General features: G+C 62.4%; 106 protein-coding genes, 1 tRNA gene, 1 other RNA gene and 2 pseudogenes (1 of these 110 running past the window's edge). 68 read left to right on the top strand and 42 right to left on the bottom strand.

The genetic code is table 11. The features are described 5' to 3' along the window. The 4 genes from P3T24_RS34860 to P3T24_RS34845 all read right to left on the bottom strand — a co-directional run. On the bottom strand, positions 1–875 hold the 5' portion of the coding sequence (locus P3T24_RS34860) for a GspE/PulE family protein (RefSeq protein WP_429441356.1). 403 nt of this gene lie to the left of the window's left edge; only the first 875 of its 1278 coding nucleotides appear in the window; the start codon lies at positions 873–875; the stop codon falls past the left edge of the window. 216 nt (positions 876–1091) lie between these two features. Beyond that, positions 1092–2408 carry an HlyC/CorC family transporter gene (locus tag P3T24_RS34855; protein ID WP_074262540.1) on the bottom strand — a complete coding sequence of 439 codons (1317 nt, stop codon included), beginning with the start codon at positions 2406–2408 and terminating at the stop codon, positions 1092–1094. A gap of 166 nt (positions 2409–2574) precedes the next feature. After that, positions 2575–2651: transfer RNA gene (locus P3T24_RS34850), tRNA-Pro, on the bottom strand. A 58-nt stretch (positions 2652–2709) separates the two neighbouring features. Then, positions 2710–3702 carry a polyprenyl synthetase family protein gene (locus P3T24_RS34845; protein ID WP_074262539.1) on the bottom strand — a complete coding sequence of 331 codons (993 nt, stop codon included), beginning with the start codon at positions 3700–3702 and terminating at the stop codon, positions 2710–2712. Positions 3703–3917: 215 nt separating this feature from the next. On the opposite strand from P3T24_RS34845, the gene rplU reads away from it, so the two are divergent. The 4 genes from rplU (at position 3918) to proB (ending at position 7020) form a co-directional block, all read left to right on the top strand. After that, positions 3918–4229, top strand: a complete 312-nt coding sequence (gene rplU / locus P3T24_RS34840) for a 50S ribosomal protein L21 (protein WP_007180329.1) — start codon at positions 3918–3920, stop codon at positions 4227–4229. A gap of 24 nt (positions 4230–4253) precedes the next feature. Then, complete coding sequence (rpmA, locus tag P3T24_RS34835; protein ID WP_074262538.1) at positions 4254–4517, top strand: 50S ribosomal protein L27; 264 nt, start codon at positions 4254–4256, stop codon at positions 4515–4517. Positions 4518–4698: 181 nt separating this feature from the next. Continuing rightward, positions 4699–5823 (top strand): Obg family GTPase CgtA, encoded by a 1125-nt coding sequence (cgtA, locus tag P3T24_RS34830; protein WP_429441332.1) that lies wholly within the window; start codon positions 4699–4701, stop codon positions 5821–5823. Between the two features lie 78 nt (positions 5824–5901). Further along, the gene (proB, locus tag P3T24_RS34825; protein WP_429286642.1) at positions 5902–7020 is read left to right on the top strand and encodes a glutamate 5-kinase; all 1119 of its coding nucleotides are present in this window, start codon (positions 5902–5904) and stop codon (positions 7018–7020) included. A 48-nt stretch (positions 7021–7068) separates the two neighbouring features. Here proB and P3T24_RS34820 read toward each other — a convergent pair whose 3' ends face one another. Together P3T24_RS34820 and P3T24_RS34815 are read right to left on the bottom strand one after the other, a co-directional pair. Then, positions 7069–7620 carry a CNP1-like family protein gene (locus tag P3T24_RS34820; protein ID WP_074262535.1) on the bottom strand — a complete coding sequence of 184 codons (552 nt, stop codon included), beginning with the start codon at positions 7618–7620 and terminating at the stop codon, positions 7069–7071. Positions 7621–7696: 76 nt separating this feature from the next. Continuing rightward, entirely contained in the window at positions 7697–8356 is a 660-nt protein-coding gene (locus P3T24_RS34815) for an RNA pyrophosphohydrolase (RefSeq protein WP_074262534.1), read from the bottom strand. Positions 8357–8657: 301 nt separating this feature from the next. On the opposite strand from P3T24_RS34815, the gene P3T24_RS34810 reads away from it, so the two are divergent. Both P3T24_RS34810 and P3T24_RS34805 read left to right on the top strand, forming a co-directional pair. Then, a complete protein-coding gene (locus P3T24_RS34810; protein WP_429441330.1) occupies positions 8658–10394 on the top strand; it encodes a proline--tRNA ligase in 1737 nt (578 codons plus the stop codon). 12 nt (positions 10395–10406) lie between these two features. Next, positions 10407–11006: a MarC family protein gene (locus P3T24_RS34805; RefSeq protein WP_074262532.1), complete on the top strand. Its 600-nt coding sequence runs from the start codon at positions 10407–10409 to the stop codon at positions 11004–11006. A 125-nt stretch (positions 11007–11131) separates the two neighbouring features. Here P3T24_RS34805 and P3T24_RS34800 read toward each other — a convergent pair whose 3' ends face one another. Next, the gene (locus tag P3T24_RS34800; protein WP_074262531.1) at positions 11132–11683 is read right to left on the bottom strand and encodes a hypoxanthine-guanine phosphoribosyltransferase; all 552 of its coding nucleotides are present in this window, start codon (positions 11681–11683) and stop codon (positions 11132–11134) included. 152 nt (positions 11684–11835) lie between these two features. Continuing rightward, a complete protein-coding gene (ffh, locus tag P3T24_RS34795) occupies positions 11836–13203 on the bottom strand; it encodes a signal recognition particle protein (RefSeq protein ID WP_074262530.1) in 1368 nt (455 codons plus the stop codon). An 81-nt stretch (positions 13204–13284) separates the two neighbouring features. Between ffh and P3T24_RS34790 the strand changes: the two genes are divergently transcribed. From P3T24_RS34790 to P3T24_RS34760, 7 genes are all read left to right on the top strand, one after another. Beyond that, a complete protein-coding gene (locus P3T24_RS34790) occupies positions 13285–14202 on the top strand; it encodes a cytochrome C assembly family protein (protein WP_429286639.1) in 918 nt (305 codons plus the stop codon). A 7-nt stretch (positions 14203–14209) separates the two neighbouring features. Beyond that, the gene (locus tag P3T24_RS34785; RefSeq protein ID WP_074262528.1) at positions 14210–14560 is read left to right on the top strand and encodes a PP0621 family protein; all 351 of its coding nucleotides are present in this window, start codon (positions 14210–14212) and stop codon (positions 14558–14560) included. Continuing rightward, positions 14557–15153 carry a 1,6-anhydro-N-acetylmuramyl-L-alanine amidase AmpD gene (ampD, locus tag P3T24_RS34780; protein WP_429441329.1) on the top strand — a complete coding sequence of 199 codons (597 nt, stop codon included), beginning with the start codon at positions 14557–14559 and terminating at the stop codon, positions 15151–15153. Before P3T24_RS34785 ends, ampD begins: the two co-directional genes overlap by 4 nt. 528 nt (positions 15154–15681) lie before the next feature. Continuing rightward, positions 15682–18693: a ribonucleoside-diphosphate reductase subunit alpha gene (locus P3T24_RS34775; RefSeq protein ID WP_429441326.1), complete on the top strand. Its 3012-nt coding sequence runs from the start codon at positions 15682–15684 to the stop codon at positions 18691–18693. Between the two features lie 521 nt (positions 18694–19214). Continuing rightward, a complete protein-coding gene (locus P3T24_RS34770) occupies positions 19215–20471 on the top strand; it encodes a ribonucleotide-diphosphate reductase subunit beta (protein ID WP_074262525.1) in 1257 nt (418 codons plus the stop codon). Positions 20472–20573: 102 nt separating this feature from the next. Next, positions 20574–20891, top strand: a complete 318-nt coding sequence (locus tag P3T24_RS34765; protein WP_074262524.1) for a hypothetical protein — start codon at positions 20574–20576, stop codon at positions 20889–20891. 30 nt (positions 20892–20921) lie between these two features. Continuing rightward, entirely contained in the window at positions 20922–21488 is a 567-nt protein-coding gene (locus P3T24_RS34760) for a histone H1-like DNA-binding protein (protein ID WP_074262523.1), read from the top strand. A gap of 143 nt (positions 21489–21631) precedes the next feature. Here the strand turns inward: P3T24_RS34760 and P3T24_RS34755 are convergent, their stop codons facing one another. The 9 genes from P3T24_RS34755 to P3T24_RS34715 all read right to left on the bottom strand — a co-directional run bounded on the left by P3T24_RS34755 (position 21632) and on the right by P3T24_RS34715 (position 29366). Beyond that, positions 21632–22570 (bottom strand): carbohydrate kinase family protein, encoded by a 939-nt coding sequence (locus P3T24_RS34755; RefSeq protein WP_429441324.1) that lies wholly within the window; start codon positions 22568–22570, stop codon positions 21632–21634. A 142-nt stretch (positions 22571–22712) separates the two neighbouring features. Next, the gene (tpx, locus tag P3T24_RS34750) at positions 22713–23213 is read right to left on the bottom strand and encodes a thiol peroxidase (RefSeq protein ID WP_074262521.1); all 501 of its coding nucleotides are present in this window, start codon (positions 23211–23213) and stop codon (positions 22713–22715) included. A gap of 80 nt (positions 23214–23293) precedes the next feature. Beyond that, positions 23294–24529: a zinc-ribbon and DUF3426 domain-containing protein gene (locus P3T24_RS34745; RefSeq protein ID WP_429441322.1), complete on the bottom strand. Its 1236-nt coding sequence runs from the start codon at positions 24527–24529 to the stop codon at positions 23294–23296. 48 nt (positions 24530–24577) lie between these two features. Beyond that, on the bottom strand, positions 24578–25480 hold the full coding sequence (gene prmA, locus P3T24_RS34740; protein WP_429441319.1) for a 50S ribosomal protein L11 methyltransferase: 903 nt from the start codon (positions 25478–25480) through the stop codon (positions 24578–24580). 3 nt (positions 25481–25483) lie between these two features. Then, on the bottom strand, positions 25484–26851 hold the full coding sequence (gene accC / locus P3T24_RS34735) for an acetyl-CoA carboxylase biotin carboxylase subunit (RefSeq protein ID WP_074262518.1): 1368 nt from the start codon (positions 26849–26851) through the stop codon (positions 25484–25486). Positions 26852–26962: 111 nt separating this feature from the next. Next, on the bottom strand, positions 26963–27430 hold the full coding sequence (gene accB, locus P3T24_RS34730; RefSeq protein ID WP_074262517.1) for an acetyl-CoA carboxylase biotin carboxyl carrier protein: 468 nt from the start codon (positions 27428–27430) through the stop codon (positions 26963–26965). Between the two features lie 70 nt (positions 27431–27500). Then, complete coding sequence (aroQ, locus tag P3T24_RS34725) at positions 27501–27956, bottom strand: type II 3-dehydroquinate dehydratase (RefSeq protein ID WP_074262516.1); 456 nt, start codon at positions 27954–27956, stop codon at positions 27501–27503. Positions 27957–28150: 194 nt separating this feature from the next. Then, positions 28151–28702 carry a TlpA family protein disulfide reductase gene (locus P3T24_RS34720; RefSeq protein WP_429441316.1) on the bottom strand — a complete coding sequence of 184 codons (552 nt, stop codon included), beginning with the start codon at positions 28700–28702 and terminating at the stop codon, positions 28151–28153. 10 nt (positions 28703–28712) lie between these two features. Continuing rightward, on the bottom strand, positions 28713–29366 hold the full coding sequence (locus P3T24_RS34715) for a UDP-N-acetylmuramate--alanine ligase (RefSeq protein WP_074262514.1): 654 nt from the start codon (positions 29364–29366) through the stop codon (positions 28713–28715). A 232-nt stretch (positions 29367–29598) separates the two neighbouring features. Here P3T24_RS34715 and mpl point away from each other — a divergent pair, with 232 nt between their 5' ends. The 16 genes from mpl (at position 29599) to pyrF (ending at position 48139) form a co-directional block, all read left to right on the top strand. Next, complete coding sequence (gene mpl / locus P3T24_RS34710; RefSeq protein WP_429441314.1) at positions 29599–31038, top strand: UDP-N-acetylmuramate:L-alanyl-gamma-D-glutamyl-meso-diaminopimelate ligase; 1440 nt, start codon at positions 29599–29601, stop codon at positions 31036–31038. Next, on the top strand, positions 31035–31634 hold the full coding sequence (locus tag P3T24_RS34705) for a YqiA/YcfP family alpha/beta fold hydrolase (RefSeq protein ID WP_074262512.1): 600 nt from the start codon (positions 31035–31037) through the stop codon (positions 31632–31634). Before mpl ends, P3T24_RS34705 begins: the two co-directional genes overlap by 4 nt. Before the next feature lie 138 nt (positions 31635–31772). Next, complete coding sequence (locus P3T24_RS34700) at positions 31773–33896, top strand: ribonuclease catalytic domain-containing protein (protein ID WP_429441311.1); 2124 nt, start codon at positions 31773–31775, stop codon at positions 33894–33896. Further along, positions 33893–34837 (top strand): shikimate dehydrogenase, encoded by a 945-nt coding sequence (aroE, locus tag P3T24_RS34695; protein ID WP_429441308.1) that lies wholly within the window; start codon positions 33893–33895, stop codon positions 34835–34837. Before P3T24_RS34700 ends, aroE begins: the two co-directional genes overlap by 4 nt. A gap of 5 nt (positions 34838–34842) precedes the next feature. After that, positions 34843–35565, top strand: a complete 723-nt coding sequence (gene mtgA, locus P3T24_RS34690) for a monofunctional biosynthetic peptidoglycan transglycosylase (RefSeq protein WP_074265842.1) — start codon at positions 34843–34845, stop codon at positions 35563–35565. Positions 35566–36667: 1102 nt separating this feature from the next. Next, a complete protein-coding gene (locus tag P3T24_RS34685) occupies positions 36668–37615 on the top strand; it encodes an IclR family transcriptional regulator (RefSeq protein ID WP_074262509.1) in 948 nt (315 codons plus the stop codon). Continuing rightward, the gene (locus tag P3T24_RS34680) at positions 37612–38739 is read left to right on the top strand and encodes a 2-dehydro-3-deoxygalactonokinase (RefSeq protein WP_429441305.1); all 1128 of its coding nucleotides are present in this window, start codon (positions 37612–37614) and stop codon (positions 38737–38739) included. Before P3T24_RS34685 ends, P3T24_RS34680 begins: the two co-directional genes overlap by 4 nt. Positions 38740–38783: 44 nt before the next feature. Further along, positions 38784–39464 (top strand): 2-dehydro-3-deoxy-6-phosphogalactonate aldolase, encoded by a 681-nt coding sequence (locus tag P3T24_RS34675; RefSeq protein ID WP_074262507.1) that lies wholly within the window; start codon positions 38784–38786, stop codon positions 39462–39464. Then, positions 39461–40297 (top strand): SDR family oxidoreductase, encoded by an 837-nt coding sequence (locus P3T24_RS34670; RefSeq protein ID WP_429441302.1) that lies wholly within the window; start codon positions 39461–39463, stop codon positions 40295–40297. The genes P3T24_RS34675 and P3T24_RS34670 overlap by 4 nt, the downstream gene beginning before the upstream one ends. Before the next feature lie 193 nt (positions 40298–40490). Beyond that, positions 40491–41489, top strand: a complete 999-nt coding sequence (locus tag P3T24_RS34665; RefSeq protein ID WP_074262505.1) for an arabinose ABC transporter substrate-binding protein — start codon at positions 40491–40493, stop codon at positions 41487–41489. A gap of 196 nt (positions 41490–41685) precedes the next feature. Beyond that, positions 41686–43215 (top strand): L-arabinose ABC transporter ATP-binding protein AraG, encoded by a 1530-nt coding sequence (gene araG, locus P3T24_RS34660; protein ID WP_429441299.1) that lies wholly within the window; start codon positions 41686–41688, stop codon positions 43213–43215. A 71-nt stretch (positions 43216–43286) separates the two neighbouring features. Then, complete coding sequence (gene araH / locus P3T24_RS34655; RefSeq protein WP_074262503.1) at positions 43287–44303, top strand: L-arabinose ABC transporter permease AraH; 1017 nt, start codon at positions 43287–43289, stop codon at positions 44301–44303. Between the two features lie 40 nt (positions 44304–44343). Then, a complete protein-coding gene (locus P3T24_RS34650; RefSeq protein ID WP_429286623.1) occupies positions 44344–45144 on the top strand; it encodes an SDR family NAD(P)-dependent oxidoreductase in 801 nt (266 codons plus the stop codon). Further along, entirely contained in the window at positions 45141–46064 is a 924-nt protein-coding gene (locus P3T24_RS34645; protein WP_429441296.1) for an SMP-30/gluconolactonase/LRE family protein, read from the top strand. The genes P3T24_RS34650 and P3T24_RS34645 overlap by 4 nt, the downstream gene beginning before the upstream one ends. Before the next feature lie 105 nt (positions 46065–46169). Next, a complete protein-coding gene (locus tag P3T24_RS34640) occupies positions 46170–47234 on the top strand; it encodes an aldose 1-epimerase (protein WP_429441293.1) in 1065 nt (354 codons plus the stop codon). Positions 47235–47323: 89 nt separating this feature from the next. Beyond that, entirely contained in the window at positions 47324–48139 is an 816-nt protein-coding gene (pyrF, locus tag P3T24_RS34635) for an orotidine-5'-phosphate decarboxylase (RefSeq protein WP_074262499.1), read from the top strand. A 41-nt stretch (positions 48140–48180) separates the two neighbouring features. Here the strand turns inward: pyrF and P3T24_RS34630 are convergent, their stop codons facing one another. From P3T24_RS34630 to thiL, 4 genes are read right to left on the bottom strand one after another with little or no spacing between them, the layout of a single operon-like run. Further along, complete coding sequence (locus P3T24_RS34630) at positions 48181–48711, bottom strand: cupin domain-containing protein (RefSeq protein WP_429441290.1); 531 nt, start codon at positions 48709–48711, stop codon at positions 48181–48183. Positions 48712–48713: 2 nt separating this feature from the next. After that, on the bottom strand, positions 48714–49214 hold the full coding sequence (locus P3T24_RS34625) for a CinA family protein (RefSeq protein ID WP_074262495.1): 501 nt from the start codon (positions 49212–49214) through the stop codon (positions 48714–48716). A gap of 27 nt (positions 49215–49241) precedes the next feature. Further along, positions 49242–49820 carry a phosphatidylglycerophosphatase A family protein gene (locus P3T24_RS34620; protein WP_429441287.1) on the bottom strand — a complete coding sequence of 193 codons (579 nt, stop codon included), beginning with the start codon at positions 49818–49820 and terminating at the stop codon, positions 49242–49244. Continuing rightward, the gene (gene thiL / locus P3T24_RS34615; protein WP_429441285.1) at positions 49810–50808 is read right to left on the bottom strand and encodes a thiamine-phosphate kinase; all 999 of its coding nucleotides are present in this window, start codon (positions 50806–50808) and stop codon (positions 49810–49812) included. The genes P3T24_RS34620 and thiL overlap by 11 nt, the downstream gene beginning before the upstream one ends. Before the next feature lie 221 nt (positions 50809–51029). Between thiL and P3T24_RS34610 the strand changes: the two genes are divergently transcribed. The 3 genes from P3T24_RS34610 (at position 51030) to P3T24_RS34600 (ending at position 54679) form a co-directional block, all read left to right on the top strand. Next, positions 51030–53324: an NADP-dependent malic enzyme gene (locus tag P3T24_RS34610; protein ID WP_074262492.1), complete on the top strand. Its 2295-nt coding sequence runs from the start codon at positions 51030–51032 to the stop codon at positions 53322–53324. A 361-nt stretch (positions 53325–53685) separates the two neighbouring features. Then, entirely contained in the window at positions 53686–54102 is a 417-nt protein-coding gene (locus tag P3T24_RS34605; RefSeq protein ID WP_429286616.1) for a ribonuclease, read from the top strand. A gap of 7 nt (positions 54103–54109) precedes the next feature. After that, a complete protein-coding gene (locus tag P3T24_RS34600) occupies positions 54110–54679 on the top strand; it encodes a barstar family protein (RefSeq protein ID WP_174567496.1) in 570 nt (189 codons plus the stop codon). A gap of 99 nt (positions 54680–54778) precedes the next feature. Here P3T24_RS34600 and P3T24_RS34595 read toward each other — a convergent pair whose 3' ends face one another. The 3 genes from P3T24_RS34595 to speE all read right to left on the bottom strand — a co-directional run bounded on the left by P3T24_RS34595 (position 54779) and on the right by speE (position 56927). After that, positions 54779–55519, bottom strand: coding sequence for a 16S rRNA (uracil(1498)-N(3))-methyltransferase (locus P3T24_RS34595; protein ID WP_074262487.1), 741 nt, complete (start codon positions 55517–55519; stop codon positions 54779–54781). Between the two features lie 19 nt (positions 55520–55538). Then, the gene (locus P3T24_RS34590; RefSeq protein WP_074262486.1) at positions 55539–55952 is read right to left on the bottom strand and encodes a VOC family protein; all 414 of its coding nucleotides are present in this window, start codon (positions 55950–55952) and stop codon (positions 55539–55541) included. 105 nt (positions 55953–56057) lie between these two features. Beyond that, entirely contained in the window at positions 56058–56927 is an 870-nt protein-coding gene (speE, locus tag P3T24_RS34585; protein ID WP_429441283.1) for a polyamine aminopropyltransferase, read from the bottom strand. Between the two features lie 287 nt (positions 56928–57214). On the opposite strand from speE, the gene tkt reads away from it, so the two are divergent. Together tkt and gap are read left to right on the top strand one after the other, a co-directional pair. Beyond that, entirely contained in the window at positions 57215–59236 is a 2022-nt protein-coding gene (gene tkt, locus P3T24_RS34580) for a transketolase (protein ID WP_074262484.1), read from the top strand. Positions 59237–59340: 104 nt separating this feature from the next. Then, complete coding sequence (gene gap / locus P3T24_RS34575) at positions 59341–60351, top strand: type I glyceraldehyde-3-phosphate dehydrogenase (RefSeq protein ID WP_074262483.1); 1011 nt, start codon at positions 59341–59343, stop codon at positions 60349–60351. 125 nt (positions 60352–60476) lie between these two features. Here gap and P3T24_RS34570 read toward each other — a convergent pair whose 3' ends face one another. Next, positions 60477–61169, bottom strand: a complete 693-nt coding sequence (locus P3T24_RS34570) for a FadR/GntR family transcriptional regulator (RefSeq protein ID WP_429441281.1) — start codon at positions 61167–61169, stop codon at positions 60477–60479. Between the two features lie 227 nt (positions 61170–61396). Between P3T24_RS34570 and P3T24_RS34565 the strand changes: the two genes are divergently transcribed. The 3 genes from P3T24_RS34565 (at position 61397) to P3T24_RS34555 (ending at position 64411) form a co-directional block, all read left to right on the top strand. Beyond that, positions 61397–62725 (top strand): C4-dicarboxylate transporter DctA, encoded by a 1329-nt coding sequence (locus P3T24_RS34565; protein ID WP_429441280.1) that lies wholly within the window; start codon positions 61397–61399, stop codon positions 62723–62725. A gap of 126 nt (positions 62726–62851) precedes the next feature. Further along, positions 62852–63862 carry an allantoicase gene (gene alc / locus P3T24_RS34560; protein ID WP_429441277.1) on the top strand — a complete coding sequence of 337 codons (1011 nt, stop codon included), beginning with the start codon at positions 62852–62854 and terminating at the stop codon, positions 63860–63862. A gap of 39 nt (positions 63863–63901) precedes the next feature. Continuing rightward, positions 63902–64411 carry an ureidoglycolate lyase gene (locus P3T24_RS34555; protein WP_074262479.1) on the top strand — a complete coding sequence of 170 codons (510 nt, stop codon included), beginning with the start codon at positions 63902–63904 and terminating at the stop codon, positions 64409–64411. A 133-nt stretch (positions 64412–64544) separates the two neighbouring features. On the opposite strand, the gene fur is transcribed toward P3T24_RS34555, so the two are convergent. Then, positions 64545–64973 (bottom strand): ferric iron uptake transcriptional regulator, encoded by a 429-nt coding sequence (fur, locus tag P3T24_RS34550; RefSeq protein WP_074262478.1) that lies wholly within the window; start codon positions 64971–64973, stop codon positions 64545–64547. Positions 64974–65135: 162 nt separating this feature from the next. Here fur and bamE point away from each other — a divergent pair, with 162 nt between their 5' ends. The 10 genes from bamE to P3T24_RS34500 all read left to right on the top strand — a co-directional run bounded on the left by bamE (position 65136) and on the right by P3T24_RS34500 (position 76940). Continuing rightward, positions 65136–65945: an outer membrane protein assembly factor BamE gene (bamE, locus tag P3T24_RS34545; RefSeq protein ID WP_074262477.1), complete on the top strand. Its 810-nt coding sequence runs from the start codon at positions 65136–65138 to the stop codon at positions 65943–65945. Positions 65946–66121: 176 nt separating this feature from the next. Further along, complete coding sequence (gene dapB, locus P3T24_RS34540; protein WP_429286611.1) at positions 66122–66919, top strand: 4-hydroxy-tetrahydrodipicolinate reductase; 798 nt, start codon at positions 66122–66124, stop codon at positions 66917–66919. A 64-nt stretch (positions 66920–66983) separates the two neighbouring features. Next, positions 66984–67646, top strand: a complete 663-nt coding sequence (locus tag P3T24_RS34535) for a MotA/TolQ/ExbB proton channel family protein (RefSeq protein ID WP_429286610.1) — start codon at positions 66984–66986, stop codon at positions 67644–67646. Between the two features lie 70 nt (positions 67647–67716). Beyond that, positions 67717–68148: an ExbD/TolR family protein gene (locus P3T24_RS34530; protein WP_429286609.1), complete on the top strand. Its 432-nt coding sequence runs from the start codon at positions 67717–67719 to the stop codon at positions 68146–68148. A gap of 142 nt (positions 68149–68290) precedes the next feature. Further along, entirely contained in the window at positions 68291–70882 is a 2592-nt protein-coding gene (leuS, locus tag P3T24_RS34525) for a leucine--tRNA ligase (protein WP_429286608.1), read from the top strand. Positions 70883–70970: 88 nt separating this feature from the next. After that, positions 70971–71522 (top strand): LPS assembly lipoprotein LptE, encoded by a 552-nt coding sequence (gene lptE / locus P3T24_RS34520; RefSeq protein ID WP_074262472.1) that lies wholly within the window; start codon positions 70971–70973, stop codon positions 71520–71522. A 48-nt stretch (positions 71523–71570) separates the two neighbouring features. Next, positions 71571–72698, top strand: coding sequence for a DNA polymerase III subunit delta (gene holA, locus P3T24_RS34515; protein WP_429441275.1), 1128 nt, complete (start codon positions 71571–71573; stop codon positions 72696–72698). Positions 72699–72837: 139 nt separating this feature from the next. Beyond that, positions 72838–74160, top strand: a complete 1323-nt coding sequence (locus tag P3T24_RS34510; protein ID WP_429441354.1) for a glutamate-5-semialdehyde dehydrogenase — start codon at positions 72838–72840, stop codon at positions 74158–74160. 60 nt (positions 74161–74220) lie between these two features. After that, positions 74221–74637 carry a CopD family protein gene (locus tag P3T24_RS34505; protein ID WP_074262469.1) on the top strand — a complete coding sequence of 139 codons (417 nt, stop codon included), beginning with the start codon at positions 74221–74223 and terminating at the stop codon, positions 74635–74637. 707 nt (positions 74638–75344) lie between these two features. Next, positions 75345–76940 (top strand): YadA family autotransporter adhesin, encoded by a 1596-nt coding sequence (locus P3T24_RS34500; RefSeq protein ID WP_429441273.1) that lies wholly within the window; start codon positions 75345–75347, stop codon positions 76938–76940. A 163-nt stretch (positions 76941–77103) separates the two neighbouring features. On the opposite strand, the gene P3T24_RS34495 is transcribed toward P3T24_RS34500, so the two are convergent. Beyond that, positions 77104–77949, bottom strand: coding sequence for a MurR/RpiR family transcriptional regulator (locus tag P3T24_RS34495; RefSeq protein WP_429286605.1), 846 nt, complete (start codon positions 77947–77949; stop codon positions 77104–77106). Between the two features lie 290 nt (positions 77950–78239). Here P3T24_RS34495 and edd point away from each other — a divergent pair, with 290 nt between their 5' ends. The 4 genes from edd to P3T24_RS34475 all read left to right on the top strand — a co-directional run bounded on the left by edd (position 78240) and on the right by P3T24_RS34475 (position 82971). After that, a complete protein-coding gene (gene edd, locus P3T24_RS34490; RefSeq protein WP_429441271.1) occupies positions 78240–80123 on the top strand; it encodes a phosphogluconate dehydratase in 1884 nt (627 codons plus the stop codon). Positions 80124–80125: 2 nt separating this feature from the next. After that, complete coding sequence (gene eda / locus P3T24_RS34485; protein ID WP_074262465.1) at positions 80126–80767, top strand: bifunctional 4-hydroxy-2-oxoglutarate aldolase/2-dehydro-3-deoxy-phosphogluconate aldolase; 642 nt, start codon at positions 80126–80128, stop codon at positions 80765–80767. A 328-nt stretch (positions 80768–81095) separates the two neighbouring features. Next, positions 81096–82463, top strand: coding sequence for a GntP family permease (locus P3T24_RS34480; protein ID WP_074262464.1), 1368 nt, complete (start codon positions 81096–81098; stop codon positions 82461–82463). 10 nt (positions 82464–82473) lie between these two features. Beyond that, a complete protein-coding gene (locus P3T24_RS34475; protein WP_429441268.1) occupies positions 82474–82971 on the top strand; it encodes a gluconokinase in 498 nt (165 codons plus the stop codon). A gap of 101 nt (positions 82972–83072) precedes the next feature. Here the strand turns inward: P3T24_RS34475 and purB are convergent, their stop codons facing one another. Beyond that, on the bottom strand, positions 83073–84461 hold the full coding sequence (purB, locus tag P3T24_RS34470; RefSeq protein WP_429441266.1) for an adenylosuccinate lyase: 1389 nt from the start codon (positions 84459–84461) through the stop codon (positions 83073–83075). A gap of 187 nt (positions 84462–84648) precedes the next feature. On the opposite strand from purB, the gene P3T24_RS34465 reads away from it, so the two are divergent. The 5 genes and pseudogenes from P3T24_RS34465 (at position 84649) to P3T24_RS34445 (ending at position 89190) form a co-directional block, all read left to right on the top strand. Continuing rightward, entirely contained in the window at positions 84649–85605 is a 957-nt protein-coding gene (locus tag P3T24_RS34465) for a LysR family transcriptional regulator (RefSeq protein WP_074262459.1), read from the top strand. A 202-nt stretch (positions 85606–85807) separates the two neighbouring features. Next, the gene (locus P3T24_RS34460) at positions 85808–87112 is read left to right on the top strand and encodes a Glu/Leu/Phe/Val family dehydrogenase (RefSeq protein ID WP_429441264.1); all 1305 of its coding nucleotides are present in this window, start codon (positions 85808–85810) and stop codon (positions 87110–87112) included. A gap of 288 nt (positions 87113–87400) precedes the next feature. Then, the gene (locus P3T24_RS34455) at positions 87401–88294 is read left to right on the top strand and encodes a glutamate/aspartate ABC transporter substrate-binding protein (protein ID WP_074262457.1); all 894 of its coding nucleotides are present in this window, start codon (positions 87401–87403) and stop codon (positions 88292–88294) included. Between the two features lie 36 nt (positions 88295–88330). Continuing rightward, positions 88331–88468: pseudogene (locus tag P3T24_RS34450) on the top strand (amino acid ABC transporter permease); the annotation flags it as partial. Beyond that, complete coding sequence (locus tag P3T24_RS34445; RefSeq protein WP_074262456.1) at positions 88465–89190, top strand: amino acid ABC transporter ATP-binding protein; 726 nt, start codon at positions 88465–88467, stop codon at positions 89188–89190. The pseudogene P3T24_RS34450 and the gene P3T24_RS34445, both read left to right, overlap by 4 nt. A gap of 42 nt (positions 89191–89232) precedes the next feature. Here P3T24_RS34445 and P3T24_RS34440 read toward each other — a convergent pair whose 3' ends face one another. Then, on the bottom strand, positions 89233–90168 hold the full coding sequence (locus P3T24_RS34440) for a class II glutamine amidotransferase (RefSeq protein ID WP_074262455.1): 936 nt from the start codon (positions 90166–90168) through the stop codon (positions 89233–89235). Between the two features lie 164 nt (positions 90169–90332). On the opposite strand from P3T24_RS34440, the gene pyrC reads away from it, so the two are divergent. The 3 genes from pyrC (at position 90333) to rnpB (ending at position 92820) form a co-directional block, all read left to right on the top strand. Beyond that, positions 90333–91403 (top strand): dihydroorotase, encoded by a 1071-nt coding sequence (gene pyrC, locus P3T24_RS34435; protein ID WP_429441263.1) that lies wholly within the window; start codon positions 90333–90335, stop codon positions 91401–91403. Between the two features lie 7 nt (positions 91404–91410). Continuing rightward, positions 91411–92283, top strand: a complete 873-nt coding sequence (locus P3T24_RS34430; RefSeq protein ID WP_429441261.1) for a DUF3025 domain-containing protein — start codon at positions 91411–91413, stop codon at positions 92281–92283. A 125-nt stretch (positions 92284–92408) separates the two neighbouring features. After that, positions 92409–92820, top strand: an RNA gene (rnpB, locus tag P3T24_RS34425) — RNase P RNA component class A. An 81-nt stretch (positions 92821–92901) separates the two neighbouring features. Here rnpB and P3T24_RS34420 read toward each other — a convergent pair. Next, a complete protein-coding gene (locus tag P3T24_RS34420; protein ID WP_074265838.1) occupies positions 92902–93324 on the bottom strand; it encodes an OsmC family protein in 423 nt (140 codons plus the stop codon). Positions 93325–93926: 602 nt separating this feature from the next. Here P3T24_RS34420 and rplM point away from each other — a divergent pair. From rplM to erpA, 3 genes are all read left to right on the top strand, one after another. Continuing rightward, the gene (gene rplM, locus P3T24_RS34415) at positions 93927–94355 is read left to right on the top strand and encodes a 50S ribosomal protein L13 (protein WP_074262452.1); all 429 of its coding nucleotides are present in this window, start codon (positions 93927–93929) and stop codon (positions 94353–94355) included. 11 nt (positions 94356–94366) lie between these two features. Next, positions 94367–94759: a 30S ribosomal protein S9 gene (gene rpsI, locus P3T24_RS34410; protein WP_074262451.1), complete on the top strand. Its 393-nt coding sequence runs from the start codon at positions 94367–94369 to the stop codon at positions 94757–94759. A 200-nt stretch (positions 94760–94959) separates the two neighbouring features. Further along, positions 94960–95325, top strand: coding sequence for an iron-sulfur cluster insertion protein ErpA (gene erpA, locus P3T24_RS34405; protein ID WP_074262450.1), 366 nt, complete (start codon positions 94960–94962; stop codon positions 95323–95325). An 85-nt stretch (positions 95326–95410) separates the two neighbouring features. On the opposite strand, the gene P3T24_RS34400 is transcribed toward erpA, so the two are convergent. Beyond that, positions 95411–96544, bottom strand: a complete 1134-nt coding sequence (locus tag P3T24_RS34400; protein ID WP_429441259.1) for an anhydro-N-acetylmuramic acid kinase — start codon at positions 96542–96544, stop codon at positions 95411–95413. A gap of 167 nt (positions 96545–96711) precedes the next feature. On the opposite strand from P3T24_RS34400, the gene tyrS reads away from it, so the two are divergent. The 3 genes from tyrS (at position 96712) to P3T24_RS34385 (ending at position 99191) form a co-directional block, all read left to right on the top strand. Beyond that, complete coding sequence (tyrS, locus tag P3T24_RS34395) at positions 96712–97959, top strand: tyrosine--tRNA ligase (RefSeq protein WP_429441352.1); 1248 nt, start codon at positions 96712–96714, stop codon at positions 97957–97959. Between the two features lie 13 nt (positions 97960–97972). Further along, complete coding sequence (dtd, locus tag P3T24_RS34390) at positions 97973–98437, top strand: D-aminoacyl-tRNA deacylase (protein WP_429441257.1); 465 nt, start codon at positions 97973–97975, stop codon at positions 98435–98437. A gap of 82 nt (positions 98438–98519) precedes the next feature. Beyond that, positions 98520–99191 (top strand): histidine phosphatase family protein, encoded by a 672-nt coding sequence (locus P3T24_RS34385; protein ID WP_429441255.1) that lies wholly within the window; start codon positions 98520–98522, stop codon positions 99189–99191. A gap of 160 nt (positions 99192–99351) precedes the next feature. Here P3T24_RS34385 and ruvB read toward each other — a convergent pair whose 3' ends face one another. The 3 genes from ruvB to ruvC form a co-directional block, all read right to left on the bottom strand. Further along, a complete protein-coding gene (gene ruvB, locus P3T24_RS34380; RefSeq protein ID WP_074262446.1) occupies positions 99352–100416 on the bottom strand; it encodes a Holliday junction branch migration DNA helicase RuvB in 1065 nt (354 codons plus the stop codon). Positions 100417–100615: 199 nt separating this feature from the next. Beyond that, positions 100616–101197, bottom strand: coding sequence for a Holliday junction branch migration protein RuvA (ruvA, locus tag P3T24_RS34375; protein ID WP_429286594.1), 582 nt, complete (start codon positions 101195–101197; stop codon positions 100616–100618). A gap of 90 nt (positions 101198–101287) precedes the next feature. Next, the gene (ruvC, locus tag P3T24_RS34370; protein WP_429411677.1) at positions 101288–101830 is read right to left on the bottom strand and encodes a crossover junction endodeoxyribonuclease RuvC; all 543 of its coding nucleotides are present in this window, start codon (positions 101828–101830) and stop codon (positions 101288–101290) included. A gap of 159 nt (positions 101831–101989) precedes the next feature. On the opposite strand from ruvC, the gene P3T24_RS34365 reads away from it, so the two are divergent. Continuing rightward, positions 101990–102229: a hypothetical protein gene (locus tag P3T24_RS34365; RefSeq protein ID WP_074262443.1), complete on the top strand. Its 240-nt coding sequence runs from the start codon at positions 101990–101992 to the stop codon at positions 102227–102229. A gap of 157 nt (positions 102230–102386) precedes the next feature. Here the strand turns inward: P3T24_RS34365 and purH are convergent, their stop codons facing one another. The 5 genes from purH to P3T24_RS34340 all read right to left on the bottom strand — a co-directional run bounded on the left by purH (position 102387) and on the right by P3T24_RS34340 (position 108230). After that, positions 102387–103952 (bottom strand): bifunctional phosphoribosylaminoimidazolecarboxamide formyltransferase/IMP cyclohydrolase, encoded by a 1566-nt coding sequence (gene purH / locus P3T24_RS34360; protein WP_429441253.1) that lies wholly within the window; start codon positions 103950–103952, stop codon positions 102387–102389. A gap of 58 nt (positions 103953–104010) precedes the next feature. Continuing rightward, complete coding sequence (locus P3T24_RS34355) at positions 104011–104244, bottom strand: Fis family transcriptional regulator (protein ID WP_006049915.1); 234 nt, start codon at positions 104242–104244, stop codon at positions 104011–104013. Next, positions 104241–105305 carry a tRNA dihydrouridine synthase DusB gene (gene dusB / locus P3T24_RS34350; protein ID WP_429441251.1) on the bottom strand — a complete coding sequence of 355 codons (1065 nt, stop codon included), beginning with the start codon at positions 105303–105305 and terminating at the stop codon, positions 104241–104243. The genes P3T24_RS34355 and dusB overlap by 4 nt, the downstream gene beginning before the upstream one ends. Before the next feature lie 245 nt (positions 105306–105550). Next, positions 105551–106798: a UbiH/UbiF/VisC/COQ6 family ubiquinone biosynthesis hydroxylase gene (locus P3T24_RS34345; protein WP_429441248.1), complete on the bottom strand. Its 1248-nt coding sequence runs from the start codon at positions 106796–106798 to the stop codon at positions 105551–105553. A 19-nt stretch (positions 106799–106817) separates the two neighbouring features. Then, a complete protein-coding gene (locus tag P3T24_RS34340; protein WP_429441246.1) occupies positions 106818–108230 on the bottom strand; it encodes an aminopeptidase P N-terminal domain-containing protein in 1413 nt (470 codons plus the stop codon). 198 nt (positions 108231–108428) lie between these two features. On the opposite strand from P3T24_RS34340, the gene P3T24_RS34335 reads away from it, so the two are divergent. Next, positions 108429–109049 carry a glutathione S-transferase C-terminal domain-containing protein gene (locus P3T24_RS34335; protein ID WP_074262439.1) on the top strand — a complete coding sequence of 207 codons (621 nt, stop codon included), beginning with the start codon at positions 108429–108431 and terminating at the stop codon, positions 109047–109049. A gap of 64 nt (positions 109050–109113) precedes the next feature. Here P3T24_RS34335 and P3T24_RS34330 read toward each other — a convergent pair whose 3' ends face one another. From P3T24_RS34330 to P3T24_RS34320, 3 genes are all read right to left on the bottom strand, one after another. After that, positions 109114–110724 (bottom strand): FMN-binding glutamate synthase family protein, encoded by a 1611-nt coding sequence (locus P3T24_RS34330; RefSeq protein ID WP_429286587.1) that lies wholly within the window; start codon positions 110722–110724, stop codon positions 109114–109116. Positions 110725–110790: 66 nt separating this feature from the next. Beyond that, the gene (gene mnmA, locus P3T24_RS34325; RefSeq protein ID WP_429441243.1) at positions 110791–111936 is read right to left on the bottom strand and encodes a tRNA 2-thiouridine(34) synthase MnmA; all 1146 of its coding nucleotides are present in this window, start codon (positions 111934–111936) and stop codon (positions 110791–110793) included. Next, a complete protein-coding gene (locus P3T24_RS34320; protein ID WP_429441240.1) occupies positions 111933–112481 on the bottom strand; it encodes an NUDIX hydrolase in 549 nt (182 codons plus the stop codon). The genes mnmA and P3T24_RS34320 overlap by 4 nt, the downstream gene beginning before the upstream one ends. Before the next feature lie 187 nt (positions 112482–112668). On the opposite strand from P3T24_RS34320, the pseudogene P3T24_RS34315 reads away from it, so the two are divergent. Then, positions 112669–113342, top strand: a pseudogene (locus P3T24_RS34315) (NAD(P)(+) transhydrogenase (Re/Si-specific) subunit alpha); the annotation flags it as partial.

Genomic DNA, 113342 nt, shown 5'->3' with positions numbered 1-113342 from the left:
ATATCGATCAGGCGAGCGATGGCAGCGGGCGCGTCGTTGGTGTGCAGCGTGGAGAGCACGAGGTGGCCGGTCTGCGCGGCCTTGACGGCGACGTCCGCGGTCTCTTCATCGCGAATCTCGCCGATCATGATCACGTCCGGATCCTGGCGCAGGAAGGCGCGTAGCGCGACGGCGAACGTGAGGCCGGCTTTCTCGCGTACGCTGACCTGATTGATGCCGGCCAGCTGGATTTCAGCGGGGTCTTCGACGGAGCAGACATTGCGTGATTCGGCGTTCAGCATCTGCAGGAAGCAGTACAGCGAGAGTGTCTTGCCGCTGCCGGTTGGACCGGTCACGAGCACTAGTCCATGCGGTGCGCCGATGGCCGCTTCGAGCGCAACGCGCTGAGCGGGATTTAGCCCGAGCGAATCGAGCGAGAGCGTCGTGGGTAGTGCGTCTAGGCGGCGTAGCACCAGTTTTTCGCCGAATAGCGTGGGCAGAGAGTTCACCCGATAGTCTTCGAAGCGCCCCGGACTCGTTGCAATGCGCAGGCGGCCGTCCTGCGGAATCCGTCGCTCGGCAATGTCCATGCGCGCCAGGACCTTCACGCGCGTGATGAACGCGTCGCGCAGATGCGCGGGTGGTTGCGCGATGGCATGCAGCACGCCATCGATTCGCAGACGCATCCGCCAACCCTGTTCGGCCGGCTCGATATGCAGGTCGGATGCATTGCGGCGCGTGGCTTCTCGCAGCGTCTCGTTCAGCAGACGGACGGCGGGGGTGTTGTCGGCATCGGCCAGCCCGGGTGCTGCGCTACGACTGGTAACGTCGTCGCGGATTGCCCCGGCAAACGGCCTGGCTCCTGACGGTTGAGATGGCGCAAGCGGTGTGGATATGGCAGGACTAGCGACCGCCTCGGCTTCAGTCGCGATGGCACGATTTGATAAGTTAACCGCAGCAACATGATTCACCGCGTGATGCGTGGGGGCCGCCGGCGCGGAACGGTAAGAGGATGACATTGGAAACCGGCTGGAGCCGCCTGTAGAACACAACGACTCCATCATCCATTACGCCGGTCACGGCCGCTATTCAGCCGGATGGCCAGGCGTGCCTCACGCCTCTCCGGTCAAGCGTCGCGGCGCCTTACTCTTCGCCCCTGAGCGTGAGCCGGGCTTAAAAATCTTGACGGTGCGAACCGCCTGATCGTCACTGCGCATCACCTCGAGCTTGATCTCGCCGATCTGTACGCACACATCGCCATCAGGGATTTCCTCGAGTACTTCCAGAATCAATCCATTGAGCGTTTTTGGCCCGTCGGTCGGCAGCGTCAACTGTAGCCAACGGTTCAGCTCGCGCAATGGCATGCTGCCCGCGACGATGCACTCGCCTTCCTCGTTCCAGCCGCCGCGCGAGTTTGCGCCTCGCGGAATCGAGGTGGTGAACTCGCCGATCAGCTCCTCGATGATGTCTTCCGGCGTGACCAGACCCTGCAGTTCGCCATATTCGTTGACGACGAGCGCCGTACGGTGACGGCTTTCCTGGAAGTACTGCAACTGCTGGAACACTGGCGTGCCGCTCGGCACGAAATACGGTTCGGCCAGCAACTCGCGCAACGTCTCCCGCTCCAATTCCTGGTTGTGTAGTGCTGACAGTGTCTTGCGCACATGCAGCACGCCGAGCACGCGGTCGATGTCGCCCTGATAGACGATCAGCTTGTTGTGATAGCAGGTCTCGAGCTGATGCAGGATCTGCTCGAACGGCGCGTCGAAATCGAGCGCCTCGATGCGGCGGCGCGGAATCATCACGTCATCGACAGAGATGTTTTCCAGATCGAACAGGTTCAACAGGATGCTACGGTGCTTGGTCGGCATGAAGCTGCCAGACTCGAGCACGATGGTCCGCAGTTCCTCAGTCGAAAGCCGCTGATCGTGCGCGCCTTTGGTATTGATACGCAGGATGCGCAGGATGGTGTTGGCGAACAGGTTGACGAACCAGACAATCGGCCTGGTCGCGCGCATCAGCGGTGCGATCAGCAGACTCGCCGGCAGTGCGATCTTTTCCGGAAAAGTGGCGCCGACAATTTTCGGCGTGATCTCCGCGAACACGATGATCAGGAATGCGACGATGCCGGTTGCGATGGACAGCACCAGATTGTTGCGCCCGAACGTATGCAACGCGACCGAGGTGGTGAGCACCGGGATGATCGTATTGAACAGATTGTTGCCGATCAGGATCACGCTCAGCAACTCGTCGGTGTGCGCGAGCAGCCCCTGCGTGGTTTTGGCGCCGAGTGCGCCCTGATTGGAGAGATGCTTCAGGCGGTGGCGGTTGAGTGCCATCATCGCCGTTTCGGAGATGGAAAAGAAACTGGAACAGATAAGCAGCAGGACGACGGCGCCTATCTGCGCCCATAAGGGTAGTTGTTCCACGTGTCGCGAACTGGTAGGGGGCCGGGATGGAAAGAATATAGCAGAGGGGATCGTGCGTGCCTTCCTGGCCAAAAGGCATAGGAGCACCAAGGCTAGAAGCGCATGACGATTGCGCAAACGACAGGCGAAAAAAAACCGCACAACATTGCGCGGTTTTTTCAAAATCTGGTCGGGGTGAGAGGATTCGAACCTCCGGCCTCTACGTCCCGAACGTAGCGCTCTACCAGGCTAAGCTACACCCCGATTTGTACTGCTGGGTACTGCCAACTCGATTCAGACTGATTCGGCGTTTAAGTCCCGTTTAGGACTGTCTCGCCGTCGAGTAAGAACATAATTCTAGCAGGCTCTCTTTAAAAATGGAATCTGGGAACGAAGAAATTGCTGCGGCTGCGGCCTGGGCTTCCTGTTTCGCGCATTCCAGCGTGTGATCCAGCGCGCCGGAGCGGGTGATCGCCTCGAAAATGGTATCGAAACGGTCCGTGCCGCCTTGCTCGATCGCCTCGCGCGCGAGCGCCGACTGCTCCGGCGTGCCGCGTTCGATCAGATAGATGAGCGGCAGTGTGGGCTTGCCTTCGCGCAGGTCGTCCCCGGCATTCTTACCCATGGATTCGGCTGTGCCGGTGTAGTCGAGCCAGTCGTCCATAATCTGGAAGGCTGTACCGATGCGCCGGCCAAATTCCGCAGCCGCGGCTTCGGTGGTCGCATCCGAACCTGCCAAAACCGCGCCGAGCTGGGCCGCCGCCTCGAACAGCTTGGCCGTTTTGTAGCGGATCACCTGCATGTAGCGCGCTTCGTCCACGTCGGCGTCATGCATGTTGAGCAGTTGCAGGACTTCGCCTTCGGAGATGATATTGGTCGCCTCCGAGAGAATCTCCATGACCCTCATTTTGCCGACCCCGACCATCATCTGGAACGAGCGCGAGTACAGGAAATCGCCCACCAGCACGCTTGCCGCGTTCCCGAACAGGGCGTTCGCTGTCTGACGGCCGCGCCGCAGGTCGGATTCGTCGACCACGTCGTCGTGCAGCAGGGTGGCCGTATGGATGAATTCGACCACCGCGGCCAGTTCGTGCCGGTGCCCCGTCGTCTCGCCCAGCGCGCCGGCCACCAGCAACAGCAGCGCGGGCCGCAGGCGTTTGCCGCCGGCGCTGATGATGTACTCGGAAATCTGGTTGATCAGCATCACCTCGGACGCCAGGCGGTGCCGGATGACGCGGTTCACCTGCTCCATGTCTTCGGCGATCGGAGCGAGCAGGCTGGCGGCGTTGGGAGAGGGGGTGGCAGTCGACGACATGATGGCTGAATTGGGTAGTGCCGCGAATTATAAGGCGAATCGCGACAGTTCCGGGCCGCAGCCTGCGGGATCGAAGCACGGCGCCCCGTCCGGCGGAGCTCTGCGAGGCCTTGCGGCGCCGGTCAATGAGTTTTGACCGCGCAGCTAACTCTATGTATAATCACGGGTTTCCGCGCGTGGTGCGTAGGAAAAATGAACACAGAGTGAGGTTCTCAATGTACGCGGTCATAAAAACCGGTGGCAAGCAGTATAAAGTTGCCGTCGGCGAAAAACTTAAAGTAGAACAGATACCGGCAGACATTGACGCTGAAATCACGCTCGACCAGGTTCTCGCAGTGGGCGAAGGCGAATCGATTAAGTTCGGTACGCCGCTGGTCAGTGGGGCTTCCGTCAAGGCTACCGTCGTGTCGCAAGGTCGTCACGCGAAAGTGACCATCTTCAAGATGCGTCGCCGGAAGCACTACCAGAAGCATGGCGGCCACCGCCAGAACTACACCGAACTGCGCATCGACGCGATCAACGCGTAAGCGCACCGGTTAAGGAGCTATCAAATGGCACACAAAAAGGCAGGCGGATCGTCACGTAACGGCCGCGACTCCGAGTCGAAGCGTCTCGGCGTGAAGGTTTACGGCGGTCAAGCCATCAACGCTGGCGGCATCATCGTACGTCAACGCGGCACGCGTATGCACCCGGGCGAAAACGTCGGTATCGGCAAGGATCACACCTTGTTCGCGCTGACGGACGGCCACGTCAAGTTCACGACGAAGGGCGCAGCGAAGAAGCAAACGGTCAACGTAGTCCCGGCAGCAGCCTGAGTTTATTCAGGCACGGGCTTCAGGACCGGAACAAAGGCCCCGCGAAGTTAGCGGGGCCTTTTTCATTCCAGGTTCACGGCTGAGAAGGGTGTCGTGAGCCCGCGCGGATGGCCGATCGGTCGATTGTCCAACGCACCGCGGGCACGGCAAAATAGCAACACGATACGGGACGGAGTTAGGCATGAAGTTCATTGACGAAGCGAGGATTGAAGTCATCGCCGGCGACGGAGGGGATGGCAGCGCGTCGATGCGCCGCGAGAAGTTCGTCCCGTTCGGCGGTCCGGATGGCGGTGACGGCGGCCGCGGCGGCAGCGTGTACGCTGTGGCGGACCGCAACATCAACACATTGATCGACTACCGGTACGCCAAGAAGCATCTGGCGCGCAACGGCGAAAACGGTCGCGGTGCGGATTGCTACGGCAAGGGTGGCGACGACGTTACGCTGCGCATGCCGGTTGGCACGACTATCTCGGACACGGAGACCGGCGAGCTGATCGCCGACCTGACCGAGCACAATCAGAGCGTCCAGATCGCGCAGGGTGGCGCGGGTGGCCTCGGTAACCTGCATTTCAAGTCCAGCACGAACCGCGCGCCGCGTCAGAAGACCGACGGCAAGCCGGGCGAACGCCGCATGGTGCGTCTTGAGCTGAAGGTGCTGGCCGATGTCGGCCTGCTCGGCATGCCGAATGCCGGCAAATCCACCTTCATTTCCTCGGTGTCGAACGCGAAGCCGAAGATTGCCGACTATCCGTTCACCACACTCGCGCCGAATCTGGGCGTGGTGCGCGTCGGGCCGAGCCGCAGCTTCGTGATCGCCGACATCCCTGGGCTGATTGAGGGCGCCGCAGAAGGCGCCGGCCTGGGGCACCAGTTTCTGCGCCATTTGCAGCGTACGGGGCTGTTGCTGCACATCGTCGACATCGCGCCGTTTGATGCTGAGGTCGATCCGGTTGCGGAAGCCAAGGCGATCGTCAACGAACTGCGCAAGTACGACGAACTGTTGTACGAAAAACCCCGCTGGCTGGTCCTGAACAAGCTCGACATGGTGCCGGAAGACGAGCGCGAAGCGCGCGTCGCGGCCTTCCGCGAAGGCTTTGGGTGGGACGGCCCGGTATTCGAAATCTCGGCGTTGACGGGGCAGGGATGCGAAGCGCTGACCTATGCGGTGTACGACTATATCGCCGCGCATTCGGACGCGCAGCGCCAGGCCGAAGCCGAAGATCTCGCCGCAGACGTGCGTTTCCGTGAGAAGCAACAGGGCGCGGCGTCGGGTGAAACCGGTGAGCCGGTCCAGCCGCAGGAATAAACGGGCATAGCTTGGGCGCCGGCGCGTCCGAATAGGGCCGCCGGCCAGCATACGCATCATCTTGGGAGACCGCGCAGAATGCGTTCCGTCATCGCAGACTCCAGGCGATTGGTAGTGAAAGTCGGGTCGAGCCTCGTCACTAATGACGGGCGCGGCCTGGACCATGCCGCGATCGGCCGCTGGGCGGCGCAGATCGCCGCCTTACGGGCGCAGGGCAAAGAGGTCGTGCTGGTGAGTTCTGGGGCTATCGCCGAGGGGATGCAGCGGCTTGGCTGGACCAAACGCCCGCGCGAAATCGACGAGTTGCAGGCGGCTGCCGCTGTCGGGCAGATGGGGCTCGCGCAAGTGTACGAGAGCCGCTTTGCCGAACATTCGATCCGTACAGCGCAGATCCTGCTGACCCATGCCGATCTGGCCGACCGCGAACGCTATCTGAACGCACGTTCCACATTGTTGACGTTGCTGCGCCTGGGCGTGGTGCCGATCATCAATGAAAACGACACGGTCGTTACCGACGAAATCAAGTTCGGCGATAACGATACGCTGGGCGCACTGGTAGCGAATCTGATCGAAGGCGATGCGCTGATCATCCTTACCGACCAGCAAGGTCTCTTTACCGCTGATCCGCGTAAGGACCCGTCAGCCACGCTCGTCCAGCAGGCCGACGCCGGTGCACCAGAGCTTGAGGCGATGGCCGGTGGCGCGGGCTCGAGTCTCGGCCGCGGCGGCATGCTGACCAAGATTCTCGCGGCCAAGCGGGCAGCCCATAGCGGCGCCAATACGGTAATCGCGAGCGGTCGGGAGCCTGATGTGCTGGCGCGGCTCGCCACCGGCGAGGCGATCGGTACCCAGTTGATTGCCCGCACCGCGCGGATGGCGGCGCGCAAGCAATGGATGGCCGATCACCTGCAGGTGCGCGGACACGTGGTGATCGACGACGGCGCGGTCGAAAAGCTGACGGAAGGCGGCAAGAGCCTGCTGCCGATCGGCGTGGTCGGCGTGCAGGGCGCGTTTGCGCGTGGCGAGGTGATTGCCTGTTTAAGCGCGGCGGGACGCGAGGTCGCGCGGGGACTCACGAACTACAGCAGCGCCGAGACCAAGCTGATTCAGCGCCGCCCGAGTGGCGATATCGAAGGCGTGCTGGGCTATATGCTGGAGCCCGAACTGATCCACCGCGACAACCTCGTACTGGTCTGATATCACGCTAACCCGAAAGGAAAGGTAAGCGTGCAAACCGCGCGAAACTCAATGAAGTTGCGACGCCGCGGTACGGTGCATGCGTAAGTTATCGACGATCGTCTTGGCTGAACCCGTCGGAATCTTGTTCGCGCAGAAGTAGTCCTGATAGAGCGACGCCTGATAGCCATTCAGCGTACTGTCTTCGATACGTGCAAACGCCGTGGCGACGGTGTTGTCCCAGCCATCGTGATCCGCGTTGAGAGCGGCGTACTGGCGCCACTCATACGTATCGCAGCGAATCCCTTCGTAGTTCACGTTGTGCGCGCCGCTCGGGCTCGTCACGACCACCGTGTAGCGCACCACACCGTCATTGCCAACCGACAGCGATTTCGCGTCGACCGCAAACTTCAGCGGCGTGTTGCCGGATACATCGAACGGGATCAGATTTGAAGCCAGCGGCAGCGAGGGCAGTGTGTCGACCTTGTCTTCGGTCCAGTTAGGCTTGCGATCCAGCAGATACGTAAACGCGCTGTCATCCTTGTTGGTGGGGGTGTTCGAACAACCAGCCAGCAGGGCGCCGGTGGCGACGCACGCCACGACGAGAGCAAATGCTTTCAATATGATTTCCTCGAAACGCCGGCGCGGCTTTTCATGAGCCGCACCGGCAGATGCGGCGCAGAAAGCCGCACAGGGTTTAGTCGCGCAGACCTGGCTGGGTCAGGGTGTTGTCGGCAGGTCCGCAGTCGGACTCGATCGTCGTGCGAATCGTAGTCTCAACCGTTACGGTTGTTACCGACACTTCCTGCATCTCCGTCACGGTCGACGCTATCCGGGGATAGCGCGGCCCGTGATGGCCGCCAGGTTTATCCGAACGCGGCGCAGCACGGCGCAGAAAACGGGACAACTCCGTCAACGCCAACTGATACACATCCCGCTTGAACTCGATCACACAGTCGAGGGGTACCCAGTACTCGTTCCAGCGCCACGCATCGAACTCCGGATGATCGCAGGCGCGCAGGCAAATATCGCAGTCGCGCCCCACCATCCGAAGCAGGAACCAGATCTGTTTCTGGCCGCGGTAATGACCGCGTACTTCACGCTTGATGAACTTGTCCGGCACCTCATAGCGCAACCAGTCGCGCGTGCGACCGATGATCTTGACGTGCTCCGGAAGCAGACCGGTTTCTTCGTGTAACTCCCGATACATCGCTTGCACGGGGGTTTCACCATACTTGATGCCCCCTTGCGGAAACTGCCAGGAATGTTCACGGAGCCGTTTGCCCCAAAACACCTCGTTGTGCGCGTTCAAGAGGATGATGCCGACGTTCGGGCGAAAGCCTTCACGATCCAGCATACAACCACCTTCGAATCCTTTAAAATTGCTTTGATTATAAACAGATAACGGGCCTGACGCAGCGGATCGCTCTGGATTGGAATGATTCGCCGCAACATAGGCGCGTTTGCTATAGCCTTTGTCTGTGGGCCATCCGGCGCAACGGCGCCGTGGTGGCACATATAACGATGGCTTCGGCCTAAGGGTTTTTCACAGGTCTGCGAAGCGTTTGTGACGTCTTTGTCGCGCCTTTGTCGAGTTCCCCACCGTTTTCACCTTTCGGGCGGTCGCTCCGGCGCCGCCGCTTTTGGAAAAATTCTGAATGAAAGCTTCCCGTTTCTTTATCGGCACCCTCAAAGAAGCCCCGGCCGACGCCGAAATCGTCAGCCACCAGCTCATGGTGCGCGCCGGCATGATCCGTCGCGTGGCAGGCGGCATCTATAACTACCTGCCCGTCGGCCTGCGCTCGATCCGCAAGGTGGAAGCCATCGTGCGCGAGGAAATGAACCGGGCAGGCGCGATCGAACTGCTGATGCCGGCGGTGCAACCGGCAGAGTTGTGGCAGGAATCGGGTCGCTGGGAGAAATACGGGCCGGAACTGTTGCGTTTCAAGGACCGTAAGCAGTCCGATTTCGTGATCGGGCCGACGCACGAGGAAGTGGTCACGGACATCGCCCGCAACCAGATCAAGAGCTATCGGCAGATGCCGGTGAACTTTTATCAGATCCAGACGAAGTTCCGCGACGAGATCCGTCCGCGTTTCGGCGTGATGCGCGGCCGCGAATTCATCATGAAAGACGCGTACTCGTTCGATAAGGATCTGGACGGTCTGAAAGAGTCGTATCGCAAGATGTACGACGCGTACGTGCGCATCTTCACGCGCCTCGGTCTCGACTTCCGTGCAGTGGCGGCGGACAACGGTTCGATCGGCGGCAGCGGCTCGCACGAGTTCCACGTGATTGCCGACACGGGCGAAGACGCGATCGCTTACTGCCCGACCTCGGAGTTCGCGGCGAACGTCGAAGCGGCGGAAGCGCTGCCGCTGATCGCGCAGCGCGCCGCGCCCGCCGAAGAGATGAAGAAGACCGCCACGCCCGGCAAGGCAAAGTGCGAGGCCGTGGCTGAACTGCTGAATATCCCGCTCGAGCGCACCATCAAGTCGATCGTGCTGGCGACCGAAAACGAAGGCGCCGAGCCGACCATCTGGCTGTTGATGCTGCGCGGCGACCACGATCTGAACGAGATCAAGGCGAGCAAGCTGCCGGGTCTGGCTGACTTCCGCATGGCGACGGAAGCGGAAATTGTCGCGGCCTTTGGCACGCCTCCGGGCTATCTCGGGCCCATCAACACGAAGAAGCCGGTCAAGGTGATCGCGGACAGCACGGTCGCGAACATGAGCGACTTCGTGGTCGGCGCGAACGAGGTGGATTACCACATCACCGGTGTGAACTGGGGTCGCGATCTGCCGGAGCCGGTCGTCGCAGACATCCGCAATGTCCAGAAGGGCGACCCGTCGCCGGACGGCAAGGGCGTCATCGACATTTGCCGCGGTATCGAAGTGGGCCACGTGTTCCAGCTCGGCAAGAAATATTCGGAAGCCATGAACGCCACGTTTCTGGACGAAACCGGCAAGCCGCAGCGGATGGAAATGGGCTGCTACGGCATCGGCGTCACGCGTATCCTCGGCGCGGCGATCGAACAGAACTTCGACGACAAGGGCATCATCTGGCCGGAAGCAATCGCCCCGTTCGAAGTCGTGCTGTGCCCGATGGGCTACGACCGCAGCGACGCTGTGCGCGAGCAGGCCGACAAGCTGTATGCGGAACTGGTCGCAGCTGGCGTGGACGTGATCCTCGACGACCGCGGCGAGCGCCCGGGCGTGATGTTCGCCGACTGGGAGCTGATTGGCGTGCCGCACCGTCTGGTGATCGGCGACCGCGGCCTGAAGGAAGGCAAGGTCGAGTATCAGGCGCGCCGCGATACCGAAGCGACGCTGCTGCCGGTTGAGAGCGCCGTGCAGACGGTGTCGGAGAAGATCCGCGCAGCACTCGCGCATTAACCGGGGCGGACGGTGGAGTACAACTTCCTGTCTGCGACCGTCCTGCTTCTTCTGATCACCGACCCGCTGGGCAACATCCCGCTCTTTATCAGTTGCCTGCGCGGGGTGGCGCCGGATCGGCGGACCGTCGTCATCCTCCGCGAGGTGGCGATCGCGTTTGTGATCCTGCTGGTGTTCATGGTGGTCGGCGACCGCTTTCTGCGGATGATGAGCCTCACCGATCAGTCGTTGCGGATTGGCGGGGGCATCGTGCTGTTTCTGATCGCGATCCGCATGGTCTTTCCGCATCCGGACGGCCCATTCGGCAACGACACGCGCGGCGGCGAGCCACTGATCGTGCCGCTCGCGATCCCCGCGCTCGCAGGTCCGTCGGCGCTGGCAACGGTGATGCTGCTGACCTCGCAGGCGCCCGGCAAGACGTTCGAGTGGATCGGTGCGTTGACCGTGACCATGCTGGTTTGCGCGATTGTTTTGATGCTGGCGGAGCGCATCCAGAAGTGGCTAGGCGAGCGCACGATGATGGCGTTCGAACGGCTGATGGGACTCGTGCTGGTGGCGATCTCGGTCGAAATGATTCTCGGTGGGATCCGGTCCTTCGTGCATCAGCTGTGAGTTGCGCGTCGCCGGTTTTAACGCGCTGAGATCAACAAAAAAAAAGCGGCCACGCAGGCCGCTTTTTTGTTGCCGGGCGCTGACCGCTGACCAGACCACAGCCGCTGCGGTTTGAGCGCAGTCCCTCACGCCCCGTCGGTCAAAGCACGAATCGTGGGCAAATTGCGCCAGTATCCCTTCGCATCCATCCCGCAGCCGAAGACATAGCGGTCCGGCACTTCGAAGCCACAGAAGTCCGGACGCAGCGGCTTGGCCTTCGGGATGATCTTCTCGCACAGCACCGCGCTCATGAAGCGTTTCGCGCCCATATCGAGGATGCGGTCGCGGATCGCGGCCATCGTCTCGCCTTCGTCGAGGATGTCGTCGAGCACCAGCACGACGCGATCCTTTACCGATTCGGCCGGCGCCACGCGCCACTGCATCTCGCTGCCACCCTTGGTGGTGTTGCGATAGCGGGTGAGGTGGATGTAGTCGAACTCAAGCGGGAAATCGAGGTGCGGCAACAGCATGCCGGTGAACACCGCCGCGCCGCCCATCACCGAGAGTACGAGCGGAAACTCCTCGCTCATTTCGGCGGCGATGGCCGCAGCCATTCCGCTGATCGACGCATTGACGTCGTGGGCCGAAACGATTTCTTCGGAGTGGCGGAATATGTGGAGAGCTTCTTCGCGATTCATGACGTCTGGCGGGCGGTAGCTGTATACATTAGTGTGAGAAATAACGACGGCGCGCGCTACAGCATATACCCGTGCGTCCCGAAACGCGCGCGCTGGTCGTTGAGACGATCCGGCGGACCCGGATCATCCAGCCCGAATGCAGGCAGCGAGGCCTAGCGCATGCCAGGCAGCATGCCCTTCATGCCGCGCATCATCTTCTGCAGATTGCCGCCCTTGAGCTTCTTCATCATCGTGCGCATCTGCTCGTATTGATTCAGCATGCGGTTGACCTCCTGCACCTGCACGCCCGCGCCCGCTGCAATGCGGCGCTTGCGGGTAGCCTTGATCAGCTCCGGCTTGGCGCGCTCAGTGGGCGTCATGGAATTGATGATGCCTTCCATGCGGCGCATCTGCGACTCGGCCATGCCCATGTTAGCGCCGGCGGCGGCCTGCTGGAACTGCGCGGGCAGCTTGTCCATCAGCGACGACAGGCCGCCCATGCTCTTCATCTGCGTGAGTTGCGCGCGGAAATCGTTGAGGTCGAAATCGCCGCCTTTCTTGACCTTGTTGGCGAGCTTCTGCGCGGCTTCCACGTCGACGCCGCGCTGGGCTTCCTCGACGAGGGCGAGAATGTCGCCCATGCCGAGAATCCGGTTCGCCATCCGGTCCGGATAGAAAATTTCCAGACCGTCGAGTTTTTCGGCGACGCCGACGAACTTGATCGGCTTGCCGGTCACGTGACGCACCGACAGCGCCGCGCCACCGCGCGAGTCGCCGTCGAGCTTGGTGAGTACCACGCCGGTGAGCGGCAGCGCGTCGCTAAACGCCTTGGCGGTGTTGACCGCGTCCTGGCCGAGCATCGCGTCGACCACGAAGAGTGTTTCGGCGGGATTCAGCGTGCTGTGCAGCGCAGCGATTTCCTGCATCATCGCTTCGTCGATACCGAGACGGCCGGCGGTGTCGACCAGCAGCACATCGTGATAGTGACGCTTGGCCCAATCCACGGCGGCGCGGGCGATGTCCACCGGCTTCTGATCCGGTTCCGACGGGAAGAAATCCGCGCCGACCTGCTCGGTCACCGTCTTCAACTGCGCGATGGCAGCCGGGCGGTACACGTCGCACGAAACGGTCAGGACTTTCTTTTTGTATTTTTCGCGTAGTAACTTGGCAAGCTTGCCGACCGTGGTCGTCTTGCCGGCACCCTGCAGACCCGCCATCAGGATGACAGCGGGTGGCGTAACCGCGAGATTCAGTTCGACCGCTTTGCCTTCATAGTCGCCGCCGATGATCGCGGTCAACTCGCGCTGCACCACGCCGACCAGCGCCTGACCGGGCGACAGGCTGCTGATGACTTCCTCGCCGAGCGCCTTCTCTTTCACCTTGGCGATGAATTCGCGCACGACGGGCAGCGCCACGTCGGCCTCGAGGAGCGCGAGGCGCACTTCGCGCAGCATCTCCTGGGTGTTCGCCTCGGTGAGCCGGGCTTCGCCGCGCAGCGTCTTGACGACGCGCGCCATCCGTTGAGTCAGATTGTCGAGCATGGGGAGCGATGAACTGTGCGGCCGGAGCAGGGCGCGACGCGGGACACGTCGCGGAGCAGGGGCCTAGTGTAAACTTCGAATATGGATATTGTACTGTATGCCCTCACTGCGCTCCTGTACGGCGGTCTCGCCGTCGCAGGCTGGCGCTCGCACCGGCACACCGCGTTGCGCCCGGTGCTCGAGAGCGTGCCCGCGCTGCCACCCGTGGCGAGCACGCCGTCGGTCGCCGCGTTCAGCGCGCCGGGCCGGTTGCTGCTGTTTGTAGCGCTGCTCGCACATGGCGTATTGCTGCATACCACCATCTTCCCGCAGAACGCGATGGTGTTCGGTTTCGCGTTCGCGCTCTCCGCGATGTTCTGGCTCGGCGCCGGGATCTACTGGATCGAAAGCTTTTTCTTCCCGCTCGACGGACTGCAACTGCTGGTGTTGCCGCTCGCCTGCGTGGCCTCGCTGCTGCCGCTCGCCTTCGGCGGCGTGCGGGTGCTGTCGTATTCGGCCGCGCCGATGTTCAAGCTGCACTTCCTGATCGCCAATGTCGCCTATGGCCTGTTTGCGATTGCCGCGTTGCACGCGGTGTTGATGCTGCTGGTGGAGCGGCGCCTGCATGCGATGCGCGGCGGTGAACTGCAGCGCCAGGGCGCCGCGGCCGGCAACGGCTGGCTGTCGAGCTGGCTCGACACGCTGCCGCCGCTGCTCACGCTGGAGAAGCTGCTGTTCCGTCTGATCAGCGCCGGCTTCGTGCTGCTCACGCTGACCTTGCTCTCCGGGATTATGTTCAGCGAACAACTGGTCGACCGCGCGCTGCGGCTCGATCACAAGACCGTCTTTGCGATTCTCTCGTGGCTGATGTTCGGTGCGCTCCTGACCGCCCGCAAGGTGTCAGGGTGGCGCGGCCGTGCGGCGCTGCGCTGGGTGCTGGCGTCATTCGTGGCGCTGCTGCTGGCGTACGTCGGTAGCCGTTTCGTTTTCCAGGTGCTGTTGCACCGTCCTGTAGTGTGAGCGCTTCATGCGACAAATTTTTCTGCTGATCCTGATGTTCGTCATCGGCCAATGGCTGGTGAAGGCGCTGCGTCGCTCCGACGCGCAAAACGCACAGCGTACCGGCGCGCCCGGTGGTCCCGCAGGTGGGTCTGCAGGCGGCCGCGCTTCCAGCAACGGAGCAGGCGCGACGGCAGGCGGCGGTGCGCAGGCCCGTGCGTCGAGACCCCTGCAACTGCCTGAGCCGATGATCCGCTGTGTCGAGTGCGGCGTGCATGCGCCGGCGAGCGACTCGATTGTCGTGGCGGGCGAGCCGTTCTGCTGCACTGCTCACGCGCAACGTCGCGCTGCGCGACCGACGGGCCGCGACGCCCGATGAACGGTGGCTTCACCTTCGACGCCGATGGCTGGGTGACGAGCGCGCGCAAGCTGCCGTCGCCGAACTTCGAGGCGCGTCCCGCAGGCGCGGTGCCGAGCCTGATCGTGGTGCACAACATGAGCCTGCCGCCTGGCGAGTTCGGCGGCACAGCGATTGCGGACCTGTTCCTGAACCGTCTCGACTGCGATGCACACCCGTACTACGACACCCATCTGCGTGGCGTGCGGGTCTCCGCGCATTTCGTGATTCATCGCGACGGTGCGCTTGAGCAATATGTCTCGTGCGAGCAGCGTGCATGGCATGCCGGTGCGTCGAACTTTTTTGGCCGCGAGCGCTGCAACGATTTCTCGATCGGCATCGAACTGGAAGGCAGCGACGCAACCGCATTCGAAGCGGCGCAATACGAGACGCTGGGAGCGCTCGTGAAAGCGCTGATGCTCCGCTATCCGGTCGAATCGCTCGCCGGTCACTCGGACATTGCACCCGGCCGCAAGACCGATCCTGGGCCCCATTTCGAGTGGTCCCGCCTGCAGCGCGATACACAACTCGCAGATCAGTACTTCCCCTATCTAAAGTTTTCCAAAACGCGGTAACGACCCTCCGTCCCCATTTGCGAGATAGGTGGAGAGCCAGGCCCAGCCTCGTTTTCCGGGCCATGCATGAGTGCATCGCAAGCGCAAAAGTCAACCCCGTAAGGCGAAATAAATCAATTTGCGCTGTCCCGAAACTCCACTATACTTGGTGCTAGGGGTTCAGTTTTGCACTATATGTTGTGTGTCCTGTGCATAACCATGTGAATAACTGGGTGCATAAGTTATGCGGTGTCCCGCTCTGTAGCGGGGCGCCGTAAGCATTCCCGACAGCAAAAATATTCCTGCGGTGCAGCCGGAGAGACCGCCGGCCGCGTCCAGAAAGAAGCATTCAGGAAAGGGGCTTAGCAAGTGATCGCGACACGGACAATGAAGACCATCAACAACTCGAATCTGGCTTCATTGCTGTCGCATCCCGCCACCTGGCTCAGCCGGTCTTTTTCCTGCACCTCATCGCTTGCGCTGGCGGCGCAGCGTTCGTATTAATCCGCGAATTCTCTTCGCACACTTCCAGGACCAGGAGCTTTGCACATGCAAACCACCGATAACGCGTCGACCCGGTACGAGGGCGCAACCGCTGGCCAGAACTTCGGCGGCCAGGTGCCGGGCACGCAGGCGCTCGCGCCGCAAGCGACCTTCGCTGACTACAAGGTGATCCGCCGCAACGGCAGCGTAGTGTCGTTTGAGCCGTCGAAGATCGCCATCGCCGTGACGAAGGCCTTTCTGGCCGTCAACGGTGGGCAAGGCGCGGCGTCGGCACGCGTGCGCGAACTGGTCGAGCAACTCACGCAAAGCGTGGTGCGCGCGCTGCTGCGCAGCCGCCCGAACGGCGGCACCTTCCATATTGAAGACATCCAGGATCAGGTCGAACTCGCGCTGATGCGCGGCGGCGAGCACAACGTCGCTCGTGCGTACGTGCTGTATCGCGAGAAGCGCACTCAGGAGCGCGGCCATGATGCGGTCGAAGCGCCGAACGGCTCGCTCGGCCTCACCGTCACCGACGGCGGCGTGTCGCGTCCGCTGGATATGGTGGCGCTGCGCGGCATCATCGAATCGGCCTGTGCAAACCTGGGCGACGCGGTGAGCGCCGAGCCGATCGTCACGGAAACGGTGAAGAACCTGTACGACGGCGTGCCGATGAGCCAGGTCTACGACTCGGCCATTCTCGCTGCGCGCACGATGATTGAAAAAGATCCGGCGTACAGCCAGGTCACCGCACGCATTCTGCTGCATACGATTCGCCGCGAAATCCTCGAAGAGGAAGTCACTCAGGCTGAGATGAGCACGCGCTATGCCGAGTACTTCCCGACCTTCATCAAGCGCGGCGTGCAAGCCGAGTTGCTCGACGAGAAGCTGCAACAGTACGATCTGAAGCGCCTGGGCGCCGCGCTCGACGCCGATCGCGACCTGCAGTTCGGCTACCTCGGCCTGCAAACGCTGTATGACCGCTACTTCCTGCATCACGACGGCGTGCGTATCGAAATGCCCCAGGCATTCTTTATGCGGGTAGCGATGGGCCTGGCGCTGAACGAGATCGACCGCGAAGCGCGCGCCATCGAGTTCTATAACGTGCTGTCGAGCTTCGACTTCATGTCGTCCACGCCTACCCTGTTCAACTCGGGCACGCGCCGTTCGCAACTGTCGTCGTGCTACCTGACGACGGTCGACGACGACCTCGACGGCATCTACGAAGCGCTGAAGGAAAACGCGTTGCTGTCGAAGTTCGCTGGCGGTCTGGGCAACGACTGGACGCGCGTGCGTGCGCTCGGCTCGCACATCAAGGGCACCAACGGCAAGTCGCAAGGCGTCGTGCCGTTCCTGAAGGTGGTCAACGACACGGCTGTCGCGGTGAACCAGGGCGGCAAGCGCAAGGGCGCGGTGTGCGCGTACCTGGAATCGTGGCACCTGGATCTCGAAGAATTCCTCGAGCTGCGCAAGAACACCGGTGACGACCGTCGCCGCACGCACGACATGAACACGGCGAACTGGATTCCCGACCTGTTCATGAAGCGTGTGCACGAAGGCGGCGACTGGACGCTGTTCTCGCCGTCCACCTGCCCGGATCTGCACGATAAGTTCGGCGCCGAGTTCGAAGCAGCTTACACAGCTTACGAAGACAAGGTCGCGCGCGGCGAGATCAAGCTGTTCAAGAAGATCCCGGCGGCGCAACTGTGGCGCAAGATGCTCGGCATGCTGTTCGAAACCGGCCATCCGTGGATCACGTTCAAGGATCCGTGCAACATCCGTTCGCCGCAGCAGCACGTGGGCGTCGTCCACTCGTCGAACCTGTGCACGGAAATCACGCTGAACACCAGCGATACCGAAATCGCCGTCTGCAATCTGGGTTCGGTGAACCTCGTCGCCCACCTGAAGACTCAGGCCGACGGCACGCTGGTGCTCGACCACGACAAGCTGAAGCGCACCGTCAGCGTGGCCATGCGCATGCTCGACAACGTGATCGACATCAACTATTACGCGGTTGCCAAGGCGCGTAACTCGAACCTGAAGCACCGTCCGGTGGGTCTGGGCATCATGGGCTTCCAGGACTGCCTGCACCTGCTGCGCACGCCGTACGCGTCGCAAGAGGCGGTCAAGTTTGCTGATACGTCGATGGAAGCGGTCTGCTATTACGCCTACTACGCGTCGACGGAACTGGCGCAGGAACGTGGCCGTTACTCCAGCTACCGCGGTTCGCTGTGGGATCGCGGCATCCTCCCGCAAGACACGCTGAAGCTGCTGGCCGACGCGCGTGGCGGCTACGTGGAAGTGGATTCGAGCGAGTCGATGGACTGGACGGAGCTGCGTTCGCGCATCGCAACGTACGGCATGCGCAACTCGAACTGCGTGGCGATCGCGCCGACGGCGACGATCTCCAACATCATCGGCGTGTCGGCCTGCATTGAGCCGACCTTCCAGAACCTGTATGTGAAGTCGAATCTGTCGGGCGAATTCACGGTGGTCAACGACTACCTGGTGCGCGATCTGAAGGCGCGCGGCCTGTGGGATGAAGTGATGGTCGCCGACCTGAAGTACTTCGACGGCACGCTCTCGCGCATCGACCGCATCCCGGCCGACCTGCGCGCGATCTACGCGACGGCGTTCGAAGTCGACGCCACGTGGCTGGTCGAGGCGGCCTCGCGTCGTCAGAAGTGGATCGACCAGGCGCAGTCGCTGAACATCTATATGGGTGGCGTGTCGGGCAAGAAGCTGGACGAGGTCTACAAGCTCGCCTGGTTGCGCGGCCTGAAGACAACCTACTACCTCCGCACGATGGCGGCGACGCACGTCGAGAAATCGACGGTGGCGCACGGCGCGCTGAACGCGGTGAGCTCGGGCGGCGGTGAAGGTGCGGGCGGCGCGGGGGGTATCGGCGGCGGCGCTGCAGGTGGCTTCGGCGTGAGCGGTGGCGCAGCGTCGGGCGGTCTGCAGGCAGCAGCAGCGGCGCCGGCAGTCGCAGTCGAAGCGGCGCCTGAAGCCGATGGTCCGGTGTGCATGATGCGTCCGGGCGATCCTGGCTTCGACGAGTGCGAGGCTTGCCAGTAATCGTTCAGGGTCGATGCCTGGCCTTCGCCAGGCGTCGACCCGATTTCGACCGGGCACTTGTCTTGCGATCAGCATCAGCGAAAAGCAGCAACAAACAGTAACGAACAGCAGCACGCACTACCAGGCAACCCCAGGCGCTCGACACGAAGAAGCGCGCAGCACGCGAGCAACATACGAGCAACACGCGCTCGCCAGCTCTCACGACTCATTGAACTTTGCCTTGCTCGTGCTGACGAACTAGCAACAGCCAAGGCAACGTGCAAAAGCCAGGCAGTACATCAGGCAACACAACACAGTTTTCAGAGCATCGGGATCGCTTCGATTCGATGTTCTCTCGAGAGAGCGAAGCACTTCGACAACACATGTTTGGGTCACCTCACATGAGGTATCAGAGACAGTCTGTTGACCAAAGTGTTGTATGAAGGTCGCAACGCGAATCGAAAACAGGATTTTTCATCAGCGAACTCTTTTATCGCTCGTGAAAAGATGGTACAAACCGTTCTAAATTGATGGTGACATTTATGCTCAACTGGGATGACGAGATCACTGCCGTAACTCCCTCGAGCGCTACGCAACTGAATGAGTTGCGCAACGCCTCGGGATCGGCTGTCGGTACGCAAGTCGGAACGCGTGCCCCTCATCAAGCTCCCTCGGCCCAGGAAATCTTCGCGAACGACATCGCTGTCGCTCCCGTCGCCGCCCGTGCCGCTACTCCATCTACCGCTCAAACCTCCGCCGACACATCCGCCGCCGTCTCCGAAGCGCGCGTGAATGTCGCCGACAAGCGCATCATCAACGGCCAGACCGACGTCAATCAGCTGGTGCCGTTCAAGTACAAGTGGGCGTGGGAGAAGTATCTCTCCGGCTGCGCGAACCACTGGATGCCGCAGGAAATCAACATGTCCCGCGACATCGCCCTGTGGAAAGACCCGAATGGGCTGACCGAGGACGAGCGCCGCATCGTCAAGCGCAACCTCGGCTTCTTCGTGACGGCCGACTCGCTCGCCGCCAATAACATCGTGCTGGGCACCTACCGCCACATCACGGCGCCCGAATGCCGCCAGTTCCTGCTGCGCCAGGCGTTCGAAGAGGCGATCCACACGCACGCCTACCAGTACATCGTCGAATCGCTGGGCCTCGACGAAGGCGAAATCTTCAACGCGTACCACGAGGTTTCCTCGATCCGCGCGAAAGACGAATTCCTGATTCCGTACATCCACGTGCTGACCGATCCGGCCTTCAAGACCGGGACTGTCGAGGCAGACCAGACGCTGCTGCGTTCGCTGATCGTGTTCGCCTGTGTGATGGAAGGGCTGTTCTTCTACGTCGGCTTTACCCAGATCCTGGCGCTTGGCCGTCAGAACAAGATGACCGGCGCGGCGGAGCAGTACCAATACATCCTGCGCGACGAGTCGATGCACTGCAATTTCGGCATTGACCTGATCAACCAGATCAAACTCGAAAACCCGCACTTGTGGACGGCTGAGTTCCGCGCGGAAATCCGCGAAATCTTCAAGCAAGCGGTCGACCTTGAATATCGTTACGCAGAAGACACGATGCCGCGCGGGGTGCTCGGCCTCAATGCGTCGATGTTCAAGAGCTATCTGCGCTTCATCTGCAACCGCCGTTGCCAGCAGATCGGTCTCGATCCGCTGTACCCGAACGAGGAAAACCCGTTCCCGTGGATGAGCGAGATGATCGACCTGAAGAAGGAACGCAACTTCTTCGAAACGCGAGTGATTGAATATCAGACCGGCGGTGCGCTGAGCTGGGAGTAATCCCGGGTGCGCTGCGGTTGAACGCAGTTGGAATGCGAACTCTTTGATGGGGATGCCGCCGGCCGAGCCCGCGGCAGTTATGGTTAGGAGCAGAACCGCCTGATGCAAAGCGTGCCCGGTGCCTTAGCGGCCCACAAACATGATAGGCACTTTGCGAACCCTTCAGTGGGATGGGCAAACTTCCCCCCGGAAAAAGCCGCTGGCCTGACGGCCGGCGGCTCGATCAAACGATTGCCGGCGTCGAGATCCGACGCTGACTGGACTTGGCGCGCGGTGCCCGATGGCACGGCGCGCCTTACCGTATTCATTAGCGTAAGCGCGCAGCACCTGCGTACGCCGATGAATAGCCCGCTTCGTAGTGCGCGCCCTGAGAAGCGTCCGCGGGAAGCGGGTTTTGACGAAGGGTGTAGTTTGAACTGACTCTCATCTGAAAACCTGAAGGAGAAAATGATGGCAACTGCAAAAAAAGCCGCCGCTAAGAAAGTCGCTGTGAAGAAGGTTGCAGCGAAGAAGGCAGCACCGGCAAAGAAGGCCGCAGCGAAGAAAGTCGCAGTGAAGAAGGTTGCTGCGAAGAAAGTCGCTGTGAAGAAGGTTGCAGCGAAGAAGGCGCCGGCTAAGAAGGCCGCTGTGAAGAAGGTTGCAGCCAAGAAAGTTGCAGTGAAGAAGGTTGCAGCGAAGAAGGCAGCACCGGCAAAGAAGGCAGCAGTAAAGAAGGTTGCAGCGAAGAAGGTTGCCAAGAAGGCAGCACCGGCCAAGAAGGCCGCTGCCAAGAAGGCGCCTGCCAAGAAGGCTGCCAAGGCCCCCGCGAAGAAGGCCGCCAAGGCCCCTGCGAAGAAGGCTGCGAAAGCCCCCGCTGCGCCTGCCAAGAAGGCTGCTGCTCCGAAGAAGGCTGTTGCCAAGAAGGCTGCACCGGCACCTGCTGCTCCCGCTGCAACGAGCGCAGCACCGGCAGCTACGGTGAAGACCGCGTTGAACCCGGCTGCAGCATGGCCGTTCCCGACCGGCAGCCGTCCGTAACTGGCTGAGTCGTTAGGCACATTTCGATGTGTCCGATGATTGAGTAGCCCTTCAGTCTCGCTGCTCAATCACCGTCCCGTCGCCGGGTTTCCGGCGGCGGGATTTTTTTTGCCCGCAGTGTTTCGTGCGCGGGCGCTTTGGCGTTACGTCAGATCGTAGCCAAATGCCTGCTTGAACCGCTCGTTGATCTCTGCCCGGGTGGGCGCATAGTTTTGCGGTCCGAGATGCTCTATCTTGAGCGTGCCCATCAGGCTTGCGAGACGGCCCGTAGTGGCCCAGCCGAGCTGCTTCTCGATACCGTAGAGCAAACCGCCGCGGAAGGCATCGCCGCAGCCGGTCGGGTCGAGCACCTGCCTGGCCGTGACGGGAGGGATCTCCTCAATACCGCCCGCGTGATGGATTTGCGAGCCATGCTCGCCGCGCGTCACGATCAGCGCTTCGACCTTTGCGGCAATTTCTTCGACTGACCAGCCGGTCTTGTCGCTCACCAGTTTGGCCTCGTAGTCGTTCACCGCCACGTAAGTGGCGAGCTCGATCATGCGGCGCAGCGTCGCGCCGTCGAACAGCGGCAGCCCCTGGCCCGGATCGAAGATGAACGGCACGCCGGCAGCGGCGAGTCGTTCGGAGTGCTGGGTCATCGCGTCGTAGCCGTCCGGTCCTACGATCGCGAGCGTGATGTCTTTCGCTTCGTCGGCGTGGTTCAGATGCGCCTGCATCATCGCGCCGGGGTGGAAGGCGGTGATCTGATTGTTTTCCAGATCGGTGGTGATCATCGCTTGCGCGGAGTAGGTGTTCTCCAGCACGAGCACGTGCTCGCGCGAGAGGCCCAGCTGGTCGAAGCGATCCAGGTAGCGTTGTGCGTCGACCGCGCCGAGCGCGCCCATGATGCGTGCGTCGCCGCCCAGCAGATTCAGCGAGTAGGCCATGTTGCCGGCGCAACCCCCGAACTCGCTGCGCATCGTCGGCACCAGGAAGCTCACGTTGAGGATATGGACCTGCTCGGGCAGGATGTGCTCCCGAAAGCGGCCCTCAAAGGTCATGATGTTGTCGTAGGCGAGCGAGCCGCAAATCAGCGTAGCCAAGGCGAGTAGTCCTGTAGAAATCTGCAAAGATAAAACACGGGGGGCGCTCCCGGACCCGCGCGCTTCGCGCACCGCATAAACCGTGCGACGGATGCGAAAGCGCCGCGCAAGAAGGCGCGGCGCGGGTCCGGGTGCTGGACGCTTACTTCAGTGCGTCGAGTGCCGCGTCGTAGTTCGGTTCGTTCTTGATCTCGCCGACGAGCTCAGCGTGAACCACATTGTCGTTCTCGTCGATGACGACCACGGCGCGCGCCGTCAGGCCGGTCAGCGGGCCGCTCGTCACGTCGACGCCGTAGGCCTGCGCGAACTCGTGGCCGCGGAAAGTCGAAGCGGTCGAGACGTTTTCGATGCCTTCGGTCGTGCAGAAGCGCGTGGCCGCGAACGGCAGATCGCCCGACACCACGATCACGGCCGTATTCGACAGCTTGCCTGCGGCCTCGTTGAACTTGCGGGTGGAGGTGGCGCAGGTCGGCGTGTCGAGACTCGGCACGATGTTCAGCACTTTGCGCTTGCCGGCGAAATCGGCGAGCGTGACCGGCTTCAGATCCTTGCCGACCAGCGAAAACGCAGGCGCTTTCTGGCCCACGGCCGGAAACGTGCCGGCGACTTCGATCGGGTTGCCACCCAGCGTGACTTGACTCATGTTGTGCTCCGAAGATTTATCAGGGATTGACGGTGAACGCGCCCGCTGTGTCGCGGGCGCAAGAAAACTGCGGCTTATGTTCAGGGGTAGAAGATCTGTACGCGGAAATTCGATGCGACTGCGTTGCCGGTATCCAGGTGCACGACCATGGTTTGCGTCGTGCGTGGCGGCAGGCCGGCTGCGATCGGCGTGCCGGGTTTCACGTAGTCCTGCGGCCACAGCACACGGCGCACGGCGACGTTGTTCTGATCGTCGAGCAGCGTGAGTTCGATAGCCGGATAGGCGAGCGCGACGTTGTAGCGGTTGCGCAGCGGCATCTTCAGCTCGAGCTTGTGCGGCCCGTCGATCTGGCGGAGATCGGACGGCTCGACCTGCAGGCCATCAATATCGTGCGGCGGCATGACGGTGCAGCCAAGCGGCGCACAAACCTGTGCATAGAGCGCCTGCGAGGCCGGCCAATCGACCATGATGAGTTCGCGTTGCCACCAGGCGAGCTGCGCGAGCAGACCGAGCAACAGGATGAAAGCAACTAGCGCGCCGAAGATCGTCCAGCCGATGCGGCGCGGCGGGGCCGCACGCGTCTCGCGGATCACCTGGAACGGATCGGCTTCATCCGCCGGCGGATTGGTCGCGAAGGGCGTGGCGCTGGCAGTGGCAGCGGCGGTACCGAAATGCGGTTCGTGGTCTGGAGCGGTGCGTAGCGTTTCAGCGGCGGCATGCGCGTCCTGCAAGGCAGGCTCGTCGTCCGCGCGATGTTCCGGCTGACGCCATACCGGCGCAGGCTCGGGCGCGACCTCGGGAGTGGCCTCGGACACGAGTTCCGGTTCTACCTCGGGCGCCGCGTGGGACACGAAGTGATCGTCATCCACGCTGACCGGTTCCGGCTCGGCCGCGAATACGGGTTCCCGATGATCGGCAGCATCACGCTCCGAGGCGTGCCACGGGGTGACAGCGAGGTTGCCGGAGACAGGCGCCAGCGGCAGGTTGCTTGCGTTGTGCAGCAAGCTCTGGTCGATGACGGCGTCGGCCCGCGGTGCCCACGGGTCCCATGCCTCGGCGCTGAAATTCGGCGCTTTCGAGCGCGGGGCCGGCGCGGGGGCCGCACTCGAAGGCGGGTTCAACGCAGTCACGGCTGCCGGAGAAATCGGCGTGGCCGTGGCGAAGTCGCCGCCCTCGGTGGTCTCATACAGACTACTCGATGCGTCGAACACTTCCTGGCAATGCCCGCAGCGCACAAGGCCGCGGCGCAGCGCGAGCTGCGCCGGCTGAAGCCGGAAGACCGTTTCGCAGAAAGGACAGCGCGTCGCCAGGAGCATATTGAGCCGATTGGCCGCAGGGCCGGTGGTTGGACAATACGTCTTATTCTAATGGCTTTCCCGACGCGTTCCCGTCAGGCATACCCAACCTTCGTGTTCACGCCATACGGCGATGTCGATCCACTGTTGATAAACGCGCGCGACTTCATCGGCCTGGCGCGCCAGAATCCCCGACAGCGCAAGGCGTCCACCCGGCTTCACCTTCGACGACAGCATCGAGGCCATCAGCTTGAGCGGATTGGACAGGATGTTGGCGACGACGATATCGAACTCGCCGGCCGGGCAGTCTTCGGGCAGGCCGTAGATGACTTCGGCGCGGTTACGCTCGCTGTTATGGCGAGCCGATTCGACGGCTTGCGGGTCGATGTCGATACCGTAGACGGGATTCGCGCCGCACTTCTTTGCCAGGATCGCGAGAATGCCGGAGCCGCAACCGTAGTCGAGCACCGACTGGTTCGGCTTGACCGACTGCTCGAGCCATTCCATGCACAGGCGCGTGGTCGGATGACTGCCGGTGCCGAAGGCGAGACCCGGGTCGAGTTCGAGCACGAGCGCATCGGGATCCGGTGCATCGTGCCATGACGGCACGACCCAGATGCGTTCGCCGATCGGAATCGGATCGAACTGCGACTGCGTGAGCCGCACCCAGTCCTGTTCTTCGACTTCACGCACGCCGAACGTAGGCGCGGGACTCAAACCCAGTTCGTTCGCCGCGGCGGTCAGCAGAACCGCCGGCTCGTGTTCCGGCGCCAGCAGCGCGATCACGCGCGAATGCTGCCATGCCGTGCGATCAGGTGTGAGACCGGGTTCGCCGAAGAGCGGCTGCTCGTCGGGCGTATCGGCATCCGCATCTTCCACCGACACGGACAACGCGCCGAGCTCAAGTAGCGCGTCGGACAGTTCCTCCGCGTGCTCACGTGCCAGCTCGACGATCAGTTCCCGGTAACTCATGGCTTACGCTTCTTCCGGCGCGGCCTGCTGCTTTGCGGCCAGACGGTTTTCGAGGTAGTGAATGCTGGTGCCGCCCTCGACGAACTTCGCGTCGAGCATCAGCTCGCGGTGCAGCGGGATGTTGGTCTGAATGCCTTCAACCACCATTTCCGACAGCGCGATACGCATCCGCTTGATAGCCTGCTCGCGCGTCGCGCCATAGGCGATCAGCTTGCCGATCATCGAATCGTAGTTCGGCGGCACGAAGTAGCCGTTGTACGCGTGCGAATCGACACGGATGCCGGGGCCGCCCGGCATATGCCAGGAGGTCAGGCGTCCCGGCGACGGCGTGAACTTGAACGGATCTTCGGCGTTGATCCGGCATTCGATTGCATGGCCCTTGAACACGATGTCGCGCTGGCGGAAGGCGAGCTTTTCGCCGGCCGCGATGCGGATCTGTTCCTGGACGATATCGACACCGGTAATCAGTTCGGTCACCGGATGTTCGACCTGCACGCGCGTGTTCATTTCGATGAAGTAGAACTCGCCGTTTTCGTACAGGAACTCGAACGTGCCCGCGCCGAGATAGCCCATCTTCTTGCAGGCATCCGCGCAACGATCGCCGATCCGGTCGATCAGGCGGCGTGCAATTCCAGGCGCCGGCGCTTCTTCGATCACCTTCTGGTGACGGCGCTGCATCGAGCAATCGCGCTCACCGAGCCAGATAGCGTTCTTGAACGAATCGGCGAGGATCTGGATTTCGATGTGCCGCGGGTTCTCCAGGAATTTCTCCATGTAGACCTGCGGGTTGCCGAAAGCACGGCCGGCTTCTTCGCGCGTCATGTTGACCGCGTTGACGAGCGCCGCTTCCGTGTGGACCACGCGCATGCCGCGGCCACCGCCGCCGCCAGCTGCCTTGATGATCACCGGATAGCCGACCTGGCGGGCAATTTTCACGATCTCTTTCGGATCGTCGGGCAACGCGCCTTCAGAACCCGGCACGCAGGGCACGCCGGTTTTGATCATGGTCTGCTTGGCCGTGACCTTGTCGCCCATCATCCGGATTGTTTCCGGGCGCGGGCCGATGAAGGTGAAGCCGGACTGTTCGACGCGCTCGGCGAAGTCGGCGTTCTCGGAGAGAAAGCCGTAGCCGGGATGGATCGCTTCGGCGTCGGTGACTTCCGCCGCGCTGATCAGCGCCGGCATGTTCAGATAGCTCAGGTTCGAAGGCGCCGGGCCAATACAGACGGCCTCGTCGGCGAGCTTCACGTACTTGGCTTCTTTATCGGCCTCGGAATAGACGACGACCGTCTTGACGCCGAGCTCACGGCAGGCGCGCTGGATACGGAGCGCGATCTCGCCGCGATTGGCAATGAGAATTTTTTCAAACATAGCGGATTTTCGACTCATCAATGGGCGCCGCAGGGTAGCGGGAGCCTCAGAGGATCGGTCGCGCACCCCGTTCCTGCAGGTGCGCGGACGGCAAACGCAAAGCGTGCCGCGTTAGCCGACCACGAACAGCGGCTGACCGTATTCGACGGCTTGCCCGTTGTCGACGAGGATTTCCTTGACCACGCCGGACTTGTCCGACTCGATCTCGTTGAGCAGCTTCATCGCTTCGATGATGCAAATGGTCTGGCCTTCCTTGACCGTATCGCCCACCTGGACGAACGCCTCGGCACCCGGCGACGGCGCGCGATAGAACGTGCCGACCATCGGCGAGGTCACGACATGGCCTTGCTGCGCAACGGGCGCGGGCGTTGCCGGAGCAGCCGGCGCTTCAGCGGCGGGGCCTGCTGCGGCCGGTGCCGGCGCGGCGTACTGCGGTGCATAGGACGCGGACGGCTGGACGTAAACCGGCGGCGCATTCTTGACGATGCGGACCTTGCCTTCACCTTCTGTCACTTCCAGTTCCGAAATGCCGGACTCGGAGACGAGGTCGATCAGAGTCTTCAGTTTACGTAGATCCATTGGGCACATCCCCTTTCAATACATGAAGTGCCGGCGGCGTTGCCTGCCGGCTAAAAGTAGTTTGTTGGAATCAGCCGCGCGACGAGCCGGCGGCGAGCCGGTCCAGCGCGAATTCGAGCGCGTACAGATATCCCTTCCAGCCGAGGCCGCAAATGACGCCCTCGGCCTGATCGGAGAAATACGAGTGATGCCGGAACGGTTCGCGACGATGCACGTTCGACAGATGAATCTCGACGAACGGGATGCCGACCCCCGCCAGTGCGTCCCGAACCGCCACGCTGGTGTGCGTGTACGCGGCGGGATTGATCAGAATGAAATCGGTTTTTTCGATCCGTGCGGACTGGATGCGATCGACCAGGGCGCCTTCATGATTGCTCTGGAACGACGCGAGTTCGACACCGGCGTCCGTTGCACGGTCGGCCAGCGCCTGATCGATCTGCGGTAGCGTCACGTGACCATAGACCTCCGGTTCCCGGGTACCGAGAAGATTGAGGTTAGGTCCGTGCAGTACCAGCAGTCGCGTCATGGTCGCTTCTATTTCCGTGGAGTTGGGCGCACTTTAGCGCTGATTAGAGAAACTTGTCTAGTTTCACGCGCACGAGGCTTGATCTGGACGGTCCTCGGCGGATCGTCCGTGCCTGCATCTTCCGGCAATTTTATGCAATTTGCACCCAATGCGACCCGTTCCGGCCGCAATTAACCGTTAGGCGAATGTCAAATTCAGAGTGCGTCGAGGGTGTGTTTCAGCTCGTCCGGCTGGATTTGCCCTAATTTTGTCGAGCGAACGTTGCCTTTCGCGTCGATCACGACAGTGAACGGCAAGCCGCCCGCATTATTGCCGAAGGCCCGGGCGAGGTCCGCACCGCCAAAGCCGATCACATAGACGGGGTAGTCCACCGGCACCTTCTGCAGAAAGGCTTTTACGTTTTTGTCCGAATCGACGCCAAGTCCGACGAATTCGACGCCTTTTTTCGCGTATTCGCGATGCAGTTGGGCGAGCGACGGCATCTCTTCCACGCACGGGCCACACCATGAGGCCCAGAAGTTGACCACCACCGGGTGTCCCTTGAGCAGGCTGAGCGACTGCGGTTTGCCATCTGCATTGGTGACGGGGGCTGCCCACAACTGTGTGACGGCGTTTTGCGGAGCCGGCTGAGCGGCCTCCGCGACTTCCATCCCGCCTGCGTTGAGCGCGCTGCGGCCCGCGAATACGCCCGCGCCTGCTGCGATCAACGCTACGAACGCACTTGCCACAATCAACTTGGTCTTCATTGTTGTCCGATCAATTATTGGGGGAGGTGATGCCGTCTTTATCGAGCAACGCCTGCACGGCCTGCACGCTTGCGCGGGCGTGGCGGCCGCGCGCATCGGCACGCACCGCGCCGCGCAAGTCGTCGGTGCCGTAAAGCGCCACGTGGATGCCGACCGGCTCGTCGCCGGGCGTTGCCCGCTCGGGGCGCCACAGGAAACTCAGCGTTTCGACGTAGCCGCGGCCCGCGAAATGGCGCGTCTCGGACACGTCGTATTGCACGTTGGCGTTGAGGAAATAGATCGCGACGTCTTTCGGGTTGTCGCAGAACGCCTGCAGATAGACATCCGAATGCTCGCCCGCGGTGCCGTTGAGCACGGCACCGGTCAGATAGGGATTGAATGGCGCGAGCCGCTGCATCCAGTCGAGCGCGACGCCGCGCAAGCGGCGCAGCACCACTGGCTGGCTGTCGCCCTGAAAAAGCGACTGGTATTCGCGGATTTCTTCCTCGATCTGGTCGTTATCTGGCAGCCATTCACCAGCGACACGTGTCTCCCCGACGACTTGCCGCGCAGCTTTGCGCTTGGCCGTCGAGTAGTCCAGACCGTCCTCGGCGATCATCCGCGCAGCGGCGATGGCGATTTCCTCGCGCACCCGCTGCGGATCGAAATGTGATTTGCGAACCATCTCACAATCATACTAGAGATTGAAGTGCGGCCTTTTCGCGCCGGGCGGTCTGTTCCGCGCCGGGGTGACCGGCGCGAAGTCCGCCCCGCGGGCCGGAACGGCTGGGCACGTCCGCGCTGCGTAGGGCATTCGAAGGGCGTCGGTTACAATAGCGTCCTTTGCAGACGGACCTTTTCGGCCCCTCCTGCGCACCTCCTCCCACGCAAATACGCCCGCGCGGCACGACAGGCTTATGCACATCCACATCCTCGGCATCTGCGGTACGTTCATGGGCGGTCTCGCGGTACTCGCGCGCGGCGCCGGGCATACGGTGACCGGCTGCGACGCCGGTGTCTACCCGCCCATGAGCACGCAGCTCGAGGCCCAGGGGATTCGTCTTATAGAGGGTTACGGCGCGGAGCAGGCCGATCTGAACCCCGATCTGTTCGTGATCGGCAACGTGGTTTCACGCGGCAATCCGCTGATGGAAGCGATTCTCGATCGCGGCCTGCCGTATGTGTCCGGCCCGCAGTGGCTCGGCGAGCACATGCTGAACGGCAAGTGGGTGCTGGCTGTAGCTGGCACGCACGGCAAGACCACCACGAGTTCGATGCTCACCTGGCTGCTCGAGGATGTGGGGCTGAATCCGGGGTTTCTCATCGGCGGCGTGCCGCTGAACTTCGGCATCTCGGCACGGCTGACCGATTCGAGCTTCTTCGTGATCGAGGCCGACGAGTACGACACGGCCTTCTTCGACAAGCGTTCGAAGTTCGTCCACTACCGGCCGCGCACGGCGGTTCTGAATAACCTCGAGTTCGATCACGCCGACATTTTCCCCGATCTCGCTGCTATCGAGACGCAGTTCCATCACTTGGTCCGCACCGTGCCCGGCATCGGGCGGATTGTCACCAACGGTCGCGAGGACGCGCTTGAACGTGTGCTTTCGCGCGGCTGCTGGAGCGAAGTGGAACGCTTTGGCGTGCAGGGCGGTTGGGAAGCGCTGCCGGCTGAAGACGGCGTGCCCGTCGACGAGCGCTTCGCGGTGTATCACAACGGTGCGCGTGTCGGGGTGGTCGACTGGCAGGTGCAAGGCGAACATAACCGCATGAATGCGATCGCGGCGATCGCCGCGGCGCGCAGCGTCGGCGTGCCGCCCGCGCAGGCCGCACAGTCGCTGGCGAGCTTCCGCAATGTGAAGCGCCGGATGGAAGTGCGCGGCAGCGTCGACGGCGTGACGGTCTACGACGACTTTGCGCATCATCCCACCGCCATCGAAACGACCGTCGCCGGTCTGCGGACACGCGTCGGCCGCGAACGCACGCGCATCCTCGCCGTGCTGGAACCGCGTTCGAACACGATGAAGCTCGGAGTGATGAAGGCGCAATTGCCGGCGAGTCTCGCGGATGCGGATCTGGTGTTCGGTTATGGCGCGCCTACCGGACGCGACGCGCTGGGCTGGAATCTCGGCGAGGCGCTGGCGTCGCTCGGCGACAAGGCGCAGGCCTTCGACAACCTCGATGCGCTCGTCAAAGCGGTTGTGGCAGCCGCCCGGCCTGGTGATCAGGTGCTGGTGATGAGTAATGGTGGCTTCGGTGGTGTCCATCAGAAGCTGCTCGATGCGCTGTCGGCGCGGCTGGTTCAGGCGCGGCCGGCTGAGGCGCGGCCCGATTCAACCGGACGAGGCGAGGCGTGATCCTCTATCTGCACGGCTTCCGCTCGTCGCCGAATTCGTTCAAGGCACGCGTGATGGCGACGCGACTGGCCGAACTCGGCCGCTCGGCGGAATGGTGCTGCCCGATGTTGCCGGTGTCGCCGCTCGAAACCATCGCGCTGGCTGAATCGCTGGCCGCCAGGGCAGCAACGCCGGTGACCGTGATCGGCAGTTCGCTCGGCGGTTATTTCGCCACGCATCTGGCCGAAAAACACGGCTGGCCAGCGGTCCTGCTGAATCCGGCGGTCGTGCCGCAGCGCGATCTCAGCCAGTATCTCGGCGAGCAGCCGCTGTGGCATGGCGGCGGCAGCATCGTCGTCGAACCGCATCATCTGGACGAACTGCGGGCACTGGGTGTCACCGCCATCACGCGGCCCGAACGCTATTATTTGATTGCAGCGACCGGTGACGAAGTACTCGATTACCGTGAGATGCTCGCCCACTATCCGGGCGCACGCACGACGCTGATCGAAGGCAGCGACCACGCAATCAGTGAATTCGAGCAGTACGTCGACGACGTGCTGGCCTTTTGCGACGCAGAGGATCTGGAACCGCCGGCGCCACGCGCGGCGGCCTGATCCGGTAATGCATTGATTCATGCCGCCGGCGCCCAACACGAGCGCGGCGGATCTACCACCACGAACACGTTGCCGACGCGCAGGCCGGATTCAACCGCCAGGCGCTGCGGCAGATGCAAGTCAGAACGAGAGTATTGAGTGAACGTTTTCTTCGAGGAATCGGGCAGTTTCAAGGCGGGCAGCGTGCTGTCGCGCCAGGGCGATGCATTCCAGGTGGAGTTGCCAGGCGGACGGCGCACGAAGGTACGGTCAAAAGACGTGCTGATCGAATTCGAGAAGCCGAGCGCCGGCGATCTGATCCAGCAGGCCGACGCGGCCGCGCAGGAGATCGATCTGGATTTCCTGTGGGAGTGCGCGCCCGAGGATGAATTCCCGTTTGCGACGCTGGGCGCCGATTACTTCGGCGCGTCGTTCGGTCCGGTGGAGCGGGCGGCGCTGGTGTTGCGGATGCACAGCGCACCGGTGTACTTCCGTCGCAAGGGCCGCGGCCAGTATCAACGCGCGCCGGAAGAGCAGCTCAAGCTGGCGCTGGCCGCGCTTGAACGCAAACGTCAGCAGGGGTTGGTGCAGGCTGGGTACGAAGAAGAGCTGAAGGCCGGCCGTCTGCCCGAAGTCTTCGCCGGCAAGGCGCTTGGCCTGTTGACCAAGCCTGACAAGAACACCATCGAATACAAGGCGCTCGAAGCTGCTGCGGCGGCGCGCGGCATTTCGCAGGCGCGACTGATGCTCGAATGTGGGGGTATTCCCTCGGCGCGCGCATTGCATGAAGCACGCTTCCTGTCGGAATTCTTCCCGCACGGTACGGGTTTTGCGCCCGTGACGGTCGGCGCTGTGCCGGAGGATTTGCCGACAGCGGACGTACAGGCGTTCTCGATCGACGACGTCACCACCACCGAAATCGACGATGCGTTCTCGGTCGAGCATCTCGCGGATGGCCGTGTGCGCATCGGCGTGCACATCGCGGCGCCGGCGCTGGGCATCCAGCGTGGCGACGAAGTGGATGGCATTGCCCGCACGCGTCTGTCGACGGTATATATGCCGGGTGACAAGATCACGATGCTGCCGGACAGCGTGGTGGAGGCGTTCACGCTGGCTGAGGGCGGCCTGCGGCCGGCGCTCTCGCTGTATGTGATCGTCAATCGCGAGACGCAGGAAATTGTGGCAAGCGAGACGCGCGCCGAGCGCGTCTTCGTGAAGAACAATCTGCGCCACAACACGCTGGACGAACTGGTCACCGAAGAGGCGCTTGCCGCCGGTAGCGGCGAATATCCGCATAAGGAAGACATTGCGGTGCTGTGGCCGTTCGCGCTGGCGTTGTTCGAGAAGCGCCAGCAGGCGCGCGCGGGCTATGGTTTGCGTCGCGAAGTGCAGCGCAATACCGACTTCAATTTCTACGTGGACGGCGAGCACATCACGATCACGCCGCGGCGCCGCGGTTCACCGCTCGACACGATCGTTGCCGAGCTGGCGATTCTGGCCAATTCGTCATGGGGCGCATTCCTGCATGACCACGGCGTGCCGGGGATTTACCGCACGCAGCGGGCGTTCGGCGCGCCGACGGGTCCGAAGCGCACGCGTATGCAGACCACCGCCGCGCCGCACGAAGGCCTTGGGGTGACGCAGTATGCGTGGAGCACGTCGCCGCTGCGCCGTTATGTGGACCTGGTCAATCAATGGCAGTTGCTCGCCTGCGTGCAACATGGCGTGACCGCCAAGCTGGCTGCACCGTTCAAGCCGAAGGACGCCGATCTGTTTGCTGTCGTGCAAGGTTTCGACGACACGTATTCGGCCTATGCCGATCACCAGCGCCGCATGGAGTACTTCTGGTGCCTGCGCTGGTTGAAGCAGGAGAACAGGAAGCAGGTGGTGGCATCGGTGGTGAAGGACGACCTCGTGCGGCTTGAAGAGATTCCGTTGCTGTTGCATGTGCCGGCGCTCGGGGTGCATGCGCGCGGTACACGCCTGTTGATGGAAGTGATGTCAATTGACGAGCTGACGGTCGAAGCGTCCGTGCGGATGCTGCACGTGCTCGACGCGCCGACGGTCACGAGCGGTACGGAAGCGGAAGAGGCTGACGAGGGCGAAGAAGAGGTCATCGACGCCGCGGATGACTCTGCGGAAAGCGAAGCGGAAGCTGCGGCGGAAGCGTCGGGAGAAGCTGAAGGCGAGGCCGACGCAGATTCCGCGGAAAACAGCGGCGCAGGCACTGACAACGGTGAGGCGGCGCCCGCCGATCAGCACGTGGCGGAGCCTGGGCAATGAGTCAAACGGCTAACGCGGCTAACTTCGGCGGCGGAGCCGCTGCTGCTGCTCAGGCGAGCTCAAGTGCGTCTGGGCAACTAACGGCATCCGGTGTGCGCGACCGCTACGCAGTAATCGGCAATCCGGTTAGCCACAGCAAGTCGCCGTTCATTCATGCACGCTTCGCCGAGCAGACTGGCGAGCCGATCGAATACACCCATTTGCTGGCGCCGATCGATGCGTTTGTGCCGCACGTACGCGCTTTCATGGAAGCCGGCGGACGCGGGCTCAACGTCACGGTGCCGTTCAAGCTGGACGCCCACGCGTTGTCGACGACGCTGTCGCCTCGCGCCGCGGCAGCCGGCGCGGTGAATACCTTGCGCTTCGATGCTGCCGGTATCCACGGCGACAATACCGACGGCTTTGGGCTTGTGCGCGACATCGAAGTGAATCTGGCTACGCCACTTAAGGGTGCTCGCATCCTGCTGCTGGGCGCAGGCGGTGCGGCGCGCGGCGTGGTGCTGCCGATGCTGGAGCGCGCACCGCACACGTTGACCATTGTCAACCGCACCGCCGGGAAGGCCAGTGCGCTGGTCGACCAGTTCAGCGCGGCGGCGCAGGCGGCCGGTTGCCGTTTGAGCGGCGGCAACGCAACAGCGATCGAGCCGGGCGCTTACGACGTCATCATCAATGCAACCGCCGGCAGTCTGGACGCCGCGTTGCCCGAGTTCGACGACGGCGCATTCGGCAGCGGCACGCTTGCCTACGACATGATGTACGGCGCGCAGCCGACCGTGTTCATGCAGCATGCGCAAACGCTGGGCGCGCGAGCGGCGGACGGCTTGGGCATGCTGGTCGAGCAGGCCGCCGAGTCGTTTTATATCTGGCGTGGCGTGCGTCCTGACGGCGCGCCGGTGCTGGTGCAATTGCGTCAGATGTTGTCTGCACCGGGCGCAGCGTGACGATGATGGCGCGAACGAGGGGATCAGGCAGGCCGGGACCGACCCGCTGGACTCTTTACGTTGGCGCGGTGGTCGCGATTGCCTGGATAGCGACGCAACTGTTCTACTTCGTGCAGATTGGCGTCTGGAACTACGTCAATCCGCAGTCGACGGCATTCATGCGCTCGGACGCGTGGACGCTCTCGCAGGACCGCCCCGACCTGTCGATCCAGCATACGTGGGTGCCATACGATCAGATCTCGCGCAATCTCAAGCGCGCGATCATTGCGTCCGAGGACGCGAACTTCGTGAACAACAACGGCTACGAGACCGACGCGATTCTGCAGGCGTGGGAAAAGAACAAGGCGCGCGGCAAGATCGTGGCGGGCGGTTCTACGATTTCGCAGCAACTGGCGCGCAATCTGTTTCTATCGCGGCAGAAGAGTTATATCCGTAAGGGGCAGGAGCTGATCATCACGTGGATGCTCGAGACCTTGATGGACAAGGAGCGGATCTACGAGATTTACCTCAACTCGGTCGAGTGGGGGAATGGGGTTTATGGGGCTCAGGCTGCCGCGAACTATTACTATAAGACTTCGGCGGCTAAGCTCACCGCGTGGCAGTCGGCGCGGCTGGCGGTGATGCTGCCGAGGCCTAAATATTTTGATGAGCATCGGAGTTCGCCGTATCTCGCGCAGAGGGCGGGGGTGATTGCTCATCGGATGGGGGCGGCTGAATTGCCGGAATGAAGGTGGGGGCCTGCGGCGGCTTGGGTTGGGTTGTTGTTCTTGCGGTGTTGGCCTTTCCTTGCTTTCTTATTGGTTTGCTTGCGTTGCCCCTGTGCGGGGCGGCACCTACTTTTCTTTGTCCCACAGGGACTACCTTCGGGTCGCCGCCGCAAAGAAAAGTAGGCAAAAGAAAGCGGGCTCACACCGCTAGCCTGTAGGTGTGCACCACTGGCATGAAGCCGGAGTGGTCCGCGCACGCATTGCGCTCTCGCACCACACCCGTCAGTGACACAGCGCTCATCCGTTCCAGCGTTGCGCTTCGCGCCCCGCCGTCGGGCCTACCCCCCCTTCTACAAACTCTGCAGGAATTCTAACTTTACTGAGCGTCTGCTCATTCGGTGGACTGTCGAGCTCCGCTTTTGCGATCGCGCAATTGAACGTACGGCCGAGTCGGCTCGGCATGTTGCGCGTGCCACCCTCACCGTCCCCCGGTGCACCCGTCCGCCGCGCACGTAGTGCGCTGGCGGGATGGATGAGTCCTTTGTCACCAGGTGGGAGAGTGCGAGGGACGATTTCGTGCGCGTACCACTCTGAAGTGAGGTAAGAGGTGGACACCTACAAGCTGGCGGTGTGAGCCCGCTTTCTTTTGCCTACTTTTCTTTGCGGCGGCAAAGAAAAGTAGGTGCCGCCCCGCACAGGGGCAACGCAAGCAAACCGATAAGAAAGCAAGGAAAGGCCAACACCGCAAGAACAACAAACGAACCCAAGGCGCCGCAGGCAAACCCCGCAAAACCCGCGCCCAGCGGCCAAATCCCATTATATGAATACAACACTCACATATTGGAGATTTGAATAAAACCGCCCTACAATCCGAAGCACCAAGCCTGCAGGGCACGGCTAAGAAGCCCACGCGCCGAGCGCGAATTAGAGCCGCCTGCAAGGCAAAAAGAGTCCAGAACCTCCGCGCACCCAGCAAGCGCGGCCGGCTGGACCATACGATCGGAGACAACAGCCATGCCCCTCACCGTCAGGCAGCAATCGCGCGCATATAGCGCGCCGTCCCGTTTCTCTGGCCGCCACGCCGGTCCCGCGCGCTAACACCCCAACCAGTCGCCCAATCGCCATGAACAAAGCGATGTCCACCCACGCCGCAGCCGACCACGACGCCGACTCCGAAGCCCTGCCGCAATCGCGCCCCCGCACGCCCAACGGTGCGCCCGGCTCACATGCCCCCGCCGACGGAATCGCGCTGCCCAGCACGCTGCTCGACATCACGCCGCAGCAAGCCGGCACGCAGACCTTGTTGCGCGGTCTCGCGATTCTCGAAGCTGCCGCCGCGGGTGTACGCGATCTGCGTACCTTCGGCGCCGCGCTCGGCACGACCCGCAGCACGACGCACCGGCTCGTCAGCAGCCTCGTCCAGGCGCGCTATCTGCGTCAGGTGCAAGGCGGCTATCTGCTCGGCCCGAAGCTGATCGAACTCGGCACCATCGCGCTCGAACAGATGCCGCTCACCACCGTGGCCCGGCAACATCTCGAATCGCTCGCCGAACAGACGCTCGATACGATCCACCTCGGCGTGCGCGATGGCGACGACGTGCTCTACATCGACAAGATCCCCGGCACGCGTGGTCTGGAAATGCGCTCGCGCGTGGGGCACCGCATGCCGCTGGCCTCCACTGGCATCGGCAAGGCGATGATGCTCGATCTCACGCCCGATTCCTGGCAGTCGCTATTCGACGCCTCGCGTCGTGCGCTCGCTGGCGTCAGCTTCAAACCCGATAACCGCCCCGACATGCCGACCTTCATGCAACGCATGACGAACTACTCGGCCGGTGGCTATACGTTCGACCTCGAGGAGAACGAGGCGTCGATTCGGTGCGTCGCCGCGCCCGTGCGCGATGCGTCGGGTTCGATCGTCGCGGCGCTGTCGGTGGCGAGCACGATTCCCTATATGTCGCTCGAACGGATGGACGAACTGATTCCAGTCGTGCAGCGCGAAGCACGCGCCATCTCGGAAGAACTCGGCTGGCGTGTGCCGCAGCCGGCGACGCGCAGGATCAAACGATGACGCAAGCGGGTTCCCCCATGCCGGCCGCTCAACTCGCAGGCGCTGTAGAGGCCGCCAGCGTGACGGACGCCGCGCTCGACGCGAGTGGCGCAGCAACCGCGCAAACGCAGGCCGTCAGCCTCGATCAGGCCGCGTTGGTCGCGCTCGACTGGGGCACGACATCGTTGCGCGCCTATCTGTTCGACGCCGCCGGTAACGTGCTGGACACACGCGAGTCGACCGCGGGCATCATGAATCTGCCGCGTCCGGCGGCGGATGGCGGCTTCGATGCGGCCTTCGAGTCCGCTTGCGGCGCCTGGCTGGAGCGTGCACCCAATGTCCCGGTGATCGCAGCCGGTATGGTCGGCAGTGCGCAAGGCTGGCTCGAAGCACCCTATGTGGATGCGCCGGCGAGCGCCGATGCGCTGGTCGATGGCATCGTCCGTGTGCAAACGGCACGGGGAGTGACGCTGCATATCGTGCCAGGCGTGCTTGAGCGCGGCGAACTGCCGAACGTCATGCGTGGCGAAGAAACGCAAATTTTCGGCGCGCTCGGCGATAGCCCCGCAGCCGCAACCGATGGACAGCACGAACTGATCGGCCTGCCCGGCACGCACGCGAAATGGGTGGTGGTGCGTGGCAGCCGCATCGAGCGCTTTCATACCTTCATGACCGGCGAAGTCTTCGCAGCGCTGCGGGAGCATACGATTCTCGGCCGCACCATGGTGACGCCCGATCGTATGGACACCGAGGCATTTCTGCGCGGCGTGAACAACGCACGCCTGAAAGGGCAGGCTGGGGTGCTCGCCACGATATTCAGCACGCGCACGCTCGGCCTGACCGGGCAACTCGCGGGCCAGCAGCAGCCCGACTATCTGTCAGGTCTGCTGATCGGCCATGAGCTTGCCGGCCTCGACGCGGTCCTCGTGCAACATCAAAGCAAGCTCGACGGGCACGCGCTGCGCCTGATCGGCAATGAGGCGCTGTGCGGGCGTTATCAGCTCGCGCTGACCCAATTCGGTTGTACCGAGGCGGAACTGGCCCGGCAAGCCACCGAACGCGGTCTGTGGCGCATCGCGACGCAGGCCGGGCTTGTCGCGCCGGCGGCCGGTGCTGCACAGGCCGCACGTGCCGCCGGCGGTTAGTCAGAAGGTTAAGCGGCCGCGCACGACATAGACAAGGAATCGACATGCAACCTCATATCAACCTACCCGCTCCGTATCTGCCGCATGCCGGTCTGATGGCGGCATTCGAAGCGTGTCCGCTTATCGCCATCCTGCGCGGCGTCACGCCGGCGGACGCCGCCGAGCACGCTCAGGCGCTGTATGAGGCGGGGTTTCGGATCGTCGAAGTGCCGCTGAATTCACCGCAGCCGTTCGACAGCATTGCCGCGATCCGCAAGGCCTTGCCGGCCGATGCGATCGTCGGCGCGGGCACCGTCCTGCATGCGAGCTTCGTCCACGATGTGTTGTTGGCCGGTGGCGAACTGATCGTGATGCCGCATAGCGACGCCGAGGTGGTGGCGGCAGCGAAGGCGCGTGGCCTTGCCTGTGCCCCGGGCGTCGCTACGCCGAACGAAGCGTTCCTCGCGCTGAAGAACGGAGCAGACGTGCTGAAGATGTTCCCGGCTGAACAGCTGGGCTGCCAGGTCGTGAAAGCCTGGCGCGCGGTGATCGCCGCCGAGGTGCCGCTGGTGCCAGTCGGCGGCATTACGCCGGACAACATGGGGCCGTTCCTGACCGCAGGCGCGAACGGTTTCGGGCTCGGTTCGGCGCTTTACAAGCCGGGCCAGAATGTGGCGGCGACGGCGTCGCATGCGCGGGCCTATATCAACGGCTTGCGAATCGCACGGGCGAGTGCAAAGAAATGAACCGGCTCGCCAACAAGGTCGCGTTGATTACCGGTGCCGGTCGCGGCATCGGCGCAGCCATCGCGCTGGCGTTTGCGCGCGAAGGTGCGGCGGTCGTGCTGGCGGAACTGGATGTTGAAACCGCGCAGCGCACCGCGCGCGACATCGAGGCGGCGTGCAAGGCAACCGGCGCTGGCAGTGCGAATGGCGCGAGTGCGGCGCGCGGTCCTGCAACAGCCGGCGCCAAAGTACTTGCCGTGCAGACCGACGTGACGCAATCCGCCTCGGTGCAGCACGCCGTGCGCGAAGCGGAAAGCACCTTCGGCGCGGTCGATGTGCTGGTCAACAACGCCGGCATCAACGTGTTCTGCGACCCGCTGACGATGACCGACGACGACTGGCGCCGCTGCTTCGCGGTGGATCTCGACGGCGTCTGGAACGGTTGCCGCGCGGTGTTGCCGGGAATGGTGGAACGTGGTGCGGGCAGCATCGTGAACATCGCTTCGACACATGCGTTCAAGATCATCCCGGGCTGCTTCCCGTACCCGGTTGCGAAGCACGGTGTGATTGGATTGACCCGGGCCCTCGGTATCGAATACGCGCCGCGCAATGTGCGCGTCAACGCAATCGCACCGGGCTACATTGAAACGCAGTTGACGCATGACTGGTGGAACGGTCAGCCGGACCCGGCGGCCGCGCAGCAGGCGACGCTCGATCTGCAGCCGATGAAGCGAATCGGCCGCCCGGAAGAAGTCGCGATGACGGCAGTGTTTCTCGCCTCGGACGAGGCACCGTTCATCAACGCGAGCTGTATCACGGTAGATGGCGGGCGCTCAGCGCTGTATCACGACTGAGCCACCGTCTGGAGAAAACCCAGGCGGCACGCCGTGGAAAGTGTGCCGCTGTGAAGCCCAACGAAGCAAAGCGCCACAGAGCGCGACGATCAGTTTCAGCCGGTTGACGCGCTGGCCGCGTGTGTCAAGGACCGGATAAGAAGACGCGGCCGATACCTTCTCGTTATCTACTAATTAGTCAGGAGACTGCAACATGAAACGTAGAATTTTCCTCACGCTGGCAGCTGCAGCAGCAGGGGTGCTGTTCAATGCACCGGTCGTCCAGGCCGCCGATCAGGTCAAGATCGGTTTTCTGGTGAAGCAGCCGGAAGAACCGTGGTTCCAGGACGAATGGAAGTTCGCCGAGATCGCTGCCAAGGAAAAGGGTTTCACGCTGGTGAAAATCGGTGCTCCTTCCGGCGAGAAGGTCATGAGCGCGATCGACAACCTGGCTGCACAGAAGGCGCAGGGTTTCATTATCTGCACGCCGGACGTCAAGCTTGGACCGGGGATCGTCGCCAAGGCGAAGGCTGACGGACTGAAGATGATGACGGTTGACGACCGCCTCGTCGACGGCGCCGGCAAGCCGATCGCATCGGTGCCGCATATGGGCATTTCGGCCTACAACATCGGCAAGCAGGTCGGTGACGGTCTGGCTGCGGAAATCAAGAAGCGTGGCTGGGACATGAAGGATGTGGGCGCGATCGACGTGACCTACAACCAGCTGCCAACCGCTGTTGACCGCACCGGCGGTGCAACCGACGCGCTCGTGGCCGCCGGCTTCCCGAAGGCTAACGTGATCGAAGCGCCGCAAGCGAAGACCGATACGGAAAACGCTTTCAACGCCGCCAACATCGCGCTCACCAAGAACCCGCAATTCAAGCACTGGATCGCCTACGGCCTGAACGACGAAGCCGTGCTTGGCGCTGTGCGTGCAGCGGAAGGCCGCGGCTTCAAGGCGGACAACATGATCGGCATCGGTATCGGTGGTTCGGACTCGGCTCTGAACGAGTTCAAGAAGCCGACGCCGACGGGCTTCTACGGCACCGTCATCATCAGCCCGAAGCGCCATGGCGAAGAAACCTCGACGCTGATGTACGACTGGATCACGCAAGGCAAGGAACCGCCGGCACTTACGCTGACGACCGGCATGCTGGCCACGCGTGACAACGTCGCGGACGTGCGTGAAAAGATGGGTCTGGCATCGAAGTAAGCAGTCTTTAATAGACGTGCAGCGGCTGGGCGCCGGACAGCAATGATCCGGCGCCTGGTCGTCCCGGCAGCACATGCAAGGCGCGGATCAATTGCCGTGCTCGCAGGCGCAACAGCAGTAGAGACAAACCGGTGTGCCGGCGACGCGGGAGAAACGCGCCGGACCGCTCGGTTCACAGGATGCAACAGGAGGCGAAGTGTCAGCGACGCTGCGTTTTGACAATATTGGTAAGGTCTTCCCAGGCGTGCGTGCGCTCGACGGCGTGTCCTTCGACGTGAACGTCGGCCAGGTGCACGGCCTGATGGGCGAGAACGGCGCGGGGAAATCGACCTTGCTGAAGATTCTCGGTGGTGAATATCAGCCGAATTCCGGCCGCCTGTTGATCGATGGCAACGAGGTGCGCTTCGGTAGCGCGGCCGCGTCGATTGCGTCCGGAATCGCGGTGATTCACCAGGAACTGCAATACGTGCCCGACCTCACGGTCGCGGAAAACCTGCTGCTTGGCCAGTTGCCGAACTCGCTCGGCTGGGTCAACAAGCGCGAAGCCAAACGCTTCGTGCGCGAGCGGCTCGAAGCGATGGGCGTGGTGCTCGATCCGAACGCGAAGCTGCGCAGGCTCTCGATCGCACAGCGTCAGATGGTCGAAATCTGCAAGGCGCTGCTGCGCAATGCGCGTGTGATCGCGCTGGACGAGCCGACCAGCTCGTTGTCGCACAGCGAGACCGAGGTGCTGTTCAAACTGGTGCGCGACCTGCGCGCCGACAACCGGGCGATGATCTATATCTCGCACCGGATGGATGAGATTTATGAGTTGTGCGACGCCTGCACGATTTTCCGCGACGGCCGCAAGGTGGCCTCGCATCCGACGCTGGAAGGCGTGAAGCGCGACACGATCGTGGCCGAAATGGTCGGCCGCGAGATTTCCGACATCTATAGCTACAAGCCGCGCGAACTCGGCGAAGTACGCTTTGCCGCCAAGGGGATCGAAGGGCACGCGCTCAAGGAGCCGGCCAACTTCGAAGTGCGGCGCGGTGAAATCGTCGGCTTTTTTGGTCTGGTGGGCGCGGGCCGTAGCGAACTGATGCACCTCGTGTACGGCGCCGACAGCAAGAAGAACGGCGAGATCGTGCTTGACGGCAAGCCGATCAAGGTGCGCAGCGCCGGCGAAGCGATTCGCCACGGCATCGTGCTGTGTCCGGAAGACCGCAAGGAAGAGGGCATCGTCGCGATGGCGACCGTGTCCGAGAACATCAACATCAGCTGTCGCCGCCACTATCTGCGTGCGGGTTTCTTCCTGAACCGCAAGAAAGAAGCGCAAACAGCGGACAGTTTTATCAAGCTGCTGAAGATCAAGACGCCGAGCCGTCGCCAGAAGATCCGTTTTCTCTCCGGCGGCAATCAGCAGAAAGCGATTCTGTCGCGCTGGCTCGCGGAGCCGGATCTGAAAGTGGTGATTCTCGACGAACCGACACGCGGCATTGACGTCGGCGCGAAGCATGAGATCTATAACGTGATTTATCAGCTTGCGGAACGGGGTTGCGCGATCGTGATGATTTCGTCGGAGCTGCCGGAAGTGCTCGGCGTGTCCGACCGGATCGTGGTGATGCGGCAGGGGCGCATCTCCGGCGAATTGCTGCGCAGCAAGGCGAACGAGCAGGCAGTGCTGAGTCTCGCATTGCCGCAAAGTTCGACCGCACCGCAAGCCGCCGCGCCCGAAGCGGCCTGATATCGACCACCGACCGGACGCAAGTCCCCAATAACCCGTCAGCCCGTGACGAAAACGGGAGGAGTAATCAAATGCAAGCCAGAGAAAACCTCGCGCAACAGGCCGCCAAGAGTGCCGCCGAAGCGCTGATTCCGCAGAGCAACGACAAGCAGAAATGGTGGCAGCAGGTCACCGACTACAGCCTGATCGTGATCTTCGCGATCATGTTCATTACGATGTCGCTGACCGTCGATCACTTCTTCTCGATCGAAAACATGCTCGGGCTCGCGCTGTCGATTTCGCAGATCGGCATGGTGGCGTGCACGATGATGTTCTGTCTCGCTTCACGTGACTTCGATTTGTCCGTGGGTTCCACCGTGGCGTTTGCCGGCGTGCTGTGCGCAATGGTGCTCAACGCGACGGGTAACACGTTTATCGCCATCATTGCAGCGGTCGTGGCGGGTGGCGTGATCGGCTTCATCAACGGCGCTGTGATTGCGTACCTGCGCATCAATGCGCTGATCACCACGCTCGCGACGATGGAAATCGTCCGTGGCCTCGGCTTTATCGTGTCGCATGGTCAGGCGGTGGGCGTGTCGTCTGATACGTTTATCGCGCTGGGCGGCCTGTCGATGTTCGGCGTCTCGCTGCCGATCTGGGTCACGCTGTTGTGCTTCGTTGTGTTCGGCGTGATGCTTAACCAGACCGTGTATGGCCGCAACACGCTGGCAATCGGCGGCAATCCGGAAGCCTCGCGTCTCGCTGGTATCAACGTCGAGCGCACCCGTGTGTACATCTTCCTGGTGCAAGGCGCGGTGACCGCGCTGGCCGGTGTGATCCTCGCCTCGCGTATCACCTCGGGTCAGCCGAACGCTGCCGAAGGCTTCGAGCTGAACGTGATCTCCGCGTGCGTGCTGGGCGGCGTCTCGCTGCTGGGCGGCCGTGCGACGATTTCGGGCGTGGTGATCGGCGTGCTGATCATGGGCACGGTCGAAAACGTGATGAACCTTTTGAATATCGACGCGTTCTACCAGTACCTGGTGCGCGGTGCGATCCTGCTCGCTGCCGTGCTGCTCGACCAGCTGAAGAACCGCGGCTCGCGCGATTGATGCGCGGCGTCTGACTAACTGCCTTCTGAGGAAACGAACGATGTCGTCACCTGCCAATGCCAACGCCCGCCAGGCGGACAACGTGTACGCGCGTTATCCGAGTCTTGTAGACCGCACCGTGTTGATCACGGGCGGCGCGACCGGGATTGGCGCGTCGTTCGTCGAGCATTTTGCGGCACAGGGTTCGCGGGTTGCCTTCTTCGATATCGACGCGAGCGCCGGCGAGGCGCTTGCGGACGAACTCGGCGATTCGCGTCACAAGCCGCTGTTTCTGTCCTGCGATCTGACTGACCTCGACGCACTGCGCAAGGCCGTTGCCGATGTCAAAGCGGCACTCGGTCCGGTCGAGGTGCTCGTCAACAATGCTGCGAACGACAAGCGTCACAAGATCGAAGAGGTGACGCCGGCGTTTTTCGATGCGGCTATTGCCGTGAATATCCGCCACCAGTTCTTTGTGGCGCAGGCCGTGATGGACGACATGAAAGTGGCCGGACGCGGTTCGATCATCAATCTCGGCTCGATTAGCTGGATGTTGAAGCAGGGTGGCTTTCCGGTCTACACCATGTCGAAATCGGCCGTGCAGGGCCTCACGCGCGGTCTGGCGCGCGATCTCGGCCACTTCAATATCCGCGTGAATACGCTGGTGCCGGGCTGGGTCATGACCGAGAAGCAAAAGCGCCTGTGGCTCGACGATGCGGGGCGCCGTGCGATCAAGGATGGCCAGTGCATCGATGCCGAGTTGATGCCTGCTGATCTGGCACGTATGGCGCTGTTCCTTGCCGCCGACGACAGCAGCATGATCACCGCGCAGGACCTCGTCGTGGATGGAGGCTGGGCGTGAGCGCAGCCGTGCCTGTCACGCGTGCGGCGCTGCTGGTCGACGCCAAATGCACGCTCGGTGAGGGCGCGACGTGGTGCTCGCGCAGCGGCCGTTTCTACTGGACCGATATCGAAGGCGCGAAGCTCTGGCGCTATGACCCGCGCGACGGCCGCAGCACGTTCTGGCGCATGCCGGAACGGCTCGCGACATTTGCGCTCTGCGCCAATCCGCACTACCTTTTACTCGGACTCGCCTCGCATCTCGCGTTCTTCGACCTTGCAACTGGCGAGACAGAGCGTATTGTCGATGTCGAGCCGGGTTTGAATACACGCGTCAACGACGGCCGCTGCGACCGTCAGGGGCGTTTCGTCTTCGGTACGAAGGATGAGGGTTCGCCCTTACGCGCAGTGGGTGGGTTCTACCGTCTGAACCGCGATCTGTCGCTCGAGCGCCTGCCGTTGCCGGCGCCCGCGATTTCGAACAGCATTGCGTTCAGTCCGGATGGCGCGACGATGTATTACTGCGATTCGCCGACCCGCGAGATTCGCGCGTGCGATTACGGCGCGGACGGCAGTATCGCGAACGACCGGGTGTTCACGACGCTCGCGGACGCGACCGGCGAGCCCGACGGTTCGACCGTCGATCGCGACGGCGGCCTGTGGAATGCGCAGTGGGGCGGCGCTCGCGTGGTGCGCTACGGCGCCGATGGTGTCGAAACCGCGCGCGTCACGGTGCCGACCGTGCAACCGAGTTGTGTGGCGCTGGGCGGCACACAGCTTGGCACGCTGTACATCACGAGCGCGCGTACCGATCTGGATGCGGCGGCGCTTGCCGGCGACTCCCGCGCGGGCGGCGTGTTCGTGGCCGTGCCGGGACAGCGAGGCTTGCCCGAAGCGGTATTTCGGGGCGCACCGCTGCGGTGCAGGACGCAGGACGAGTGAGTTGAGCAAGGAAGGACTCAAAGAGGCAGCCGACCAAGGCGCCCACCAATAAAACATCCGTCAGCAATGACGGCAACGTCTCACGCCTCTCGATTGGAGCCTGATATGACTGTAGCGAATCTCGCATCCGCTTCACAGAATTCCCAGACTGCACAGACGCGCCGCGCCCGGCTGGCGGCCGCCGCCCATCCGGTGCTGGCGGGGCCGAGCACATCGGCGGTGGCGGTGGGTGAGACGAGTGGCGGCGACGTGGCGTGCGTGACGCTCGCCAACACCCATTTGCGGCTCGACGTGGCGCCGTCGCTTGGCGGCGGCATCACCCGCTTCGACTGGCGTAGCGACGGCGCGCTGGTGCCGATATTCCGCCGCTGCCGTCACGTCGCGTCCGATACCGATCCGAATCAATTGGCGTGCTATCCGATGCTGCCTTACTCGAATCGCATCGGCGGCGGTCATTTCGGCGTGGGCGGGCGACGCATCGACGTGCCGCGCAATCGTGTGGCTGAGCCGCTGCCCATTCATGGCGATGGTTGGCTGGCCCGCTGGGGTGTGGCAGAAACGAGCGCGGACCGCGTACGCCTGACGCTTGACCGCAGCGATGGCAAGCCCTTCGCATACCGCGCGACGCAGACGTATGCGCTCGAAGGCCCGACGCTCGTGATTACGCTCGAGGTCGAGAATACGGGACGCGATGCGCTGCCGTTCGGTCTCGGCATCCATCCGTTTCTGGTGCGCGACGCGCAAACTGAGCTGTCCGCGGCTGCCGCGGGACTCTGGTTGCAGGGTGACGACTGGCTGCCGCTGCGTCACGTGCCGGCGCCGCCGGCGTGGCAGTTCGGCGTGGCTTATCCGTTGCCGCAGACCATCGTCAATCACGCGTTTACCGGCTGGAGCGGACAGGCCGCGGTGGTCTGGCCAAAGCGGCGGTTGTCGCTGACGATTGCCTCGGACACCGACTACTACGTGCTCTACACGCCTCCGGGCGAGGATTTCTTTTGCTTCGAGCCGGTCGATCATCCGATCAATGCGATGAACCTGCCCGGCGGGGCGGCCTCCCATGGCATGACCATGCTGGCGCGCGGCGAGCACTTGCGCCGCTCGTTCCGGTTTACGGTCGAACGGACCGGCTTGCGCGCGGCGGCAGGGGCGCGGGGTTCGCGCCGGCAGTGAGAGGAGGTGGCGGCCCGCCCGCCGTGCTCTGCGCGAGGACGGGTAGAATACGCGCGCCACTTCTTTCATCAGCCCGCCGCGAGCCCGATATGTCCACTTTTATCCAGACACTCAACGACGCCTGGCAGCGCACGAATTCGCTGCTGTGCGTCGGCCTTGATCCCGAGCCCGCGAAATTTCCGGGGGCGCTCGCCGGCCGCGCCGATTCGATCTTCGAGTTTTGCCGCACGATCGTCGACGCGACCGCGCCTTATGCCTCGTCCTTCAAGCCGCAGATTGCGTACTTCGCCGCTCATCGCGCGGAAGACCAGCTTGAAGAGTTGATCGCGCATATTCATGCTCAACATCCGGGCCTGCCGGTGATTCTCGATGCGAAGCGCGGTGATATCGGCAGCACTGCCGAGCAATACGCACGCGAGGTGTTCGAGCGCTACCAGGCCGATGCGGTGACCGTCAATCCGTATATGGGCTTCGATTCGATCGAGCCGTATCTGGAACACGAGGGTAAAGGCGTGATCGTGCTGTGCCGGACGTCGAACCCGGGCGGCTCCGATTTGCAGTTTCTGGATACGGCGGGGCGTCCGCTGTATCAGGTGGTCGCGCAACTGGCGGCTCAGAAGTGGAACGCAAGCGGCCAGCTCGGGCTGGTGGTGGGCGCGACTTTCCCGAAGGAGATCGAGGTGGTGCGCGGCATTGTCGGTGAGATGCCGCTGCTGATTCCGGGTATCGGCGCGCAAGGCGGCGATGTCGAGGCAACGGTGAATGCGGGGCGCACCGCGGCGGGTACGGGCATGCTGATCAATTCGTCGCGCGCGATTATTTATGCGGGCAAGGGCGACGACTACGCGCAGGCCGCGGCGAAGGCGGCGATGGAAACGCGGGATCGGATTAATGGGTATCGGTGAGGGAAGGGCGGCTGCCTTTCATGAGGCGGCCGCTGTTTTCGCTACTCGGCGGTTGGCTGCGCCGTCGGCCCCAGCCGCGTGATAAATTCCGCCTGCGCCGGATAGGCGCTTCGCAGTGCGTCGACATCAGCCAGTTCAAACTCACTGAACTCGAACCCCGGTGCGACCGTGCAACCGACCAGCGCGAACGTCGCTGGATCTGCGCATTCCGCTGCAAACCATAAACCGGCTGGCACCACCGCCTGAAACACGGTGCCAGGATGCGTCAGTGCATTGCCGAGCTGATGCGTGACCAGTTGCCCATTCTCATCAAGAACGTGAACCAGCAGCGGCTCGCCAGCATAGAAGTGCCAGACTTCATCGGACTTGATCCGATGCCATGCCGAATGAGCGCCGTCGCATAACAGGTAGTAAATCGCCGTAGACGCCGAGCGCGTTTCTCCAGCCCCAGCCCCATCACGATTCACCCTCGCCGCCGAGCGATACGTTTCGCGAAAGTAGCCGCCCTCTGGATGCGCCTGCAACTCGAAGCGCCGAACCAGATCGTCTTTAGCCAACGAGGAAACTGGCATCGTTATCGCTCGCGCTCGTCGAGCAACGCCAGCAGTCCGCGCAGCGCATGCGCCGCCGCCTGCACGCGGATCCTCTCGCGGTCACCCTTGAATACAACTGTTTCCACCGACGTATGCAGCCGGTTGGTCCAGCCGAACGACACGGTTCCGACCGGCTTCGTCTCGGTGCCGCCGCTCGGGCCGGCCACCCCGGTAATCGCCAGCGACACCTGCGCGCGGCTATTGCGCAGCGCGCCCTCGGCCATCGCGCGGGCGACCGGTTCACTGACTGCCCCGTGTTTTTCGATCAGATCCGGCGGCACGCCGATCATTTCGCTCTTGGCCTGATTCGAATACGTGACGAAGCCGCGCTCGAACCAGCCGCTGCTGCCGGAGATGTCGGTAATCGCCGTTGCGACCATGCCGCCCGTGCAGGACTCGGCGGTCACGAGCATCAGGCGTTCGTCGCGCAACCGGTTGCTGACGCGGATAGCGAGTTGGTGGACGACGGAATCGGTAGCCATGCGTAGGTCCGGAAAAACGTGTGACGGTCAGACCGCCATGCGCCACAGCGCGATCACGAGCAAAGTAAAAAAGGCGGCGACCAGGTCATCGAACATGATGCCAAAACCACCTTTCAGTCTGCGGTCGAAGTAACGGATAGGCGGAGGTTTCACCATGTCGAAGAAACGGAACAGGATGAAGGACCACACCTGGCCGGTGAAAGTGATCGGGGTCACCATCAGCAGCACCAGCCAGAACGCAACAATTTCGTCCCAGACGATTGCCGATGGATCGTCGATGGCGAGCTTTTTCGCGGTAAAGGCGGTGATCGAGATGCCGGCGAAAAAGCCGACGATAATCAGCACGCCCCAGTCGAGCACCGTCAGATAGCGGTTGAGCACGGCGAACGATGCCCATCCGAACAGCGTGCCGACCGTGCCGGGCATGATCGGCGACAGGCCGCTGCCAAAACCGAGCGAGATCAGATGCAGCGGATGCGTCAGCATGAAACGCGCGGTGGCCCGGCGCGGCCGGACAGGACGGGGCTCAGGCGAGCCCGGCGGCCCTCCGTGTAACGGGCCGTCGGACAATTCGTCGGCTGGGCCGAGCGAGGGTTCAGTCTGCATGGAAATGATCGAAGCCTTGCAAGGTCAAGGTGAGCGGGGTGCCGGTTGCGTCATGCCAATGGATCGCAGGGCCGTTTGCCGATGGCCCAAGAGCGTTTATTGTACCGACACGGGTAAGCGGAAGATTTACCTTGTGACCAGCTTCTTCGATCGCTGCGCGCGCGCTCACCGGCGCGGTGAAGCACAGTTCGTAGTCGTCGCCGCCCGCCAGTGTGCAGCGTCGTTGCACTTCGGCGGGCAGCCTGCGCAGCGCATTCGAGCGGGGCACGGCGTCGGCGTCGACCCGCGCTTCGAGTTGCGAGCGTTCGAGGATATGCAAGAGGTCGCCGGCGAGGCCGTCGGAGATATCGAGCGCGGCATGTGCAATACCGCGTAACGCCAGGCCCAGTTCGACGCGCGGTTCGGGGCGTTCAAGGGCGCGGCGAAATGTCGCAGCGTCCGTCTCTCCGGCTGACCACTCGCCGCGTATCATGCCCAGCCCCGCGCGCGCGTCGCCGAGCGTGCCGGAAATCCAGATGTCGTCGCCGGGCTTGGCTGCATCGCGACGCAGCGCCAACTGTGGCGGGACGCTGCCGAAAACGGTAATGCACAGGTTCAGCGGTCCGGCAGTCGTATCGCCGCCCATCAGCTCGCAACCATAGCGTTCTGCAAGTTCAAAGAGGCCGTCGCTAAACGCGGAGAGCCAATCTTCGCGCGCCTCCGGCAGGGCGAACGCCAGCGTGAACCCTTGTGGCTGCGCGCCCATCGCGGCCAGATCCGAGAGGTTCACCGCCAACGCTTTATGTCCGAGGGCGTGCGGATCGATATCAGGGAAGAAATGACGTCCTTCGACCAGCATGTCCGTCGAAATCGCCATCATTTCGCGAGGACGCGGCGCCAGCAATGCGCAATCGTCGCCGATGCCGAGTTCCCCTTCTTCAAGGCGCCGGCTTATGGCGTCGGCGCGGCGCGCAAAAAAACGGTCGATTAGCGAAAACTCGGAGAGCATAGTAGAGGTCCGTGCACGGAAAAGCGCTTTAGCAGCGGCCAACGGCGCGCATTGTACGGTTAAATTGCTGCGCCGCGGCAATGATCGCGACCACGGAGGCACGAAAACTTTCGCTTTATTTCAGTCGCGGCAGCTATGTCCCTGATTGCAGGAATCACGATGGGGAATGGCGCTACAATGCCGTCGAGTATCTATTCTAATCCGCACTCCAAGCCCGCCTTATGTCGAATCCCGTCAACACCAAACTCCGCGAAGCCGCTCTCGATTATCACGAATTCCCGACCCCCGGGAAGATCGCGATCGCGCCGACCAAGCAAATGATCAACCAGCGCGACCTCGCACTGGCGTATTCCCCGGGTGTCGCGTTCGCGTGCGAAGAAATCGTCGAGAACCCGTTGAATGCCGCGCGCTTCACCTCGCGCAGCAACCTGGTCGGCGTTGTGACGAACGGCACCGCGGTACTGGGTCTCGGCAATATCGGCCCGCTCGCATCCAAGCCGGTGATGGAAGGCAAGGCGGTGCTGTTCAAGAAGTTTGCCGGCATCGATGTGTTCGATATCGAGTTGAACGAGTCCGATCCGCACAAGCTGGTCGAAGTGATCGCGGCGCTCGAACCGACCTTTGGCGGCATCAACCTCGAAGACATCAAGGCGCCGGACTGCTTCATCGTCGAGCGCGAATGCCGCAAACGCATGAAGATCCCGGTGTTCCACGACGACCAGCACGGCACGGCCATCGTCGTCGCGGCGGCGATCACCAACGGCCTGAAGGTCGTCGGCAAGAGCATCAAGGAGGTCAAGCTGGTCTCGTCCGGCGCGGGCGCTGCCGCCCTGGCCTGTCTGGACCTGCTGGTCGACATCGGACTGCCCCTCGAGAACATCACCGTGACCGACCTGGCCGGCGTGGTCTACAAGGGCCGTACCGAGCTGATGGATCCGGACAAGGAGCGTTTCGCGCGCGAAACCGACGCCCGCTCGCTGGCGGAAGCGATCGGCGGCGCGGATGTTTTTCTCGGCCTGTCAGCTGGGGGCGTGCTCAAGCAGGACATGGTCAAGCAGATGGCAGACAAGCCGCTGATTCTGGCGCTGGCCAATCCGACGCCGGAAATCCTGCCGGAACTGGCGCTCGAAGTGCGCCCGGATGCCGTGCTGTGCACCGGCCGTACCGATTACCCGAATCAGGTGAACAACGTCCTCGTGTTCCCATTCCTGTTCCGCGGCGCGCTGGATGTGGGCGCGACGACGGTAACGCGGGAAATGGAAATTGCTGCGGTCAATGCCATTGCTGAGCTGGCGCGTCAGGAGCAGAGCGACATCGTCGCGACTGCTTATGGCATCCAGGACCTGTCGTTTGGGCCGGCTTACCTGATTCCGAAACCGTTCGATCCGCGTCTGATCGTCAAGGTCGCGCCTGCTGTTGCGAAGGCCGCGATGGCATCAGGCGTGGCGGAGCGTCCGATCGAAGATATGGACGCGTACGAGCAGCATCTGCAGCAGTTCGTCTACCACAGCGGCACGACGATGAAGCCGATTTTCCAGCTCGCCCGTGGCGTCGAGCCGGAGAAGAAGCGCATTGTGTTCGCGGAAGGCGAAGAAGAACGCGTGCTGCGCGCGCTGCAGATCATCGTTGACGAAAAGCTGGCCAAGCCGATCCTGATCGGCCGTCCGGCGGTGATCGAGCAGCGCATTGCGCGCTATGGCCTGCGTTTGATCAACGGTCAGGACTACACGGTGGTCAACACGGACCACGACGAGCGTTATCGCGACTTCTGGCAGACGTATCACAAGATGATGGCGCGCAAGGGCATCAGCGAGCAGATGGCCAAGCTCGAAATGCGCCGCCGCACCACGCTGATCGGCTCGATGCTGGTGAAGAAGGGCGAGGCCGACGGCATGATCTGCGGCACGGTCAGCACGACGCATCGCCATCTGCACTTTATCGACCAGGTGATCGGCAAGAAGGAAGGCCGCAACACCTACGCGGCGATGAACGGACTGGTGCTGCCGGGCCGGCAGATTTTCCTCGTCGACACTCATGTGAACGTCGATCCGACGCCTGAGCAGCTCGCCGAGATCACCATCATGGCGGCCGAGGAAGTGCGCCGTTTCGGCATCGAGCCGAAGATCGCGCTGGTTTCGCATTCCAACTTCGGCACCAGCAACGCGCCGACTGCCCAGAAAATGCGCGACACGCTCGAGATCCTGCGCGAGCGCGCGCCTGACCTGCAAGTAGACGGCGAAATGCACGGCGACGTCGCACTCGATCACAACCTGCGCCGCGAAGTGCTGCCCGAATCGACGCTCGAGGGGGACGCGAACCTGCTGGTCCTGCCGAACATCGACGCGGCCAACATTTCCTACAACCTGCTGAAGACGGCTGCCGGCAACAACATCGCGATTGGCCCGATCCTGTTGGGCGCGGCCAAGCCGGTCCATGTGCTGACGGCTTCGGCGACGGTGCGCCGGATCGTCAACATGACGGCGCTGCTGGTGGCAGACGTGATCGCTGCGCGCTAAGCGGCGATAGCCCACACGAGCGCCGCAAGGCGAAAAAAAAGGCGTGCCCGCAATGGGCACGCCTTTGGGCAAACAGGGGATTGTCACCCAATAAAGACCAAACACGACGGTAAATCCACCTCACTGTGCGCGAAACAGAGCGGCCAGATTCGCCCATCCCGCACCTTACCGTCGAGGCTAATTTTAGCTTGACCAAGCTATAAAAATCTGTCAAAAGTCGTCAAGATTGCTTGAGCGGCGTGTTCCCGCAACATGGGAACCTTTCGTTCGCCGAACGAACGTTGATTCCAGAGACCATTAGCGATACCCTTACGTCTTTCATGGTCGTCAAACTCGTGATCTGACAGCGGGAACCTGATTCATGGCACGCAAGTGGCTCCGCAACGGCGTGCTGATCGGCGCCCTGGCGTTTGGCGGTTTGTGCGGGGGTCTGGTCAACAGCGCGTTTGCGCGGGACTATTCGGCGCCCAGCAATGGCGACAATCAGGTGCAGGGCACCATCGCGGTCGCGCAGTTACCGCGTGAAGCAGTCAATACTTTGAACTTGATTGCCGCAGGCGGGCCTTACCCGTATGAGAAGGACGGGATCGTATTCGGCAACCGCGAAGGGCTGCTGCCACCGCATCGGCGCGGCTATTATCACGAATACACCGTTCCTACGCCGCGCGCCCACAATCGCGGCGCGCGTCGCATTGTCTGTGGGGGTCCGCTGCAGCGCACCGATAATTGCTTCTACTCGGACGACCACTACACCAGTTTTAATCGTATTGTTGAATGACATCGGGATGAACGGCATGAGCGACAACGTCTACGCGCACGACTCCGGAGTCGCGACGGATCTTTTCGCGGCCGGCGACGGCAATATGTTTCAGCGCGTCATGCAGATGCGCACGGCCGGTGACGGACGGGACACCCAGAGCGAAGCCAGCACTGTGCTTTCATCGAACGAGGGGCCTATGAGTCTTTTCAAGACCGTACGACCGAACATCGTACAGTCGATCCGCGCCTTTCGCGTGCAGGATCTCGCTGACGAGGCCAGCCAGCTCGGCCAGCACTTTCTGTATGCGTTCTGCGCGAACGCGCAGTCCAAACAAGAAGTTCTCGAAACGATTGCGACGTCATTTCTGTTTCCGAAGCACTTCGGCAAAAATTACGATGCCCTCTACGATTGCCTGACCGATCTGGTCGCCAAGGCGGGTGCGCAACCGGGTTTCGTCATCGTGCTGGAGGCGCTGCCGGTGGCACAGAAATTCGATAAGGAAGGGCGCGAAACGCTGCTCGACGTATTCCGCGAGGCCTCCGAATTCTGGGCCGAGCGCAAAGTGGCGTTCCGTGTGTTTTATTCGTTCGCCTGAGCGTCCGAGTCGCCAGAATACGCATGACTGAACAAAGCAAAGGCCCGCCAATTGGCGGGCCTTTGCTTTGGATCGGGTCAGTTCGATATACTGATCAGATTACCAGCCACCCCAGCGTGCAGCCAGCGCGGCCAGCACGGCGATCCCAGCTGTTTCCGTGCGCAACACGCGCGGTCCTAGCCCCACAGCGGTAAAGCCATGGCTCGTCGCTGCCGCTTCTTCTGCAGCCGAAAATCCGCCTTCCGGTCCGATTAGCAACATGACGCGCCCGCGCGGCGGTTCGACCGGCAATGCGTTGAAGCTGATGCTTGCCCGCGGCGACAACAGCAGGCGCAACTCGCCTTCTTCAGTGGCACGCGGCAGCGCGCCCAGCCATGTCGCGATTTCACGTACCGGTGCGACTTCAGGCAGGCGATTGCGTCCGCACTGTTCGCACGCCGCGCGCACGATGCCTTGCCAGTGCACGTGACGCCGCTGTGCGCGTTCGCCGGACAAGCGCACCACGCTGCGCGTCGTGGTGAGCGGCACGAAACTGGACGCGCCGAGTTCCACGGCCTTCTCGATCAGCCAGTCCATCTTGTCCCCACCGGCGATGCCTTGCGCGAGGGTCAGGTGATAGGGCGGTTCCACCTCGATTTCGCGGAATTCCCGAATCTTGACGGTGGCCGAACGGCGTTCTACTTCGATCAGTTCAGCGCTGTACTCGCCGCCGTCGCCGTTGAAAAGCACGATCGAATCACCCGGTTGCAGACGCAGGACCAGGATGTGCCGTGTGACGTCATCGGGAAGCTGCATGATGTCGTCGGGCTTGAGTGACGTACCGACGAAGAAGCGAGGCATCAGGAAAATACTCATTAGTTCACGAAAGGTGGCGAGCGAGCGCCCATCGGTAGCCGTCCAGGTCTTCGACCTGTGCAAAACGGTCACCCCAGAACTGATCTTGCGGCTCGCTCAACGATTTCGCGCCAGCCGCCAGCGCTCGCGCATAAACCGCGTCGACATCGTCGACATAAACATAGAACGATTGCGGTGCAATTGCGCCCGCGCTTTTGGGAGTCTTCGCTGTCGAGCCGAACGCGCCTTCCGGCGCGAACATCACAATCAACTGGCCTTGATAGACCATTTCGACATGCATGACGATCCCGTCGTCCTGGACGCTGTCGCGTACCTCGAAGCCAAAGGCGGCTTCGAAGAATGCAATGGCGGCACGTGCGTCCCGTACCGTCAGATAGGGGGTCAACCAGGGCACACCGGCTGGGCGGGAGGCGGTCATGGAGTTCTCCGGATCTAGCTAGGGTCAGCGGGGCACGAGCAGCAGAGCCAGGTGGCCGGCGCACGAGACCTCCGCGCCGACCAAACCGCACATTCTGCCGCTGCGTTACCTTACTGGCTTTAAGAATTGACTTAGTTTATCGCGCACTGCGCGAGATGCGGAGAAGAGTCCGGCATGGGCGTGCTCGTCGTACCAGCCGAGCCCGGAAATCTGCCGGGCGGCGAGGCGTCCGGCGAGTTCGGCCGGAGTCAGGGCGGTGGGGTCGAGCGAATCGCTGGCGGTGGCCATCATCCAGAGCGAGCCGTGCAGCGGCACGTATGCGCCCATGGTGCGGACCACAGTGAAGGCTTCGTTCAGCCCGTCTAACAGCTTCGCGGCACGCGTGGCCTGGAAATACGGCGCGCCGAGATGCATCGACAAGGCTGCGTTCGGGTTCATCACGCGTTTGAGCTGTGCATAGAACGCCTGGGTGTACAGGACCGCGGCCGGAGAGTCGGGTGGAGTCAGGTCGAATACGACCAGGTCGAACTGTTCTTCGCAGGTCGCGACGAATTCGGCGGCGTCTCCTATTACCAGGTCCACACGCGGATCGTCGAACGCGCCGTCGTGGACCTGGGGCAGATACTCACGTGTGAGGCGCACGACTTCCGCGTCGAGTTCGGCTACGACGATTCGAGTAATGCTCGGATGCCGCAGCAGTTGCCGCGCCGCTCCACCGTCGCCACCGCCCAGTACCAGAGCCGCGCGCGGCGCCGGATGGGCCAGCGCGTTCGGATGCACCATGCATTCGTGATAGATGAACTCGTCGCCGACGGAAGTCATCGGGCGGCCGTCGAGCGTGAAAAGCCGCCCGAGTTGCGGCGTGTCCCAGACCTCGATCTGCTGATGAGGCGACGCGACACTCGCGAGGCGTCGCGAGTTGGGGAAGCCGTACAGGACGTAAGGGGTCGGCTGGAAAAGTAGCGGGACGCTCACGGTGAACGGGGCGCGGACGGGCGCGGCGAGTTGGCGATGCTCGGATTATAGAGTCGAAGATGGGGTGAACTGGCGTCCGGCCCCAATCTAAACCCGCCGTCCCATGCGGTTTGCAGCCGGAAAGGCCACAACCATCTGTTAGAATGTGACGCTTTGCAGCCTTGTCCGTTTGCTCTGCCCGTATCGCGTCTCCAGGCGCCGCACCGTGCGCCGTAGCAGACTGGCCGCCGAGCTTCCGGACCCGCCGCCCGCGCCCCGCTTTTTGGACTCGTTCTCCGGAACTCGACATGACGACCTCGTCTCCCGCCCCTACCTCCCTGATGGCCAATGCGATCCGCGCGCTGGCTATGGATGCAGTTCAGCAAGCGAACTCCGGTCACCCCGGCATGCCGATGGGCATGGCCGAGATCGGCGTTGCGCTGTGGTCGCGCCATCTGCGCCACAACCCCAAGAATCCGCAGTGGGCTGATCGCGACCGCTTCGTGCTGTCGAACGGTCACGGCTCGATGCTGCTGTATTCGCTGCTGCATCTGACCGGCTACGACCTGCCGATCGGTGAGCTGAAGAACTTCCGTCAGATGCATTCGAAGACGCCGGGCCACCCGGAATACGGCATGACGCCGGGCGTCGAAACGACCACCGGCCCGCTCGGCCAGGGTCTGGCCAATGCAGTTGGCATGGCGCTCGCCGAGTCGCTGCTCGCTACGGAATTCAACAAGCCGGACGCGAAGATCGTCGATCACCACACGTACGTGTTCGTCGGCGACGGTTGCCTGATGGAAGGCATTTCGCACGAAGCCTGCTCGCTCGCTGGCGTGTTGAAGCTGAACAAGCTGATCGCGTTCTACGACGACAACGGCATTTCGATCGACGGTGAAGTGGTGAACTGGTTCCACGACGACACGCCGAAGCGCTTCGAAGCGTACGGCTGGAACGTGGTGCCGAACGTGATTGGTCACGACGTCGAAGCGGTGGATGCGGCCATCAAGAAAGCCAAACTGTCGGACAAGCCCACGCTGATCTGCTGCAAGACGGTGATCGGCGAAGGCGCACCGACCAAAGCCGGTAGCCACGATTCGCACGGCGCGCCGCTCGGCGAGAAGGAAATCGCGGGCGCGCGTGAGAAGCTCGGCTGGAAGTGGGCGCCGTTCGAGATCCCGGCGGAAGTCTACGCAGCGTGGGATGCGAAGGAAGCCGGCGCGCAAAACGAAGGCGAGTGGAACAAGGCGTTTGCCGCCTATCAGGCCAAGTATCCGCAGGAAGCGGCGGAATTCACGCGCCGTATGGCCAAGCAACTGCCGGCCGATTGGGCACAGAAGGCTCAGGCCATCATCGCCGGTGCGAACGAGCGCGCGGAGACCATCGCCACGCGTAAGGCATCGCAGCAGACCATTGAAGGCCTGTCGACAGCATTGCCTGAACTGCTCGGCGGCTCGGCCGACCTGACCGGTTCGAACCTCACCAACTGGAAGGCGGCCAAGCCGGTGCGCGTCAACGCGGAAGGCCACGCAGCCGGTAACTACGTTAACTACGGCGTGCGCGAATTCGGCATGAGCGCCGCCATCAACGGCATCGCGGTGCACGGCGGCTTCAAGGCATTCGGCGGCACGTTCCTGACGTTCTCCGACTACAGCCGCAACGCGCTGCGCGTCGCCGCGCTGATGAAGGCGCCGTCGATCTTCGTGTTCACGCACGATTCGATCGGCCTCGGCGAAGACGGCCCGACCCACCAGTCCATCGAACACGTCGCGAGCCTGCGTCTGATTCCGCATCTGCAAGTCTGGCGTCCGGCTGACACCGTCGAAACGGCGGTGGCGTGGACTCAGGCGGTTGAGCACCACGGTCCGTCGGTGCTGATTTTCAGCCGTCAGAACCTGCTGTTCTCGGAACGCACGGATGCGCAGATCGCCAACGTCGCCAAGGGCGGCTACGTGCTGCGCGACTGGAACGACGAGATCGTTGCGCGCAAGATCATCCTGATCGCCACCGGCTCGGAAGTCGAACTGGCGCTGAATGCGGTCGAGCCGCTGGCGCGCGAAGGAATTGCAGCGCGCGTGGTGTCGATGCCGGCTACCACCGTGTTCGACCAGCAGGACGCCGAGTACCGCGAACGCGTGCTGCCTACGGGCGTGCGCCGTGTCGCGATCGAAGCGGGTGTGACGGATTTCTGGCGCAAGTACGTGGGTCTGGAAGGCGGCGTGGTCGGGATCGACACGTTCGGCGAATCGGCCCCGGCTGGCGTGCTGTTCAAGCATTTCGGCTTCACTGTCGAGAACGTCGTAGCGACGGCTAAAGCCGCACTCGGCTGATGAGTGTCCGGTTCTCGCCGCGTGGCGTGTATACGACGCCTGGCGGGAACCGGCCTGGCAGAGCCAAATATGGACGTATTTTTTCAGCCATCAGGAGATAGACCATGACGATTCGCGTCGCAATCAACGGCTACGGCCGGATCGGCCGCAACACGCTGCGCGCCTTCTATGAAAACGGCAAGAAGCACGACATCCAGATCGTCGCCATCAACGACCTGGGCGATGCCAACACCAACGCTCATCTGACGCAATACGACACGGCTCACGGCAAGTTCCCGGGCGAAGTGTCGGTAGACGGCGATTACCTCGTCGTCAACGGCGACCGTATCCGCGTGCTGGCTAACCGTAACCCGGCCGAACTGCCGTGGGGCGAGCTGAACGTCGACGTCGTGATGGAATGCACGGGCTTTTTCACGACCAAGGAAAAGGCCAGCGCGCACATCAAGGGTGGCGCGAAGAAGGTCATCATCTCGGCACCGGGCGGTAAGGATGTCGACGCAACGATCGTCTACGGCGTGAACCACAAGGTGCTCAAGGCATCGGACACGGTCATCTCCAACGCATCGTGCACCACCAACTGCCTCGCGCCGCTGGTGAAGCCGCTGAACGACAAGATCGGTCTGGAAAACGGTCTGATGACCACGATCCACGCGTACACGAACGACCAGGTTCTGACTGACGTGTATCACGAAGACCTGCGCCGAGCGCGCTCGGCCACGCACAGCCAGATCCCCACGAAGACGGGCGCTGCATCGGCTGTCGGCCTCGTGTTGCCGGAACTGAACGGCAAGCTGGACGGTTACGCAATTCGCGTCCCGACCATCAACGTGTCGATCGTCGATCTGTCGTTCATCGCCAAGCGCGATACGACGGTGGATGAAGTCAATGCCATCATGAAGGAAGCGTCGGAAGGCGAACTGAAGGGCATCCTCGGCTACAACAAGGCGCCGCTGGTGTCGATCGACTTCAACCACAACCCGGCTTCGTCGACGTTCGACGCGACGCTGACCAAGGTGTCGGGCCGTCTGGTGAAGGTGTCGAGCTGGTACGACAACGAGTGGGGCTTCTCGAACCGCATGCTGGATACGGCTGTGGCGCTCGCGAACGCGAAGTAAGCTCGACCGCTGATGCTGCACTGCGCCTGATTGAATTCAGGCGCAGTAGATTAGAAAGCCGCTCCAAGGAGCGGCTTTTTTATGTGCGTGTGGTTAGGCGGCCCACGCTTCTCTCGCCGGCGGGGCTATGCCTTCGGCACCGGGAAGAACACGCCCGCACGCTGCGCAGCATTGGTGATGTGCGTCTCAATCGCTTTACCGGCCGCGGCGGAATCGCGCGTCTTGAGCGCATCGAGAATCTGGCGATGCTCGTGATAAGTGGAAAGCACCAGCTCGCGCTTGAAGAACGGCATGCGCTGGCTTTCTTTCATGATGTCCGAACTGCTGCGCAGGATCGACTCGATCGCGGCGTTGCCGGCAATGCTGACCATGCGCATATGAAAATCAAAATCCAGTTGCGCGGCTTCATCGAGTTCGTTGCTGGCGAGAGCACCGTGCATCGCGTCGATGTTCTCCTCGAACCACGCGAGGTCAGTGTCGCTGATCGCCAGCGCCGCCATGCGCGCAACGAAGCCTTCGAGCGCAAAGCGCATCTGATACGTATCCGGCAGGGAAGACTGCTCCGCGAAACGCCATGGATTCGCTGAGGACACCTGCGAACTCTCGACATATACGCCCTTGCCCGGACGGATCATCAACAGGCCGAGCGCCTCGAGCGTTGAGAGCGCCTCGCGTAGCGAAGCGCGGCTGATGGCCAGTTCTTCGGAGAGCTGACGTTGTGCGGGCAACAAACTTCCCACCGGATACACGCCGCCCTCGATCCGTTCGCGGATGGTGGCAATGGCGGAGTCGGTGACGGTATGCGGGACGTTCTTCATGATCCTCGACGGAAGCGCGTGGTCTGACCGGCATTGTAATCCCGGGCTTCGACGCACGCATCGCGCAATTAACTGCCTGACAAAAGAGCGCCGCAACAGCCCGAAGAAAGGCGGGTAAACGCCATTTATTTCGACCTTGACGGGACTATATCGGCTTCCTACTATTCGCCATAACAGTACTGGTCGGACCAGTATGAACAGATGAAATCCGTAACCGGGAGAAGGCCGTGTTGAAGTTTTTCAATTCGCTGTTTGGCCGGGTGGTGGTCGCTCTAGTGGCGGGCATCGTGATCGGCGCGCTGTTTCCGCATTTCGCCCAGTCGTTGCGACCGCTCGGCGACGGCTTTCTCAAACTGATCAAGATGGTGATTGGTCCGATCGTGTTCTGCGTGGTGGTGAGCGGCATGGCGCATGCGGGCGATCTGAAGAAAGTGGGACGGGTGGGCCTGAAAGCGGTGGTCTACTTCGAGTTCATGACGACGATTGCTCTGGTGATCGGCGCGGTGCTGGCCTATGTCACGAAGCCCGGCGTCGGCATGAACATCAACCTGCATTCACTCGATGCGGCCTCGCTCAATACGTACACCGAACACACCAAAGATCTGAAGGACACCGCAGGATTTCTGCTGAAGATCATCCCCGATACCGCTTTCAACGCGTTCGCCACCGGCGACATCCTGCAGATTCTCGTGTTCTCGGTGCTGTTCGGTTCGGCTCTGTCGCTGCTCGGCGACAAGGCGCATAAGGTGAGCGGCCTGATCGACGAACTGGCGCAGGTGTTCTTTCGCGTGATGAGCTTCATCATCAAGCTGGCGCCGCTCGGCGTGCTTGGCGCGATTGCGTTTACCACGGGCACTTATGGCGTCGCTTCGCTCGAACAACTCGGATTGCTGGTGGTGGTGTTCTACGCGAGTTGTATCGTGTTCGTGGCCGTGGTGCTTGGCGTCGTCATGCGTCTGGCCGGCTTTAGCGTCTTCAAGCTGATCCGCTATCTGCGTGAGGAAATGTCGATCGTGCTCGGCACGGCCTCCTCCGATGCGGTGTTGCCGCAGGTGATGCGCAAGCTCGAATGGATGGGGGTAAAAGACTCGACGGTCGGCCTCGTGATCCCGACGGGCTACTCGTTCAATCTCGACGGCTTCTCGATCTATCTGACGCTCGCGGTGATCTTCATTGCGCAGGCCACCAATACGCCGCTGTCGCTTCACGATCTGATCGTGGTGGTGCTGGTGTCGCTGGTGACGTCGAAAGGGGCGCATGGTATCCCCGGTTCGGCAATCGTCATTCTGGCCGCGACGCTTTCTGCGATTCCTGCGATCCCGGTACTCGGTCTGGTGCTGATCCTGCCGGTGGACTGGTTCGTCGGCATTGCGCGTGCATTGACGAATCTGATCGGCAATTGTGTTGCCACGGTGATCGTGGCCGTCTGGGAAAACGATATCGACAAAGCCCGCGCTCGTAGCGTATTGAACCGGGAGGCCGCGTTCCTCTATGTTCCCGCAGGCGAAGAAACGAATGTGGCGGGCGTCTCAGTCAATCCCGCGCACGCAACCTGATTCAAACGGCACTGCCAACTACATCTCATCACTGGTCCGTCAGGCGCAACGCAGCGGTACGCCAATACCGGCAACACAAGCAGCCGCGCCAGCGGATTTTCACCCTCTTACCGTGAGACCGAGACCATGGCTACTCCGACCCTCGACCCAAACGCTCCCGCTTTCACGCGCCGCTACATGAACCTGGCCGACCCGCGCCTGGGTGCGCAGGCGCTCTATGCAAGCGATGAATTCTTCGCGCCCAAAGAGCGCATGCTCGAACCGCAGCCGGCGGTGTTCATTCCTGGCAAGTACGACGATCACGGCAAATGGATGGACGGCTGGGAGACCCGCCGCAAGCGCACCACCGGACACGACTATTGCGTGGTCCGGCTCGCGCGCCCAGGCGTCATTCATGGCGTGGACCTGGATACGAGCCACTTCACCGGCAACTTTCCGCCGGCGGCGTCACTGGAAGGCTGCCATGCAGAAAGCGACACGCCGCCCGACAACGCCGACTGGCAAGTCGTCGTGCCCGCGATGACGCTGCAAGGCAATCAGCACCACTACGTGGAAGTCAGCGACCCGCGCGCCTTCACGCACCTGCGTGTGAACCTTTACCCGGACGGCGGTCTCGCGCGTCTGCGTGTCTACGGACAGCCGAAGCGCGATTGGGATCGCGTCGAACGTGCCAGCCTGATCGATCTGGCGGCGATTGAAAACGGCGCCTATCTGGTCGCCGCGAACAACCAGCATTTCGGACCGGCTTCGCAGATGCTGATGCCAGGACGCGGGGTCAACATGGGCGACGGCTGGGAAACGCGCCGCCGCCGCGAGCCAGGCAACGATTGGGCGATCGTCGCGCTGGCGCGACCCGGTGTGATTCGCAAGGTCGAAGTGGACACGGCGCATTTCAAGGGCAATTTCCCAGACCGCTGCTCGCTGCAGGCCGCGAGCGTGACGGGTGGTACGGACGAGTCGCTCGTCACCCAGGCCATGTTCTGGCCGGTGCTGATGGGCGAGCAGAAACTGCAGATGGACCACGTGCATCCGTTTGAGGCCGAACTGTCCAAGCTCGGCCCGGTCACCCATGTGCGCTTCAATATCTATCCGGACGGTGGCGTCTCGCGCCTGCGTCTGTGGGGTGAGTTGGCGTAAGCGAAGCACCCGGAGGAGCATGGCAACGGAGACACCGCAATGAAGATCCTGCAGATGGAGCGCCTGACGCGCGAAGCTTTCGCACCGTTTGGAGACGTGATCGAACTGGACGGCGCACGTCACTTTCCTATCAATGGCGGCACGACCGAGCGCTACCACGATCTTGCGCAGGTCGACGTGGGCGAGCAGGGCGGCCGCCCACTGATCAACCTGTTTCGCGCGCAACCGCGTGCGTTGCCGGTCGAGATCAACATGATGGAGCGCCACCCGCTCGGCAGTCAGGCTTTCCTCCCGCTTTCAGCGTTGAGCTACCTGATCGTCGTCGCGCCGGCTGGCGAGTTCGATCCGGCGCACATGCGCGGCTTCTGGACCGAGGGCTGGCAGGGCGTCAACTACGCAAAAGGGGTCTGGCACCACCCGCTGCTCGCGCTCGAGCGCGTCAGCGATTTCGTGGTGGTGGATCGAGGCGGCGATCAGCCCAATTGCGACGAGATTGCGCTGGCTGAGCCGTGGCATCTCGCGCGTGTTACCTACGCTTACGGCCTCTGAGCAGCTCGAACGCACCGTACGGTAGGCGCTGCGTACCCTGGACGCAAAAAAACCCGGCCGACTGACGACGACCGGGTTTCTCTTTATTACCTGCGTGGCTCGCGAACCATGAGGCTCGCGACGATAATGCCGCTCAATGCTTGCGATGCGGGCAGTTTTCCTTCGTGCAGGCGCCGTACAGCGCGAGCGCGTGCTCCTGCAGCTTGAAACCGCGCTCTTTGGCAATAGCCTGCTGGCGGCTCTCGATTTCCTGGTCGAAGAACTCCTCGACCAGCCCGCAGTCGATACACACCAGGTGATCGTGGTGGGTGCCTTCGTTGAGTTCGAACACGGCTTTGCCGGATTCGAAGTTGCTGCGCGACAAAAGCCCCGCCTGCTCGAACTGAGTCAGCACGCGATAGACCGTAGCAAGCCCGATATCGAGCTCCTCGTGCAGCAGGTTGCGGTAGACGTCTTCCGCAGTCAGGTGGCGCACCGGGCTGTGCTGGAAAATCTCCAGAATCTTGAGGCGCGGTAGGGTCGCCTTGAGCCCGATATTTTTCAGATCGGTTGGATTGGTCATGACAAGGGATCCCTAGAGTACAATGCAGGGTTCTAATAGTAATGTGTTTACGCTGTTCAGGTCATCTTCGATGCAATGAAACTCGCGCGGTCCGCCACAGGCAGGGCCCGCACGGTGAGTGAAATGATTTCAAAATCTCTACTGATCTACCGGGGGAGCCGCATGCGGGGTACCTTGATTGCTGCAGCGACTGTCGCGGTTCTTGCCGGGTGCTCGACCTACGACAGCGTAACGCAGCGAATCGCGCAAAGCATCACGCCTTATCGGATTACCGTTGTGCAGGGCAATTTTGTCTCGGCTGAGGCAGCTGCGCAAATGAAGGTGGGTATGACACGGGACCAGGTGCGCCAGTTGCTCGGCACGCCGCTCCTGGCGGATATGTTCCACGCAGACCGTTGGGACTACGTGTTCTATTTCAAGCGTGGCAATACGAGCGTCGTGCAACAGCGTGACTTCGTCGTGAACTTCTCGGGCGATACGGTTGCGAACTGGTCGGGCGGTCAGGATCTGCCGTCCAACCTTGAATTGCTCGCCGAAATCGACGGCGACAAGCGCGGCAAGAAAGCGTTTGTGGCAGCAGAGGCTGCGGCAGCCAGCGGGGCGGTTGCCGCTTCGGGCGCCGCTGCGGCTACGCCGCCGGCAACGGCCGGCACGGTGTCTGCGCAGTCCATGGATCCGAACGCCGAAGCCGCGCAGGCGGCCAATCGTGCAACGGACGCCGTGCAGGCCCCGAGCGGCAAGATCACGCCGTCGGTGCGCGCAGGTACGCCGACCGCGAACGGTGGTGTGGTCCCGCAAGGCGCCACGTCGCCTGGCGCGCCGCAGTTCCAGTTCACGCGTCCGGCGCCGCCTACCGTGCCGAGCGAACAGCAGGACAACCCGGTGGGACCGGCTGGCTCGCAGAGCAACAACGGGCCGACCTACAACGCACCGCTGACGTCCGCTCCGGCGACCACGGGAACGGGTAGCTAAATACGCTGTCCCTGACAATGACGGGCCGCGTTTAGCGCGCGAGCCCGTCATTTGTGTTTGTTGCGCCTTGTGTTCTGTCCTGTGGGGCGCGCTTTCAGGTGCCCTGTGACGCGCTTTGCGCTTCGCGTTGTTTTTTACCCCGTCGTTTCTAACGTCATATTTCGCGCGTGACTGCCATGAACATTGCTATTGCCGGTGCCTCGGGCCGTATGGGCCGGATGCTGATCGAAACCGTCCTGAACGATTCTGGCGTCAAGCTTTCCGGCGCGCTCGTGCGGACCGGGTCGGCGCAACTTGGTCAGGATGCCGGTGCTTTCCTCGGCAAGCAAACTGGGATTCTGCTGAGCGACGATATCGAGCAGGTGTTCGCCCAGTCCGACGCCCTGATCGATTTCACGCGGCCGGCGGCCACGCTCGTGCATCTCGAAGCGGCGCAGCGCCACAACGTCAAGATGGTGATCGGCACCACGGGTTTCGAAAGCGAGCAGAAGGCGCAACTTCGCGCGGCGGCTGAAAAGATCGGCATTGTCTTTGCCGCCAACATGAGCGTAGGTGTCAATGTCACGCTGAAGCTGCTCGAATACGCGGCGCGGCACTTCGCGACCGGGTACGACATCGAGATCATCGAGGCGCATCACCGCCACAAGGTCGACGCGCCGTCCGGTACCGCGCTGGCGATGGGCGAAGTGATCGCCGGCGCGCTCGGCCGCAATCTCGACGACTGCGCGGTCTATGGCCGCGAGGGCATCACCGGCGAGCGTGACCCGTCCACCATCGGTTTCGCGGCGATCCGCGGCGGCGATATCGTCGGCGATCACACCGTGCTGTTCGCCGGTACCGGCGAACGCGTCGAGATTACGCACAAATCGGCGAGCCGCTTGTCTTATGCACAGGGCGCGCTACGCGCGGCGCGTTTCCTCGAAGGCCACGCAAGCGGCCTGTACGACATGCAGGACGTACTCGGCCTGCGCTGAGCGCACGTATGCTCGGCGTGCGCCCCGTATCCCATCTGCGCACACTTTCCGACGGCGAGGTCCAATGGCAGGCACCGGCATTCTTCACTACCTGCAATCCAGCGACACGATCACCCATGCGGTAGCCTATGTGCTGCTAGCGATGTCGGTGGCGAGCTGGTGTTTTCTGATCGTCAAAAGCTGGGTTCTGAGCCGCGCGAAGCGTCAGGCGTCGCGCGCGATAACCGAGTTCTGGCAGGCGTCGACCCTGACGGACGGCGTCGCGGCGCTGCGGCGTGTCGATAGCGAACGGGTCTTCACGCCGCTCGCCGAAGCCGCGTTGCATGCCTCGGAGGTGGATATCCCCGGTGCGTTGCTCGCACGCGTCGAGCGCAGCGAGCGGGTCTTGCGGGCGCTCCGTCAAGCGCTCACCACCTCGCAGCGGCGGCTCGAGTTTGGCCAGGTGCTGCTGGCATCGGTGGGTAGCACGGCGCCGTTCGTCGGCTTGCTCGGCACCGTGTGGGGCATCTATCACGCGCTCGGCAGTATTGCCGCGAGCGGGCAGGCGATGATCGAAAACGTTGCCGGGCCGGTCGGCGAGGCGCTGATCATGACGGCCTTCGGCCTCGTGGTGGCGATTCCCGCGGTGCTTGCCTACAACGTGCTCGGCCGCATGGTGCGGCAACTGTCCGAGGAACTGGACGGCTTCGCGCACGATCTGCACGCCTATGTCTGCGCGCCCGCTTGAGCGGCGCCGCCGCTCGCATCAGGTGAAACCAGCTTAGCCCAGTTCAGCTTTAGTCAGGCAGGAGGTCGACATGGCATTCGGCGGACTCGAAAAACGGCAGACCGCAGCGCCGATGGCAGAGATCAACATGACGCCGTTGATCGACGTGATGCTGGTGCTGCTCGTGATTTTTATCATTACCGCGCCTTTATTCACACACGCGATCCGGCTTGACCTGCCGAAAGTCGCCGCCGCGCCGGCCCGTCAGACGCCGCAGACGATCTCGCTGTCCATCGACGCGGCGGGCAAGATCTACTGGAACGGCAATGCCCTGACGCTCGACCAGATGCGCGCGCGCTTTGTGGAAGCGGGCAAGCAGCAGGAACAGCCGGAGATCCAGTTGCGCGCCGAGCGCTCGACGCGCTACGAGGTCATCGCCCAGGTGATGGGCGCGGCGCAGCAGGCGGGGCTACAGCGGCTAGGCTTTGTGACGGACCCGCCGCCGCCCGTGCTGGGCCATTAGCCATGCCGCGCGGCGCGCGGCAGACCCCTCGGCGAACGGTATAATCAGCGTTTTCCCCTGCACAAGGGGAAACGACGCCATTTCATCTAGCAGAGCACCAGGCCCGGTGCGAAAGCACCGAACCTAGCGATCCCATCACACCATGCACGAAAAATACGTTCCCTCCGACGTCGAAGCCGCCGCGCAAGGGCAATGGCGCGCCAGCGACGCCTATAAGACAACGGAAATCACCGACAAGCCCAAGTTTTATTGCGTCTCGATGCTGCCGTACCCGTCGGGCAAGCTGCACATGGGCCACGTGCGCAACTATACGATCAACGACGTGATGTACCGCTATCTGCGGATGAACGGCAACAACGTGCTGATGCCGATGGGTTGGGACGCGTTCGGTATGCCGGCGGAAAACGCCGCGATCGCCAACAACGTGCCGCCCGCCAAGTGGACGTACGACAACATCGCGTACATGAAGAAGCAGATGCAGGCGATGGGCCTCGCCATCGACTGGTCGCGCGAAGTCGCCACCTGCAGCCCCGATTACTACAAGTGGAACCAGTGGCTGTTCCTGAAGATGCTCGAAAAGGGCATTGCGTACAAGAAGACCGGTACGGTGAACTGGGACCCGGTCGACCAGACCGTGCTCGCCAACGAACAGGTGATCGACGGGCGCGGCTGGCGCTCCGGCGCTCTGGTCGAAAAGCGCGAGATCCCGATGTACTACATGCGGATCACGCAGTACGCCGACGAACTGCTGAACGACCTCGAAGGCCTTGGCTGGCCCGAGCGCGTGAAGGTCATGCAGCAGAACTGGATCGGCAAGAGCTTCGGCGTGAACTTCGGCTTCCCGTATGAGATCGACGGCGAGCAGAAAGTGCTGCGCGTCTTCACCACGCGCGCCGATACGATCATGGGCGTGACCTTCTGTGCAGTCGCGGCCGAGCATCCGCTCGCCACGCGTCTGGCGCAAGACAAGCCGGAACTGCAGGCGTTCATCGAAGAATGCAAGCGCGGCGGTGTCGCCGAGGCCGACGTTGCAACGATGGAAAAGAAGGGCATGGCCACCGGCTTCTACGTCACGCATCCGCTGACGCAGGAACAGGTCGAGGTGTGGATCGGCAACTACGTGCTGATGAGCTACGGCGAGGGCGCCGTGATGGGCGTGCCGTCGCACGACGAGCGCGATTTCGCTTTCGCGAAGAAGTACGGTCTGCTGATCAGACAGGTGGTGGCGCTCGAAGGCAAGGAATACTCGACCGACGCCTGGCAGGAATGGTATGGCGACAAGGACGGCACGCTGATCAATAGCGGCAAGTACGACGGCATGACTTACACGCAAGCCGTGGATGCGATCGCGAGCGACCTGAAGGATCTGGGCCTTGGCGACAAGCAGGTCACCTACCGTCTGCGCGACTGGGGTGTCTCGCGTCAGCGCTACTGGGGCACGCCGATTCCGATCATCCATTGCCCGACCTGCGGCGACGTGCCGGTGCCCGAGAAGGATCTGCCCGTCGTGCTGCCCGAGGATCTCGTGCCGGACGGCACGGGCAACCCGCTCGCCAAATCCGAAGCGTTCGTGAACTGCACGTGTCCGACGTGTGGCGGCGCCGCGAAGCGCGAAACCGATACGATGGACACCTTCGTCGATTCGTCGTGGTACTTCTATCGCTATGCGTCGCCGGATGCGAAGACCATGGTCGACCAGCGCACCGATTACTGGGCGCCGATGGATCAGTACATCGGCGGCATCGAGCACGCGATCCTGCACTTGCTGTACTCGCGTTTCTGGGCGAAGGTGATGCGCGACATGGGCCTGGTGAATTTCGGCGAACCGGCCAAGAACCTGCTCACGCAGGGCATGGTGCTCAACGAAACCTTCTACCGCGAAAGTGAAGCGGGCAAGAAGACCTGGTACAACCCGGCCGACGTCACCGTGACGCACGACGAAAAGGGCCGTCCGGTCGGCGCCGTGCTGAACTCGGACGGCGAGGCTGTGGTGCTCGGCGGCATCGAGAAGATGTCGAAGTCGAAGAACAACGGCGTCGATCCGCAGGTGCTGATCGACGAGTACGGTGCCGACACGGCGCGTCTGTTTGTGATGTTCGCCTCTCCACCCGAGCAGCAGCTTGAATGGTCGGGTTCCGGCGTGGAAGGTGCGAGCCGCTTCCTGCGCCGCGTTTGGGGCTTTGGCCACGCGAACGAAGCGGCCTTGCGCAAACAGGCTTCGTTCGACGCCGCGCAACTCGGCGAAACGGACAAGGTACTGCGCCGCGAGATCTACAGCGTGCTGAAGCAGGCCGATTTCGATTACCAGCGTTTGCAGTACAACACGGTGGTGTCGGCGGCCATGAAGATGCTCAACGCGCTCGACAGCGCCAAGGGCGCTCACCCCGCCGTGCTGCGCGAATGCTATGGCGTGCTGCTGCGCGTGCTGTACCCGGTTGTGCCGCATGCGACCTATCAGCTGTGGCAGGAACTCGGCTATGCCGACGAATTTGGTACGCTGCTGGACGCGCCCTGGCCGAAGGTCGACGAGAAGGCGCTGGAGCAGGCCGAGATCGAACTCGTGCTGCAGGTGAACGGCAAGGTGCGCGGTGCGGTCACGGTCGCGAAGGACGCCCCGCGCGACGCGATCGAGCAGGCCGCGCTCGCGCACGAGATGTTCGCCAAGTTCAGCGAAGGCAATGCGCCGAAGAAAATCATCGTCGTGCCGGGCCGCCTGGTGAACATCGTCGTTTGACGCCGAAGCTGGCAATAAGCAGGGCGGCGCCGCGAGCCGTGGCGCCATCCGAGTGTGGTACAGCATTTACTGCGAACCAGGAGCCAATGTGACTCGCAGATCGTTTTTGACGCTGGCGTGTGGGGTAATGGTGTTGTCCGCGTGCGGTTTTCAGCTACGCGGTCAGCAGGACTATCCGTTTAAGCGCCTCGCTGTTGCGGGCGCGCCGGCCCCGTTCCTCGGCCGTTTGACTCGAATGGTTCAAGGCGGCAGCGACACGGTAATCGTCAAAGCGGTGTCGAACGCGGATGCCGTTCTGCATGTTTCCGAGGTTCGTGGCAACAGCGTGCTGACGATGAATTCTCTCGGCGTCGTCGAAGAATATGAAGTCACCTACACGCTGCTCTACTCGCTCAACGGCACGGACGGAACGGTACTGATTCCGCAAAGCGCGATCGAGCTGAACCGCGCCATGACTTACAGCGATGAGTTCACGCAGGCGAAAATGGCCGAAGCGGATCTCCTGTACGCGGACATGCAAAGTGACGCCGTCGATCAGTTGATCCGCCGTCTGGGTGTCGTGCATTCGCTGCATCCGGCGCCGGGCCAAGGCGCGCCTGCCGTTGCGCCGCGCGTGCCGTTGCCGCCGCCGCCGCTTTGAGCGGCACCTTGCACGGACGTGTTTTGCCAATCCTGTTGATCCGTAGCCATGCAACTGCGACTTGACGCGCTCGAAGCGCACCTCGCGAAGGGACTCGCCGACCTGTACGTCGTGTACGGCGACGAGCACCTGCTCGCGCAGGAAGCGGGCGACCGGATCCGCGCGGCCGCGCGTTCGGCCGGCTACACCGATCGCTCGGTGTTCACGGTGGAGCGTGGCTTCGACTGGAGTTCGCTGCTGGGTGCGAGCCAGTCGATGTCGCTGTTCGGCGACAAGCAGCTCGTCGAGCTGCGGATTCCATCTGGCAAGCCGGGCAAGGAAGGCGCGGATGCGTTGAAGTCGCTCGCTGACGCGGTGAATTCCGATGTCCTGACGATGATCACGCTGCCTCGTCTCGATGCGGCAACGCAGAAGTCCGGCTGGTTTACTGCGTTGGCCGAGGCGGGTGTGGCGCTGAAGATCGATCCGGTGGAGCGGGCGCAGTTGCCCAACTGGGTCGGCCAGCGGCTGTCGCAGCAGGGGCAGCGTGTGGCTGCCGGCGAGGAAGGGCGGCGCGCCTTGCAGTTTATTGCGGAGCGCGTGGAAGGCAATCTGCTTGCTGCGCATCAGGAAATTCAGAAGCTCGGGTTGCTCTATCCGGCCGGGGCGTTGAGTCTCGAGCAGGTGCAGGACGCTGTGTTGAACGTCGCGCGCTATGACGTCTTCAAGCTGAACGAGGCGATGCTGGCGGGCGACGTGGGACGGCTTGCCCGCATGCTCGACGGCTTGCGCGGCGAAGGCGAGGCGGCGGTGCTGGTGCTGTGGGCCGTTGTCGAGGAAGTGCGGACGCTTTTGCGCATCAAACGCGGCGTGGCGGCGGGCAAGCCGCTTGCGATGCTGGTGCGCGAAAACCGCGTGTGGGGGCCGCGTGAGCGGCTGATCGGCCCGGCTTTGTCGCGCGTAACCGAAGCGGCGCTGGAGAAGGCGCTCGCGCTCGCGGCGAAGCTCGATCGCCAGGTCAAGGGGCTGTCCGGCGGCACGCCTGGCAATCATCGCAATGACCCACCGCCCGACCCATGGGATGGGCTGTTCGAACTGGCGATGACAGTCGCTGCGGCGGCGAAGGCGACGGCTGCGCCAATCGGGTCGCCTGGCAGGCCACGACCGCCAGCCACGCCGGTGCGCAGGCCGGTCTGAACAGAGCGCACGCCTGCAGGCTGCGTTTTGACGCTGGTCTGACTGTGAGCGCGCAGCAACCACTCTGATCGGCCCCGTTGGCTACGCATCCGGCAAGCCGCCGCAACCAGACTTACAATCGTTTGATCTTTCGCTAATTCTGCCTGTCCACCGCGTACCGAAGACGCGGACGGACATCACGAGAATCACCATGAATATCGACCAGTACATGACCGACCTCGGCCGCCGCGCCCGGCACGCTTCGCGTGCGATGGCGCGGGCGTCGACGGCAGCGAAAAACACCGCGCTCGAGGCAGTGGCCCGCGCGATCGAACGTGAGTCGGCGCAGCTGAAAGAGGCCAATGCACGCGACGTTGCACGCGCACGCGAGAAAGGGCACGACGCTGCGTTTATCGACCGTCTCACCTTGTCGGACAAGGCGCTGAAGACGATGGTCGAAGGCCTGCGCCAGGTCGCGGCGCTACCGGATCAGATCGGTGAGATCAGCAACCTCAAATACCGTCCAAGCGGCATCCAGGTCGGGCAGATGCGCGTGCCGCTAGGCGTAATCGGCATCATCTACGAATCGCGGCCGAATGTGACGATCGACGCCGCCGCGTTGTGTCTGAAGTCAGGCAACGCAACGATTCTGCGCGGTGGTTCGGAAGCGCTCGAATGCAATACCGCGCTGGCGAAGCTGATTGGCGAAGGCCTCGAGATGGCCGGTTTGCCGCAGGATGCCGTGCAGGTAGTGGCGACTTCGGATCGCGCTGCCGTGGGTGCGCTGATCACGATGACGGAATACGTCGACGTGATCGTGCCGCGCGGCGGCAAGAGCCTGATCGCACGCCTGATGGAAGAAGCGCGCGTGCCGATGATCAAGCACCTCGACGGAATCTGCCACGTGTACGTCGACGACCGTGCGGACATCACCAAGGCAATGACCGTGTGCGACAACGCGAAGACGCACCGCTACGGCACCTGCAACACGATGGAAACGCTACTGGTGGCGCGTGGCATTGCGCATCAAGTGCTACCGCAGCTTGGGCGCCTGTATCGCGTCAAGGAAGTCGAACTGCGCGTCGATCCGGCAGCGCGCGAGGTACTCGAAGCGGCGGGCGTCGGCCCGCTCGTCGATGCAACCGAGGAAGACTGGAGCACCGAATATCTCGCACCGGTGCTGGCGATCAAGGTGGTCGACGACCTCGATGCGGCGATCGAGCACATCAACACCTACAGTTCCGCGCACACCGATGCGATCGTCACCGAAGACCACGACCGCGCGATGCGTTTCCTGCGCGAAGTGGATTCGGCGAGCGTGATGGTCAACGCATCGACGCGCTTTGCCGATGGCTTCGAATTTGGCCTTGGCGCAGAAATCGGCATTTCGAACGACAAGCTGCACGCGCGCGGGCCGGTGGGACTGGAAGGGCTGACGTCGCTGAAGTACGTTGTGCTCGGGCACGGCGAAGGCCGTCAGTAACCCTCGGCGCGCTGATGGGCGCGCGATCAACAACGCCAACTCGACGCAAGAGGACCGCCAATGCTTCTGGTAAAAACGTTTCACATCGTTCTGATTGCTTCCTGGTTTGCCGGCCTGTTCTACTTGCCGCGCATCTTCGTCAATCTGGCGATGGAAACGGAACCGGCCGCCACGGCACGCCTGCTGATCATGGCGAGGAAGCTTTATCGCTTTATGAGCTTCATTGCAGTTCCCGCGCTCGCCTGTGGGCTGTGGCTGTGGCTGGTGGTCGGCATTGGGCGTGGGCAGGGCTGGATGCACGCGAAGCTCACCGTCGTCGTGCTGCTGATCGTCTATCACTTCTATTGCGGACGTTTGCTGGCGACGTTCGAACGGGGTGAGAACCGTCGTACGCATAAGTGGTATCGGATGTTCAATGAACTGCCCGTGCTGGGGATGCTGGCGGCGGTGGCGTTGGTGGTTTTAAAGCCGTTTTAAAAATAATCGGAATTCTTCTAAGAGAACCGATGCGGTAAATCTTCATCAATTGCGGCAACCCGGTATCAATTCATAAATGCCGGGTTAAAGCGTCCTTTTGGCATCTCGAGATTCGTTCGGATGCTATCCATCGGTACGCACTTCTAATATTCAGCCTGTGACGATACGGTCCCCGTCTCCAACGCGGAGGCAAGGATTTGCCCATCCTGTGTCACGTTCTATGCGATTTAAATAAGAGTTATGCAATCGACATAACTTGCTGTGTCTATTTAACGGATTTAAGACTGGTCCGATGTCGACCGGATACTCAGATCAATAACGTAGATTTCCTGGTCTGGACCTCAATTCTGTTTTGCCACTCGACATACTGTTCTCGTTTCCTTTGACCGTGAGCGGTGACTGTTGAACGAGTTGACCCCGGCCAGCGCGTCGCGTGTTCGCTGCAAGCGCGCACGTTTCTGCGAATTGAAATCTGTGTATCTAATGGGGACAACTTAATGAATAAAATATCTCGGTCAATGTGGAACGACGTCACGTGCGCATGGACAGCAGCTTCAAAATTTATTCGCGCCTCTGCGAAAAAATCCTCTGTAAAGAATGGTGTTATTTCACTGGTTGCGGCCGGGTTTCTTTCTGCCGGAACAGCGTATGCGGCGGCGGCTCCCGTTGCGGTTTTTAATGACGCTACCGACGATACCTGTGCCGCGGTGAACGATGGAATTCCAGGCGGCGGTACCACTACCGCTCTGACTTCGCCGGCCTGCCAGGCGACCATCGGCAACAAGAGCAGTTCCCAAACTGCGCTCGCCAGCAATACGTCTCTCAACCTCATCTCGAACTCATCTGGCCTGATTGCCAGAGGTGGCCTGGAGATTTTCGGCGACGGCGTTTCTGCCGGGTCTCCCGTTGCGTACCTTCATGGTCAGCTCAGCCTGTTTAGCAATGGCACAACCTCGGGCACCGCGAACAAGATTATTGGTGTGGCGGCGGGCACGGTGTCGGCGGCTAGCACGGACGCCGTGAACGGCAGCCAACTGTACGGCGTTTCGCAAAGCGTCGCGGGTGCATTGGGCGGCAACTCGACTGTGAATCCGGATGGTTCGGTCGCGAGACCGCAATACGACATCGGAGGCAGCACGTTCTATACCGTCGGCGATGCGCTGAATAATCTGGACGGCCGCACAGCGCAGAATACCGACAGCATCGCGAATATCAACAGCATCCTGAACAACATCGGCGGTGGCTCGGGCATCATGTATTTCCACTCGAACTCGACGCTGGTGGATTCGCAGGCAACGGGGGTGGATTCAGTGGCGATCGGCGGCAACGCGCGGGCCTGGGACGAGGGCTCGGTCGCCTTGGGCGCGAACTCGGTGGCGAATCGTCCGAATTCGGTGTCGGTTGGCTCAGTGGGCAAGGAACGGCAGATCACCAACGTCGCAGCCGGTACGGCCGATACCGACGCGGTAAACGTATCGCAGTTGAAGGCGGCTGGTCTCGTGGACGAGAATGGCAACGCAAATGCCGCGGTCATTTACGATCATAACGCCGACGGTTCGGTCGACTACGGTAGCGTGACAATGGGCGGCGGCGCCTCGGGCGGCACGACCATCCACAACGTGGCGGCAGGTGTGGCCGATACCGACGCAGTGAATGTCGCCCAGATGAACGCGGCGCTCGGCGCCGTGGCGAATGTCGCGGTCAATGCCACGAATCCGCTTTTTACGGCGAGCGGTGATCGCAATGCGGAAGCAGCAATGGCAAGCGGCACGCATGCTACGGCGATGGGCGCCAACGCATCGGCTGCGGGTGTCAATGCGGTTGCAGTGGGTGCAGGCTCGGCCGCGCAGGCTGACAACTCGGTCGCGCTAGGTGCGAACTCGGTGGCCGACCGTGCCAACTCGGTGTCGGTGGGTGCGGTGGGTAGTGAACGCCAGTTGACGAATGTTGCGGCCGGGCAGCAGGGCACCGACGCGGTCAACGTGGACCAGTTGAACGCGGCCACAACGCAGGCGAATAGCTACACGGACAGTCGCATCGCGGGTGTGCAAAACTCGATCAACGAAGTCGCGAAGAATGCCTATGCCGGCGTAGCCGCCGCTATGGCCATGCCGAACATGACGCCGTCGGGTCCGGGCAGGACGGTCGTCGCGGCTGGTGGCGGAACATACAAGGGCGCATCGGCGGCCGCGGCGGGTGTTACCTATCGTTCGCTGAGCGGCCATTGGCTTGCAAACGGCGCGGTGTCTGTGACGTCGACCGGCGACGCGGGCGTGCGCGCTCAGGTCGGTTACGAGTTCTGAGGTGGTTGCCTTGGATAGCGCACGGTAGCTGAGCTGAAATCCCCGGTGGCCGGAAGGTCACCACAAGTGAGGGGATTATCGTTCCCACCCTGCATGCGAGTCGCGCTGCAGGGTGTTTTGTTTCTACGGACCATGCCACGCACGACGCCAAGCGTGACGCTGATCACGTCTGCGGATCGATCCTTCGGCGGTTGATCACTTCCTTTGCCTGCGCCAGTTTCTCCACCAACTCCGGTCCCCGGCTCAACGCTACCCCGACCGCGAGGATGTCGCCGATGGCCAGATGTGAGACGCGCGAGGTCATCGGCGAAAAGATATCCGTATCCTCATCCACATTCGCAAAGAGTCCGACGGTCGCCAGTCGCGCGAGGGGCGAATTGCCATGCGTGATAGCAATCACCTTTGCGCCTGCGGCCAGCGCCGCCTTGACCGCATCGACGATATCGCGTGTGCGTCCCGTGTTCGAAATCGCCACCACGACGTCGCCTTCTCCTAGCAGCGACGCCGACATCAGAAACGTATGCGGGTCCGAATAGGCGACGCTCGGCATGCCGAGCCGGAAGAACTTGTGCTGCACATCGAGTGCTGCGACGCCGGAGCCGCCTGCGCCGTAAAACTCGATCCGCCGCGCTTTGGAGAGCAGTTCGATAGCCGCTGCCACGCTGTCCGACGACAGGTTGTTGCGCACCTGGATCAGTGCGCCGATAGTCCGGTCCAGCACCTTGGCCGCGACGCCGGGTGCCGGCTCGTCGGGCCGAACATCGCGATAGACGACCGGCACCTCCGCCGCGATGCCTTGCGCGAGCCGGATCTTGAACTCCCGAAAGCCCGAAAAGCCGAGCGCATGGCAAAAGCGCGCAATGGTCGGCTGACTCACGCCTGCGCGGGCTGCCACCTCGTTCATCGACAGATCCAGTACTTCGCGCGGCGCTTCGATCACGTAGTCCGCTAACTTCCGCTCGGACGGGCGCAACTGCTCGCGCATCGCTTCCACCTGGGACAGCATCATTGGAAAACTCGCACTATGCTGAAGAATGCGTGGACTATAGCTGATTGCTGAAGATGTACAAAAACTACATTTCGCGCTGTAGGTGTATTCCCTAAGTGATTCGCGTTTTTGGTCTAACGGCTTTGTAGTGGGCGTTTCATGGAATTCCGGGCGATGGAAAATGGAAAGATGGCCGCATTGCGATCGTGTAGTTTTTCTACTAAACTCTCGATGTCGGTCTAATCCGACGTCCCCGCGATCCCCACCTGGCCCCGCGCATGTTCGCCCCAGCCAGCGACGAAGGAGCTTCGATGGTTTCCCCGCATTCGCAATTGCTCAAGGTTACGCAACGCGTGATCGAACGCAGCAAGCCTACCCGCGACGCCTACCTGGCCCGCATCGATAAAGCCCAAGGCAAGTTTCCGGCGCGTGGCGCGCTGTCCTGCGCGAATCTCGCGCACGGCTTTGCCGGCCTCGAGGGTAACGACAAGCTCGTGATCAAGCAGATCCGCGAGCCGAATATCGGCATCGTGTCGTCGTACAACGAGATGCTGTCGGCCCACGCGCCCTTCAAGAATTATCCCGATCTGATCAAGCAGGCCGCCCGTGAAAACGGTGGCGTGGCGCAATTCGCGGGCGGTGTGCCGGCCATGTGCGACGGCGTCACGCAGGGTAACGCGGGCATGGAACTGTCGCTGTTCTCGCGTGAAGTGATTGCGATGAGTACGGCGGTCGCGCTCACGCACAACATGTTCGACGCGGCGCTGTGCCTCGGCATCTGCGACAAGATCGTGCCGGGTCTGCTGATTGGTGCGCTGCAGTTTGGCCACATCCCGACCATCTTCGTGCCGGCTGGCCCGATGACGAGTGGTCTGGGCAACGACGACAAGGCGAAGGTGCGCCAGCAGTTCGCGACCGGTCACTGTGACCGCAGCGCGCTGCTCGAAGCGGAAGCCGCTGCGTATCACAGCCACGGCACCTGCACGTTCTACGGCACGGCCAACAGCAACCAGATGCTGATGGAAGTGATGGGCCTGCATCTGCCGGGTTCGGCATTTGTGCATCCGCACACGCCGCTGCGCGATGCGCTTACGGCGCAAGCTGCGCGTCGCGTGCTCGACCTGACGGTGGAACGCGGCAATTACACCCCGATCGGTCATGTGGTCGACGAGAAGGCGATCGTCAACGGCATCGTTGCATTGCTGGCGACGGGTGGTTCGACCAATCACACGCTGCACCTCGTGGCCATTGCGCGTGCGGCGGGCATCGTGATCGACTGGGACGACTTCGATCAACTGTCGCAGAACGTGCCGCTGCTGGCGAAGATTTATCCGAACGGCAAGGCCGACGTGAACCATTTCCACGCGGCGGGCGGCGTGGCGTTCCTGGTCCGCAATCTGCTGGAAGGGGGCTTGCTGCACGAAGACGTCAACACCGTGGCGGGCAAGGGGCTTCATCACTACACGGAAGAGCCCAAGCTGCTCGACGGCAAGCTGACGTGGGTACCGGGTGTGACGGAGAGCCAGGAAACGGCTGTGCTGCGCGGCATCAAGGAACCGTTCCAGGCTGACGGCGGTCTGCGGCTGATGCAGGGCAAGCTGGGCCGCGGCGTCATCAAGATTTCGGCGGTTGCGGCGCAGCATCGCAAGGTGAAGGCGCCGGCGATCGTGTTCGATTCGCAGGAAGCGGTGCAGGAAGCCTTCGATAAAGGCGAACTGAAGCGCGACTTCGTGGCTGTCGTTCGCTTCCAGGGCGCTCGTGCAAACGGCATGCCCGAGCTGCATCGTTTGACGCCGCTGCTCGGCGTGTTGCAGGATCAGGGTTTCCATGTCGCGCTGGTTACCGATGGACGCATGTCGGGTGCCTCGGGCAAGGTGCCGGCGGTGATCCACGTGTCGCCGGAAGCGCTGCTGGAAGGCCCGATCGGCAAGGTGCGCGATGGCGACATGCTGGTGATCGACGCTGAAGCGGGCGTGCTCGACGTCGAAATCGATGCGGCCGAATGGGCGGCGCGGCCTGAGGCCGTCCCGCAGCATCAGGCGGAAAACGAAGTCGGCTTCGGCCGCGAACTGTTTGGCGTCTTCCGTGCGGCCGCTGCGCCGGCGGAACTGGGCGCTTCGGTATTTGGTCCGATGGTGGGCGAAGTTCACGCAAGCGTTCACCCAAGCCACGAACTGCAGAAACAAGGAGTCTGACTATGACGGCAAAGAAAGTAAGCGACATCGTGCGTCTCGGCCCGGTGATTCCGGTGCTGGCGTTCGACTCGGCGGAACAGGGCGAGAACGTGTCGCGCGCACTGCATGCTGGTGGCGTAAAGGTGCTCGAGATCACGCTGCGTACGGCGGCCGGTCTGGAAGCTATCGAACGCGCGAGCCATCTGGCGGAAGACATCGTCGTCGGCGTCGGCACGATCACGAGGCCGGAGCACTGCGCGCAAGCCAAGAAGGCTGGCGCACAGTTCGGCGTGTCGCCGGGCCTCACGAGGGAGATGCACCAGGCTGCGCAGGATGCCGGCTTACCGCTGCTGCCGGGCGTGATGACGCCGTCCGACATCATCGTCGCGCTGGAACTCGGCTATGAGATCGTCAAATTCTTCCCGGCCCAACAGGCCGGTGGCGTGCCGATGCTGCAGGCCTTCCACGGCCCGTTCCCGGCCCTGAAGTTCTGTCCGACCGGCGGGATTACGGCTGAAACCGCCCCCAATTTCCTCGCACTGCCGAACGTTGTGTGCGTGGGCGGCTCCTGGCTCACGCCGAAGGCCGCACTCGCGGCGCAGAACTGGGATGAAGTCACGCGTCTCGCCCGTGCGGCAAGCGAACTTGCTGCACCGGCGCATTGAGTTCGGACTGAGTCGAACCGAATGATGCTGGAGGTGGGACAGCAAGCACCCGCATCCACGTAAGCAGTAGATGGAGCAGAGAGTGACGTCAGAGTCCGGCTGCATCCGAAGAAGCCTCGCCGCTGCAGCCGTTAAGGCCGCGACGGCGAGGCTTCTTTTTAATCCGCGTGCAGAGTTTCCGCGCGCTCATCCTCAAACAGACAGTAAAATTGGCGTCCACGTGATTACCGGTGACACTGCCGTTTCACGTCAGGCGTAGAGACAGGCAGCGCGAGAAAGTTTGCACCGCGTTTGCAACTAGAACCAACAATGCAAAAGGAGGAGCTCCATGGGAGCTAGCCATGGCAGCTTGCTGCTGATTTACGCGGTGGTCGCCATCGCCGCGTTGATCCTGCTGATTACGCGCTACAAGGTCTATCCGTTCCTCGTCCTGATCATCGTGTCGCTGCTGCTTGGTCTTGTGGCCGGCATGCCGATGGGCACGATCGTCAAGTCGTTCGAGACCGGCAACGGCAACACGCTCGGGCACATTGCGATCGTGGTTGGACTCGGCACCATGCTCGGCAAGATGATGGCCGAATCCGGCGGGGCGGAACGCATTGCGACGACGTTGATTGACAAGTTCGGCGAAAAGCATATTCACTGGGCGATGATGGTCGTGGCGATCATCGTCGGTTTGCCGGTGTTCTTTGAAGTGGGCTTCGTGCTGCTGATTCCGATTGCGTTCAACGTCGCCAAGCGTACCGGCAAGTCGCTGTTGCTGATCGGTTTACCGATGATCGCCGGTTTGTCCGTCGTGCACGGGCTGATTCCGCCGCATCCTGCCGCAATGCTCGCTGTGCAGGCGTATCACGCGGACATTGGCAAGACGATCGTGTTTGGCCTGATCGTGGGTGTGCCCTGTGCGATTGTCGCGGGGCCGCTGTTCGCGCTGCTGGTCAGCCGCTACATCAAGTTGCCCGAGCACAATCCTCTGGCTGCTCAATTTCTCGGCTCGGCTGGCGACGACAAGGCAACGAAGCGTGAGCTGCCGAGCTTTGGCATCACGCTGTTCACGATTTTGCTGCCGGTGATTCTGATGTTGATCGGCAGTTGGGCGGACCTTGTGTTCGCCCCAAAGACCTTGCCGAATGACTTGCTGCATTTCGTCGGCAACTCGGATGTGGCGTTGCTGATCGCGGTGCTCGTCAGCTTCTGGACGTTCGGCGCGAAGCGCGGCTTCAATCGCGAGCAGATCCAAAAGTTCTGCGGAGAGTGTCTGGCGCCGATCGCCGGCATTACACTGATCGTCGGTGCAGGCGGTGGCTTCGGACGTGTGCTGATGGATAGCGGTATTTCGAAGGAAATCGTCAATGCAGCGACTGCGGCGCATCTGTCGCCGCTGGTGTTTGCCTGGTGCGTGGCCGCGCTGATCCGTCTTGCGACGGGATCGGCTACGGTTGCCATGACGACGGCCTGCGGCATCGTCGCGCCTATCGCGGCTGCGGGCGGTGTGCAGGTGCGTCCGGAGTTGCTGGTGCTGGCGACGGGTTCGGGCTCGCTGATTTTCTCGCACGTCAACGACGGCGGATTCTGGTTGATCAAGGAATACTTTGGAATGACGGTGGGACAGACGTTCAAGACGTGGTCGCTGCTCGAAACCATCATTTCCTTGATGGGTTTGGGGTTGACCTTCGCGCTCGCGACGGTCCTGTAAGGAGTATTGAATGATTCTGATCGGAATGGGCGTCTCGGGCGCCGGCAAGACGCGGATCGGCGAGATGCTGGCGGAGCGTCTGCACTGCAGCTTCACCGATGGCGACGCGTTTCATAGCGCGGCCAACAAGGAGAAGATGCACAAAGGCATCCCGCTGACCGACGAAGACCGTTGGCCCTGGCTGAAGACGATTCGTGCGGCGATCGAAGAGAAGCAACGTGCGGGGGAGACGGCGGTGTTCACATGCTCGTCGCTGAAGCGCTCGTATCGCGACGTTCTGCGTGGAGGTGGTGATAGGGACGTGGTGTTTGTCTATCTGAAGGGCTCATACGAGGTGCTGCACGAGCGTCTGGCGACGCGCACCGGACACTTCTTCGATCCTTCGTTGCTGCAAAGCCAGTTGGATACGCTTGAAGAGCCGGGTGCGGATGAGGCAATTACGGTGAGTATCGAGTTGACGCCGGATGAGATCGTGGATGAGGTATTGGTGCAAATGAAGGCGCGTTGATAGTCCGCGTTTCTTCTGCACGTCGCACGAAAAAATGGCGCTCCGAGGAGCGCCATTTTCATCTCTGCGTGCAAGCACGCTAGCGGGTAAAGCTTCGCGGCTTACGCAATCCGCTTGGCCAATTCAATCGCCTTGCCCACATACGAAGCCGGCGTCATGGCCAGCAAGCGTTCCTTCGCATCCGCAGGAATATTCAACCCGCCAATAAACGTCTGCAGCGCCTCGCGCGTAATACCCTTGCCGCGCGTGAGTTCCTTCAACTGCTCGTACGGATTCTCGATGCCGTAACGGCGCATCACGGTTTGCACCGGCTCAGCCAGCACTTCCCAGCAGTTATCCAGATCTTCGTTCAGACGCGCGGGGTTCACTTCGAGCTTGTCCAGACCGCGGATCAACGCGTCATATGCCAAGAGTGAGTAGCCAAACGCCACGCCGATATTGCGCAGCACGGTCGAGTCGGTCAGATCACGCTGCCAGCGCGAGATAGGCAGCTTGTCTGCCAGATGCCGCAACGTTGCATTCGCCAGTCCCAGGTTGCCTTCCGAGTTTTCGAAGTCGATCGGATTGACCTTGTGCGGCATCGTCGACGAACCGATCTCGCCGGCTTTCAGACGTTGCTTGAAGTAGCCGAGCGAGATATAGCCCCACACGTCGCGGTCCAGATCCAGCAGGATCGTGTTGGCGCGCGAGACGGCGTCGAACAGCTCGGCCATATAGTCGTGCGGTTCGATCTGGATCGTGTATGGATTGAACTTGAGCTTCAGACGCTTCTCGACCACTTCGCGCGAAAACGCTTCCCAGTCGAACTCAGGATAGGCGGACAAATGCGCATTGAAGTTGCCCACCGCGCCGTTCATCTTGCCGAGCAGTTCCACGTTTTCGATACGCTCGATCGCGCGCGAGAGACGCGCTGCGACGTTGGCGATTTCCTTGCCGAGCGTGGTCGGGCTGGCCGGTTGGCCGTGCGTGCGCGACAGCAGCGGTTGCGCGGCTTGCGCATGCGCGAGCGCGACGAGACGCGCGTGCACCGAACGCAGCGCCGGCACGATTACGTGCTCACGCGCACCCGCGAGCATCAGGCCGTGCGACGTGTTGTTGATGTCTTCCGAGGTGCAGGCGAAGTGGATGAACTCGCTCGCGCGTTCCAGTTCCGGCTGACCCTTCACCGATTCCTTGAGCCAGTATTCGACGGCCTTCACGTCATGGTTGGTGACGCGCTCGATTTCCTTGATGCGAGCGGCGTCGTGCGCGGTGAAGCGCTCGGCCAGTTGCAGCAGGAATTGCTCGGACGCCGCGGAGAAGCGGGGCACTTCAGCGAAACCGGCCTGCGACAGCGCGATCAGCCAATGGATTTCGACCGTCACGCGATGGCGCATGAACGCGGCTTCCGAAAGCCATTCGCGCAGGGCTTCGGTTTTCGACGCGTAGCGGCCGTCGAGCGGGGAGAGCGCGGTGAGCGCGAACAGGGTATCGGGGCGGGTGTCGGACATGATGGAGGCGTGAGCGCTCGGTGAGCAGATCGGAACGGAGGGAACCCGGAATTTTACCACCGGACGGGCATGCTCCTGATTCGCCGGCCTATTGCCCCTAACACCGGCTATTGCGTCAAACGTCGCGGCGCCGGCATCGCCCCGCTAGAATGCTGACTTCTCCTCCCCTGCCGGCCGCACGCTCCGCATGGAACTGAAATGGCTCGAAGACTTCGTTTCACTTGCGGAAACCCGCAGCTTTAGCCGTTCTGCGGAGTTGCGGCACGTCACGCAACCCGCGTTTTCACGCCGTATTCAGGCGCTCGAAGCGTGGCTCGGCACGGAACTGATCGATCGTTCGGTTTATCCGACGCGGCTCACGGCCGCGGGCCAGGTGTTCTACGAGCAGGCCTTGGCGATGCTCTCGCAGTTCCACGAAGCACGTACGCTGTTGCGCGGACACACGGCGACGCCTGCTGCGACGATCGAGTTCGCGGTGCCGCATACGCTCTCGCTCACGTACTTTCCGCGCTGGTTGCAACGCATCGAGGCGCAGTTAGGTCCCGTGCATACCCGCCTGCGCGCGCTTAACGTGCACGACGCGGTGCTCTCGCTGGTGGAAGGCGGCTGCGATCTGGTGATGGGCTACCATCATCCGAGCCAACCCGTAGCGCTTGACCCCGCGCGTTACGACATGCTCACGCTTGGCATCGAGCCGATCAGTCCGTTCTCCGCTCCGGGCCGTGCGGGTCGTCCGCGCTACACGTTGCCGGGCACACCTGACGAGCCAGCACCTTATCTGTCGTACACGCCGAACGCGTACCTTGGCCGCATGACGGAGGTGATCATCGCCAATGCGCCGACGCGTCTGTCGCTGGACCGTCTTTACGAAACCGACATGGCCGAGGGACTCAAGGCGATGGCGCTGGCTGGCCACGGCATTGCCTTTTTGCCGCATAGTGCGGTGGAAGATGCAGTTGCCGAGGGCAAGCTGATCCGCCTCGACCGTGCAACGCGCGGCACCGTGGAAGGACAGTTCACATTGACCATGGAAATTCGTCTGTATCGCGACAAGCTCGCGGTGCAGGGCGACGATGCGCGTCACGTGCTGGCGCGCAAGCTCTGGGACACGGTCACCGGCGAACTCGCTCAGGACGCGGTGTAAGCTCGCCGCAAGCCCATCACGTGCGCTATGTGCGGCGAGACGCTCGTCATTGCGACGGCGTATTGTTACGCTCTGCGCGACAGGTTTTTGCGGAATTTCAACGTTATGCATGAAAGACATAACGGGATGACCAAACGGCATTGGATTTCAAATTGGCGTTTTTCGACAATGTCGTCATTCGGTCAAAACGCTTGGAGCGTTCATGTCATCCCAACCGCAGTCCGCATCGTCGTTGCAATCCGTCCCGTCCTATCTGAATAGCGATAACCTCGGCCCTTGGGGCAACTATCTTCGCCAGGTCGACCGCGTCGCACCGTATCTCGGCTCGCTGTCGCGCTGGCTCGAAACCCTCAAGCGTCCGAAGCGCATTCTCATCGTCGACGTCCCTATCGAACTCGATAACGGCACCGTGGCTCACTTCGAAGGCTATCGCGTGCAGCACAACGTGTCGCGCGGTCCGGGTAAGGGTGGCGTGCGTTATCACCAGGACGTGACGCTGTCGGAAGTGATGGCACTGTCCGCGTGGATGTCGGTCAAGAACGCAGCTGTGAACGTGCCGTACGGCGGCGCCAAGGGGGGTATCCGTGTCGATCCGCGCACGCTCTCGCGTGGTGAGCTCGAGCGCGTCACGCGCCGCTATACCAGCGAAATCGGCATCATCATCGGACCGAATACCGACATCCCCGCGCCGGACGTGAACACGAACGAGCAGATCATGGCGTGGATGATGGACACGTACTCCATGAACCAGGGCCAAACGGCCACCGGCGTCGTGACCGGCAAGCCGATCGCACTCGGTGGTTCGCTGGGCCGTCGTGAAGCAACTGGGCGGGGTGTGTTCGTGGTCGCTGCGGAAGCGGCACGCCGTATCGGTGTCGATATTGAAGGCGCACGCATCGCCGTGCAGGGCTTCGGTAATGTGGGCGGCATCGCCGCACGCCTGTTCCAGGAAGCCGGCGCGAAGGTCGTGGCGGTGCAGGATCACACGGGCACGATCTTCAAATCGACGGGTATCGACGCCGTGGCGCTGTTTGCGTACGTGGCGAAGAATGGCGGCGTGGGTGGCTTCCCTGAAGCGGACACGATCGCGAACGAAGATTTCTGGACCGTTGAGTCGGACATCCTGATCCCGGCCGCTTTGGAAAACCAGATCACCGAGAAGAACGCCGGCAAGATCAGGACGAAGATCGTCGTGGAAGGTGCAAACGGCCCGACCACCACCGCGGCGGACGACATCCTGCACGACAAGGGCATCCTCGTGATCCCGGACGTGGTGGCGAATGCCGGTGGCGTGACCGTGTCGTACTTCGAATGGGTGCAGGATTTCTCAAGCTTCTTCTGGACCGAGGACGAGATCAACCAGCGTCTCGAACGCGTGATGCGCGAAGCGTTTGCCGCGGTGTGGCAAGTGTCGAGCGAGCAGAAGGTTTCGGTACGTACTGCAGCGTTTATCGTCGCCTGTAAGCGCATCCTCGAAGCACGCGAACTGCGTGGCCTGTATCCCTGATCGGACAGTATCCCTTTCCCCTGTCACGCGGCCGATGCACACGGCCGCGGGTCTCCTCGACGGGCGGCATCGTAATGATGCCGTCCGTTTTTTTGTTGATGCATTGCCCTGGCGCATGCAACCGGGTACGCCCGAAGGGCCTGGCAAGGTACCCTGTAATGCCTTGTGCTACAGGAATAGTGTCAATTCAATTACAGTTGAACAGATACGGTTCCTTGCCGGGCTTTGCAGGGGACCGGAGTAAGCTAGGCGCTCAAAGCGCTAGCTCTGGTCGAGAGGAGATCACCTATGAAGGTCAGGAAGGCTGCGCTGCTGGTCGCGACACTCGGACTGTTCGCAGGGGGCGCGCACGCTCAGGAGGCCGGTACATTAAAGAAGATCAAGGACACGGGCGTTATTTCTCTCGGGTACCGCGAATCGTCGATTCCGTTTTCGTACTACGACGAACAGCAGAACGTCATTGGTTACTCGCACGAATTCATGATGAAGATCGTGGACGCGGTCAAGCAGAAACTCAACACGCCTGACCTGAAGACCAAACTGACTCCGGTCACGCCGCAAAACCGCATCCCGCTGGTGCAGAACGGCACCGTCGACCTCGAATGCGGCTCGACCACCAACAACATGGAACGCGAGCAGCAGGTCACGTTTTCAAACACCATCTTCGTGATCGGAACCCGCCTGATGACCCGCAAGGATTCGGGCATCAAGGACTGGCTGGACCTCAAGGGCAAGACGGTTGTGACGACGGCCGGCACCACCTCCGAGCGGCTCTTGCGCAGGATGAACCAGGACAAGGGCATGGGGATGAACATCATCAGCGCGAAGGATCACGAGGAGGCGTTCCAGGCGCTCGCCAGCGGCCGCGCCTCCGCATTCATGATGGACGACGCGCTGCTCGCCGGTGAGCGCGCGAAGTCGGGCCATCCAGCTGAATTCGTGATCCTCGGCGCGCCGCAGTCGGAAGAAGCGTACGGCTGCATGATGCGCAAGAACGACCCCGAGTTCAAGAAAGTGGTGGACGGAGCAATTGCGAAGATAGAGACCTCGGGCGAGGCGGACCAGATCTACCAGAAATGGTTCGAATCGCCGATTCCACCCAAAGGCCTGAACCTGAACTTCCCCGAAAGCGACGCCATCAGGGCGCTTTTCAAAAGTCCGAACGACAAGCCTATCGACTAGCCGGGCATCCGTGCCGGGATGCCATCTCCCAGCCTTTTCCTTACGAACGCGAATATTGGCGACCGTGACGGCACGAATGTCGAAATGGTACTGTTCCCGGGTGCGCGTTATTCTGCGGTCCGTGGGACCGCGTCGAGCCTCGTCAAAGGTCTACAGAAAAAGGTTGCGAGATGATTTCTATCAAAGACGTTTCGAAGTGGTACGGTCAGTTCCAGGTACTGACCAACTGCTCGACGGAAGTCAAAAAGGGTGAAGTGGTGGTGGTGTGCGGCCCGTCGGGCTCGGGCAAGTCGACGCTGATCAAGACGGTCAACGGCCTCGAACCGTTCCAGAAAGGCGAGATCACCATTGACGGTCAATCGGTCGGCGACAAGAAGACCAATCTGTCGAAGCTGCGCGCGAAAGTCGGCATGGTGTTCCAGCATTTCGAACTGTTCCCGCATCTCTCGATCACAGAAAATCTGACGCTCGCGCAGATCAAGGTGCTGGGCCGCTCGAAGGACGAAGCGGCCGCGAAGGCGTTGAAGCTGCTGGAGCGTGTCGGACTGCGCGCGCATGCGGACAAGTTTCCGGGGCAATTGTCGGGCGGTCAGCAGCAGCGTGTGGCGATTGCCCGCGCGCTCTCAATGGACCCGATCGCGATGTTGTTCGACGAACCCACCTCGGCGCTCGACCCCGAGATGATCAACGAAGTGCTCGACGTGATGGTCGAGCTTGCGCAGGAAGGCATGACGATGATGTGCGTCACGCACGAAATGGGCTTCGCCAAGAAGGTCGCGCACCGCGTGATCTTCATGGACAAGGGCTTGATCGTCGAAGACGATCGTAAGGAGGACTTCTTTGCCAATCCGAAGTCGGATCGGGCGAAGGATTTTCTGGCGAAGATCCTGCACTGATGCGCTGAGCGCGAGCGCCGGTTAAACGGCTGTTCGTTTGGCTCAGGACTCGAAGGCTGCGGCGTCGTCCGCGGCTTCGACGTCGAGCGTGACGGATTCGAGCGATGGCGTGGGATGGATGGACGCAGTCGCCATCGCGGCCGAAGCCGACGCATCCAGCGCCGGATTGCGTAGCTTCTCGAGCACACACGGCGGTACCGGCACATTCACGCGGCCCACGACTTCGCCGTGCTGGAACATCAACAGATCGCCGGGCTTGAACGCGGTCCACACTTCATTGTCGGTCAGTGGCGCGGTGGCGATGACCGCGACGCGGTCTTCCGGCGTGGTGTACTTGGCGAAATCGATCGACACGTCCGCGTCGACCAGATGCGCGGTCGAGAACGGCCAGCGGCGCACGATGTAGTGCAGGTTGGTCGAGCAATGCGCGAACAACGCCTGTCCGTTGGACATCAAAAAGTTAAATACCCCGAACTGTGTAATCTCGCGCGTAAGCGTGCCGAGCGCTTCAAACAGTTCGTTGAGCGGAGGCTGCGTGCTCGGGAAAGCCTTACGCAATCCTTGCAGCAACGCGCAGAAGGCGAGTTCGCTGTCGGTGGTGCCGACCGGCTGGTAGACACCGGTCAGAAACGGCGAATAGTTATTCAGGTCGCCGTTGTGCGCGAAGATCCAGTGACGGCCCCACAGTTCGCGCATGAACGGGTGGCAGTTCTCCAGCTGGATATGGCCTTGCGTCGCTTTGCGAATATGCGCGATGGTGTTCTTCGATTTGATCGGGTAGCGCTTGACCATCTCGGCGATCGGCGAGGTGGCCGACGATTGATGGTCGATGAAGAGCCGGCAAGCCTTGTCTTCGAAGAAGGCGATGCCCCAGCCGTCCGCGTGATGATCCGTGACGCCGCCGCGCGCGGCAAAGCCGGTGAACGAGAACGTAACGTCCGTCGGCGCGGCGCAGTTCATTCCGAGGAGTTGGCACATAGTACTGAAGCGGAGCGTCTTAACGGGGTGAACCGTTACAATGATGATTTCCAAGCATATCACCGAGCCAGGCGCGTCAAATAGCTAAATTGATCTATGTATAGGCCGTAACTTGCGGTTTGTTCACGTCAATCCTGTTGCGCCGGGCAGGTCAACTTCACGCCATGACTGCCTCCTCAGCCTCTTCCGCTTCCCCCAATTCCCTGACGCTCGCCCGTCCCGACGACTGGCATCTGCATGTGCGCGACGGCGCCATGCTGGCAGCGGTCCTGCCGCACACCGCACGCCAGTTCGGCCGCGCGATCATCATGCCGAACCTGAAGCCGCCCGTGACGACCATGGCGATGGCGCAGGCCTATCGCGAGCGCATCGTCGCGGCGATTCCGGCCGGCGTGAAGTTCGAGCCGCTAATGACGCTGTACCTCACCGACAACACTCCGCCCGACGAGATTCGCCGCGCGCGTGAAAGCGGCTTCGTGCATGGTGTGAAGCTGTATCCGGCGGGTGCTACAACGAATTCGGATGCGGGCGTGACCGACATCATGAAGTGCGCGAAGACGCTCGAAGTCATGCAGGAAACCGGCATGCCGCTGCTGGTGCATGGCGAAGTGACGGATTCGTCGATTGATCTGTTTGACCGCGAGAAGGTGTTTATCGACCGGGTGATGACGCCGCTGCGCCGTGCGTTTCCGGCGCTGAAGGTGGTGTTCGAGCACATCACGACGAAAGACGCGGTGGACTACATCCGCGAGGCTGGCGTGGCGCCGGGGCTGCTGGGTGCGACGATTACCGCGCATCATCTGCTGTACAACCGCAACGCGATCTTCCAGGGCGGTATTCGTCCGCATTACTACTGTCTGCCGGTGCTCAAGCGTGAGACGCATCGCGTGGCGCTGGTTGAGGCGGCCACGTCGGGTAATCCGCGCTTTTTTCTCGGCACGGATAGCGCGCCGCATCCGAAGGGGCTGAAGGAGCATGCGTGCGGCTGTGCTGGATGCTATACGGCGCTGCATGCGCTTGAGCTGTATGCGGAAGCGTTCGATCAGGTTGGCGCGCTTGATAAGCTGGAAGGATTTGCCAGCTTTTTCGGCGCGGATTTCTACGGTTTGCCGCGTGCCAGCGAGCAGGTCACGCTGCGCCGTGAGCAATGGACGCTGCCGGCTGAGGTGGCAGTTGGCGATACGCCGGTTGTGCCGTTGCGCGGTGGGGAGCCGATTGGTTGGCGGTTGATTTAAGGTTGGGATGGGGACGGTGGTGACCGCACCCGCATCTGCACGCGCCGGTGCCAACGAGGCTGCGCAAGCCCGCAAACCGGGCTTCGCCGATATCGACTGGTCGCTGCCGTGGTTCGCTCAGTTTGCCGGACGTGGCGTGCGCTGGCAGCAGGCAGCGTTGATGAGCTACGCCGCGCTGCTCGCGGAAATGAATGCCGATGCGCAGCAGTCCGGCCAGACCACGGGCCGCGGTCAACGGCTCGCGTTCATCGCCCAGGACGACCTACCACCGGGCGGAGCTTACGAGGCGCATATCGCTTCGACCGGCTGCGTGCCGACTCGCCATAATCTGCATGATTTTTTCAACGCGTCGGTCTGGTTTGCGTTTCCTCGGACCAAGGCGGCGCTGAACACGCGGCAGTCCACAGCGATAGATTCGCTGGGCGTCGGTCCGACGCGCGGCGGCGTGCGGGACGCGCTGACCTTGTTCGACGAGAACGCACTGTTGTTCGCATGCGCCGACCCGGCGCTGAGCAGCGCACTGCGCGGCTTCGACTGGTCGACGCTATTGGTCGCCAACCGCACAGCGTGGAGCACGCGTTGCGAGGTGCGTTGCTTTGGCCACGCGCTGCTGGAGAAACTGATCGCGCCATATAAGGCGTGCACCGGCCACGCATGGATCGTCGACGTTCCGGCCGAGTATTTCTCCTGGCCGAGGGCGTCCCGCGATGCGTGGCTCGACGAGGCGATTAGCACGGCTCTGTTGTCCACCGAGGAACTGACGAGCCGTCTGTTCGCGCCGCTTCCGGTGCTGGGTATCCCCGGCTGGTGGCCCGAAAACGAAGCGCCATCTTTCTATGACGATCCCGCTGTGTTTCGCGCGGGGCGCCGGGTCCGGTAACCCAAAAAACCGCACGATCATCGATCCAGGCCGCGCTCAATCGGCTTCCTGCATGTCGAAATCGCCGCACGTCTGCTTCATCCGCTCAAAGCCGTCGCCACCACTAATGTTAAAATGCCGCCAGCAAAGCAGGCTAGGCAGTCGCGGCCTCTGCGGCTTCGGCCAACGAGGGCGAGGAAAGTCCGGACTCCATAGGGCAGGGTGATGGCTAACGGCCATCCGTGGCAACACGCGGAACAGGGCAACAGAAAGCAAACCGCCGATGGCCCGGCGCAAGCCGGGATCAGGTAAGGGTGAAACGGTGCGGTAAGAGCGCACCGCGGCTGCTGCGAGGCAGACCGGCACGGTAACCTCCACCCGGAGCAATTCCAAGTAGGCAGGCTAGCATCTTCGAGATGCAGGATGGGGCCCCCGTCACGTCTGCGGGTAGGAAGCTTGAGCGCGCCAGTAATGGCGCGTCTAGAGGAATGACTGCCACGCGCGCGGCGCTTCGGCGCGGCGTGTGCACAGAATCCGGCTTATCGGCCTGCTTTGCCGCTGAATAGAAAAATGCCGGTATCCGTGAGGATGCCGGCATTTCCTTTTGGTGCTCTTCGGTGCTTTGCGTTGTCGCCCGATTCAGCCCGCGACGATATCGAACGAGTGCGTCAGTTCAGCAGTCTTGGCGATCATGATCGACGCTGAGCAGTACTTGTCGTGCGACAGGTTGATCGCCCGTTCGACGGTGGCCGGATTCAGGTTCTTGCCGGTCACGGTGAAGTGAAAGTGAACCTTCGTGAACACCTTCGGATCTTCGCTGGCTCGCTCGGCTTTCAAGGTCACCGAGCATCCGGCGATTTCCTGGCGGCTCTTCTTCAGGATCATCACCACGTCGTACGCGGTGCAACCGCCGGTGCCGAGCAGCACCATTTCCATGGGCCGCGGGGCCAGATTGCGGCCGCCACCTTCGGGCGCGCCGTCCATGGCGACGAGGTGGCCGCTACCCGTTTCGGCGGCGAACGCCATGCCGTCTTGCCCCATCCAGCTTACTTTGCATTCCATCCCTGTACCCCAACTCGCATAACTTGTATTCGAAATGCCATTGTAGCCCGAGGCCTGCGCGTTCGCCCGAGGGCACTCGAGCACGCCTTTATGCTCGTTGGCACTTTGTGTGCTGCGGTGCGGCATGGTTCGGCGGTCGGGGATTGCCCTGATCCGGTTAGGGGTTTTACTCTACTTTTTCACACCGGAAACCGCGCCAGATTGAGGCTATATATTTGATCTTAAAGAAGATTGCAGGCTAGTTGAGGGGTCATGGCGACAACCACATTATGAAATCGCATTTCGCAATGCAAATATTCTTGCGTCGCACAAGGTCGGCTCATATAATCGTTTTCATTGGTTGCCGCAGTCAGACAACCTCCGCATGTCTCCTCCACCCTCCTCCTTTGGTGGATTAAACCCGAACCGCTCGTTCGGGTTTTTTTTCGCCTGCTCGCCGGTCGCCTCAAATTTTGACCTGAGGCCGGAATTTCCTTTATAATCCAAGGCTTTTCCGCATTCGTGCCCGCGGAGGAAGAACAGGGAGAGCCTGCACGCGCCTCGATGCGCACATTACAAGCAGGAAAAAAACACTGGGCGCAGAAATTATTTTTGGATCGATCATGAAGACATTTTCCGCAAAAGCCCATGAGGTTACGCGCGAATGGTACGTGATTGACGCGACGGATAAGGTTCTCGGGCGTGTCGCCAGCGAAGTGGCACACCGTCTTCGCGGCAAACACAAGCCAGAATTCACTCCGCACGTCGACACCGGTGATTTCATCATCGTTATCAACGCCGGCAAGCTCCGTGTGACGGGCAACAAGTCCACGGACAAGAAGTACTACCGTCACTCGGGTTACCCGGGCGGTATTTATGAAACGACGTTCGGCAAGATGCAGGAACGCTTCCCGGGCCGTGCGCTCGAGAAAGCGGTCAAAGGCATGCTGCCGAAGGGCCCGCTCGGCTACGCGATGATCAAGAAGCTGAAGGTCTACGCTGAAGCAACGCATCCGCATTCGGCACAACAGCCGAAAGCGCTCGAGATCTAAGGGGAGCCCACATGATCGGTAACTGGAATTACGGCACGGGCCGCCGCAAGAGCGCCACTGCACGTGTGTTCATCAAGGCAGGCAAGGGCGACATCGTTGTCAACGGCAAGCCCATCGCTGAGTACTTCTCGCGCGAAACGTCGCTGATGATCGTGCGTCAGCCGCTGGAACTCACGAACCACGCTGTCACGTTCGACATCAAGGTCAACGTGTCGGGTGGCGGTGAAACGGGTCAAGCCGGTGCGGTTCGCCACGGCATCACCCGCGCGCTGATGGACTATGACGCAACGCTGAAGCCGGAACTGTCGAAGGCTGGCTTCGTTACGCGTGACGCTCGTGAAGTCGAACGTAAGAAGGTCGGCTTCCACAAGGCACGTCGCAGGAAGCAATTCTCGAAGCGTTAATCGCTTCGGTGTGCTCTGGCCTTCGGGCCGGGTCACTGCAAAAGCCGCCGGCGCGTTTGCGTTGGCGGCTTTTTTCGTATCTGGGCGTCATGCGGGGGCGATCGCTGCGCCTCGGAGAGAACCCATTGATTTTGTGGGCTTCGGCACGATATTGAGATCAGCCCTACAATAGCGGTTAGAAGCTTTTTTGGAGAGTTCGAATGAACGCAGTCACCGACACCCCTGTGACCGAGATGCCTAGCCCCTTCGTTTTTACCGACGCAGCGGCTGACAAGGTCAAGCAGCTGATCGACGAAGAAGGCAACCCGGAGCTGAAACTGCGCGTATTCGTGCAGGGTGGCGGCTGCTCGGGCTTCCAGTATGGTTTTACGTTCGACGAAGCCGTCAACGAAGACGACACCGTGATGAACAAGAGCGGCGTCCAGCTGCTGATCGACTCGATGAGCTACCAGTATCTGGTTGGCGCTGAGATCGACTACAAGGACGATATCAACGGCGCCCAGTTCGTGATCAAGAATCCGAACGCCACGACTACCTGCGGTTGCGGTTCGTCGTTCTCGGTCTAAACGATCGAAAATTGCACTGGCGGTACACGGAAACGGGGCTTTTAAGCCCCGTTTTTATTTGCGTGTCCGCTGTCCGGTAGAGCCCTCAGCGCGGATAAATCGCGCCCAGTACCCGCTCGCCCGCAGCGCCCGTGACGGCCGCCAGGTTGCCCGGCTCGCGGGCCACGCAGCGCATCGCCAGCCACGCGAACGCCAGTGGTTCGACCTGGTGCGGCGGCACGCCGAGCGCCTCGGTCGTCAGAACAGGCACGCCACTCACGCCGGTTTCCTCCAGTGCGCCTTGAATCGCCTTCATCAAGACCGGGTTGCGTGCGCCTCCGCCACAGACGTAGACCGCGCGGACATCCGACGCATGCCGTTCGATCTCCCGCGCCACCGTAATAGCCGTCAGCGCAACGAGTGTGGCCTGCACGTCGGCGGGTGCGACGCCTGCGAAGCCCTGCAGTTTGGCGTCGAGCCACGCGGGGTTGAACAGATCGCGGCCGGTGCTTTTGGGCGGCTTTTGCTCGAAGAACGGTTCGTCGAGCAGCGCATGCAGTAACGGCCGGTGTACCTGTCCGCTTGCTGCAAAATGCCCGTTTTCGTCGTAAGGCTTGCCCAGGTGCCGTTGCGCCCATTCGTCGAGCAGCGCATTCGCCGGCCCGCAGTCGAAACCGCGCACGCTGCCGGCAGCGTTGAGAATCGTGATGTTGCTGATCCCGCCCAGGTTGCAGACCACGCGCGTTTCGCCCGGCGCCCCGAACACCGTTGCGTGAAAGGCCGGCACCAGAGGTGCGCCTTGACCGCCTGCGGCGACATCGCGGCTGCGAAAGTCAGCGATAACGTCGATGCGGGCCATTTCCGCCAGCAATGCCGGATTGTTGATCTGGCGTGTATAGCCCTTTTCGGGACGATGCCGCACGGTCTGACCGTGTACGCCGATCGCCCGCACGTCCGCGGCAGACAGATTGCCCGCGCGCAGCAATTCATGGCAGCAGACCGTGTACCGTGTGGCGAGCGCATTGGCCGCCAGCGCCTCGCGTTCGATCTCGTTCTCTCCCGGGTGCTGCAGACCGAACAGTGCCTGACGCAGGCTCTCCGCGAAGCCGACAAACGCCTCTGCAAGCACGACCGGCGGCTTGCCTTTGGCGAATTCGACGGCGATGCCATCCACGCCGTCCATGCTGGTACCCGACATCAGTCCGAGATAGACGCCGTCCGCCGTACTCTCTTGCGCCACGTTGCTGCTCCTGTCAGTTGTTGATTGCGAACCGTCTTCGCAGATTAGCAGCGCTCGCGCCGGTGAGGTAGTCCTGGTGACGGCGGTGGAGCCGGATGACCGCTTCCCGGCCGCGCGGCGGCGCGCATCTATGGGACAATCTCCCTTTTGCGACCTCCCGTTCCAGCATGAGCACCGAGTCCACCTCCAAGCCCACTCCCGCCTTCCCGATCACCGACGAAGTCCGCCACGCGCTAGCCGTTACCAAGCGCGGCGTCGATGAGTTGCTGATCGAGGAAGAATTCGCACAGAAGCTCGCGAAGAGCGCGGCCACCGGCACGCCGCTGCGCATCAAGCTCGGTCTTGACCCGACGGCGCCCGATATCCACATCGGCCATACTGTCGTGCTGAACAAGATGCGCCAGCTGCAGGATCTCGGGCATACGGTGATCTTCCTGATCGGCGATTTCACCTCGCTGATCGGCGACCCGTCGGGCCGCAACGCCACGCGTCCACCGCTCACGCGCGAACAGATCGAGTCCAATGCCAGGACCTACTTCGAGCAGGCCGCGCTGGTGCTGGACCGCGAGAAGACCGAAATTCGCTACAACAGCGAATGGTCGATGCCGCTCGGCGCCGATGGCATGATCAAGCTGGCGTCGCGCTACACGGTCGCGCGGATTCTCGAGCGCGAAGACTTCACCAAGCGCTATCAGGGCGGCCAGCCGATCTCGATTCACGAATTCCTCTATCCGTTGATGCAGGGTTACGACTCGGTCGCGCTCAATGCCGACCTCGAACTCGGCGGCACCGACCAGAAATTCAACCTGCTGGTGGGTCGCGAGCTGCAGAAGCAGTACGGCCAGGAACAGCAGTGCATCCTGACCATGCCGCTGCTCGAAGGCCTTGATGGCGTCGAGAAGATGTCGAAGTCGAAGCACAACTACATCGGTATCAGCGAAAAGCCGACCGATATGTTCGGCAAGCTGATGAGCATTTCGGACGACCTGATGTGGCGTTACTTCGAGCTGCTGTCGTTCCGCCCGATGGACGAGATCGCCGGCTTCAGGAAGGAAATCGAAGGCGGGCGCAATCCACGTGACTTCAAGGTGATGCTCGGGCAAGAGATCGTTGCGCGTTTCCATTCGCAGGCTGACGCTGAGCGCGCGCTCGAAGACTTCAATCATCGCGCGAAGGGCGGTGTGCCTGACGATATTCCGGCCGTCACGCTAGCGGGTGCACCGCTTGCGATTGGCCAACTGCTGAAGCAGGCAAACCTGGTGCCGTCGACGAGCGAGGCGCTGCGCAACATCGAGCAGGGCGGCGTGAAGATCGATGGCGCAACGGTATCGGACAAGGGCCTGAAGGTCGAAGCGGGCGAGTATGTCGTGCAGGTTGGCAAGCGTCGTTTTGCGCGCGTCACGCTGACGGCGTGATGGAGCACCGCTCATGATCGGGCTGATTCAGCGGGTCCGGCGCGCGGAAGTGCGAGTCGGCGAACGTGTCACGGGCGCCATCGAAGCGGGCCTGCTGGCGCTGGTATGCGCCGAGCGCGGCGACACCGAAGCCGCGGCCGACCGCTTGCTCGCCAAGATGCTCGGCTACCGCGTGTTTAGCGATGCGGCCGGCAAAATGAATCTCTCCGTGCAGAATATCGACGGCGCCGGCCGCGCTGGCGGCCTGCTGCTGGTGTCGCAATTCACTCTGGCAGCGGACACGAACAGCGGCCTGCGTCCGAGCTTCACGCCGGCCGCGCCGCCTGACGAGGGCAAACGTCTGTTCGACTACTTCGTGGCAGCGGCGCGCGCGAAGCATCCGATTGTCGGGACTGGCGAATTCGGCGCGGAGATGCAGGTTTCGCTCGTCAACGACGGGCCGGTGACGTTCTGGCTGCAGACGCACGCCTCACCCTGACCTAACCCTTCGCACGGCTCTGAGCCGGTTTTGCGACAATAGCGTCTTGGCACAACCGGCTAGCGACGCCCACTCCCATCTCATGTCCACACAGATTCTTTTCATCCGGCACGGCGAGACCGAATGGAACCGCGCCAAGCGGATTCAGGGGTTCATTGATATTCCGCTGGCGACGAGCGGTCTCGAGCAGGCCGAGCGTCTTGCGCACCGCCTCGCAGACGAAGCGCAGCAAGGTGCCCGGCTGGATGCAATCTATTCGAGCGACCTGCAGCGCGCGCAGCAGACCGCGCAGCCTATCGCGCATGTCCTCGGCTTGCCGCTGCAACTGCGTGAAGGTTTGCGCGAGCGTTCTTACGGCGCATTCCAGGGCTATGACCGCGACGAAATCGCCGAACGCTATCCGGATGAATACGAGCGCTGGCAAAGCCGTGACGCGGGCTTTGCGCCGCCGGAGGGCGAATCGATGCGGACGTTCTACCATCGCGTCATGGATGCGATTGCGCCGATCGTCGCCGCGCATTCCGGCGGCCGTGTTGCGTGCGTGGCGCACGGCGGCGTGCTGGATTGCGTCTACCGGTTCGCGCGTGACCTGTCGCTGGAAGTGCCGCGTGACTATGCGTTGCTCAATACGAGCGTCAATGTGGTGGACTTCGACGGTGGCAAGGCAACGGTGAAATCGTGGGCTGACGTGTCGCATCTGGACGCGCCGAGCGAGGACGACACGTTGCGCAAGATTGTTACGCCGGGGCTTTGATGGGGACTGCGCGGGAGCGGGAGTGAGGGCGTTCAGCGGTGGGTTTGGAAACCGCGTACGACGGTGTCCTGTCCTGCAATGAGTAGCATAACTGGTTGGGCCTTGGGCGTTGACCTGGCCGCATGTCCTCGTCGGACCCTCCGACCATACTTTCGCTCGTTCAGGGTGCGCCCGAATCCCAAAGATCCCGCACCGGGCTGGAAGAATCCGGTGCGGCGAGACCGAAGTGACGATACGTTAGCAGCGTAGCGACGCGGCCACGCGGCGTACGCTGCAAAAAGCCCTGCTGGATCAGATACGGCTCCAGCACGTCTTCAATTGTGTCGCGTTCTTCGCCGATTGCCGCAGCCAGATTGTCGACGCCCACCGGGCCGCCATCGAATTTGTGCAGAATCGCCTCGAGCAGTTTGCGGTCCATCAGATCGAAGCCGACCGGGTCCACATCCAGCATCTTGAGCGCGGCGTCGGCCACGCTGGCGGTGATGTTGCCGTCTGCCTTGACCTCGGCAAAGTCGCGCACGCGGCGCAGCAGACGGTTGGCGATACGCGGCGTGCCTCGGGCGCGTTTCGCGATCTCGAACGCGCCGTCCGGATGAATCTGCGCCTGCAGTAGCGACGCCGAGCGCGTGACGATGCGCGCCAGTTCCTCGGCGTTGTAAAACTCGAGCCGCGAGACGATGCCGAAGCGGTCCCGCAGCGGATTGGTCAGCATGCCGGCGCGTGTGGTGGCGCCAACCAGCGTGAAGGGCTGCAGATCGAGCTTCACGCTGCGAGCGGCCGGGCCTTCGCCGATCATGATGTCGATCTGATAATCCTCGAGTGCCGGGTACAGGATTTCCTCGACGACAGGCGAGAGCCGGTGGATTTCGTCGATGAACAGGACGTCGTTCTTTTCGAGGTTGGTGAGCAGCGCAGCGAGGTCACCCGCGCGCTCGAGCACTGGCCCGGACGTTTGCCGCAGATTGACACCCATTTCCCGCGCAATGATGTGCGCGAGCGTGGTTTTGCCGAGACCCGGCGGCCCGAACAGCAGCACGTGGTCGAGCGATTCGGAGCGGCGGCGGGCGGCCTCGATGAAGATTTCGAGCTGGCCGCGCACCTTTTCCTGCCCGACGTACTCGTCTAGCTGACGCGGACGCAACGCCCGCTCGAACGCTTCTTCGTTCGGCGATACGGGCGTGGCAGCGATGATGCGCTCGGCTGCGAGTTTGTCGGTTTCGATCATGTTTGCATTGTACCGCGTGGTGCTCGCCGCCGAAGCTGGCCGAATGGCCAGGGTGCGCTTTGGGCCGTAGCGTGCGATGCTTTAAGCCGTCGCACGCAAGACGTTTCGCTGCAGCGGCTCAAGCGTTATGGGCCAAGCCTTGGCAGCATGGAGCGGCCTTCGAGCGATCTTTGAGCCGCCTCGGCCGCGGCGATTCCCGTCAACCCTTCGAGAGCGCCTTCAATGCAAGCTTGATGCCCTCGGACACGCCGGTGCCGGCGGGCACGTTCTTGACCGCTGCCAAGGCTTCTTTCTCGGAGTAACCCAATGCGAGCAATGCGTTCAGGATATCGGAAGCGTGGTCGGACGCCGACACCGTTCCAGCCATCGAGCCGAGGTCGGCCCCGAGCTTGCCCTTCAGTTCCAGCAGCAGCCGCTCGGCCGTTTTCTTGCCGATGCCGGGCACGCGCGTGAGGCGCGCCGCATCCTGTAGCGTGACGGTCTGCGCCAGTTCGTGCACGCTCATGCCGGAGAGCACGGCGAGCGCCATCCGGGCGCCGATGCCGGTGATCTTCAGCAGCTCACGGAAAGTGGCGCGTTCCTCGGCGGTGCCGAAGCCGTACAGCAGGTGAGCGTCTTCGCGCACGATCATCTGCGTGAGCAGGACTACCCGTTCGCCGGTGGAGGGCAGGTTGTAAAACGTGCTCATCGGCACGTCGACTTCGTAGCCCACGCCATTGCAGTCGACGAGCAGGTGTGGTGGGTTTTTTTCCAGCAGGACGCCGGCAATGCGACCGATCATGGCGGATTCAATCGTGAGAGAAAGGGCGAGTGTAGCGCAGGGAGCGGGCAGAGCGAACGGCGGGACGGAGCGGGGTGGCCCTAACCAGGCCTAACCCACCAGACGCCCACGCCGCACCCTCAGGCCCTTCTTCGCCAGCGAGGGCGCAATACCGCCGAGCGTGGTAAGCGTGCTGCCGCCATGCGCATGGCAGATCGCCATTCCGAGCGCGTCGGCGGCGTCTGTCCCCGGCACGCCGGAGAGGCTCAGCAGACGCACCACCATCTGCTGCATCTGCTCCTTGGTCGCGCGGCCGTAGCCCACCACTGCCTGCTTCAACTGCAGTGCGGTGTACTCGGCCACTGGCACACCGCCAGCAACCAGCCCGCAGATGGCAGCGCCACGCGCCTGGCCGAGCAGGAGCGTGGATTGCGGGTTGACGTTGACGAACACTTTTTCGATCGCGGATTGATCGGGGGCGTGCTGACGGATCAGCGTCGAAATACCTTCGAAAATCGTGCCCAGGCGCGACGGCAGGTCGGCGTCAGCCGTCTTGATGACGCCGCTTGCCACATAAGTGAGCTTGTGACCGTTCTGGTCGATTACGCCGAAGCCGGTCACACGCAAGCCGGGGTCGATGCCGAGAATTCTCATGAGATACGCTGTGAACCAGGTGCTTGCGATACTACAACGAACCGGCGGCCAGGCGGCGTTCGCGAGTTGTGGAGACGGGAATAAATAGGCTCGCTGGATTGTCCGCAACGTGGCAAGCTGAACAAAGGGCGAGATTCGCAGCAACCGGGACGTGCAAACGTGGAACGCTATCGGAATCTAAGCGGTGACTCAGGCGTCGAGGCCTACGCGCTCGGTGAGGGCTGCATCGCGGTTCGCTTCAGGACCGGGGTGATCTATTGGTACACCGAGGCGAGCGTCGGGCCGGATCATGTGGCCGAGATGACGCGATTAGCTTGCAATGGCAAAGGGCTCAGCACGTACATCAGCACGCACCCCGACGTGAGTGCCGGTTACGCCAGGAAGAACCCGGACGACTAGGATCGGGCGGCGCGCCTTGACGCAGAAAATTGCGCGTAATAAACAAAACTGCCCGGCAGAAAATCTGCCGGGCAGTTCTTTTTAAAGCCATCGAGCCTAACGTAACGCGCCAGCTTCAGAACCGCCGCGCAACCCCACTAGCCCACGCGCAAATCAATCAATGCCGGAAGTGCCGCACACCCGTCAACACCATCGCGATGTTGTGCTCATCGGCCGCTGCGACCACTTCATCATCGCGCATCGAACCGCCCGGCTGGATCACCGCGGTCGCGCCTGCTGCGACTACCACGTCGAGGCCGTCGCGAAACGGGAAGAACGCATCCGACGCCACGGCGGAACCCGCCAGCGTCAAACCCGCGTTCTGTGCCTTGATACTCGCAATCCGTGCCGAGTCCACGCGGCTCATCTGGCCCGCGCCGACGCCGAGCGTCATGCCGTTGCCACAGAACACGATTGCATTCGACTTCACGTACTTCGCCACACGCCACGCGAACAGCAGATCGTCCATTTCCCTCGGCGTCGGATGACGCTTCGTGACGACGCGCAGCTCATGCGGCTGCACATTGTGCGAATCGAGCGATTGCACCAGTAGACCGCCGCCGACGCGCTTCAGGTCGAACGCGTTATGACCCTCGCCGAGAGCGATCTCCAGCAGACGCACATTCTTCTTCGCCTCGAACACCTGACGCGCGGCCACGCTGAACGAAGGCGCAATCAGCACTTCGACAAACTGCTTGGCCACGGCCTGCGCCGTCGCTTCATCCACTTCACGGTTAAAGGCGATGATGCCGCCAAACGCCGAAGTCGGATCAGTCTGCAGCGCTTTTGCATACGCTTCATTCGCATCCGCGCCTACGGCGACGCCGCACGGATTCGCGTGCTTGACGATCACGCAGGCCGGCACGTCGAACGTCTTCACGCATTCCCACGCCGCGTCGGAATCGGCGATGTTGTTATACGAGAGTTCCTTGCCTTGCAACTGCTCATAGTTTGCCAACGCACCGGCCGGCACCGACAGATCACGGTAGAACGCGGCGCTCTGATGCGGGTTTTCGCCGTAGCGCAAATCCTGCACCTTGTCGAACGCCAGATTGAACGTAGCCGGATAGGTGTTGCGCGAGGAATGTTGCAGCTCTTCGGTCAGGCTCGTCAGATAGTTCGTGATCGCGCCGTCGTACTGCGCGGTGTGCGCGAACACTTTTGTCGCGAGACGGAAGTTGGTTTTGTAGCCCACCGCATTGCCGTTCGCACGCATCTCTTCAAGCACCACCGCGTAATCCGCCGGGTCGACCACCACGGTCACATCACGGTGATTCTTCGCCGCCGAGCGCAACATGGTTGGGCCGCCGATATCGATGTTCTCGATCGCGTCTTCCAGCGAGCACTCTTCCTTCGCCACCGTCTGCACGAACGGGTACAGATTCACGACCAGCAGATCGATTGTCGGAATGCCGTGCTTTTCAAGCGCGGCCATGTGTTCCGGCAGGTCGCGCCGCGCGAGGATGCCGCCGTGCACCTTCGGATGCAGCGTTTTCACGCGTCCGTCGAGCATTTCCGGGAAGCCCGTGTAGTCGGCCACTTCGGTAACGGGCAAACCCGCATCTGCGAGCAGTTTCGCGGTGCCGCCGGTGGACAGGATCTTGACGCCGAGGTCCGACAGCGATTTGGCGAAATCGACGATGCCGGACTTGTCGGAAACGGAGATGAGCGCTTGCTTGATCATGATGAAGAATGAGAAGCCGAAGGGGGAGGTGGCAGGGGCGTCAGGAAACTACAATGCGCTACAGCAGACCATGCTGTTGCAGCTTCTTGCGCAGCGTATTGCGGTTAATGCCGAGATACTCGGCGGCCAGCGACTGATTGCCGCCGGCCTGCTCGAGCACCACCTCGAGCAACGGTTTTTCGACACACGAAATAACCATGTCGTAGACGTCGTGCGGATTGGAGCCGTCGAGGTCCTGGAAGTATATTCCCAGGCTGTCGCGGACTGATTGTTCGATATTGTTCTTGCTCATGCTGCTAGTCGGTCGGATTGGTCCGGCTCGCCGTTCGGGTTGACATCCTCTTCCACGTAGACGAGGCGGTCGGAGAACGCCTTTTGGGCGTCGAAGAACTCGTTGACGGCGAGCAGTTGTTCGCGCGTCGTGTCCAGCGTATTCATGCGGTGGCGGAACACATTGGCGCCAGAAAGGCCGCGAGTGTACCAGCCGATGTGCTTGCGTGCCGTGCGCACGCCTGTAAATTCGCCGTAGAACGCGTAGTGATCTTCGAGATGCTCGTTCATGACCTGCTGGATCTCGTCGATGCGCGGCGGCGGCAACAGCTCGCCGGTTTGCAGGAAATGCCCGATCTCGCGAAACAGCCACGGACGGCCCTGCGCCGCGCGGCCGATCATGATCGCGTCCGCGCCGGTAGCGGCGAGCACCTGGCGCGCCTTGTGCGGCGAAGTGATGTCGCCGTTGGCGACCACCGGGATGCGCACCGCGGCCTTCACGGCGGCGATGGTTTCGTATTCAGCGTCGCCGTGGTACAGGTCGGCGCGCGTGCGGCCGTGTACGGTCAGCATCGAAATGCCGGCGTCTTCGGCCAGACGCGCCACACTCAACGCGTTCTTGTTGTCACGATTCCAGCCGGTGCGGATTTTCAGCGTGACGGGCACCGCGTCGGGACCCACGCCCACCGCGCCGACCACCGCCTCGACGATGCGCTGCACGAGCGGTTCGTTCTGCAGCAACGCGGAGCCGGCCGCCACATTGCACACCTTCTTGGCCGGACAGCCCATGTTGATGTCGATGATCTGCGCGCCGTTGGCGACGTTATAGCGAGCCGCCTCCGCCATCATGTCCGGATCGGCGCCGGCGATCTGCACGGCGATCGGCTCGACCTCGCCCGTGTGGTTCGCGCGGCGCATGGTTTTTTCGCTTTTCCACAACTGCGCGTTCGATGCGACCATTTCCGACACGGCATAGCCCGCGCCCAGCCGCTTGCAGAGCTGACGGAACGGCCGGTCGGTCACACCCGCCATGGGGGCGACGAACAGGTTGTTGCGCAGATTGTGGGAGCCGAGAGTGGGCATGACAGGGGCGCAGCCGCGGCACATCGAATCGATGAGAAACGGTCGCAGATCACGAGGGAAAACGGCTATTTTAGCGTTAACGGATTCCCGTCACCGGACTTGAGACGCTCCTAAGCCATTAAATCTTCTATGAAAGTGCCCGGGTTCATAGACCCGCGGAACGCGAATCACCGCAAGCGGGCAGCGGGGCGAGCCGATGCACTGGCCCGGCGCACGGTCTGCGCGCGATGCGATTCCTGAGCCGTCTAGCGGCGCTGTCCGAACATCATTTGGCGTGCCAGTGCGGTCTTGACCGGCGGCACGAATTCGAGCGCCGTCAGCGCGAGCCCGCGCAGCGTGCCGAGAGCCGGAAGGTCGACCGTGAAGAGGCGCGCGAGCGTATCGGTGGAGCGAATTGTCAGACGCCGGTCGAGCGCGCGGCGCTGGGCGAACAACGCTAGTGCGAGCGGTGTCGCACCGTGTTGCGAGAGCGCGTCGGTGAGGGCGTGGGCGTCGCGCAGCCCGAGGTTGAGCCCCTGGCCCGCTACCGGATGCAACGTCTGCGCCGCATTGCCGATTGCCGCGATCCGGCCCTTGACCAACGTATCGAGTGCGTTCAGGCCGAGCGGGAACGAAGCGCGGCCTTTGATTTGAGTGAAGCGTCCCATCCGGTCGCCAAACGCGGTGCCGAGCTCGAGCAGAAACGCATCGTCGGGCAATTGCGCGCGGCGCGCCGCTTCCTCCGGGGCGCAGCACCAGACCAGCGCGTAGTCGGCATCGCGCGCGCCGCCGGTCGGCAGCAGCGCAATCGGTCCCTGGTCGGTGAAACGCTCCCACGCGACATGCGGGCGTGGCCTCGATACCGTAACCGTGCCGACGAGCGCCGTCTGACCGTAATCACGCGTGCCGCCGGTGCCGCCGCGTTTCTGTTGCTCATGAAACAGCCCACCTTCGGCGTTCACCAGAATACGCGTGCGCAGCGTGCGTGCGCCGTGTTCGGTTTCCACCGGCAGCGTCACGCCGTCTTCTTCCTGAACCGGCGTCTGGGCGGAGGTGGACTGGAACCAGTGCACCGAAGTCGGCCGCACTGCCTCGGCGAGCGACTGCACGATCGAGCCATAGCGCAACACATACCCAAGCGCGGGCAAGCCATGCTCGGTGTGGTCGATCAGCGTACGGCCGAAATGTCCGCGCTGCGATACATGGATGTGGTGAATCGCGGTCGCGTCCGAGGGCCAGCGCAGCGGCTCGAGAATCATCCGGCTGCCTTGCGACACGGCGATTGCGCGTGGATCGCGCAAAGCGTCTTCCGGCTTGCGTGCGTCGATCAGCGCGATCGACAGTCCCTGGGTCGCACTGCGCCGCGCGAGCCAACCGGCCAACGCGAGCCCGACCGGCCCCGCGCCGACGATGGTCACGTCGAAATCGAACGACGCTTCAGCAGAATCTGCGCCGCCAGTGGCGTCTTGTGAGCCGGCTTGCACAACGCCGGCTGGTTGAGAAGCGTCGTTCATGAGCGATCGGTCGGTCCGTTCAAACCGCGCGCGTGGCGCTGGCTGTTGCCTGCGCTTCCCGCATCAGCGCTTCGATCTCGTCGGCCTTGACCGGCACGTCGCGCGTCAACAGTTCGCAGCCGTTCGGCGTGACGACAGCGTCGTCCTCAATGCGGATGCCGATATGCCAGTAACGCTCGGGGACATTTTCCGTCGGGCGAATGTAAAGACCCGGTTCGATCGTCAATGCCATCGACGGATGCAACGTGCGCGACGGCAGCGCGCCTTGTGCATCGCGCGGTGCGCCGCGTTCGCGATAGTCGCCGCAGTCGTGCACGTCCATGCCGATCCAGTGGCTGGTGCGGTGCATGTAGAAGGGCGCGTAGGCGCGCTCCACGATCACATCGTCGACGGACGAGAAGAGCCCCCGGTCGACGATGCCCGTATCGAGCAGACCCTGCGACAACACGCGCAGCGCGGCGTTATGCGGGTCGTCGAAGGCGGCGCCAGGCCGGGTGGCGGCGACGGCGGCTTCCTGGGCGGCGAGCACGATGTCGTACAGCTCGCGCTGCGCCGGCGTAAAGCGGCCGTTTGCCGGGAACGTGCGCGTAATATCGGAAGCGTAGCCGTCGAGCTCGCAGGCGGCGTCGATCAGGATCAGGTCGCCGTCGCGGGCAATCGTGTTGCCGGCTGCGTAGTGCAGCACGCAGGCGTTGCTGCCCGCAGCGACGATCGAGCCGTATGCCGGCCCTTGTGCACCGTGTTTGCGGAATGTGTACAGCAGTTCGGCTTCGAGTTCGTACTCACGCACGCCTGCAAAAGACGCGGCCATCGCGCGGCGATGCGCCTGCGCCGAGATCTGGCCGGCACGACGCATGATCGACAGTTCGTGGCTGTCCTTGAAGAGCCGCATCTCGTCGAGCAGCGGCAGCAGGTCATGCGCGGCAGCCGGAGCGGCGACGCCGCTGCGGGCTTTGCCACGCACCGCGTCGAGCCAGCGGCGGACCTTTTCGTCCAGATCCGCCGAGCTGCCGAGCGCGTAGTGCAGCGCGGGCTTGTCGGCGAGGATCAGCGGCATCTGGCTTTCGATATCTTCGACTGCAAACGCCGCGTCGACGCCGAACGCCTCGCGGGCGGCCTCGGGGCCGAAGCGGAAGCCGTCCCAGATCTCGCGCTCTTCGTTCTTGGCGCGGCAGAACAGGATCGAAGCCGGTCCGCTCCCGCCTGCGCTGGCGTCGAGCACGAGCAGACCCTGCGGCTCGGTAAAGCCGGTCAGGTAGTAGAAGTAGCTGTCGTGCCGGTACGGATAATCGGCGTCCCGGTTGCGCACCACCTCCGGTGCGGTGGGGACGATGGCGACGCCGCCGCCTGCCGCGCGCAGCGCAGCGAGCACGCGCTCGCGGCGCTTGCGGTAAACGTCGATGGCGAGAGTGGGTTCGTTCGGCTGGTTCATAGCGAGATTGTAGCGCCCAATTGAGCCAGGATTGCGGCGCGCACCCCCTGGCCATCTGGCCGGATAGACGTCCGGCGCGGCACACGGCAATGTTGCAATCCGTCCACAGGTCCGGCCGCCGCCAGTCCAGAAGATGGGAGCGGCCGTCTGTATCGCGGTCAACCAACGTATACTTCCGCCCAATTCCAGAAAAGGCAAATGGTGATGATGAAACTCATCGGTTCGCTCGGCAGTCCGTTTGTCCGCAAGGCACGGATCGTATTCGCCGAAAAGAAGATCGACTACAAGCTGGTGCTCGAAAACGTCTGGGCGCCGGATACCAGCATCCATGCCTTCAATCCGATCGGCAAGGTGCCGTGCCTCGTGATGGACGACGACGAGGCGGTATTCGACTCGCGCGTGATCTGCGAGTACGCGGATACGCTGTCGCCGGTCGGCAAGCTGATTCCGCCGTCGGGCCGGGAGCGTGTCGAGGTGCGCTGCTGGGAAGCGCTTGCGGACGGCGTCATGGATGCCGCCGTGCTGATCCGGCTCGAGGGCACGCTACGGGCGGAGGAACACCGTTCGGACGCGTGGCTCGCGCGCCAGCAACGCAAGATCGACGACGGGCTGGTGGCGATGTCGCAAGGGCTGGGTAGCAACCCGTGGTGTGCGGGTAGCCGCTACACGCTGGCGGATATCGCCATGGGCTGCGCGCTCGGCTACCTCGATTTCCGCATGCCGGCGCTCAACTGGCGCGAGGCCTATCCGAATCTCGACAAACACTTCCAGAAGCTGTCGCAGCGGCAGTCGTTTATCGATACGTTTCCGGCGGACTGAGCGCGTTGCGCAGGCGTGACGGACGACGGCTTCGCCGCCTTCGTCCGCAGGTTCGTTGCAGGTATCAGGTCGCCGCGAGTTCGACCTTTGGCGCGAACGAGTCGGCGCTTGCCACCGGCCACCACTTCTCGTAGATCGAGTAGCGGTGGTTGCCGTTCAGCAGATCATTCGGCTCGAGATACTTTAGCAGATCCGACATGAGGCTCACCTCATGCGACGACACTCGCCGCACGATGTGATGCGCACGCAGTTCCGCCGGATGCTTGAGACCCGCCGCCTGAATGATCTCCTGCAGCGCGTGCAAGGTGTTGTGATGGAAGTTGAAGACGCGGTCGGACTTGTCCGGCACCACGAGCGCGCGCTGGCGCACCTGGTCCTGGGTGGCCACGCCGGTCGGGCAACGCCCCGTGTGACAGGTCTGCGCCTGGATGCAGCCGACTGCAAACATGAAGCCGCGCGCCGAGTTGACCCAGTCGGCGCCGATCGCGAGGGTCTTGGTGATATCGAAAGCGGTGATCATCTTGCCGCTCGCGCCGATGCGAATCCGCGTCCGCAGGCCGATGCCTACGAGCGTGTTATGCACCAGCAGCAAGCCTTCCTGCAGCGGCACGCCGACGTGATCGGTGAACTCCAGCGGCGCCGCACCGGTGCCGCCTTCCGCGCCGTCGACGACGATGAAATCCGGCAGGATGCCCGTCTCCAGCATCGCCTTGGCGATGCCGAAGAACTCCCACGGGTGGCCGATACACAGCTTGAAACCGGTCGGCTTGCCGCCTGAGAGATTGCGCAGACGTTCGACGAACTCGAGCAGGCCGCGCGGCGTGGAAAACTCGGAGTGGGTCGCGGGCGAGATGCAGTCGCGGCCCATCGGCACACCACGCGTTTCGGCAATCTCCGGCGTGATCTTGGCGGCCGGCAGCACACCGCCGTGGCCCGGCTTCGCCCCCTGCGAGAGCTTCACCTCGATCATCTTCACCTGCGGCTCGTGCGCCTGTTTCGCGAACTTGTCGGCGTTGAAGCTGCCGTCGTCGTTGCGGCATCCGAAGTAGCCCGAAGCGATTTCCCAGATGATGTCGCCGCCGTGCTCGCGGTGATATTTCGACATCGAACCTTCGCCGGTGTCGTGCGCGAAGTTGCCTTTCTTGGCGCCGAGATTGAGCGCCATGATTGCGTTGGCCGAGAGCGAGCCGAAGCTCATCGCCGACACGTTGAAAATCGACATCGAGTAGGGCTGCTTGCGATCCGGGCCTACGACGATGCGGAAGTCGTGGCCGTCGAGTTTGGTCGGCGCGAGCGAGTGGCTAATCCATTCGTGCGCTACCGCCTTCACGTCGAGCTCGGTGCCGTATGGACGGCTGTCGACGTCGTTCTTGGCGCGCTGATAGACGATGCTTCGCTGCGCGCGCGAGAACGGCCTTTCTTCGGTATCGTCCTCGACGAAATACTGGCGGATCTCAGGCCGGACGAATTCGAACATGAAGCGGAAATGGCCCCACAACGGATAGTTGCGCAGGATCGCGTGGCGCTCCTGGGTCAGATCGAACAGGCCGAGCGCGACCAGCAGCACGGGAATGATGATCCAGAACCACGACAGGTGTTGTGTCGCGGCCAGCGCCGCGCACGCGACGAGCAGGGCAACTGCACACCACATGGCCAGGTAGCGTCGAGAAAACATGGGGACTCCGTTGCAGAGAGCGGTTGACCGCTGATTGTTATCTTGCTGCGCCGCTGAGCGCGTCCCTTACCGCGCGCTCAGCAATGCAGCGCTTTGAGGTTGCCGCACGGCCGGCTGTGCAGTTGCTGCGTGTTCGATGATGCCACCGCCAAGACAGATTTCGCCATCGTAGAGCACCGCCGATTGCCCTGGTGTGACAGCCCACTGCGCGTCTTCAAAATTCAGCGCGAAGTGGCCGTCTGCCTCGCCCGAGGTGCTGAATGTGCAGGCTGCATCGGCCTGGCGGTAGCGCGTTTTCGCGCCGCACGCGAAGTCTTCGGTGGGCGGATGGCCCGCCACCCAGCTGGTATTGCCCGCGCTCAAAGAATGGCTCAGCAGCCACGAATGATCGTGGCCCTGCGCGACGTAGAGCGTATTCGACGGAATATCCTTGCCCGCCACGAACCACGGCTCGCCGCTGCCTTCCTTGCTGCCGCCGAGGCCAATGCCCTTGCGCTGGCCGAACGTATAGAACGCGAGGCCAATATGCTCGCCCACCACCTTGCCGTCGGTAGTTTTCATGGGTCCTGGCTTGGTGGGCAGATAGCGGTTCAGAAAATCGCGGAACGGCCGCTCGCCAATGAAGCAGATGCCGGTCGAATCTTTCTTTTTGGCATTCGGCAGGCCGATCTGCTCGGCGATCTCGCGCACCTTCGTCTTGGGGATTTCGCCGAGCGGAAACATCGTCTTCGACAACTGCGCCTGATTCAGGCGATGCAGGAAGTACGACTGATCTTTCGTGTGGTCGAACGCCTTTAGCAGTTCAAAGCGGCCTTCGACTTCGCGCACGCGGGCGTAGTGGCCAGTCGCAATGGTCTCGGCGCCAAGCGTCATGGCGTGATCGAGGAAAGCCTTGAACTTGATCTCCGCGTTGCACAGTACGTCCGGATTCGGCGTGCGGCCGGCCGAGTATTCGCGCAGGAATTCGGTGAACACGCGGTCCTTGTATTCGGCGGCGAAGTTGACCGCCTCGACGTCGATGCCAATCAGATCGGCCACCGAAACGACGTCGATCCAGTCCTGCCGGGTCGAGCAGTACTCGCCGTCGTCATCGTCTTCCCAGTTCTTCATGAAAAGACCGACGACGTCGTAACCTTGCTCTTTGAGCAGCCATGCGGTGACCGACGAATCGACGCCGCCCGACATGCCTACTACGACTTTCTGCTTGCTCATGGGTTGCCTGACTTGCTTGATCGGGTGGGCCCGACCGAATGCGTATGCACGAAGTCGAGCGGGAAACGCCGGCCTGCGAGGTAATCGTCGATACAGCGCATCACGAGCGGGGTGCGATGCCGCTCGGGGCACGCGCGCAACTCGTCGGCGCTCATCCACAGCGTGCGGACGATATCGGGATCGAGCGCGCGGTTGGGATCGGCTGCCCCGGCACTGCCGCAATAAGTGAAGCGCAGATAAGTGGCGCCAGTCGCGCTGCCGTCCGTATTTCCACCGCCCGCATCCTGCACAGCGGCGGCAGGGGCGGGCCGCCCGAAATGCGCCATATAGACGCCTACCAGCGCCTCGGGCGTGAACGGATGCGCGGATTCTTCGAGCGTTTCGCGCACGGCCGCTTCGACGAGCGTTTCGCCCGCCTCCAGATGGCCGGCGGGCTGGTTCAGACGCAGCCCGTCGTCCGTATGTTCCTCGACGAGGAGGAAGCGTCCGTCGCGCTCGACGATGGCGGCCACGGTGACGTGCGCAGCCCAGGTTTCCGGATTCATGGGGCGGTATTTTACCGTCTATGACGGCTGGCTGCCCGGAAGCGGTCGGTGGCCCCCCGGATTGTCCCTGATTTCGGGGAACCCCCCGGTTTCGGTTACAGTGGCGTCGTTGCCGTTGCAAGTTCAAGCCGGCGTGCCTCGTCGGCAGCTCTGTCGTAACAACAGGAAGGCCGAGGAGGATTCAACGATGCACATCGGAGTGCCAGCCGAGACGCGAGCGCATGAAACACGCGTTGCCGCCACCCCCGAGACGGTCAAGAAATACGTATCGCAGGGCCACCGGGTCACGATCCAGAGCGGCGCCGGAACTGGCGCCAGCTTTCCTGACGAGGCTTTCAGCGCGGTAGGCGCGGAGATCGTCGATGCAGCCACCGCCTTCGGCGCCGATCTCGTCCTCAAGGTCCAATCGCCGACTGAGACCGAGCTGCCGCATCTGAAACGCGGCGCGGTGCTGGTGGGTATGCTCGATCCTTTCAATGCCGACAATGCGGCGAAGCTCGCCACTGCTGGTGTAACGGCATTCGCGCTGGAAGCCGCGCCGCGCACGACCCGTGCGCAGAGCCTCGACGTGCTGTCGTCGCAAGCCAACATTGCCGGCTACAAGGCCGTGCTGCTCGCCGCCGATCTCTACCCCCGCTTCATGCCGATGCTGATGACGGCTGCAGGCACGGTGAAAGCGGCGCGCGTACTGATTCTCGGCGCCGGCGTCGCGGGTCTGCAGGCGATCGCGACTGCCAAGCGCCTCGGCGCGGTGATCGAAGCCTCCGACGTGCGTCCGGCGGTGAAAGAGCAGATCGAATCGCTCGGCGCCAAGTTTCTCGACGTGCCGTATGAGACCGACGAGGAGCGCGAGGCCGCACA

The organism is Paraburkholderia sp. GAS33 (genome assembly GCF_050436645.1).
Taxonomy (GTDB): Bacteria; Pseudomonadota; Gammaproteobacteria; order Burkholderiales; family Burkholderiaceae; genus Paraburkholderia; species Paraburkholderia phenazinium_B.
Note: the sequence above shows the minus strand (reverse complement) of the source record. Positions and strands in the feature narration are given on the sequence as shown.

Excerpts from the sequence above, each read along its gene's own strand:
- P3T24_RS34845 (WP_074262539.1), bottom strand. The coding sequence starts at position 3,702 with ATGTCGTCGACTGCCACCCCCTCTCCCAACGCCGCCAGCCTGCTCGCT.
- rplU (WP_007180329.1), top strand. The coding sequence starts at position 3,918 with ATGTACGCGGTCATAAAAACCGGTGGCAAGCAGTATAAAGTTGCCGTC.
- rpmA (WP_074262538.1), top strand. The coding sequence starts at position 4,254 with ATGGCACACAAAAAGGCAGGCGGATCGTCACGTAACGGCCGCGACTCC.
- cgtA (WP_429441332.1), top strand. The coding sequence starts at position 4,699 with ATGAAGTTCATTGACGAAGCGAGGATTGAAGTCATCGCCGGCGACGGA.
- proB (WP_429286642.1), top strand. The coding sequence starts at position 5,902 with ATGCGTTCCGTCATCGCAGACTCCAGGCGATTGGTAGTGAAAGTCGGG.
- P3T24_RS34815 (WP_074262534.1), bottom strand. The coding sequence starts at position 8,356 with ATGCTGGATCGTGAAGGCTTTCGCCCGAACGTCGGCATCATCCTCTTG.
- P3T24_RS34810 (WP_429441330.1), top strand. The coding sequence starts at position 8,658 with ATGAAAGCTTCCCGTTTCTTTATCGGCACCCTCAAAGAAGCCCCGGCC.
- P3T24_RS34800 (WP_074262531.1), bottom strand. The coding sequence starts at position 11,683 with ATGAATCGCGAAGAAGCTCTCCACATATTCCGCCACTCCGAAGAAATC.
- ffh (WP_074262530.1), bottom strand. The coding sequence starts at position 13,203 with ATGCTCGACAATCTGACTCAACGGATGGCGCGCGTCGTCAAGACGCTG.
- P3T24_RS34790 (WP_429286639.1), top strand. The coding sequence starts at position 13,285 with ATGGATATTGTACTGTATGCCCTCACTGCGCTCCTGTACGGCGGTCTC.
- P3T24_RS34785 (WP_074262528.1), top strand. The coding sequence starts at position 14,210 with ATGCGACAAATTTTTCTGCTGATCCTGATGTTCGTCATCGGCCAATGG.
- ampD (WP_429441329.1), top strand. The coding sequence starts at position 14,557 with ATGAACGGTGGCTTCACCTTCGACGCCGATGGCTGGGTGACGAGCGCG.
- P3T24_RS34775 (WP_429441326.1), top strand. The coding sequence starts at position 15,682 with ATGCAAACCACCGATAACGCGTCGACCCGGTACGAGGGCGCAACCGCT.
- P3T24_RS34770 (WP_074262525.1), top strand. The coding sequence starts at position 19,215 with ATGCTCAACTGGGATGACGAGATCACTGCCGTAACTCCCTCGAGCGCT.
- P3T24_RS34765 (WP_074262524.1), top strand. The coding sequence starts at position 20,574 with ATGCAAAGCGTGCCCGGTGCCTTAGCGGCCCACAAACATGATAGGCAC.
- P3T24_RS34760 (WP_074262523.1), top strand. The coding sequence starts at position 20,922 with ATGGCAACTGCAAAAAAAGCCGCCGCTAAGAAAGTCGCTGTGAAGAAG.
- tpx (WP_074262521.1), bottom strand. The coding sequence starts at position 23,213 with ATGAGTCAAGTCACGCTGGGTGGCAACCCGATCGAAGTCGCCGGCACG.
- P3T24_RS34745 (WP_429441322.1), bottom strand. The coding sequence starts at position 24,529 with ATGCTCCTGGCGACGCGCTGTCCTTTCTGCGAAACGGTCTTCCGGCTT.
- prmA (WP_429441319.1), bottom strand. The coding sequence starts at position 25,480 with ATGAGTTACCGGGAACTGATCGTCGAGCTGGCACGTGAGCACGCGGAG.
- accC (WP_074262518.1), bottom strand. The coding sequence starts at position 26,851 with ATGTTTGAAAAAATTCTCATTGCCAATCGCGGCGAGATCGCGCTCCGT.
- accB (WP_074262517.1), bottom strand. The coding sequence starts at position 27,430 with ATGGATCTACGTAAACTGAAGACTCTGATCGACCTCGTCTCCGAGTCC.
- aroQ (WP_074262516.1), bottom strand. The coding sequence starts at position 27,956 with ATGACGCGACTGCTGGTACTGCACGGACCTAACCTCAATCTTCTCGGT.
- P3T24_RS34720 (WP_429441316.1), bottom strand. The coding sequence starts at position 28,702 with ATGAAGACCAAGTTGATTGTGGCAAGTGCGTTCGTAGCGTTGATCGCA.
- P3T24_RS34715 (WP_074262514.1), bottom strand. The coding sequence starts at position 29,366 with ATGGTTCGCAAATCACATTTCGATCCGCAGCGGGTGCGCGAGGAAATC.
- mpl (WP_429441314.1), top strand. The coding sequence starts at position 29,599 with ATGCACATCCACATCCTCGGCATCTGCGGTACGTTCATGGGCGGTCTC.
- aroE (WP_429441308.1), top strand. The coding sequence starts at position 33,893 with ATGAGTCAAACGGCTAACGCGGCTAACTTCGGCGGCGGAGCCGCTGCT.
- mtgA (WP_074265842.1), top strand. The coding sequence starts at position 34,843 with ATGGCGCGAACGAGGGGATCAGGCAGGCCGGGACCGACCCGCTGGACT.
- P3T24_RS34685 (WP_074262509.1), top strand. The coding sequence starts at position 36,668 with ATGAACAAAGCGATGTCCACCCACGCCGCAGCCGACCACGACGCCGAC.
- P3T24_RS34680 (WP_429441305.1), top strand. The coding sequence starts at position 37,612 with ATGACGCAAGCGGGTTCCCCCATGCCGGCCGCTCAACTCGCAGGCGCT.
- P3T24_RS34675 (WP_074262507.1), top strand. The coding sequence starts at position 38,784 with ATGCAACCTCATATCAACCTACCCGCTCCGTATCTGCCGCATGCCGGT.
- P3T24_RS34670 (WP_429441302.1), top strand. The coding sequence starts at position 39,461 with ATGAACCGGCTCGCCAACAAGGTCGCGTTGATTACCGGTGCCGGTCGC.
- P3T24_RS34665 (WP_074262505.1), top strand. The coding sequence starts at position 40,491 with ATGAAACGTAGAATTTTCCTCACGCTGGCAGCTGCAGCAGCAGGGGTG.
- araH (WP_074262503.1), top strand. The coding sequence starts at position 43,287 with ATGCAAGCCAGAGAAAACCTCGCGCAACAGGCCGCCAAGAGTGCCGCC.
- P3T24_RS34650 (WP_429286623.1), top strand. The coding sequence starts at position 44,344 with ATGTCGTCACCTGCCAATGCCAACGCCCGCCAGGCGGACAACGTGTAC.
- P3T24_RS34640 (WP_429441293.1), top strand. The coding sequence starts at position 46,170 with ATGACTGTAGCGAATCTCGCATCCGCTTCACAGAATTCCCAGACTGCA.
- pyrF (WP_074262499.1), top strand. The coding sequence starts at position 47,324 with ATGTCCACTTTTATCCAGACACTCAACGACGCCTGGCAGCGCACGAAT.
- P3T24_RS34630 (WP_429441290.1), bottom strand. The coding sequence starts at position 48,711 with ATGCCAGTTTCCTCGTTGGCTAAAGACGATCTGGTTCGGCGCTTCGAG.
- P3T24_RS34625 (WP_074262495.1), bottom strand. The coding sequence starts at position 49,214 with ATGGCTACCGATTCCGTCGTCCACCAACTCGCTATCCGCGTCAGCAAC.
- P3T24_RS34620 (WP_429441287.1), bottom strand. The coding sequence starts at position 49,820 with ATGCAGACTGAACCCTCGCTCGGCCCAGCCGACGAATTGTCCGACGGC.
- thiL (WP_429441285.1), bottom strand. The coding sequence starts at position 50,808 with ATGCTCTCCGAGTTTTCGCTAATCGACCGTTTTTTTGCGCGCCGCGCC.
- P3T24_RS34610 (WP_074262492.1), top strand. The coding sequence starts at position 51,030 with ATGTCGAATCCCGTCAACACCAAACTCCGCGAAGCCGCTCTCGATTAT.
- P3T24_RS34605 (WP_429286616.1), top strand. The coding sequence starts at position 53,686 with ATGGCACGCAAGTGGCTCCGCAACGGCGTGCTGATCGGCGCCCTGGCG.
- P3T24_RS34600 (WP_174567496.1), top strand. The coding sequence starts at position 54,110 with ATGAACGGCATGAGCGACAACGTCTACGCGCACGACTCCGGAGTCGCG.
- P3T24_RS34595 (WP_074262487.1), bottom strand. The coding sequence starts at position 55,519 with ATGCCTCGCTTCTTCGTCGGTACGTCACTCAAGCCCGACGACATCATG.
- P3T24_RS34590 (WP_074262486.1), bottom strand. The coding sequence starts at position 55,952 with ATGACCGCCTCCCGCCCAGCCGGTGTGCCCTGGTTGACCCCCTATCTG.
- tkt (WP_074262484.1), top strand. The coding sequence starts at position 57,215 with ATGACGACCTCGTCTCCCGCCCCTACCTCCCTGATGGCCAATGCGATC.
- gap (WP_074262483.1), top strand. The coding sequence starts at position 59,341 with ATGACGATTCGCGTCGCAATCAACGGCTACGGCCGGATCGGCCGCAAC.
- P3T24_RS34570 (WP_429441281.1), bottom strand. The coding sequence starts at position 61,169 with ATGAAGAACGTCCCGCATACCGTCACCGACTCCGCCATTGCCACCATC.
- alc (WP_429441277.1), top strand. The coding sequence starts at position 62,852 with ATGGCTACTCCGACCCTCGACCCAAACGCTCCCGCTTTCACGCGCCGC.
- P3T24_RS34555 (WP_074262479.1), top strand. The coding sequence starts at position 63,902 with ATGAAGATCCTGCAGATGGAGCGCCTGACGCGCGAAGCTTTCGCACCG.
- fur (WP_074262478.1), bottom strand. The coding sequence starts at position 64,973 with ATGACCAATCCAACCGATCTGAAAAATATCGGGCTCAAGGCGACCCTA.
- bamE (WP_074262477.1), top strand. The coding sequence starts at position 65,136 with ATGCGGGGTACCTTGATTGCTGCAGCGACTGTCGCGGTTCTTGCCGGG.
- dapB (WP_429286611.1), top strand. The coding sequence starts at position 66,122 with ATGAACATTGCTATTGCCGGTGCCTCGGGCCGTATGGGCCGGATGCTG.
- P3T24_RS34535 (WP_429286610.1), top strand. The coding sequence starts at position 66,984 with ATGGCAGGCACCGGCATTCTTCACTACCTGCAATCCAGCGACACGATC.
- P3T24_RS34530 (WP_429286609.1), top strand. The coding sequence starts at position 67,717 with ATGGCATTCGGCGGACTCGAAAAACGGCAGACCGCAGCGCCGATGGCA.
- leuS (WP_429286608.1), top strand. The coding sequence starts at position 68,291 with ATGCACGAAAAATACGTTCCCTCCGACGTCGAAGCCGCCGCGCAAGGG.
- holA (WP_429441275.1), top strand. The coding sequence starts at position 71,571 with ATGCAACTGCGACTTGACGCGCTCGAAGCGCACCTCGCGAAGGGACTC.
- P3T24_RS34505 (WP_074262469.1), top strand. The coding sequence starts at position 74,221 with ATGCTTCTGGTAAAAACGTTTCACATCGTTCTGATTGCTTCCTGGTTT.
- P3T24_RS34495 (WP_429286605.1), bottom strand. The coding sequence starts at position 77,949 with ATGATGCTGTCCCAGGTGGAAGCGATGCGCGAGCAGTTGCGCCCGTCC.
- edd (WP_429441271.1), top strand. The coding sequence starts at position 78,240 with ATGGTTTCCCCGCATTCGCAATTGCTCAAGGTTACGCAACGCGTGATC.
- eda (WP_074262465.1), top strand. The coding sequence starts at position 80,126 with ATGACGGCAAAGAAAGTAAGCGACATCGTGCGTCTCGGCCCGGTGATT.
- P3T24_RS34480 (WP_074262464.1), top strand. The coding sequence starts at position 81,096 with ATGGGAGCTAGCCATGGCAGCTTGCTGCTGATTTACGCGGTGGTCGCC.
- P3T24_RS34475 (WP_429441268.1), top strand. The coding sequence starts at position 82,474 with ATGATTCTGATCGGAATGGGCGTCTCGGGCGCCGGCAAGACGCGGATC.
- purB (WP_429441266.1), bottom strand. The coding sequence starts at position 84,461 with ATGTCCGACACCCGCCCCGATACCCTGTTCGCGCTCACCGCGCTCTCC.
- P3T24_RS34465 (WP_074262459.1), top strand. The coding sequence starts at position 84,649 with ATGGAACTGAAATGGCTCGAAGACTTCGTTTCACTTGCGGAAACCCGC.
- P3T24_RS34460 (WP_429441264.1), top strand. The coding sequence starts at position 85,808 with ATGTCATCCCAACCGCAGTCCGCATCGTCGTTGCAATCCGTCCCGTCC.
- P3T24_RS34455 (WP_074262457.1), top strand. The coding sequence starts at position 87,401 with ATGAAGGTCAGGAAGGCTGCGCTGCTGGTCGCGACACTCGGACTGTTC.
- P3T24_RS34445 (WP_074262456.1), top strand. The coding sequence starts at position 88,465 with ATGATTTCTATCAAAGACGTTTCGAAGTGGTACGGTCAGTTCCAGGTA.
- P3T24_RS34440 (WP_074262455.1), bottom strand. The coding sequence starts at position 90,168 with ATGTGCCAACTCCTCGGAATGAACTGCGCCGCGCCGACGGACGTTACG.
- pyrC (WP_429441263.1), top strand. The coding sequence starts at position 90,333 with ATGACTGCCTCCTCAGCCTCTTCCGCTTCCCCCAATTCCCTGACGCTC.
- P3T24_RS34430 (WP_429441261.1), top strand. The coding sequence starts at position 91,411 with ATGGGGACGGTGGTGACCGCACCCGCATCTGCACGCGCCGGTGCCAAC.
- P3T24_RS34420 (WP_074265838.1), bottom strand. The coding sequence starts at position 93,324 with ATGGAATGCAAAGTAAGCTGGATGGGGCAAGACGGCATGGCGTTCGCC.
- rplM (WP_074262452.1), top strand. The coding sequence starts at position 93,927 with ATGAAGACATTTTCCGCAAAAGCCCATGAGGTTACGCGCGAATGGTAC.
- rpsI (WP_074262451.1), top strand. The coding sequence starts at position 94,367 with ATGATCGGTAACTGGAATTACGGCACGGGCCGCCGCAAGAGCGCCACT.
- erpA (WP_074262450.1), top strand. The coding sequence starts at position 94,960 with ATGAACGCAGTCACCGACACCCCTGTGACCGAGATGCCTAGCCCCTTC.
- tyrS (WP_429441352.1), top strand. The coding sequence starts at position 96,712 with ATGAGCACCGAGTCCACCTCCAAGCCCACTCCCGCCTTCCCGATCACC.
- dtd (WP_429441257.1), top strand. The coding sequence starts at position 97,973 with ATGATCGGGCTGATTCAGCGGGTCCGGCGCGCGGAAGTGCGAGTCGGC.
- P3T24_RS34385 (WP_429441255.1), top strand. The coding sequence starts at position 98,520 with ATGTCCACACAGATTCTTTTCATCCGGCACGGCGAGACCGAATGGAAC.
- ruvB (WP_074262446.1), bottom strand. The coding sequence starts at position 100,416 with ATGATCGAAACCGACAAACTCGCAGCCGAGCGCATCATCGCTGCCACG.
- ruvA (WP_429286594.1), bottom strand. The coding sequence starts at position 101,197 with ATGATCGGTCGCATTGCCGGCGTCCTGCTGGAAAAAAACCCACCACAC.
- ruvC (WP_429411677.1), bottom strand. The coding sequence starts at position 101,830 with ATGAGAATTCTCGGCATCGACCCCGGCTTGCGTGTGACCGGCTTCGGC.
- purH (WP_429441253.1), bottom strand. The coding sequence starts at position 103,952 with ATGATCAAGCAAGCGCTCATCTCCGTTTCCGACAAGTCCGGCATCGTC.
- P3T24_RS34355 (WP_006049915.1), bottom strand. The coding sequence starts at position 104,244 with ATGAGCAAGAACAATATCGAACAATCAGTCCGCGACAGCCTGGGAATA.
- dusB (WP_429441251.1), bottom strand. The coding sequence starts at position 105,305 with ATGCCCACTCTCGGCTCCCACAATCTGCGCAACAACCTGTTCGTCGCC.
- P3T24_RS34345 (WP_429441248.1), bottom strand. The coding sequence starts at position 106,798 with ATGAACGACGCTTCTCAACCAGCCGGCGTTGTGCAAGCCGGCTCACAA.
- P3T24_RS34340 (WP_429441246.1), bottom strand. The coding sequence starts at position 108,230 with ATGAACCAGCCGAACGAACCCACTCTCGCCATCGACGTTTACCGCAAG.
- P3T24_RS34335 (WP_074262439.1), top strand. The coding sequence starts at position 108,429 with ATGGTGATGATGAAACTCATCGGTTCGCTCGGCAGTCCGTTTGTCCGC.
- P3T24_RS34330 (WP_429286587.1), bottom strand. The coding sequence starts at position 110,724 with ATGTTTTCTCGACGCTACCTGGCCATGTGGTGTGCAGTTGCCCTGCTC.
- mnmA (WP_429441243.1), bottom strand. The coding sequence starts at position 111,936 with ATGAGCAAGCAGAAAGTCGTAGTAGGCATGTCGGGCGGCGTCGATTCG.
- P3T24_RS34320 (WP_429441240.1), bottom strand. The coding sequence starts at position 112,481 with ATGAATCCGGAAACCTGGGCTGCGCACGTCACCGTGGCCGCCATCGTC.